Annotated in this window: 93 protein-coding genes, 12 tRNA genes, 3 pseudogenes and 1 riboswitch (1 of these 109 only partly in view); of the genes and pseudogenes, 24 read left to right on the plus strand and 84 right to left on the minus strand. The window is 45.5% G+C overall.

The genetic code is table 11. The features are described 5' to 3' along the window. The 14 genes and pseudogenes from ASD40_RS35505 to ASD40_RS35565 form a co-directional block, all read right to left on the minus strand. Nucleotides 1–664 carry the 5' portion of a PfkB family carbohydrate kinase gene (locus ASD40_RS35505; protein ID WP_057307840.1) on the minus strand. 299 nt of this gene lie to the left of the window's left edge, so only the first 664 of its 963 coding nucleotides appear in the window; its start codon is at nucleotides 662–664; its stop codon lies off the left edge, out of view. A 7-nt stretch (nucleotides 665–671) separates the two neighbouring features. Beyond that, on the minus strand, nucleotides 672–1,268 hold the full coding sequence (locus ASD40_RS35510) for a TetR/AcrR family transcriptional regulator (protein ID WP_057307841.1): 597 nt from the start codon (nucleotides 1,266–1,268) through the stop codon (nucleotides 672–674). A 27-nt stretch (nucleotides 1,269–1,295) separates the two neighbouring features. Then, entirely contained in the window at nucleotides 1,296–2,459 is a 1,164-nt protein-coding gene (locus ASD40_RS35515; RefSeq protein ID WP_057307842.1) for a YhgE/Pip domain-containing protein, read from the minus strand. Nucleotides 2,460–3,683: 1,224 nt separating this feature from the next. Then, nucleotides 3,684–4,148, minus strand: coding sequence for an MmgE/PrpD family protein (locus tag ASD40_RS35520; protein WP_057307843.1), 465 nt, complete (start codon nucleotides 4,146–4,148; stop codon nucleotides 3,684–3,686). 18 nt (nucleotides 4,149–4,166) lie between these two features. Further along, on the minus strand, nucleotides 4,167–4,652 hold the full coding sequence (locus tag ASD40_RS35525; protein ID WP_057307844.1) for an MmgE/PrpD family protein: 486 nt from the start codon (nucleotides 4,650–4,652) through the stop codon (nucleotides 4,167–4,169). A gap of 27 nt (nucleotides 4,653–4,679) precedes the next feature. Then, complete coding sequence (locus ASD40_RS35530; RefSeq protein ID WP_063870898.1) at nucleotides 4,680–5,429, minus strand: SDR family NAD(P)-dependent oxidoreductase; 750 nt, start codon at nucleotides 5,427–5,429, stop codon at nucleotides 4,680–4,682. 134 nt (nucleotides 5,430–5,563) lie between these two features. Next, complete coding sequence (locus ASD40_RS35535) at nucleotides 5,564–5,977, minus strand: TetR/AcrR family transcriptional regulator (RefSeq protein WP_235549513.1); 414 nt, start codon at nucleotides 5,975–5,977, stop codon at nucleotides 5,564–5,566. A 6-nt stretch (nucleotides 5,978–5,983) separates the two neighbouring features. Further along, nucleotides 5,984–6,136, minus strand: a pseudogene (locus ASD40_RS39195) (TetR/AcrR family transcriptional regulator); the annotation flags it as partial. A gap of 396 nt (nucleotides 6,137–6,532) precedes the next feature. Beyond that, nucleotides 6,533–6,877: a hypothetical protein gene (locus tag ASD40_RS35540; RefSeq protein ID WP_057307847.1), complete on the minus strand. Its 345-nt coding sequence runs from the start codon at nucleotides 6,875–6,877 to the stop codon at nucleotides 6,533–6,535. 18 nt (nucleotides 6,878–6,895) lie between these two features. Continuing rightward, on the minus strand, nucleotides 6,896–7,996 hold the full coding sequence (locus ASD40_RS35545) for a GerAB/ArcD/ProY family transporter (protein WP_057307848.1): 1,101 nt from the start codon (nucleotides 7,994–7,996) through the stop codon (nucleotides 6,896–6,898). Between the two features lie 2 nt (nucleotides 7,997–7,998). Then, nucleotides 7,999–8,220: a hypothetical protein gene (locus ASD40_RS35550; protein ID WP_057307849.1), complete on the minus strand. Its 222-nt coding sequence runs from the start codon at nucleotides 8,218–8,220 to the stop codon at nucleotides 7,999–8,001. A gap of 12 nt (nucleotides 8,221–8,232) precedes the next feature. After that, a complete protein-coding gene (locus tag ASD40_RS35555) occupies nucleotides 8,233–9,324 on the minus strand; it encodes a Ger(x)C family spore germination protein (RefSeq protein ID WP_057307850.1) in 1,092 nt (363 codons plus the stop codon). A gap of 10 nt (nucleotides 9,325–9,334) precedes the next feature. Continuing rightward, nucleotides 9,335–10,717, minus strand: a complete 1,383-nt coding sequence (locus tag ASD40_RS35560; RefSeq protein WP_057307851.1) for a spore germination protein — start codon at nucleotides 10,715–10,717, stop codon at nucleotides 9,335–9,337. Between the two features lie 261 nt (nucleotides 10,718–10,978). Further along, the gene (locus ASD40_RS35565; protein WP_057307852.1) at nucleotides 10,979–11,506 is read right to left on the minus strand and encodes an HPP family protein; all 528 of its coding nucleotides are present in this window, start codon (nucleotides 11,504–11,506) and stop codon (nucleotides 10,979–10,981) included. A 250-nt stretch (nucleotides 11,507–11,756) separates the two neighbouring features. Here ASD40_RS35565 and ASD40_RS35570 point away from each other — a divergent pair, with 250 nt between their 5' ends. Then, nucleotides 11,757–12,728 (plus strand): GntR family transcriptional regulator, encoded by a 972-nt coding sequence (locus tag ASD40_RS35570; RefSeq protein ID WP_082562670.1) that lies wholly within the window; start codon nucleotides 11,757–11,759, stop codon nucleotides 12,726–12,728. A 120-nt stretch (nucleotides 12,729–12,848) separates the two neighbouring features. Here ASD40_RS35570 and ASD40_RS35575 read toward each other — a convergent pair whose 3' ends face one another. The 3 genes from ASD40_RS35575 to ASD40_RS35585 all read right to left on the minus strand — a co-directional run bounded on the left by ASD40_RS35575 (nucleotide 12,849) and on the right by ASD40_RS35585 (nucleotide 15,019). Continuing rightward, nucleotides 12,849–13,193 (minus strand): nuclear transport factor 2 family protein, encoded by a 345-nt coding sequence (locus ASD40_RS35575; RefSeq protein ID WP_057307854.1) that lies wholly within the window; start codon nucleotides 13,191–13,193, stop codon nucleotides 12,849–12,851. Nucleotides 13,194–13,250: 57 nt separating this feature from the next. Continuing rightward, on the minus strand, nucleotides 13,251–14,174 hold the full coding sequence (locus ASD40_RS35580) for a helix-turn-helix transcriptional regulator (RefSeq protein WP_057307855.1): 924 nt from the start codon (nucleotides 14,172–14,174) through the stop codon (nucleotides 13,251–13,253). Between the two features lie 101 nt (nucleotides 14,175–14,275). Continuing rightward, nucleotides 14,276–15,019 (minus strand): SDR family oxidoreductase, encoded by a 744-nt coding sequence (locus ASD40_RS35585; protein WP_057307856.1) that lies wholly within the window; start codon nucleotides 15,017–15,019, stop codon nucleotides 14,276–14,278. 205 nt (nucleotides 15,020–15,224) lie between these two features. On the opposite strand from ASD40_RS35585, the gene ASD40_RS35590 reads away from it, so the two are divergent. From ASD40_RS35590 to ASD40_RS35605, 4 genes are all read left to right on the plus strand, one after another. Then, entirely contained in the window at nucleotides 15,225–16,583 is a 1,359-nt protein-coding gene (locus tag ASD40_RS35590; RefSeq protein WP_057307857.1) for an ABC transporter substrate-binding protein, read from the plus strand. A gap of 69 nt (nucleotides 16,584–16,652) precedes the next feature. Continuing rightward, nucleotides 16,653–17,597 carry a carbohydrate ABC transporter permease gene (locus tag ASD40_RS35595; protein WP_057307858.1) on the plus strand — a complete coding sequence of 315 codons (945 nt, stop codon included), beginning with the start codon at nucleotides 16,653–16,655 and terminating at the stop codon, nucleotides 17,595–17,597. A 3-nt stretch (nucleotides 17,598–17,600) separates the two neighbouring features. After that, nucleotides 17,601–18,443 (plus strand): carbohydrate ABC transporter permease, encoded by an 843-nt coding sequence (locus tag ASD40_RS35600; RefSeq protein ID WP_057307859.1) that lies wholly within the window; start codon nucleotides 17,601–17,603, stop codon nucleotides 18,441–18,443. A gap of 38 nt (nucleotides 18,444–18,481) precedes the next feature. Beyond that, the gene (locus ASD40_RS35605; RefSeq protein WP_057307860.1) at nucleotides 18,482–18,949 is read left to right on the plus strand and encodes a hypothetical protein; all 468 of its coding nucleotides are present in this window, start codon (nucleotides 18,482–18,484) and stop codon (nucleotides 18,947–18,949) included. 537 nt (nucleotides 18,950–19,486) lie between these two features. Here ASD40_RS35605 and ASD40_RS35610 read toward each other — a convergent pair. The 10 genes from ASD40_RS35610 to ASD40_RS35655 all read right to left on the minus strand — a co-directional run bounded on the left by ASD40_RS35610 (nucleotide 19,487) and on the right by ASD40_RS35655 (nucleotide 28,529). Beyond that, the gene (locus tag ASD40_RS35610) at nucleotides 19,487–19,837 is read right to left on the minus strand and encodes a hypothetical protein (RefSeq protein ID WP_057307861.1); all 351 of its coding nucleotides are present in this window, start codon (nucleotides 19,835–19,837) and stop codon (nucleotides 19,487–19,489) included. A 111-nt stretch (nucleotides 19,838–19,948) separates the two neighbouring features. Further along, nucleotides 19,949–21,046 (minus strand): GerAB/ArcD/ProY family transporter, encoded by a 1,098-nt coding sequence (locus ASD40_RS35615; protein ID WP_057307862.1) that lies wholly within the window; start codon nucleotides 21,044–21,046, stop codon nucleotides 19,949–19,951. Between the two features lie 263 nt (nucleotides 21,047–21,309). After that, nucleotides 21,310–22,554 (minus strand): Ger(x)C family spore germination protein, encoded by a 1,245-nt coding sequence (locus ASD40_RS35620; RefSeq protein WP_082562673.1) that lies wholly within the window; start codon nucleotides 22,552–22,554, stop codon nucleotides 21,310–21,312. Further along, nucleotides 22,551–23,990, minus strand: a complete 1,440-nt coding sequence (locus ASD40_RS35625) for a spore germination protein (RefSeq protein WP_057307863.1) — start codon at nucleotides 23,988–23,990, stop codon at nucleotides 22,551–22,553. The genes ASD40_RS35620 and ASD40_RS35625 overlap by 4 nt, the downstream gene beginning before the upstream one ends. A 194-nt stretch (nucleotides 23,991–24,184) precedes the next feature. Further along, nucleotides 24,185–24,628, minus strand: coding sequence for a DUF1761 domain-containing protein (locus ASD40_RS35630; protein WP_057307864.1), 444 nt, complete (start codon nucleotides 24,626–24,628; stop codon nucleotides 24,185–24,187). 425 nt (nucleotides 24,629–25,053) lie between these two features. Then, nucleotides 25,054–25,359, minus strand: a complete 306-nt coding sequence (locus ASD40_RS37685) for a hypothetical protein (protein WP_057307865.1) — start codon at nucleotides 25,357–25,359, stop codon at nucleotides 25,054–25,056. 308 nt (nucleotides 25,360–25,667) lie between these two features. After that, complete coding sequence (locus ASD40_RS35640) at nucleotides 25,668–26,291, minus strand: MBL fold metallo-hydrolase (RefSeq protein ID WP_057307866.1); 624 nt, start codon at nucleotides 26,289–26,291, stop codon at nucleotides 25,668–25,670. 11 nt (nucleotides 26,292–26,302) lie between these two features. Next, nucleotides 26,303–26,869: a thioredoxin family protein gene (locus tag ASD40_RS35645; protein WP_057307867.1), complete on the minus strand. Its 567-nt coding sequence runs from the start codon at nucleotides 26,867–26,869 to the stop codon at nucleotides 26,303–26,305. 77 nt (nucleotides 26,870–26,946) lie between these two features. Next, nucleotides 26,947–27,546 carry a DedA family protein gene (locus ASD40_RS35650; RefSeq protein ID WP_057307868.1) on the minus strand — a complete coding sequence of 200 codons (600 nt, stop codon included), beginning with the start codon at nucleotides 27,544–27,546 and terminating at the stop codon, nucleotides 26,947–26,949. Nucleotides 27,547–27,617: 71 nt separating this feature from the next. Next, entirely contained in the window at nucleotides 27,618–28,529 is a 912-nt protein-coding gene (locus ASD40_RS35655) for a LysR family transcriptional regulator (protein ID WP_057307869.1), read from the minus strand. Between the two features lie 119 nt (nucleotides 28,530–28,648). Between ASD40_RS35655 and ASD40_RS35660 the strand changes: the two genes are divergently transcribed. The 6 genes from ASD40_RS35660 (at nucleotide 28,649) to ASD40_RS35685 (ending at nucleotide 34,593) form a co-directional block, all read left to right on the plus strand. Then, complete coding sequence (locus ASD40_RS35660; protein WP_156390291.1) at nucleotides 28,649–29,125, plus strand: HPP family protein; 477 nt, start codon at nucleotides 28,649–28,651, stop codon at nucleotides 29,123–29,125. Nucleotides 29,126–29,235: 110 nt separating this feature from the next. After that, nucleotides 29,236–29,682: a cupredoxin domain-containing protein gene (locus tag ASD40_RS35665; RefSeq protein WP_057307871.1), complete on the plus strand. Its 447-nt coding sequence runs from the start codon at nucleotides 29,236–29,238 to the stop codon at nucleotides 29,680–29,682. A 142-nt stretch (nucleotides 29,683–29,824) separates the two neighbouring features. Further along, nucleotides 29,825–30,505 carry a response regulator transcription factor gene (locus ASD40_RS35670; protein ID WP_057307872.1) on the plus strand — a complete coding sequence of 227 codons (681 nt, stop codon included), beginning with the start codon at nucleotides 29,825–29,827 and terminating at the stop codon, nucleotides 30,503–30,505. After that, nucleotides 30,502–31,881, plus strand: a complete 1,380-nt coding sequence (locus ASD40_RS35675) for a sensor histidine kinase (protein ID WP_057307873.1) — start codon at nucleotides 30,502–30,504, stop codon at nucleotides 31,879–31,881. The genes ASD40_RS35670 and ASD40_RS35675 overlap by 4 nt, the downstream gene beginning before the upstream one ends. A 73-nt stretch (nucleotides 31,882–31,954) precedes the next feature. Beyond that, on the plus strand, nucleotides 31,955–34,180 hold the full coding sequence (locus tag ASD40_RS35680; RefSeq protein WP_057307874.1) for an MMPL family transporter: 2,226 nt from the start codon (nucleotides 31,955–31,957) through the stop codon (nucleotides 34,178–34,180). Nucleotides 34,181–34,275: 95 nt separating this feature from the next. After that, nucleotides 34,276–34,593, plus strand: a complete 318-nt coding sequence (locus ASD40_RS35685) for a hypothetical protein (RefSeq protein WP_057307875.1) — start codon at nucleotides 34,276–34,278, stop codon at nucleotides 34,591–34,593. A 574-nt stretch (nucleotides 34,594–35,167) separates the two neighbouring features. Here ASD40_RS35685 and ASD40_RS35690 read toward each other — a convergent pair. Beyond that, nucleotides 35,168–36,466, minus strand: coding sequence for an alpha-glucosidase/alpha-galactosidase (locus tag ASD40_RS35690; RefSeq protein ID WP_057307876.1), 1,299 nt, complete (start codon nucleotides 36,464–36,466; stop codon nucleotides 35,168–35,170). Between the two features lie 147 nt (nucleotides 36,467–36,613). On the opposite strand from ASD40_RS35690, the gene ASD40_RS35695 reads away from it, so the two are divergent. Next, on the plus strand, nucleotides 36,614–37,468 hold the full coding sequence (locus ASD40_RS35695) for an AraC family transcriptional regulator (RefSeq protein ID WP_057307877.1): 855 nt from the start codon (nucleotides 36,614–36,616) through the stop codon (nucleotides 37,466–37,468). A gap of 84 nt (nucleotides 37,469–37,552) precedes the next feature. Here the strand turns inward: ASD40_RS35695 and ASD40_RS35700 are convergent, their stop codons facing one another. From ASD40_RS35700 to ASD40_RS35715, 4 genes are all read right to left on the minus strand, one after another. Continuing rightward, the gene (locus ASD40_RS35700; protein WP_057307878.1) at nucleotides 37,553–37,969 is read right to left on the minus strand and encodes a hypothetical protein; all 417 of its coding nucleotides are present in this window, start codon (nucleotides 37,967–37,969) and stop codon (nucleotides 37,553–37,555) included. Between the two features lie 146 nt (nucleotides 37,970–38,115). Further along, a complete protein-coding gene (locus ASD40_RS35705) occupies nucleotides 38,116–38,409 on the minus strand; it encodes a Dabb family protein (protein WP_057307879.1) in 294 nt (97 codons plus the stop codon). Between the two features lie 125 nt (nucleotides 38,410–38,534). Then, nucleotides 38,535–39,215, minus strand: coding sequence for an NAD(P)H-binding protein (locus tag ASD40_RS35710; protein WP_057307880.1), 681 nt, complete (start codon nucleotides 39,213–39,215; stop codon nucleotides 38,535–38,537). Nucleotides 39,216–39,229: 14 nt separating this feature from the next. Further along, nucleotides 39,230–40,027, minus strand: coding sequence for an RDD family protein (locus ASD40_RS35715; protein ID WP_057307881.1), 798 nt, complete (start codon nucleotides 40,025–40,027; stop codon nucleotides 39,230–39,232). A 156-nt stretch (nucleotides 40,028–40,183) separates the two neighbouring features. Between ASD40_RS35715 and ASD40_RS35720 the strand changes: the two genes are divergently transcribed. Next, nucleotides 40,184–41,155, plus strand: coding sequence for a stage II sporulation protein M (locus tag ASD40_RS35720; protein WP_057307882.1), 972 nt, complete (start codon nucleotides 40,184–40,186; stop codon nucleotides 41,153–41,155). Here the strand turns inward: ASD40_RS35720 and ASD40_RS35725 are convergent. The 6 genes from ASD40_RS35725 to ASD40_RS35750 form a co-directional block, all read right to left on the minus strand. Then, nucleotides 41,150–42,523 (minus strand): DUF58 domain-containing protein, encoded by a 1,374-nt coding sequence (locus tag ASD40_RS35725; RefSeq protein ID WP_063860469.1) that lies wholly within the window; start codon nucleotides 42,521–42,523, stop codon nucleotides 41,150–41,152. The genes ASD40_RS35720 and ASD40_RS35725 overlap by 6 nt on opposite strands. After that, complete coding sequence (locus ASD40_RS35730) at nucleotides 42,474–43,394, minus strand: AAA family ATPase (protein WP_057307883.1); 921 nt, start codon at nucleotides 43,392–43,394, stop codon at nucleotides 42,474–42,476. The genes ASD40_RS35725 and ASD40_RS35730 overlap by 50 nt, the downstream gene beginning before the upstream one ends. Before the next feature lie 5 nt (nucleotides 43,395–43,399). Continuing rightward, nucleotides 43,400–44,698, minus strand: a complete 1,299-nt coding sequence (locus tag ASD40_RS35735; RefSeq protein ID WP_057307884.1) for a DUF4350 domain-containing protein — start codon at nucleotides 44,696–44,698, stop codon at nucleotides 43,400–43,402. Continuing rightward, nucleotides 44,682–45,335 (minus strand): DUF4129 domain-containing protein, encoded by a 654-nt coding sequence (locus tag ASD40_RS35740; protein ID WP_057307885.1) that lies wholly within the window; start codon nucleotides 45,333–45,335, stop codon nucleotides 44,682–44,684. The genes ASD40_RS35735 and ASD40_RS35740 overlap by 17 nt, the downstream gene beginning before the upstream one ends. Beyond that, nucleotides 45,328–46,386: a hypothetical protein gene (locus ASD40_RS35745; RefSeq protein WP_057307886.1), complete on the minus strand. Its 1,059-nt coding sequence runs from the start codon at nucleotides 46,384–46,386 to the stop codon at nucleotides 45,328–45,330. Before ASD40_RS35745 ends, ASD40_RS35740 begins: the two co-directional genes overlap by 8 nt. A 109-nt stretch (nucleotides 46,387–46,495) precedes the next feature. Then, nucleotides 46,496–48,100, minus strand: a complete 1,605-nt coding sequence (locus ASD40_RS35750; protein WP_057307887.1) for a sensor domain-containing diguanylate cyclase — start codon at nucleotides 48,098–48,100, stop codon at nucleotides 46,496–46,498. 203 nt (nucleotides 48,101–48,303) lie between these two features. Between ASD40_RS35750 and ASD40_RS35755 the strand changes: the two genes are divergently transcribed. Further along, nucleotides 48,304–50,451: a DNA topoisomerase III gene (locus ASD40_RS35755; protein WP_057307888.1), complete on the plus strand. Its 2,148-nt coding sequence runs from the start codon at nucleotides 48,304–48,306 to the stop codon at nucleotides 50,449–50,451. 207 nt (nucleotides 50,452–50,658) lie between these two features. Here ASD40_RS35755 and ASD40_RS35760 read toward each other — a convergent pair whose 3' ends face one another. From ASD40_RS35760 to ASD40_RS35775, 4 genes are all read right to left on the minus strand, one after another. Beyond that, nucleotides 50,659–50,994 carry a hypothetical protein gene (locus tag ASD40_RS35760; protein ID WP_057307889.1) on the minus strand — a complete coding sequence of 112 codons (336 nt, stop codon included), beginning with the start codon at nucleotides 50,992–50,994 and terminating at the stop codon, nucleotides 50,659–50,661. 103 nt (nucleotides 50,995–51,097) lie between these two features. Then, the gene (gene lspA, locus ASD40_RS35765; RefSeq protein ID WP_057307890.1) at nucleotides 51,098–51,568 is read right to left on the minus strand and encodes a signal peptidase II; all 471 of its coding nucleotides are present in this window, start codon (nucleotides 51,566–51,568) and stop codon (nucleotides 51,098–51,100) included. 156 nt (nucleotides 51,569–51,724) lie between these two features. Continuing rightward, complete coding sequence (locus ASD40_RS35770) at nucleotides 51,725–52,360, minus strand: HAD hydrolase-like protein (RefSeq protein ID WP_057307891.1); 636 nt, start codon at nucleotides 52,358–52,360, stop codon at nucleotides 51,725–51,727. Further along, on the minus strand, nucleotides 52,354–52,650 hold the full coding sequence (locus ASD40_RS35775; protein ID WP_057307892.1) for a hypothetical protein: 297 nt from the start codon (nucleotides 52,648–52,650) through the stop codon (nucleotides 52,354–52,356). The genes ASD40_RS35770 and ASD40_RS35775 overlap by 7 nt, the downstream gene beginning before the upstream one ends. A gap of 164 nt (nucleotides 52,651–52,814) precedes the next feature. Between ASD40_RS35775 and ASD40_RS35780 the strand changes: the two genes are divergently transcribed. After that, a complete protein-coding gene (locus ASD40_RS35780; protein ID WP_057307893.1) occupies nucleotides 52,815–53,387 on the plus strand; it encodes a hypothetical protein in 573 nt (190 codons plus the stop codon). 183 nt (nucleotides 53,388–53,570) lie between these two features. Continuing rightward, nucleotides 53,571–54,083: a CBO0543 family protein gene (locus ASD40_RS35785; protein WP_057307894.1), complete on the plus strand. Its 513-nt coding sequence runs from the start codon at nucleotides 53,571–53,573 to the stop codon at nucleotides 54,081–54,083. 86 nt (nucleotides 54,084–54,169) lie between these two features. Here the strand turns inward: ASD40_RS35785 and ASD40_RS35790 are convergent, their stop codons facing one another. The 4 genes and pseudogenes from ASD40_RS35790 to ASD40_RS35805 form a co-directional block, all read right to left on the minus strand. Further along, nucleotides 54,170–54,652 carry a CcdC protein domain-containing protein gene (locus ASD40_RS35790; protein WP_057307895.1) on the minus strand — a complete coding sequence of 161 codons (483 nt, stop codon included), beginning with the start codon at nucleotides 54,650–54,652 and terminating at the stop codon, nucleotides 54,170–54,172. Between the two features lie 222 nt (nucleotides 54,653–54,874). After that, complete coding sequence (locus ASD40_RS35795; RefSeq protein ID WP_057307896.1) at nucleotides 54,875–56,032, minus strand: FAD-dependent oxidoreductase; 1,158 nt, start codon at nucleotides 56,030–56,032, stop codon at nucleotides 54,875–54,877. A 135-nt stretch (nucleotides 56,033–56,167) separates the two neighbouring features. After that, nucleotides 56,168–57,145 carry an aldo/keto reductase gene (locus ASD40_RS35800; RefSeq protein WP_057307897.1) on the minus strand — a complete coding sequence of 326 codons (978 nt, stop codon included), beginning with the start codon at nucleotides 57,143–57,145 and terminating at the stop codon, nucleotides 56,168–56,170. Between the two features lie 71 nt (nucleotides 57,146–57,216). Then, a pseudogene (locus ASD40_RS35805) lies at nucleotides 57,217–58,397 on the minus strand (MFS transporter). A 191-nt stretch (nucleotides 58,398–58,588) separates the two neighbouring features. On the opposite strand from ASD40_RS35805, the gene ASD40_RS35810 reads away from it, so the two are divergent. From ASD40_RS35810 to ASD40_RS35825, 4 genes are all read left to right on the plus strand, one after another. Further along, nucleotides 58,589–59,509 (plus strand): AraC family transcriptional regulator, encoded by a 921-nt coding sequence (locus ASD40_RS35810; protein WP_057307898.1) that lies wholly within the window; start codon nucleotides 58,589–58,591, stop codon nucleotides 59,507–59,509. A gap of 99 nt (nucleotides 59,510–59,608) precedes the next feature. Then, nucleotides 59,609–60,262: a TetR/AcrR family transcriptional regulator gene (locus ASD40_RS35815; protein ID WP_082562675.1), complete on the plus strand. Its 654-nt coding sequence runs from the start codon at nucleotides 59,609–59,611 to the stop codon at nucleotides 60,260–60,262. A 65-nt stretch (nucleotides 60,263–60,327) separates the two neighbouring features. Continuing rightward, complete coding sequence (locus tag ASD40_RS35820; RefSeq protein WP_057307900.1) at nucleotides 60,328–60,744, plus strand: SRPBCC family protein; 417 nt, start codon at nucleotides 60,328–60,330, stop codon at nucleotides 60,742–60,744. Then, nucleotides 60,744–61,337, plus strand: coding sequence for an NAD(P)H-dependent oxidoreductase (locus ASD40_RS35825; protein ID WP_057307901.1), 594 nt, complete (start codon nucleotides 60,744–60,746; stop codon nucleotides 61,335–61,337). Before ASD40_RS35820 ends, ASD40_RS35825 begins: the two co-directional genes overlap by 1 nt. An 80-nt stretch (nucleotides 61,338–61,417) precedes the next feature. On the opposite strand, the gene ASD40_RS35830 is transcribed toward ASD40_RS35825, so the two are convergent. The 3 genes from ASD40_RS35830 to ASD40_RS35840 form a co-directional block, all read right to left on the minus strand. Next, on the minus strand, nucleotides 61,418–62,917 hold the full coding sequence (locus ASD40_RS35830) for a malate:quinone oxidoreductase (protein WP_057307902.1): 1,500 nt from the start codon (nucleotides 62,915–62,917) through the stop codon (nucleotides 61,418–61,420). 348 nt (nucleotides 62,918–63,265) lie between these two features. Continuing rightward, nucleotides 63,266–64,246 carry an aldo/keto reductase gene (locus tag ASD40_RS35835; RefSeq protein WP_057307903.1) on the minus strand — a complete coding sequence of 327 codons (981 nt, stop codon included), beginning with the start codon at nucleotides 64,244–64,246 and terminating at the stop codon, nucleotides 63,266–63,268. Nucleotides 64,247–64,299: 53 nt separating this feature from the next. Continuing rightward, nucleotides 64,300–64,563: a carboxymuconolactone decarboxylase family protein gene (locus ASD40_RS35840; RefSeq protein WP_082562676.1), complete on the minus strand. Its 264-nt coding sequence runs from the start codon at nucleotides 64,561–64,563 to the stop codon at nucleotides 64,300–64,302. A gap of 129 nt (nucleotides 64,564–64,692) precedes the next feature. On the opposite strand from ASD40_RS35840, the gene ASD40_RS35845 reads away from it, so the two are divergent. Continuing rightward, entirely contained in the window at nucleotides 64,693–65,238 is a 546-nt protein-coding gene (locus ASD40_RS35845; RefSeq protein WP_057307906.1) for a TetR/AcrR family transcriptional regulator, read from the plus strand. A gap of 77 nt (nucleotides 65,239–65,315) precedes the next feature. Here the strand turns inward: ASD40_RS35845 and ASD40_RS35850 are convergent, their stop codons facing one another. Next, a complete protein-coding gene (locus tag ASD40_RS35850) occupies nucleotides 65,316–66,227 on the minus strand; it encodes a DMT family transporter (protein ID WP_057307907.1) in 912 nt (303 codons plus the stop codon). A 168-nt stretch (nucleotides 66,228–66,395) separates the two neighbouring features. Between ASD40_RS35850 and ASD40_RS35855 the strand changes: the two genes are divergently transcribed. Continuing rightward, entirely contained in the window at nucleotides 66,396–67,238 is an 843-nt protein-coding gene (locus ASD40_RS35855) for a TrmB family transcriptional regulator (RefSeq protein WP_057307909.1), read from the plus strand. 169 nt (nucleotides 67,239–67,407) lie between these two features. On the opposite strand, the gene ASD40_RS37690 is transcribed toward ASD40_RS35855, so the two are convergent. The 7 genes from ASD40_RS37690 to yyaC form a co-directional block, all read right to left on the minus strand. Beyond that, complete coding sequence (locus tag ASD40_RS37690; RefSeq protein WP_156390292.1) at nucleotides 67,408–67,557, minus strand: hypothetical protein; 150 nt, start codon at nucleotides 67,555–67,557, stop codon at nucleotides 67,408–67,410. A gap of 160 nt (nucleotides 67,558–67,717) precedes the next feature. Then, nucleotides 67,718–68,227, minus strand: a complete 510-nt coding sequence (locus tag ASD40_RS35860; RefSeq protein ID WP_057307910.1) for a hypothetical protein — start codon at nucleotides 68,225–68,227, stop codon at nucleotides 67,718–67,720. Nucleotides 68,228–68,393: 166 nt separating this feature from the next. After that, entirely contained in the window at nucleotides 68,394–68,723 is a 330-nt protein-coding gene (csaA, locus tag ASD40_RS35865; RefSeq protein WP_057307912.1) for a chaperone CsaA, read from the minus strand. Between the two features lie 323 nt (nucleotides 68,724–69,046). Further along, a complete protein-coding gene (locus ASD40_RS35870) occupies nucleotides 69,047–69,355 on the minus strand; it encodes a hypothetical protein (protein WP_057307914.1) in 309 nt (102 codons plus the stop codon). 92 nt (nucleotides 69,356–69,447) lie between these two features. Then, nucleotides 69,448–69,747, minus strand: a complete 300-nt coding sequence (locus ASD40_RS35875) for a hypothetical protein (RefSeq protein WP_057307916.1) — start codon at nucleotides 69,745–69,747, stop codon at nucleotides 69,448–69,450. Between the two features lie 546 nt (nucleotides 69,748–70,293). After that, nucleotides 70,294–72,093, minus strand: a complete 1,800-nt coding sequence (locus ASD40_RS35880; protein WP_235549509.1) for an ABC transporter ATP-binding protein — start codon at nucleotides 72,091–72,093, stop codon at nucleotides 70,294–70,296. Between the two features lie 33 nt (nucleotides 72,094–72,126). Then, nucleotides 72,127–72,660: a spore protease YyaC gene (gene yyaC, locus ASD40_RS35885; protein ID WP_057307918.1), complete on the minus strand. Its 534-nt coding sequence runs from the start codon at nucleotides 72,658–72,660 to the stop codon at nucleotides 72,127–72,129. A gap of 135 nt (nucleotides 72,661–72,795) precedes the next feature. Between yyaC and ASD40_RS35890 the strand changes: the two genes are divergently transcribed. Together ASD40_RS35890 and ASD40_RS35895 are read left to right on the plus strand one after the other, a co-directional pair. Then, a complete protein-coding gene (locus tag ASD40_RS35890; RefSeq protein ID WP_057307920.1) occupies nucleotides 72,796–73,965 on the plus strand; it encodes a glycosyltransferase in 1,170 nt (389 codons plus the stop codon). 23 nt (nucleotides 73,966–73,988) lie between these two features. Next, nucleotides 73,989–75,443, plus strand: coding sequence for a stalk domain-containing protein (locus ASD40_RS35895; RefSeq protein ID WP_057307922.1), 1,455 nt, complete (start codon nucleotides 73,989–73,991; stop codon nucleotides 75,441–75,443). On the opposite strand, the gene ASD40_RS35900 is transcribed toward ASD40_RS35895, so the two are convergent. The 27 genes and pseudogenes from ASD40_RS35900 to ASD40_RS36020 form a co-directional block, all read right to left on the minus strand. After that, nucleotides 75,440–76,099, minus strand: coding sequence for a hypothetical protein (locus ASD40_RS35900; RefSeq protein WP_057307923.1), 660 nt, complete (start codon nucleotides 76,097–76,099; stop codon nucleotides 75,440–75,442). The genes ASD40_RS35895 and ASD40_RS35900 overlap by 4 nt on opposite strands. 182 nt (nucleotides 76,100–76,281) lie before the next feature. Further along, nucleotides 76,282–77,184, minus strand: a complete 903-nt coding sequence (locus ASD40_RS35905) for a C40 family peptidase (RefSeq protein ID WP_063870900.1) — start codon at nucleotides 77,182–77,184, stop codon at nucleotides 76,282–76,284. 2 nt (nucleotides 77,185–77,186) lie between these two features. Then, a riboswitch (cyclic di-AMP (ydaO/yuaA leader) is annotated at nucleotides 77,187–77,347 on the minus strand. A 66-nt stretch (nucleotides 77,348–77,413) separates the two neighbouring features. Beyond that, complete coding sequence (locus ASD40_RS35910; protein WP_057307925.1) at nucleotides 77,414–78,010, minus strand: hypothetical protein; 597 nt, start codon at nucleotides 78,008–78,010, stop codon at nucleotides 77,414–77,416. A gap of 429 nt (nucleotides 78,011–78,439) precedes the next feature. Further along, a complete protein-coding gene (locus tag ASD40_RS39200; protein WP_268795952.1) occupies nucleotides 78,440–78,574 on the minus strand; it encodes a hypothetical protein in 135 nt (44 codons plus the stop codon). A 683-nt stretch (nucleotides 78,575–79,257) separates the two neighbouring features. Further along, nucleotides 79,258–79,328, minus strand: a tRNA-Gly gene (locus ASD40_RS35915). Nucleotides 79,329–79,345: 17 nt separating this feature from the next. Beyond that, nucleotides 79,346–79,422, minus strand: a tRNA-Pro gene (locus ASD40_RS35920). Nucleotides 79,423–79,438: 16 nt separating this feature from the next. Continuing rightward, nucleotides 79,439–79,515: transfer RNA gene (locus tag ASD40_RS35925), tRNA-Arg, on the minus strand. Nucleotides 79,516–79,523: 8 nt separating this feature from the next. After that, nucleotides 79,524–79,598 (minus strand) — tRNA-Gly (locus ASD40_RS35930). A gap of 102 nt (nucleotides 79,599–79,700) precedes the next feature. Continuing rightward, nucleotides 79,701–80,399: an AIM24 family protein gene (locus ASD40_RS35935; protein ID WP_057307926.1), complete on the minus strand. Its 699-nt coding sequence runs from the start codon at nucleotides 80,397–80,399 to the stop codon at nucleotides 79,701–79,703. Between the two features lie 27 nt (nucleotides 80,400–80,426). Further along, on the minus strand, nucleotides 80,427–80,882 hold the full coding sequence (locus ASD40_RS35940; RefSeq protein ID WP_057307927.1) for a hypothetical protein: 456 nt from the start codon (nucleotides 80,880–80,882) through the stop codon (nucleotides 80,427–80,429). 54 nt (nucleotides 80,883–80,936) lie between these two features. Continuing rightward, nucleotides 80,937–81,560 (minus strand): GyrI-like domain-containing protein, encoded by a 624-nt coding sequence (locus ASD40_RS35945; RefSeq protein WP_057307961.1) that lies wholly within the window; start codon nucleotides 81,558–81,560, stop codon nucleotides 80,937–80,939. Nucleotides 81,561–81,696: 136 nt separating this feature from the next. After that, nucleotides 81,697–82,206 (minus strand): ferritin, encoded by a 510-nt coding sequence (locus tag ASD40_RS35950; protein ID WP_057307929.1) that lies wholly within the window; start codon nucleotides 82,204–82,206, stop codon nucleotides 81,697–81,699. 114 nt (nucleotides 82,207–82,320) lie between these two features. Then, nucleotides 82,321–82,572, minus strand: coding sequence for a DUF1450 domain-containing protein (locus ASD40_RS35955; protein ID WP_057307931.1), 252 nt, complete (start codon nucleotides 82,570–82,572; stop codon nucleotides 82,321–82,323). Between the two features lie 259 nt (nucleotides 82,573–82,831). Then, nucleotides 82,832–86,929 carry a CBM96 family carbohydrate-binding protein gene (locus tag ASD40_RS35960; protein ID WP_235549510.1) on the minus strand — a complete coding sequence of 1,366 codons (4,098 nt, stop codon included), beginning with the start codon at nucleotides 86,927–86,929 and terminating at the stop codon, nucleotides 82,832–82,834. Nucleotides 86,930–87,229: 300 nt separating this feature from the next. Beyond that, a pseudogene (locus ASD40_RS39590) lies at nucleotides 87,230–87,814 on the minus strand (discoidin domain-containing protein); the annotation flags it as partial. 24 nt (nucleotides 87,815–87,838) lie between these two features. After that, nucleotides 87,839–89,404 (minus strand): extracellular solute-binding protein, encoded by a 1,566-nt coding sequence (locus tag ASD40_RS35965; protein ID WP_082562678.1) that lies wholly within the window; start codon nucleotides 89,402–89,404, stop codon nucleotides 87,839–87,841. Between the two features lie 35 nt (nucleotides 89,405–89,439). Next, entirely contained in the window at nucleotides 89,440–90,309 is an 870-nt protein-coding gene (locus tag ASD40_RS35970) for a carbohydrate ABC transporter permease (RefSeq protein WP_057307933.1), read from the minus strand. A gap of 9 nt (nucleotides 90,310–90,318) precedes the next feature. Further along, nucleotides 90,319–91,227 carry an ABC transporter permease gene (locus ASD40_RS35975; protein ID WP_327205328.1) on the minus strand — a complete coding sequence of 303 codons (909 nt, stop codon included), beginning with the start codon at nucleotides 91,225–91,227 and terminating at the stop codon, nucleotides 90,319–90,321. A gap of 151 nt (nucleotides 91,228–91,378) precedes the next feature. Then, nucleotides 91,379–93,625 carry a helix-turn-helix domain-containing protein gene (locus ASD40_RS35980; protein WP_057307937.1) on the minus strand — a complete coding sequence of 749 codons (2,247 nt, stop codon included), beginning with the start codon at nucleotides 93,623–93,625 and terminating at the stop codon, nucleotides 91,379–91,381. A 309-nt stretch (nucleotides 93,626–93,934) separates the two neighbouring features. Continuing rightward, nucleotides 93,935–94,019, minus strand: a tRNA-Leu gene (locus ASD40_RS35985). A gap of 45 nt (nucleotides 94,020–94,064) precedes the next feature. Continuing rightward, a tRNA-Lys gene (locus tag ASD40_RS35990) sits at nucleotides 94,065–94,137 on the minus strand. A gap of 19 nt (nucleotides 94,138–94,156) precedes the next feature. After that, nucleotides 94,157–94,233, minus strand: a tRNA-Asp gene (locus ASD40_RS35995). Between the two features lie 30 nt (nucleotides 94,234–94,263). Next, nucleotides 94,264–94,340, minus strand: a tRNA-Met gene (locus tag ASD40_RS36000). 36 nt (nucleotides 94,341–94,376) lie between these two features. Further along, nucleotides 94,377–94,452 (minus strand) — tRNA-Val (locus ASD40_RS36005). Nucleotides 94,453–94,475: 23 nt separating this feature from the next. Further along, nucleotides 94,476–94,550 (minus strand) — tRNA-Glu (locus tag ASD40_RS36010). Between the two features lie 36 nt (nucleotides 94,551–94,586). Continuing rightward, a tRNA-Ser gene (locus ASD40_RS36015) sits at nucleotides 94,587–94,678 on the minus strand. A 27-nt stretch (nucleotides 94,679–94,705) separates the two neighbouring features. Then, a tRNA-Asn gene (locus ASD40_RS36020) sits at nucleotides 94,706–94,781 on the minus strand. Nucleotides 94,782–94,808 lie beyond the last annotated feature (27 nt).

Consider the following 94,808-nt stretch of genomic DNA (forward strand, 5'->3'; position numbering starts at 1 on the left):
CTTTAGGTCCTCGCTGCAGCAGCTGCTGCGCACCTGTGGTCACATCCACGCCGAGGAGAAATTCGATTTCCTCCTCGCTGACTTTGACCACATCCGCAAGCGGAAGCTGCGCAAGGATTTCTGCCCGAGCTGCGTCAGCGCTCGGCCACAGCGCCAAGCGCACATTGGGGTCGTACGACACCAATGCGCTAAGTTCTCTCGCTCGTCGTGCTGCGTCCAGCGTCGCGGTGCGGCAAGGCTCGGCGATCAGCGATACCGAGCCGAAATGATAGACCGCGGCGTCTTCCAGCCATTGCGCCTGGACTTCGTCTGCGCGCAGCAGCATGTCCGCCGCCGGGTCGCGGAAAAACAAGAAATCGCGCTCACCATCCGTGCGCAATGAAACAAACGCCAGACCGGTCTTCGCCTCATCGGTCTGCACAACTGCCGTATGCACGCCAACTTCGTCAAGCGTGCGCACCAAAAAATCGCCGAATGGATCACGGCCGATTTTACCGATAAACCTTGCGTCGCCGCCCAACCTGGCTACCGCCGCAGCGACATTGGCCGGCGCTCCGCCCGCCGCCCGCTGGAAGCTCGTAACGTCTGCCAACGCTTGCCCGTTCACCTCCGGTACGAAATCAATCAAAAGCTCACCCAGACATACGATATACGTTTTACCCATTTCTCCATCAATCCCCTTTGCATTGGTATCTTAACGCATTTAGCACATAAGTTGTCGTTTGCTCAATTATAGTCGGGGTATCAGGCCGTTCCTCCGTAAACAAAAGCTCAAAAAACTCCCTCTGCTTATAAAAAAATATCGATCCCAGCACAAACATAAGCGTGCTATCCAGTGATTCAAAATGAAAAATCCCATCCAGTCTTCCTTGCTCTAGAAATTCCCTTACCTTTTTCCATAATGGATACAAGAGCTCTCTCATTTTTTCCAAACGTGGGGTAATCGTAATAATCTCCATTTGAATCAGGCTAATCATTTGAGGATCAGCATTTCTAAGCTCTACGACACCCTGAATGATTGTCCGGATACCTACGATGGGATCCTCAATGGCAATATAATCATCTATCCTGTTCGTGGGGAAAAACTGTTTAAATATCTCGTAGAAAACACTCTCTTTGCCGCCAAAATAATAAGAAACCAGAGCCACATTGGCCCCAGCCTCCTCACATATTTGACGAACACTTGTCGCGTCATAACCGTGCTTCGCAAACAGCTTCTTCGCTGCCAGAAGAATTTTCATTTTCATCTCTAATTCTTGCTCAGCCATTCTATCAACGCCCTCCTCGTACTTGAGCTAAGCGGTTTGTGTACGTTGTTCCATGGCAGGCACTGCCTTTGCTTTTTTCGCAGACACAACCATAATATCAATGACTAGTGCAACTGCGGCAATAAGAAACAAGAAACTGACTTCCTTGGCAACACCCGGTCCGCCGAACAAAATGTTCATTAACCCATTCACCGCATAAGTCGCGGGGAAAGCATTACTGATTGTATGATAAAAATGCGACAAAAGCTCCCTTGGCACAATAGCGCCAGAAGACACCAATTGCAAGGACAACATCGCGATGTTAAATAGCATACCTGCGTTCCCAAACAATGTCAAAAACATTTGAGCGACGAGCGCAAAGGTGAGTAAGAATAAGGTTTCGAACGTCCAAAGGGATAAAAAGCCTTTCTCCACATGCCCGCCTAATGAAACAACCATCGTTGCACTGATCAGTCCCACCACAACGACCGCTATGACTGTCACAACGATTCTTGCGGTCATTTTGCCCATTTTATTAACAGATGCACCCAGTATATTCGTAGACACATTAAAGTTCATTCCCATGATCATTGTACCCACAATAGAAGCAAGCACGAGCATCATAGGAAGCATTTGATTCGGCATATCCTTTACTTTATTGGTGCTTTGAATATCAGAGGTCACCTTAGTAGCGAGTCCTTGAGCGATTTGCCCTGCTTGCTCGGCTGGTAATTTCGGATTCATCTGTGTTAAAACTGCTGATGCCCCAGCTGCTACAGCCTCTTTGTTCACAGACGCCGTGACATTCCCGGCTACCGCTTGCATCACGGACTTCGTCATAGAAGGATTAGACTCATTAATTGTATACGTAATGGGTACCGTCTTTCCTGGTGTTTGAAGCTGTTTAGAGAAATCAGCCGAGATATGCATAACCATCTGAACCTGACGATCATTCAACAGATTCTGTGCTTGTTCGTTAGAAGCTACTAGCTCTGTTTGAAACGGAAGGTTTCCTTGCAGATTCTGAACAATTTTGCTCCCCAAACCTTGATCTTCATTAACAATCGCGATCTTTAATTGGCTCGTGTTGTCGGATACTCCCGCGTAACCCGTCATCCAAATCAAACTAAACAACAACTGAAACGTAATCGCTGTAATAATCCCGACCTTCGTCGTTGCTTGTTTTAGAAATGCACCTAGTGCGTGTTTCATTTTAACCGCTCCTCTTCGTTAAACGATTGTTTAAATTAAACGTTTGTTTAAATTATAGGGCGGAGTTAAAAAGCTGTCAAGATATGTATATCTGATTTGTAGTAGTCTAACGACATGAAAATACCCTCGTTAGCGACAAGAAAGTCCCTACAACCACTCTTAGTGTCAAACATTACGACAAGAAACTCCCTACAATTTGAACAGCAACCTAAAAGTGCGACAAGAAACTCCCTATAAAGTGTACGGGGATCTGCTGAACTTCCGAGGCACTCCATGCTCAAAACACTGCTGTTTTGAATATCCCCATCTTTTAATTAATTTAAATATAAAAAAACCAAATTAAAAAGGTACCCATAGATAGACTAGACACAATGAAAAAAGTGCATAGGCTATGGGTATCTTTTTGTATGAATAGAAGAGAAAGTGCCGGAGTGGATTAAATCATGTCTAATAAATTTTTTTTCGAAAAAAAAAACTCATGCTACAGCTTCTTCTCCCCCCAAACTCCACCAACCATCCGACAATAACTTATTTATCGCCGGAATTAGTTGCTTTTTCCGTCATTTGTGAGGAAATCATTATTCTTCGAGGGAGCGAAACAACTGTACTTTTTATATAAATCCTTATTGTGAGTTCTTTCTTATTCCTCTATTGATTATTTGTTTAATACCTCTATCAGGATCTAAGCATCTTAATTCTGGAATGAAAAAACCTTCCTACTCTACCATAAACTGATCTTCGAAAGAGAATAGTTTATGGTCTTCAGGAAAAGAAACCAGATAAAAGAGTCCAATTTCATGCATTTTACTATCTGAAAAATCTAAAAAATTCTCAACTATCCATACTAGCTTGCTATCTTTAAGCTCTAGTACTGAAATTCCCTCCCTCCTGCTCCAGCATCAAGCAACTTAACCATGTTCGATCCAGGAGTAGTCTATAGTCACCTTTATTTAAACCACTACCATTTGCTAAGACATTTGAGGTCAAGGTTATCTATACGTCACTTGACCAATCTATATATAAAAGAGGCAAAAAGTCCACGCTAGAAGGTTGTAATTCGAATGTGCTTGCATAATTCGGTATAGATACACATAAGTCCCGTCCCTACATAGTTGGTAAAATGAAAACAGGAAACATCCTCGAATGGAGGTAATGTTTCCTGTTTTAAAAAATGGGATGATTGCATTTCCTAGATACTTCTTGTGGTTTTTTCGAAACAAATGTTTAGTTGGAGGTGCTCATTCCAAGCAGGCTGGTCAGCAGTCGCACACTTTCGCTGCTTTCGATGGTCATGACAGTGTCCAAGATAGCTACTGCAGTCTCGTCGGAGCTAACGCCCTTAAGGTTGTTTCGGAATTTGCCCTTGATGTCCTCCGGAGTTGCCGGTGATACCGGATGCCCTCGAAATCCACGCTGGTACCAGACGAAGCTACGACCATCTTTCATGATGATTTCAACGTTCGAGCTGAGGTCAGGATCGCCTTTGGGGATTGGCATTGCGTACGGCTTGATGAGGTCACCGATTGAGAGGATGACCGGGTCGGCCCAACGCTTCGGGTCAAGATAGTCCTGAGGTGCATTTTGTCCGGTGAGGAACTGAAGTCCCACACCGAACGCGAGGCTGAACTGGGCAGAGATCGCGTCGGTCGGACGGGTGAATCCACTCTGTGCTAGCTGCGCCGCCTCCAATCCGGAACGAGATGCGGATCAAACGTGCAATCGCTTCACTTCACCGCCACTCTGGTCGTACTCCATCGTTCCGCCGGCGTCGCTGGTTGCGATTCCGAGGGCATTTGTGATTTCTAGCTCTGTCAGCTCAAGAACCTTGCCGGCAGCTGCCGCAGCGCCAAACACGCCGAGAACCTTTGAACCGTGCCATCCGGAGGCCTGCATCCCGGCGCCAGTCACCGCTCCGAGCAAACTCATGACCTGCACACCGGCAACAACGGCTGTGATCAAGTCACGGCCCGATGCGTTATCGCGTTCGGCTAAGGCAAGCGCGGCTGGTAGCACTGCTGAACTGGTGTGCCATGCCAGCATGTGCGCGTCATCGTACTCACAGATGTGACCGAACGTACCATTGATGTATGCCGCTGTCGCGGCGCTAGTGCGAGCTATCCCGAGCGCCACCGTGCTTTCCGGTACGGCTTTTATTGATTCTGCGAGTCGGCGCACAGGTTGGACGTTGGGCAACGTAGCTCCACTTCTGCAACTAACAAATTACTTCGCTTGGAATCCGCCATCCACGCTGAGTACGTGCCCTGTGGCGAAGGATGATTCCTCGGAAAGTAGCCATACAATAGCGTTAGCGATTTCTTCCGGTTTACCCATGCGATTCATAGGCTGCATTGCGGATACAGTAGCCTCATCATACGTTCCTAAAGCGAGTGAGCCTGCAATGATGTCGGTATTCGTAGTTCCAGGAGCTACAGCATTAATTCGAATGTTTTGAGTAGCGTAATCAAGTGCACCTGATTTTGTAAGACCTACAACTGCATGTTTTGTTGCAGCATATGGACCTGCATAAGGTATACCGTTTAGCCCTGCAATGGATGCTAAATTTACAATCGAACCACCACCTGATTTCAGCATTTCTAGGATTTGATACTTCATACCTAAAAAGACGCCCATTACATTGGTTTGAAGCATTTTTTGGAAGTTTTCAGGATCAGCATCTCCAAGTGCTAGGTTTTCGTTACAAATCCCTGCATTATTTACTGCCATATCGAGTCTGCCGTATTTTTTTATTGTGAAGTCAATGAGGTTACGAATGTCTGCTTCTTTGTCTACATCCGCAACTACAAAAGAAGCTTCTCCACCTTGCGAACGAATTTCTTCAACAGCTTTTTGTCCGAGTTCTTCACGGCGACCGCTAATGACAACTTTTACACCTTTGCTAGCTAACTTTTGTGCTACCGATTTACCAATACCTGTTGCTGCTCCTGTTAAGATTGCTACTTTGTTTTCCATTTTGTTGGCCTCCATTTTTTTAGTATTAAGGGGTTATTTTATTAAAACAATCTCTTGGATATACTTTAAAGGCATCACCCCTTCCAATAAAATAAATGAATGATCATTTATTAATGCTGAAAAAAAAGAGTTGGTTAGACTTTTACAGCGTCCCAACTCATTTGGATAATCAATTGAAGATTTTCTTGATTCAGTTCAAATTCATTTTTGAAATGCTGTTTCGCTATCTCATCTAATGGAATGAAGGCATAAGTGATCAGTAGTTTCGTGCTAATTTGCTTGAACAACTGTTTTTTCTTGCCCTCTTCAAACAAATTGAATACAGGGTTGAATAACGATTGTCCCTTATCTAAAAACAACTTATCAATGATCGGAGAGTTTGTAAACTGCTCGATAAATAGGAAATAATCTTTGTTGTTCAGGATGAAATTCGCATAATTTCTCAATACTAATTCGAATCCGTCCTTCACTTCAACCGTACCATCGATCCCATGAAACATTTGCAGGCTCATTTTCTCTTTAACGCTTACATACAGCTTTCCTAACATGTCCTCCTTATTTTTAAAATAAATATAAATGGTTGCCGGTGATACTTTGGCTCTTTTGCCTATTTTCGACATGGATATATTTTGAAATCCAATTTCATTGAGAAGCTCGATTGTGGCCTGAAAGATAGCTTCGCTTTTGTTTTCGTCTTTGTGTCTCATGAATATATAATAAATGATCGTTCATTTAATGTCAACTACACTGCAAGGGCTTTTGTTCTTCCCGTTAATACAACAAATCTACAAGTTAGCTTAATACCGTCGCTCAGTCTATAAGTTTATTTTCACGGTTTATCACTTTATTTTCAGTCTAACAGTTGCCCCTGCTAAAACTGTAATATACGGCCCAGATGGAATAGCTGCTATCATTTTCTTTATCACAATTATTCTCCTGTTATTCGCTATTTTCCATCCATTGAAAGTGAAAGCATATCTTTCGATCAAGCCGCTCGAACGTATGCGCCCCAGATGATCCTCCAAAAACATGGTTCACTTTTAACCATTTGTAAAGGTACAAGACTCAACAACTGTTAACCCTCTCATCTCAAAATCCCTTGATTAACCGGTTCTCTGGCCAGATCGTGAGGAACATTTTGCACTTTTTCGGTTCGCATAAACAATCTGTATTCCTTTTAAATTGATACAAGCAGTAATCATAAATACCACCACGATCATCATCATCATACTAAAAAAGACCCCTTGAATCGATCCTATGTGAAAAGCAGATTGAATACCGTTCGTAATGAGAGGCGAAATAAACTGTCCAATGTTAGCAAATGCCGTCATGAGCATAACCGCCAAGGTTCGAAATTCACTATTAGCTACTTCTGCCATTTTATTTAATAGGACAGGATAAGCGAGTCCAAATCCAAACCCTGCGGTACCTACCGCTGAAGCGGGCATACTGCAGCCACAGTATGCCTATTCCTGCTGAGCTGTTTTAGGACGGTGGTTCAATTTTCTCAGTTTCAGTCCTAGCAATAACGTTAACGGAATAATCAATTGAAATAATGTGCCGTATATGGCATAGCTTTTAGGGAATTTGATAATCTCCAATTGATCCCGGAAGGCAATTAATGTTATGGACCAAACGATCAAACCGACAGGAAACAGGTAAACATTAACATTATCGTTTTTTACCAACCTTGAGGAAAGCTTTGCCAATACGTAGTACTCGACAGACAGTTTGATAATCGCTGTAACAAACCAAGCGAGTATGACGAGAGGCTCGATTCTTATTTGAGCGCTTCCGATTGTCAAAGCACCGGCTGCTATTGCACCTGGTATAGAAACATACTTTAAATAATCACCTAATAATCCAACAGTCACGATGTATTTAATTAAGAATGTCCCCAATATAAAAAGGATTGGTAATAAAATCCTTTTTATATGAAATCTGATCTCTTCGCATAATTCCGGAATAAACAAGAACAGAAATATTTCACCTGAGGAATTGGAAGATATCGTATAAAATTCTCGAAACGCAGGGTGAAGACCATTATAAAACAAAGGAAGAAAATAATTACTTTGTATGTTGCCAATGCTCAACAAAAGAATGACGACATTCGTGATAAAACAAATTGTTGAAAAAAATACACTGATTTGTATAATGCTCTTTATGCCGCCCTGAACACAAATCAAAAAAATATGAAAGACCAATAAAGCCGCAATAAACATCGGGGCATGTTTCACTAAAGTTAAACCGCTTATTGTACCCCAAACTATTGCTAAATCTTTTCCGGTCATTATGATAATAAATAACCAATAAACACCCAAAATGAATACATAAGTAAATTTGCCAAATGAGTTTTTGATAAGGTCAATAAAATCTTCACCCTCTTTTCCGAAACGCAACAAAGATCGATAAAGAAAAAACAATAAAAGTATCCACATTCCTCCCAGAATAATTGATATTACTTGATCTTGAGGTTGATCCAAGAAGCTGAAAGGTATTAAAGAAGCTGTGCCAACACATATTCCATAAACCAGAAAGGAAGCTGCTCCAAGTCCTTTATTTCTCATGTTTAATTTCCTCCAAAAATTAACAACGAAATGGGTTTAACCAAGCGAGTCAAGTATATGCTGATGGACATGTTCCCTTTAAGCAACGCCATTACAAATACACAGATTCCAATGAAAGAAACGACCCAATATCCCAATTGCTTGCTGCCTTTTCGATTAAATATTTTGTTGTTGTACACCAGACATAAGACCATAAGAAGGGTAAGTGATATGATTTTTAACATTTACTTGTCTCCCTAGGCATGAAATCCAACATTTTTTATGGTAACTTCAGTTTTAAAATCTATTTTGACTTCCGGTAAAATACGACTCCACTCGTTGTGATTTTTCTTCCAATAAGAAGGATGATAGCGATACAGATGATCACCAAATCCCATTGCATCGCAATGGTAGTCGACTACGATTTTTCTCATTAGTGAAATCAGTTTGCGACTAAGCTCATTTTTGACCAAAATTTGCAGATTCGATATGTCCTCTGTAGTTGTAATTCCACCAAGTGGTGCTTTATTCACATTAAAAGCTAACGCCCCATTAAAAACAAAATTAGGCTTATCCTCGGATAGCTCCGAATGCAACTTAAATTGGCCATCGCCAAGTACGACTTCAACCGGCTTATTTTTATACATAACCTTAATGCGTAAATCGGGTTTCTGATTATTTAGTAAAACTATCAGCCCCATCTCTTTGTCATCCAGATACCCTGCTAACTTACCCAGGTTTAATACAGCTGCTCCGGAAATTATCAATCGTGTCTGACCTTCGGATTCTATTGTATCTAGCTGCGTAATAATCAAACCTTGTTGTTTACCTGATGCTTCTTCGAGAATTTGAACCGCTTTCGTTTGAATGCCCTGACGGTTGATCAGTTTGATAATTGAGTCTGATATAGATTGATTTTCCATTGCACTTGATTGTAACAGATCGTGAGCTTTACCTTTGGCTGCTGCAAGATAAGTACCTCCGCGAATTGAATTTGTTCGGGCAAAGTCCAAAACGACATCTGTAATTCCTTTTTTAAGCATATTCTCACCAATAACGATAGCCTTATTATGCAAGGGTATTACTTCCTTGGGATGAAGCAATTTTTGTTTAGAGATCGCATCGGCTATATTTAGTTCCGAAACCGATTCCAAAAAGTACTTCATGGATTTCTTCCCCTTTTCTTTTCCATCGGCAGGTTCCGTGTTTAATATCTCTGAAGTTAAGATCACGCCTTTTTTTTCTTCATCAATCCCGATAGACAGTGTTATGGCTAAATCCTCAAGTTGTGTCCCTGGACTGCAACCTATTATCAAAGAAAGCACAAGAAATGCTATTCCTTTCCTCAAAAAATCACCCTCACTCTTCTTTATTGCCTATACTTAACAACCATCGTTTTATAGATCGGCCGTGAACTTTACTTATAGGACTCATATAGCTGATTCCGAACGACGTTGTGTTTATAAAATGAGCAAGAATAACCGTAAAGCTTAAGAGTAGTCCGGGTAACCCCGCGATAGCTGAAGTAACTAAGAGAGGAAACCTTAGGAGTCTCGCAGATGATCCAAAGCTATACTTGGGAACGATATAGGATGTAATACCAGTAAATGCGACGATAATGACCGTAGGAGCTGATACAAGGCCAGCCTGAACAGCCGCCTCTCCGATAACCAATGCTCCAACGATACTAATGACTTGTCCTACATTTTTGGGAAATCGCAATCCTGCTTCTCTAAGGACTTCGAACACAAACTCCAATAACAACACTTCTAAGATGATTGGATAAGGAACCCCGGATCTTGCCGAAGCAAAGCTGATGAGAAGCTTAGTTGGAATCAATCCCCAGTGAAAAGTGGTAACAGCAACGTAAATGGAAGGAAGCGTTATGGAGAAAAAGAAAGAAAATAGACGAAGAAACTTCACAAAAAAAATGAAAATCGGAAGATCATAATAATCTTCCGGGCTCTCCATGAATTGCCAAAAAACGGCTGGAAGGATTAAGACATCAGGCGAGCCGTCAACCGAAATTGCGAGCCGTCCTTCAACAAGATTACTGGCAACTGTATCAGGTCGTTGTGTATTTTGAATAATCGGCAAGATTTTCAATTTTCTTCTATCCAAAAATTTTTCGATAAAGCTGGAATCAGTTATGTAATTTATTTTCATTTTTTTTATTCGGTCTATGATTTGGATGACTAAATTTGGATCCGCAATACCGTCCATATAATAAATCTCTGCAGAAATATTTGAGTACTTACCCAACTTTAAAGAGACAATCGTCAAATTTTCTGATTTTAACCGTCTTCTAATCAAACTCCGATTGGTGGATAGATCTTCTATAAAACCATCCTTGGGTCCACGTAAAGTTACTTCCAAGTCTGGACTGTTAATATCCCTTTTATCAAACTTATCGAGCTTAATTTCAAGAAATTGTTTGGACTTATTTTCCAATATAATCAAAGAACCATTTAACAATAAATTTGGTATGTCACTTTCTTTATTTTGAATTGTGATTTTCATGGCTGTTAATGAATTGACAATACTAAGCAATGTCAGATTGTCCGAATGAAGGTTTAATAAAGGCTTTATGACAGATTCTTGACACAAATTTAAGTCAACGATACCTTCCATATGAACTAAGCATATTTCATCTTTATGCATGTATCTTATCTTTAGATCAGGCGGATTTCGAAGCGCATTAAAAATATCATGAATCCGATTTTCCAACGGATTATTTCCCATTATTATCACCCTGAAGTATTATTTCCCAAAAATATTTTCGTATTCACGCTGGCATATAAGTTAAGACGAACGTAAAACAGCCCCGTATTTTGCTTCATTCGTAGGTTAAGTGGTTAAGTATTATTAGCCTTTACGTTGGTAAAATAAAAAGCTGGATCTGTATGAACAGAATCCAGCTTAAAAATTTATTGGATTACATCAATCTTTAATCCGCACTCCAAATTTGAACCTTACCTCCATTATTCCCACTAATGACTTTCATTATATCCAAAACTTCGGGTATTGACGTTGCTCGTCAAGGTTGTTAACCAAAAGCGCGACAAGTACAATGACCAAAGAGCCAATAAGAACAGGATTAATCAAGAACGACCAAGGACTGCCTGCCACAATGACTACGATTGGATCGGCCCCCGCTGGCGGATGAGTGGTTCGGGTTATGTGCATCAAAGCGATGGCCAGACCTACACCGAGCGCTATCACCCAAAAAGAATTACCGAATAAATGAAAAAGAAGTAATCCAACCGCAGTGGATACTAAATGACCTCCGATGATATTTCTGGGCTGGGATAAAGGAGCGTCCCATACGCCGAAAGCCAAGACACAACTGGCCCCGAATGGAGCCATAAGCCAAGCAGCGGATGTTAGGTCAGTCAAGAAAGCCAAGATACCAATGGCGATGAATCCGCCCATGAAACCGATCAGCGCGGTTTTGGAAGATACTTTCAGCGGACTTCTTCCAGGCCCCGCCATTTTGGAAAAATATCGGTGCCATGTAGTTTTCATTTCCATAATGAAATCACATCCTTTTGAATTTTACAACCAAATGAATAGTTAATTAGTTATTTGTTTATGATAATACGTGCCATAAAGGCCGTTGTCAACCCTTATTTTCATAGCACACTAGGTATTCATTACTGATTAAATTTATAGATTCCTTGCGTTTGTACATATTATAAAGTACATTGTAAATATCCAAATGAATAGTCTTTTTATTAAAAAACCAGTAAAATAAGACCATTTTCCTGTGAAAGGAGAATCGATGATGAATAAAGAGTTATTGTTAAAAGTGGATCCCGGATTATCATTTAGCGTAAATATACAAATTAAAGAACAACTGAAATGGTTAATTGGAATCGGTCAGATTTTGCCGGGAGATAAGCTTCCATCGGCAAACCAATTGGCCGACTTGTTAGACTTAAATAGAAATACGGTAAATTTAGTCTATACTCAACTACGTGATGAAGGTCTTTTTTCAATACAAAAAGGCCGGGGAACACAAGTTATGAATAATGCCAAAATTGAGGAACTGCAGAATTGGCGCAAACCTATGCACCAATTAGTGACAAAGACGATTGAGGAGGCCGTTGCCCAAGGAATTCCCCTTGAAGATTTTTTTATCGCAAGCTTAGCTTATATTCTGCTACATCATACGGATGTAGCAGAACGGCAGCGGATTGTATTCGTTGAATGTAAAGAGCACGATCATCTCTTTTATCGCAAAGAAATTGAACGCGTTACAAATGCTGAAGTCAAATCTTTCTTTCTGGAAGATCTTAGATCGACAGAAAATGCGATGATCGAGGCACTTGAGCACTCCAACCTTATCATAACCACATTAAATCATTCTGATGAAGTTAAACAAATATTTTCCCGTTATGAGAAGAAAATTCATGTTATAGCAGCAACAATCGAGATGAAATTACTTCTCGAGATTTCTAAGATGAAGCCTGATAGCACAGTTAGTTTTGTATGTCTCGGAAAAGCAGGCGGACAATGGATGGCAAGAAGCATTCGCGACGCCGGCCTTTCTCAAATCCAAACCAACGCCATTGGCATAGATGATCGTGAGAAGCTGCTTGATACCATCGATCATTCAGATAAAGTATACGCATCCGCCGCAGTTTACATGGAGGTAAAATCAATAGCTCCCGATAAAGTGGAATTTTATCCAATGGTTTTGGAAAAAAGCAGCGAAAATCTGTTAAGAGAGTTTTCCAATTCGGATAAATAAGATAAATATACAGTACAACCCACTTTCCAATTCGGATAGTGGGTTTTTATGTCCAGCGACATTAAATACTCGCTTTATTATTATGATCTGAAATTTTTATATTTAAGCATTTCCGTCAAGTCATTCGAGATTAGCCCTTAATTTTACAATCCGATCACTTTCCAGGAAAAATTGATAAATTCCGATCACTTTATTGCCCGGAAAATCCCCAGTGAACAATACGCGCATGTCGATGACGTTGTTATTCACGTCATATTCTAATATTTCCGTGCATGTTCGGTAGTTTATAAAATAGGTTTGGAAATAACCGCCGATCTCTTGGCTGCCGACGAGCATGCTTCCGATGGATTCTTCAATAATGATGCCATTGTCTGCGAAAGTATTCATATAGGACTCCAAGTCGTGCTCGTTGGATGCCTTGATATAGTCAGACACAATTTCTGGCAATGATTTTTCTTCTCTCATAGCAACATTCCTTTTTATTGATTGATGATTCCTAGCTCATTTGTAAAAATTGAAGTTTCAGCGCTCGGACAACCCCGATCCCAGTTTACTCCTCATCACATCCAAATGGGCTAATAACTTCGCTCGCAAATGCTCAGGAGCGACCTCTTCTAGAAGTGTTCCAAAAGTAAGCAGATAACCAATGAACCAGGTTCCTATGGGAAAGGCTCCTTGTATGGTAAATGAACTATCTTCATTAACGGTAATCATGGCAGGACTAAACTCATCGTACACCCGGTAGGCTCCCTCAACCGATAACCGTAGCGTAACATCCACCGCATCGCGCACTGTATTCTCCTCCGCGAGATCGATCGACGCTACTGGTGGTTTAGGCTTGAAATGATGTCCGGTTATAACAATCTCCCTCATTCGGCTGATCTTAAACACACGCGAATCATCACTTGTCAAGCAGTGGCATGCCAGGTACCATGCGTTGCTCTTAAAAATCAATTGAACCGGCTCGACAATGCGCGTGCTTTGCTTTCCTGCGGCGCTATAGTAACGGAATGTAAGGCTAAGATGGTCGGCAATCGCTTGGCGAAGTAATGGAAAAACGTGACGATAGCTCTCTTCGCTTCCCCATGGAGAAAAATCCACTTCGATCCAACTGCTTTTCTCCTTCTTGAACAGCCGCGCCAGTTTGCTTAACACTTCCTCCGTATCCGGGAATTCTGTCGCAACAAGCGTTTGCATCGCCATGAGGATGTCATCTTGTTCCCGGTTGGTCAACAGCGAAGCATTAAAGACGTAACCGTCCAGCAGCGAAATGCCGCCGCCCTTCCCCTTGCTGGAATAAACAGGAATGCCGGCGGCACTCAATATGTCGATATCCCTATGGATCGTTCTTGTCGATACCTCAAAATGTTCCGCCAGCTCGCCTGCGGTGATCTTCTTTTTGTGCAGGAGCATATATACGATTTCAAAATGTCGACTTATTGGCAATGTACTCACCTCGTAGGCAAAGTATAGACTATAAACAGGGAACTAGACCAGTGGAGATATACGGGTTTGTTCTATCAGCCTATGCCTTACCTGCAGGCAACTCAGGAAGATTGTGCAGTAGGTCTGACAATGATTTCGTTAACGCTCGTATCAGCAGGCTCATGTATCGCATATGCTATAGCCCTGGCAATGCTTTCCGGGGAAATAGCAACATGACTCATCTGCTTCACCCAATCCCTGACTTCCGCACTGCTAATCGAATCGGCCAATTCAGTAGCTGTAAGACCCGGAGAGATGATAGTAGAACGGATATTAGAGACGGGAGATTCTTCTTGCCGCAGCCCTTCCATAATAGCTCTTACCGCGAATTTAGTAGCGCTGTAAACCGCGGAAGTCGGATCAACCCGATACCCTGAAGTAGAGGAAATCGTAACAATATGTCCCGACTTCTGTTCTCGCATGACCGGCAAAACCGCATTGATACCATAAAGGGCTCCCTTTATGTTTATATCGATCATCGCCTCCCACTCTTGAACTTTGCGTTCATGCAGATATGAAAGAGGCATAATTCCGGCATTATTCACCAGCACATCGATTCGCCCAAATTGCTGAATCGTATGTTCCGCCAGTTTTTGCATGTCCTCAGCAGAGGCTACGTCCGTCTTGAAATAGGCGCAAGTTCCACCTGCTTGTACAATTTCATGCGCAATCGCTTGCAGGCGCTCCTCTCTTCGTGCAGCCAATACGACTTTTGCCCCTTTATGCGCCAGCAGTATCGCTGTCGCTTTTCCTATGCCGCTGGATGCTCCCGTAATAATAATAACTTGTGATTGTGACTGTTCCATCGTGCTCTCTCCTTAAAGTAGATTTGATTACATGCTTACTATAACAATCTTAATAGGACATCAGTCTGTCATATTAAGAGATTATTTTTCACAATTAGAAAGGTTACCTTTTTGAAGGTACACCTTACCTTTTTTTATGTTTCATCCGTCGAAAAGCAGATACAATGTAAATGCAAGCGCTGCAAGATATATAGGGAGGGTATGTATGTTAAAAAAAGGAACATTATCTCTAGTAAGTCTTCTTCTAGTTACAGGGTTAGCCGCTTGCTCATCTGGCGGTAATCAATCTGCTCAGACCTCAGGCACAGCAAGCCCAGCGGTTACAGCAACGGCGGAAAAAGCAGCTGACAGCGAGAAAAAAGTAGAGTTGCGAATGACCTGGTGGGGTTCGCAAACCCGTCATGATTTAACTATTAAAGCATTGAAAGTCTTTGAGCAAAAGCATCCAAACATTACTATCAAGCCTGAATACTCCGGATTTGACGGCTATTTTGACAAGCTTTCCACACAAGTAGCCGGTGCAAACGCACCCGATGTCATTCAAATGGACTACGCCTTTATAGCCGATTATGCGAAACGCGGCTCGCTTTTGGACTTATCCCCTTACTCAAGTAAAGAATTAAAAACAGACGATTTGGATAAAAGCATGATCTCGGCAGGAACGATTGATAATAAATTGTATGCGATTACGATGGGTGTGAATGCACCCGGCGTTGTCTATAATGCATCCGTCTTTAAAGAATTGGGCATTACAGAGCCTCAGGAAAGCTGGACCTGGAAAGACTTTCAGGATATTTCCACAAAAATTTCCGCTGCTAAGGGAAAGGGATATTTCGGCTCCTTTGATGCTTCAGGAACGACGAACATTTTCGAAATTTTTGCCAGACAGAAAGGTGTAGGCTTGTTTAAGGACAGCCAAATGGGCGTAACGAAAGATATGCTTACAGAATGGTATGCCATGTGGGCCGGCTTGCGGAAAAGCAACAGCATTACTACGCCGGAAATTACGGCTGCGACCACCAACGCTCTGGAAACCAGACCTATTTCTCTGGGTACGGCTGCTATGGACTTTGCCTTCTCGAATCAAGTTGGCACGTTCCAGAAAGTTAACAAAAATCCAAATGACAAAATAAAGATTCAAGTGCTCCCGCATCTGGATGGTGAGAAGAAAATCGGTGAATATTTGAAGCCGAGCATGTTCATCTCAGGATATGCGAAGACAAGTCATCCCAAAGAAGTCGCCATGCTGATTGATTTCCTGACGAATGACCCGGATGCATACAAAATTCTCGGTGCTGACCGCGGTGTTCCAATTAATGCGCAAATCAGGCAGCAGCTGAAATCCTCCTTGACTGAAAATGATCAAATGATCTTTGATTTTATTGATACCGTCTCCAAGCATTCCAGTAACATCGATCCTCCTTATCCGCAGGGCTTTGCGGAAATCGATAAAAACTTCACCGTTTCCGGACAAAAGGTATCCTTTGGACAATCTTCCGCAGACGACACAGCTAATCAATTCCTAACGAATGCGAATCAAGTTCTCAGCAAAACGAATAAATAACTTTCACCCGGTAACCGTAAACCCGTTTTACGGTTACCGCAATTCCAATAAAAAGGCGGATACGATTCCATGAATTCAACAAGCACTTCCATAGCGTCGGTCCCTAAAATTCGCGTCAGAAAAAAACAGTATAATCGACAAAATGGAGTTGCTCTATTGTTTCTTGCTCCTTGGTTCATCGGGCTGCTTTTTATGACGATTGGTCCTATGTTAGCTTCGCTTTATTTTTCTTTTACCGATTACAGCATATTAGCCGCACCTACATGGGTAGGCACGTCCAATTATACGACCCTTTTCACGGAAGATCCTCTTTTCCTGACATCACTGAAAGTCACATTTATCTATGTATTCATATCCGTTCCCCTGAAGCTTCTCTTCGCTTTGGCTGTTGCCATGCTGCTGAATAAAGGAATACGAGGGCTCGGTATTTATAGAACCATTTACTATATTCCCTCACTTCTTGGAGGCAGCGTGGCCATTGCGATGCTATGGCGCAAAATGCTAGGCGGAGATGGCTTGCTTAATCAATTGCTATTGCATCTGGGCATTCACGCACCCGATTGGGTATCCAACCCGAAATACGCCTTGTATTCGATTATTTTACTGTCCGTATGGCAGTTCGGTTCTTCTATGATTATTTTTCTCTCAGGCTTGAAGCAGATTCCGGCCGAGCTTTATGAGGCCTCAGCTGTTGACGGCGCCAAAGCTGTTAAGCAATTTTTTACAATTACGATCCCTATTCTGACTCCGGTTATTTTCTTTAATCTGGTCATGCAGATCATTACTTCCTTTCAATCGTTCACTCAGGCGTATGTCATCAGCAACGGTACCGGCGGACCTATCAAATCAACACTGATGTATTCCTTGTATTTATATAAAAAGGGATTTTCATTTTTTCAAATGGGCTACGCTTCTGCCATGGCCTGGGTATTGCTTATTATCATTGCAATTTTAACGATATTTGTGTTTCAATCCAGCAAAAGCTGGGTGCACTACGAGGATGGAGGAAAATAGGGCATGGATTCTATGACAGGCAGACTACCGCTGCTTAAACACACCTTGATTATCGCCATTGCATTCGTCATGCTCTATCCCGTGCTTTGGATGGTGGGCAGTTCCTTTAAACCCGCAAACCAGATCTTTACCGAAATATGGATATGGCCGAAAGCATGGAATACGAGCAATTACACCACTGGCTGGAATGGCGTTGCAGGAAACTCTTTTTCAACTTTTCTGAATAATTCTCTCATCGTTTCCATCCTCGCTGTAATCGGCAATGTCTTTTCCTGTTCCATGGCCGCCTATGCCTTTGCACGTCTGAACTTCCGTTTCAAAGCCATTTGCTTTGCCTTGATGCTGATGACGATCATGCTGCCGCATCATGTCACCTTGATCCCGCAGTATATCTTGTTTAACAAGCTGGGCTGGGTGAACACATTTTTCCCGTTAGTTACACCCAAGTGGCTGGCAACCGATGCCTTTTTTATTTTCTTAACCATTCAATTTATCCGAGGGCTGCCAAGAGAGCTGGATGAAGCTGCAACCATTGACGGCTGTGGACCGATTCAAATCTATGGACGAATTATTATGCCTTTAGCGCTTCCAGCATTAATCACAACAGCTATTTTCACATTCCTTTGGACTTGGGACGACTTCTTTAGTCAACTTATTTATTTAAGCGATGTCACCAAGTATACAGTTCCTTTGGGTTTGCGAATGTTTCTGGATTCGAGCTCCCAATCGGACTGGGGGCCTATGTTTGCGATGTCTGTGCTATCGCTGTTCCCCTGTTTTATCATCTTTATATTATGCCAAAAATATTTTGTCGAAGGAATTGCCACATCCGGCATTAAGGGCTAGAATCGAGAGTAATTTCCCCAGAAGAAGGGACACTGACGATGCGAATCCTGTGGCTGCAGCTCCAATCTATCTTTAAACGAAGTAAACTGTCCTCCTTAATGATTGCCTGCTTTATCTGTCTAAACCTGTTTGTTCTGATTGCCATCATCGGGCTTGCTTATCAAGCCTTTTCAGGCGTTACTTTTACCGAAATCAGTAAGGCCAGGCTTGCTTTGCTTAATGAAAGCACCCGGAGGGGCTTTGACTTTATCACCAATGTATCAGGAATTGCCTATTCCACAGTGAGCAACAAGCAAATCGTAGAAAAGCTGGAAGGACCGCTTCAAACCAAATTTGAAATGGTTAGTAATCGACGTGAAATTTCCGATATTCTGCATCATTCCCTTGTCGTGAATACGGGGATTAGCTCCATTGAAATTTATTGCGTTAACTACAAATGTTTCACATACCAGCCGGCTGCACCTGAATATAATGGGTATTATTACCTATTATTTAGTATACATTAAAACTTAGATCTGATGGCGACAAAAAATGAACTCCCAAAGAAAAGGAAGTTTTAAGGTCACTAATCTCAAACTACAGAACAAATTGTTTATATTTGGGGGATATTCTTGCCGTTCGTTTGTAATCGAGGGGGTATTCTTGTCGTTAAACTATTGAGTTCAACATACTGCTTACCTCTATAACAACTGACATTCAATAACACCGTAGCTCTGAATCATTTACCTAAAGGATCCATCAGACAGAAATATTTAGACATTGCACATATATGAGGGATTTTCTTGTCGCTTGCACGTTTTGTAGGGATTTTCATGTCGCAAAAAAAACGACAAGAAAATCCCTACAAAAACAAAAAACCTTGATTTAACAAGGTTTCATTATAGGCACTTTCATGTCGTTATACTGTAGTCCAACTGTCTTTTAATTTACTCCATTTAACTTACCGATTTCTAAAACATCATAGCATAGGTTGAGGATCAACAAAAAAGCAGTTCTCACAGAAGCATTCTCTGCGGTAACTGCTTTCTCCTTCGTCCTACTACTTAAACAAAATGATGTCCACATGACGAACAGAACTTCGTGTCAGCAACAACAACTTTGCCACATACGCATTCTTTTTCATTTTTAACTTCTGTAATTTTTTGTTCAATTTCGCTGATCTCTTGGTTGATTTGAGCTATGCCTTGGCAAAAGTCCTTTACATTGGCCTCCACCTGTGTGTAGTCTCCGGTAAGATAAGAAGTATAGACCGATTCCCCAATTAATTTATAGATTTTATCAATTTCTCTTTCTTTCAATGAAATTTGAGTTTTGTATTTCGTAATTTCAACAGTTTGTTGCGCTTTCTTCGCCGCCTCTGATGCCCCTTGCTTAACTTTATCAAAAAATGACATGCCCCTTCCACTCCCCGGCCCTTAATTTATTCGCTTTCTAACGAATCATATGCAAATTTGTCGTAAAGTAATACTATTCAAGGAACCTCAGTAAGTCATTTTCCAAATTGCTCAATTGGTTTGAGCCCCTCTTCTCTTCATCCATCCCAGAATGAGAATGACAATTGGAAGCAGCATACCAAATATAAGGATATAAAAGGGCCACACTTGAAAAGCGAGCATGACAGCTGGATAGTTAGGGAAAATATCCTTCGCGCTGGTAAAAGCAATGAAAGACAACGGGATGGTCAATGACTTAGCGTTCTTTAATTGAAAAATTCCAGCCAGACCATGTGAAACGACATGTAGAAGTAATGACAAACGAAAAAATATAGTAATATACCATAACACAGCAAACAATTGCTCAAATCGTTCATAGATATCCGCGAAAATCACTGTACGCAATACAAAATAACTTGGATAAGTTAAATTGGCAGTCACACCCTCGCTCAGCGTTCCAATGACTAATAAAGTAATAACTAAAAAGGTAATTCCGCTCATCATGGTACTTTTCAGTATGATGCTCTTCCATTTGGTCTGATCTTGTACATGAGGAGCGAAAAACAAAAAAAGCACACCCTCTAAATAAGGGAACGCTAAAAGTAGTAGAGAACCGTGAATAACCGGCTTAAACCCATACTCGAGAATGGGAAGTATATTATCTATTTTAAACACAGGCAGTAAGCCCGAATATCCAATGATAATTAGAATCAAATAGGCAAAAAACAAGAGCTCCGCTACTCTCCCCGCAACTGTGACTCCAGCTCTAACAACACAAATTACTGCAATGATCATTAATAAATAGATCGCCTCATTGGGTGTTTCAGGGATAATGGACGTCGTTAGAAATGCGCCTAAATCATCCAGAACCAGAGTGAAGGTCAGAAATGGGAAGCACATCAAGAAGAAAAAGAGTGAAATTTTCGCAGGAAATCTGCCAATTAGGTAAGTAAGATGTACAATTACGTCATTGCCTTTCATTTGAGACGCTAGCTTGATATAGACAGGACTGAAGGATAGAAATAATCCGATTGCAACTACAACAGAAATCCATGCATCCTGTTTGGATATGCCAGCCAAGGCAGCTGGTAGAATTAGCAAGGCGCTTCCCAATTGATATAGTGTGAACCACATAGTTGCTTGCCGAGTCGAAATGAGCTGCTTGATCAATTGTAAACCTCTTTCCTTATGAGAGAATTCCTGCAACATAATTACTGACTGGACGAAACACATACTCAATGATCGACATTGGGCTAGGAACTTTCAGATGGCAAACATGTAAAACACACAAGATTACGCCTATCAAAAGAAATCCTCCACTTGCAACTATGTCGCGTTTATGCTTTTGTTTCTTTAAACTCCTGCATTCGATAAGAAAAGATATGACGGCAAGTATCATGCAAAAAACAAGCAGCAAGCGTATTCACTCCTTTTCACTCCTTATCTTTCAGAGGATTATTAGCAATGGGACTGATGATTTTACCAAACTTGCGAAGCTTGTAGTTCATCGTAACTTCAACAGGCAGGTTGCTAAATATGTGATCCCAATCCTTTACCTGATGATGCCAAAAATTTGGATACTTCCTATGGAATAACTCACCAAAGCCATAGATATCAACACCGTAAGTTTCTTGGACATGATGAATGCCATTCGTTATGATTTGCTTCAATTGTTTACTCGCATTCGTTTGCATGGCAAGAAAGGTAGCCTCATCCGTCAAATCTAACTCACATTGCACTTCGGCAACGTTAGCTTCTATAAATACATTCAAATTTACAAATGGCTTGCCCGCTTTCATTGTAGGAACTGCTTTCACCATTGCCTGTTTAACCTCAACATTAAATTCACCATTCGAACGAGGACACTTAATATGAGACACAGTGTTAGATACATGATTCGTAATGTAAGAATATGACTTACTATCTGATTCATTCAGCCAACCAATTAAGCGATCATCTCGGAATACTCCTATCCCCTTAAATTTGAAATTGGCATAAACTAGAGGTTGTTTGATGTTTTCCCCAAGCATCCCTTTCTCGATGTCACCTTCCAAAGTCAGTCCGGTCAAAACAGGTTCAATACCTTTTTTAGTTAAATCCTCCATGATCGTTTTCGCATTGACCGCGGCAGTTGGCGCCCAAGCCTTTTCGGAAACACGAAGCGATTTATATAAATCCATAGCAGGTAATACTTCCATCGGTGTAACAAATGACATGATATCTTTGGCACTGCTCCCTCTGGCTACTGCTATATTAAAGTCAGGTCTAACTTCGTGATCGCGAAATAGAAAATCCAACGGTTCTTTTATACCTGATCGTGCGACATCTTCATTAAATAGCAGTAAAAGCAGATGAGAAAAATACAATTTCCGTGAAGATTGTGTTGTTACTTTACGCATTGCCTCAAAAATTGTGGCGGCTTTTTCCGTGTAAACATGAGTTGGGGAGCGCTCTGCCGCGCGATTTCTTGACATTTGAGATGGATCAACGACTTGAACGGTTACCATATATTGATCGTCTTTATAATCAATCCCCATAGCAAGTACAACCGATAGCTCATTTAACTCTCTACGATTCCAACATCCTGACATTAGGAATAGGATCAGTAAAGCTGCCGTGCATCTCAAAAAAGTTAAATAACCAACTTGTTTCACGGTGACATTCTCCGTTCGGTTCATGGTTGCTTCTTATTTCGAAAAGACAAACGAAAAATACCGTCACTTTGCTCCGTTTTATCGAAAGGTGCAAGGGGACTCATGTACGGAACCCCAAAAGAATTCAAATGGCATAAATGGATCAATAATAGAATGATCCCTATGGTTAATCCATACATGCCAAAAGAAGCTGCAAGAATCATAAAACCGAAACGGACGATTCGTATGGGAATCGACATACTGTAGGATGGAATGACAAAACTGGATATCGCCGTTATGGCTACAACAATGACCATAACCGCTGAAACAATCGTAGCTTCTACAGCTGCCTGTCCGATAACAATCGTGCCAACAATGGACACAGCTTGTCCGACAGTACGAGGCATTCTAATCCCTGCTTCACGTAGTATTTCAAAGGTAATCTCCATAAGAATAGCCTCGAAAAATGCTGGAAATGGAACGCCTTCTCGTTGTGCAGCTAAGCTTAATAAAAGCTGTGTTGGCAGCATGTCCTGATGAAATGTCGTAAGGGTAATGTAGACAGAAGGTGCCAGCATACAAATGGATAATGCAAAGTAACGTAACACTCGAATGAGATTACTAAAAATAACGGATTGATACTTATCCTCAACGGATTTGAAAAAATCAACGAACAAAGCCGGTGCCAATAGAACAAATGGCGTTCCATCAATGAAGATGGCAATTTTGCCTTCCAAGATGCCGGAAGCAATAATATCTGGCCGATCTGTATTGTAAAAAACGGGAAATAACGTGAGTTGTTTCTTCTCTAATAAAATTTCTTCCAAATACTCTCCCTCCAGAATATTCTCTGAATTGGCTTTGTTTAGACGGATCTGCAACGAATTGACGAGTTCCTGATTTGCCAAACCTTCGACATACATGAACGCTATATCCGTTTTCGTCAAGCTTCCAACCTTGATAGCTCTTACTCGTACCCTTGTATCCTTCACTCTTCTTCGAACTAAAGTAGTATTCGTTCGCAGCGTTTCCGTAAATGAATCCTGCGGTCCTCTAACAACTGATTGTGTCTTCGATTCCGAAATGCTGCGTTCTTCCCAACCCTGCATAGGCACTACAATACTTTCACCAGCACCGTCCATTACAAGTAGCACGGCACCTGAAAGCATCAGATCCAATGCCTCCATTATAGAGGACGTGCTTAGCACTTCTGAGGCGTTAAGTATATTCGTTTTGATCGATTGGATCGAGATTTCATTCACCAGAAGTGGCGTTCGCTCGAGTAAACATTGGATAATGCTTTCCTGAAGTGCTTGTTTGTCAACCATGCCATCTAAGTAAAAGAGGACTATCTGTAAACTACCCGGTAGTGTCAAGTTACGCACAACAAAGTCAGAGCTAGCGCCCATTACCGTTTGTAAATACTGGCTATTTTCGTTTAATTGGGCTGAAAAATTCATCATCTGCTCGTCCGTGTGCATTCGCGATCCCACCTCATAGTAAGTATTTCCAGAAAACTGAAAATAATTTTCAAAACCTGTGCGTTTTTAATTAGAGGTGTATACAATTGTTTCAAAAAAACCACAAGAATATCCCTACAAAAGCAAAAAACCTTGATTTAACAAGGTTTCGTTGTAGGTAGTTTTATGTCGTTAGACTGTTGTCGGATAAAAGCTTACTTCCAGAACCAGAAAATCAGAAGCAGCATTGTAAAACGAACGATCTCATATGAAGTATCTACGGCTACAACGAGCCAGCTTTTGAATTGCCATACTTTTTTACCGACCGTGAATGGAAGCGTAAAGCCGGCAGTTAGCAGCATGGTAAACCAGAAAGCACTCGACAAACTGTTTCCATCGTAGCCGAAGGCTTTCCCCCCGGCTCTCCAAAGTTCCAAGCAGGCTGCGAATGCAATCGAGGTTATGAATGAGACTAAAATATAAATCACGAAAGATTGAATCTTGCCTGACGAACTTGCCTCTTTGGACAAGTCCATGCCCCCGTACATACGCTTCTGATAAGGCTGCTTCCAAATAACCGCCATCCACAAAAATCCAAGCACTAAAGATAAAATGCCTGTTACTAAGACTGCCCAATAATTGATCCCTTGCAACAACATTCAGATACCCCTCTTTTTTTGATTTTTTTTGGCATGATCTCTTGCCGGATATGAAACCAATAGGTTTCCCAATTGATTATATACAACCATTTGGTTTCATGTCAAACCCTAAAAAAGCCAGCTGCTTTGCTGCACAATCATTTATTCGATCTTTCATTCTCTAATGTACGACTTCACGTAAAAAACCACTTTCCCAGGGCTTATGCCGTTGGCGAAAAGTGGTTTAGCAGGTCAAATTCGTCCCATTCTATACGGTTTACTTGAGATTTCGTTTCGAAGGTGCCGCCAACACTGAACAACTTACAGATATTCGTTATTTGATTTCCAGGTTTATGGCTCTAAGTCCACTCCGAATATAAAAAAAAGTAATCCACTCCGGTTGAAAGTCCCCGAGGTGGATTACTTTTTTACTGATGACCAGCGAATTAATATTTACAAAACCCACGTGTAATAATAACAAGCAAAATGAACAGAACGAGAATACTTCCTACTGAGTTATAAGAGCTGACTTTGGCTACAGGGTGATGCACAACCGGTTTCGGGAAAACATACGATGTTTGTTGGTAGGATGCGTGCAAGTGGATATCATTGTGGACCGGGCTTTGCATTATTGGAGCTTGCTGTACCGGTAACGGCATTGGGGTTGGCATCGGCATTGGCATTGGAGCTGGCATTGGAGTTGGCATCGGCATTGGAGCCATCGGGTACGTTGGAGCTTTTACATATTCCATGAAAGAGCACCTCCTCAAAGTTTTCCTTAAGGAAAACTTTCATCATAAAATTAAATGGTCTTTAACTACTTGTTTTCGTTTAGGTTGGGTGAATAGCTTACAACATCAGTCTATGGGGGAGCACCTACCTTGAACACGGTAAATACCCAGATCCAAATAAAATGGTTATGTGTCATGGGCGAACGAGCATTCATGTTCCCTAACCCTCAAATAGGTAACTTTTTCGATAAATAGCGAATCGTCGTTCCTCTTAGCTCATTTTCAACTAAAAAAAGACTGCTCCTCAGGCGGGAGCAGTCCTTTCATATTTACACATATGGATTGTTTTCACGTTCGAAACCAATCGTTGTTTTGGCGCCATGTCCGGGATACACAATGACATCGTCATCGAGTAAAAACAGCTTATCTTGAATGGAATCCAGCAATACGTTGTTATCCCCACCGAGAAGGTCCGTTCGACCTACTGACAGTTTGAACAGCACATCTCCACTGAACAGGTGCTTCTCGTATAAGAAACTCACACTTCCCGGTGAATGACCGGGGGTATGGAATACCTTAAGCTTAATGCCAAGAAACTCTAGCGTTTGGCCTTCGTCTAGCGCATATTCAGCCGGGTCCGTTTCAATCGGAGCACCTAGATCAGGCCAGCGTGCTGAGCCGTTTTTCTTCGGATTTGTCAGCCAATCGGCTTCTAAATCGTGAATATACACGGGGCAGCGTTTGAGCTTACGGATCTCATCAACACCGCCGATATGGTCAAAATGAGCATGCGTGAGGAGAATCGCTTCAATATCCAAATCGGCAATCTTTTTGATAAGTGATTTAGGATTCATGCCAGGATCTATGATAATGCCTTTTTTCGTTTCTGGATCAGATAACAAATACGCGTTTGTACTTACCGGGCCTAGAACAAAAGATTCTATTTTAATCATATGTATTCACCTTAGAACGACTCGATTAATTCACGAAGTTCCTTCACAATAACAGCATGATATCCGTTACCTTCACCATATTGACGGCCCATTTCGGCTCTGGCTACTTGAATTTTTTCGCTATAATCTGCCGCTTCACGATCTGGATTTTCTTTTTTGAATTGATTCATGACAGCTTGCACGTGCTTCGGACGCGGACCCCATTGTCCCAAAACAAAACCGCCTGTATCTGTAAATATAACAATTGGAATCGCACGACCGCCACCCGTCAGGAACTGGTCAATCACGTCATAATTTTGTTCAATGATAAGTACTTCCGTAGGGATACCGCTGTTCTCCAGCGCCTTGAATACGACAGGTACATTGCGAACAACGTCGCCGCACCAATCCGCAGCAACGATCAGACAGCGCAGATCATCCCGGTTGTTTAGAGAATCAAAATACTCCTTATCGTCTTCATTATCCCATTCAAATCCATTGTAATAAGCTAAAAATTGTTCTTGATTTTTCTCCATACTGTCAATGAACTGTTGCGGCTTTAAGCCCGTACGTAGTTTATTTGCTAGATTCTTACTCATCGCTAGTCATCCTCCATTTTCGTTTTTCGTTTCTTTTATTGTAGCAAATGCAAGCGAAAGCTCCAAATCTTTGTGGCTTATATCTTCGCTTTTCTTTTCAAATATAATTGATAACCCACATACAAGATTGTTAAGACAATCGCTGCGATAATTAATGGCTTAATGTAAGGTCCTGCGATTTCGTCAATCGTTTCCCAGTTATCTTTGAGCTTCATGCCCAAGTAGACATAGAGAATGGAATATGGAATTAAAGCTAGACCTGTGTAGAGTGTAAACCTACCTAGCGGCATTTTGGCCATACCGCCGGGAAGGGATATCGCATGACGGACAATGGGAATGAATCTAGCTGTGAAGATCATGCCTGTCCCATAGCGGTTAAACCACGACTCGGCAACATCAATATGATGCTTGCTGATAAGTAAATATTTGCCGTACTTCTCAAGGAAGGGTCTGCCTCCGTAGCGTCCGATCCAATAGAGCACCACTTGTGCTAAGGTACCGCCGATTACTGCGCAAATAATAGCGCCTACAAAATTAATTTCACCTTTAGACACCAGATAGCCAGCGTAAGCCAAAAGCAGTTCGTTAGGGATAACTTCCAACATTAATCCGAGGAAAATCCCCCAATACCCAAGCTCTTCCAAATAAAGCAGTACATTGTGAATCAACTCACTCATCCATGAAACCTCTCTCCACTTAGAATATCCGTTTCTAGTCTATAAAACATTCTATCACAGACGGGCTCCTATCAACCAGTTTCACGCTCTTTTTGCGCTAAAAAGTAGGATATAATGTGCTCCTTGCAGGCTTGTACAGGTGCACTTAAATCTTTGCCTGAGCGATGAATGAGCCCATGCTCTAGTAGAATTGTTTTCTCCAATTGCAGTCTCAACAATTTGCCTGATTGAAGCTCTTCCTGAACGGATGTTAACGGCATTAAAGAAAGACCCATTCCAAACATCATGGTCTGTTTAATCATTTCCGTGCTGTCGAACTCCATGGCTGTAAAGGTGGCTAACCCTTTGTCTGCTAAGATCTGAGAGGCCATCGATTGGTAAATGCAGCGGCTTCCAAAACCGATTACCTTGGTATCCGCTATCGCTTCCCAACCATCGTTCTCCATCCGACTTACCAATGCAGGAGCCCCTACCCATACCAATTCGTCTTGGATTAGAGGTATAAAAGTAAGATTGTTAGCCTTCGGGTCGCGTGGAACAATGCCAAGGTCAACGCGGTACGCAGACACTTCTTGGATAATATCGCGCTGAAAGCCAGTTTCTAGCTGCAATTGAATCTGAGGATATTGTTCAAAAATAGTAGGCAGAAGCTGCGGGAGATGCGGTACGCAAAAGGATTCAAGCGCTCGGAGCCGCACCACGCCTTTGGGTTCATGCAAGCCAGTTAATTTATCTTGGAGGGATTCACCAAGCTGTAGGTATCGATACGCATAGGGGGCAACTTCTCGGCCCGCGTCAGTTAATTCTACACCTCGGGGCAAACGCTTAAACAGAGCTTGACCCAATGTTTGCTCAAGCTGATGAATATGCATCGTAACTGTAGATTGCACGTATCCGAGCTTGAGAGCTGCCTTGCTGAAGCTTTTCTCCTCCATCACCGTGATGAAGGTTTTCATGCTGCGCCCGTCCATATGTTCAAGCATTGTATGCCACTCCCACATATCGAATTATCAAATACCTAATATCACAATCATTCGTTATTCAAATGATTCAACTCATGATACCATGAGAATTAATAATGGAAAAGAGGTGTACACAAGCAATGAATAGCCCTGCATCATTCCCCAAAGTATTCGCTCTGCTCATCCCCGGAATCGGCGGGTTTCTCGCCATTCTGATTTGCAGCTTACTCGGCGATTTCACCCGAGTCGCGCTGCTTATGGCGCCCTTCGGCGCTTCCTGCGTCATCGCCTTCGCGCTCCCGCAGAGCCCGCTCGCTCAGCCCCGCAGCCTCGTCGGCGGCCACCTGCTGAGCACGCTCGTCGGGCTCTGCGCGCTCTCCGCCTTCGGCGTCCACGCGTGGAGCCTCGCCCTTGCTGTTGGCGCCGCTATCACGCTGATGCAGCTGACGCGCACGCTGCATCCGCCGGCCGGCGCCGACCCGCTGCTCGTGATGCTCACGGGCGCGGGCTGGGGCTTCCTGCTTACGCCGGTGCTGCTCGGCGCCGCGGTGCTCGTGCTGGTTGCCCTCGTTTATCACCGGGCAACCCGAACCCATTACCCCACAGCATGGTGGTAATTAGAACCCTCACTTGAACAGAAGCTTGAACTGTTCATCAGATCATAATCATGCGCTGACAAGCCTCCGCATAAGATGTACAAGACCCTTGTACAGGAGGCGGACCAACCATGTCCCGAGTATGGATTGTTAAACGTAAGCATCTCTATCTGGCAGCCGCTGCTCTGCTGCTGCTCCTTTCCGGCTTGCTGTATATGAACCGTGGGAGCATCGTTCCAACGGCGGCCGACCCGACCGCGGAAAGAACGATTCACATGGTTGTCGGAGAGTTTAAATCAACCACGGCAGACGGTAAAACAATCGAAGCCTATCGATGGGATCCAGGCACTGTCGTTGTCCAAAAGGGCGAGAGAATCAAACTTAGCATCTATGGCGTGAACGGTCAGAGCCACCCTTTTCTCATCGAAGGGCTAAATATTAGCGGTGAAGTCAAGAAAGGGAAAGAAACCATTGTACATTTCACAGCCAATCAGGAAGGGACTTACCGCCTCATCTGCTTGACGCACACGGATATTGCCCATAGCGGTCCGATGATCGGCTATATCGTGGTGGATTAGCCGTTTTTCTGACGAAAACCTTATCTGCTCTCAGGTCTCCTAACTCCCTCATGGGATTTTGATATCTGGAGTAGCAATAAGGTTTTTTTTCGTTTACACTGTTGCAAAGCTCAATGATTTTAATGAAGAAGGTGCTTTCGTTTTGAAAACTCATATTCTAGTTGTCGATGACGATGCTCACATTCGGGAATTGCTCCGTTTCTTATTTTCAAAGGAAGGCTATGCGGTGTTTGAAGCAAGTGACGGAGAACAAGCGTCCAGGTTGATGGAAACCGAGCAAATTCATTTGGCGATTGTCGATGTCATGATGCCGCTGCGCGATGGTCTGGAGCTATGTTCGGAAATTCGCGAGCATTATGATATTCCTGTCCTTCTTTTAACAGCCAAAGGAGAAATCGAAGATAAAGAGAAAGGTTTTCTGTCTGGGACTGATGACTATATGGTTAAACCCTTTGAGCCCAAGGAATTGTTGTTCCGAGCGAGAGCTTTACTGCGCCGTTACCAGCTTGTCTCCTCCGAGGTGATTACCTTGAACCAAACGATCATCAATCGCAAAAGCTATGAAGTGATAGCCAGAGGCCAAACACTTCTGCTCCCCCTTAAAGAATTTCAACTATTAGCCCAATTAGCCAGTCATCCAGGACGCATATTCACGCGGGAACAGCTGATTCAAATGCTCTGGGGAACAGACTATGAAGGCGACAGCCGTACTATTGATGTCCATATCAAGCGTTTACGGGAACGATTTGTTGAGATGACCGAAGATTTCGTCATTACAACTGTACGGGGACTTGGGTATAAGCTTGAGGTGACCGAAAGGTGAAGACACTATATACACGCATCGTTGTAACCTTTATTGTCATTGCGATGGTCAGCAGTATGCTCGCCCTGCTCCTCTCGAATGGCTATTATTCGGCCAAATTAAGAGGCGAAAATGAAGATCAGCTTTGGAAGATCACAACGGAGATCCGTACCTTGTATGAGCAAGTGCCTGATCTGGAGCCGGCAATCTATTTTACTCATATCGCCAATATGGGATTTCAACTTTATGCTGTTAACGATCGGATGGAAGGAACCTTCTACGGGACTCCGTTCAAACATACCCAGATGGATCCGGAGCAGATCAGGCTTGTCTTAGCCGGAGAACCGTATCGAGGCGTTTTGCAAGAGCGTCATTTTCTCATGGTGACCGGATTCTTTGAAAATAGCCTGCAAAATAGCATAGGTGTCCCTATTCAGGTAAAGGGAAAACCTTATGCCCTATTCGTGCGGCCTAATCTGACGCAGCAAATTGGCGGTGTTCGAATCCTCATGGCCTTTCTGTTAGGGCTTACGTTTCTTTTTAGTATCCTCTTCATTATTATTTTCTCGCAATACATTGTTAAGCCTGTCAAAAAGTTAACTGATGCAACGAAACGGATCGTCAAAGGAAATTTTGAAAGTGCCATGGACGTTTCCCGGCAAGATGAGATTGGAGAGTTGGCCAGAGACTTCACCTACATGGCCCAATCCCTCAAACAGCTGGATAACATGCGTCAGGAATTCGTGGGCAACGTTTCCCATGAAATTCAGTCTCCGTTAACATCCATACAAGGCTTCGCTCAGTCGATTCTGGATAAAGAGACCTCTGAGGAAGAGAAAGAACGGTATCTTCATATCATTTTAGAAGAAAGCAAGCGGTTGTCTTCACTGAGTAAGCAGCTGCTAACGCTGGCCTCTTTAGACAAAGAAAGCCATGTCATTAAGCGAAGCGTCTATCGACTTGATGAGCAAATTCGCCAGATTCTGATTGTCACCGAGTGGCAATGGACTGAGAAAGAGCTAGAGATCGAACTTGAACTGCCGGAAACAGAAATCTCTGCGGACGCCCAGCTGCTCCATCAAGTTTGGCTGAATTTCATCACGAACAGCATCAAGTTTTCCCGGCCTGGGGATACGTTGCAGATCGTGATTCAGAAGCTGGAAACGGAGATCCTCATTCTGATCAGCGATACAGGGATTGGGATACCGGAAGCTGAGCTGCCGCATATCTTTGATCGCTTCTATAAAGCAGATAAGGCAAGAAACCGTGCTCGTTCCGGCAGCGGCTTGGGATTATCAATTGCACAGAAAATTATCCGGCTCCACCAGGGAAGCATTGATGTGCAGAGCGAAGTCGATAAAGGCACTACGTTCACAGTGCGCCTGCCACGATTGTAATCGAACATTCATCGTCCGTTCATATTCCTTTCCTACAATTCTAACGAGAATAAGGAAAGGGGATACGAACACAATGAATCGTTTTTTACCACAGTTAGCTCGTTTTGTTAGCAGCTCCAAAGGAGTCAAAATCGTTTTGATCAGTTGGCTAGCTGCTATTATCTTATTAAGCGCAATTGCGCCATCCTCAAAGGAAGTTGCAAAAAGCGGCGGAGAAGGCAGCATCCATGAAAATACGCTATCCGCGGCAGCTCAGCAAATTCTGAAAGAAGACTATCCATCTCAAGATGGCTTAACAGCCCTTCTTGTCTTCCATGGACAGAACGCAATAACAGATGTAGAACGCAGAAATATCGAAAAAATCAGTGAATGGCTTAGCTCCGATCAGAAGCCGCCCTTGATTACGCGCGCCGTACCTTTCCATCAACTACCCAAACCTCAACAGGATTCCTTATTTTCCGAGGATCAAACAACACTCCTGCTGACCGTCTCATTGCAAAAGGACTTGGAATCCGGGCAAGTCTATGAAACTCTTGAGCAAATTCGACATACTGCGGATCAGATTGGCTTGGGAGCTGTCGGGCTTGAAATCACAGGGCCTGCCGGCATCTCTTCCGATACGATCATGCTTTTCAAGAAAGCTGACTTCGTCTTAATGCTAGCAACGGTTGTTTTGATTTTAGTCATTTTGATCATCATTTATCGTTCGCCTCTGCTCGCCCTGCTGCCTTTAGTTATTGCCGGCATGGTGTATCAAGTTGTCGACCGAATCCTCGGATTGGCTGGTAAAATGGGCTGGTTCTTCGTCGAGAAGCAATCCCTTTCCATCATGATGATTCTGCTTTTCGCGGTGCTAACCGATTATTGCTTATTTATCGTTGCTCGTTACCGGTCTGAACTAAGGAAAACAGACTCCAAATACGACGCGATGTCTACTGCTTTCTCCAAAGTAGCTGAACCTATCCTATTCAGCGGCGGGACGGTCTTTATCGCCATGCTCACTTTGTTCGCTGCCATTTTCAAACCTTACCATCACTTTGCGCCTGTGTTTTCAGTTGCCATGATCATCATCCTGCTAGGTGGATTGACCCTAATCCCTGCCGTATTTGCACTTGTTGGACGCAAAGCCTTCTGGCCCCTGATTCCAAAGAGGGAGATGACACTTTCTGAAGTGAAACAGAAGGGATTCTGGGCAAAAATTAGTGTTTTTATAACAAAAAAGCCTGCTTTCACAGCCGTCCTATTATTAATAGTATTAATTATTCCCTCTTTTACTACGTTAAGCATGAACTATTCATTTAACTTAATGAAGTCCTTTCCTAACGATATTTCGTCGCGACAAGGCTTCGAGCTTCTACAGCAGCGCTTCCCACAAGGGCAATTAGCCCCGGTTACGGTCCTCTTGAAATCGGAGAAAGAGATCGTTTTGGATGCCGCTTTTATTGATAAGACTCGTTTATTGGTTAATGCCATGAAAGAAAGAAACGGGATCAGCGGAATCACACCTGAAATCAATCAGAATTTGCTGACTCCGGGTAACCCAACTGCCCTAACGATTCTCTCTAAGCAAAAACATACCATCAAACTCCAGATGACGTTGAAGCAAAACCCATACGATCAGGAAGCACTGGATTTGATTAACCAAATGCGTGCGAATAGTGAACAATTACTCCGAGACAGCGGATTTGATCCTGCTCAGTTTTCCCTTCATTATGCAGGCCAAACGGCTGATCAACTGGATGTCCGATCTATGAATAGGCGTGATACACTCGTCCTATTTTCGCTAATTACCGTATTTATTACTCTCATGCTCATTTGGCAGGCCCGATCTATCCGATTGGCTTTCACAATGATTGCAACCATGCTATTATCCTATGCGGCAACTATGGGGCTAGTATGGAGTGTCTTCCATTACGGATTTGGCTATGATGCTTTTAGCTATCGATTGCCTGTCTACACGTTCGTCTTTCTCATCGCGTTAGGTGTCGATTACAACATTGTGTTGGTCTCTCGGATTAAAGAGGAAGCTCAGAACTATGTGTGGAAGGAAGCAGTCGGTCGCGGCGTCGCATTGACAGGCGGGGTCATTTCTTCTGCTGGTATTGTCCTTGCAGCTACCTTCAGTGTGCTGATGACACAACCGCTTCAAGAATTGATGCTGTTCGGTTTCGCCATGGCTGCCGGGATTCTAATCGATACCTTCCTCGTTCGCGGCATGCTGCTTCCAGCTCTAATGACTTACCTGGCACCAAAAGGAGCAGACACCAGGCTCCAACAAAGTAAGGCAGTAAATCTATAATCCTCTACCCAAATGGGCGGCTTAGGTTCCTGTCCCCAGTGGCTCTCCGCCCTCTCCATGCATACAAATAGCATAGAGGGAGTGTGGATACAGTCATGATCAATAACAAGCCGAGTGAAAAACATAAGCAGCAATTCCCCAGTGCACGTGGGATTCGGAGGGCTTGCAGCAAGGAATTATACCGAACCGTTAAGCGCTTGAAAGTATGGATTTCCCCCGAGCAGATTAGGGCTGCTGAAGAGCTCTATGTGAAAAAGGTGATGCTGAATCTCCCATTCATCATGGAGAACGGCAGCAACCGCAAAGCGCTTTCCGACTGGTTCGACGAAAACGTAGGGCCAGAAATTGCCCCGCTTTGGAATGTAGAGCCTGAAGCATTAAACCATGCGTTTCGTGACGCATTCGGTGGTTAAAGCAAAGAAGGCCATGGGTATGTTAGACAGGAATGTGACCCCATTCGTGGACATTTAAATGAAAGAACCTAGTTTAATAAAAAGATGGCTCCTGTATTCGGTATTCGCCGGGAGTCATCTTTTTTATTGTCCTAGCTCCAAATTCCGATTTTGAGTCGAGTAGCAACCTCGATGGGCTACCGTGATTACCAATGTTGTAGTTTGTACAACAATTCACACGCCTAAAGGCTATTTTGCAAGTAAAAGTTGCAGTTTGTACAACAATTCGAACCCCTTTGTCGCGAAATGGGCTGTATGGGGCTAAATTGTTGTACATTATGCAACATCGAAGGGATAAAGGTGGCATCTAGGCAGAATTGTTGCACTTTCTGCAACATCATTTTACCGTGAAGATGGAATTCACTCATTCAAACCATATTCCCCTCCTACTCCTGCTATTTCACCCATCTGTAATCCACTTTCATATTCGTGAATATAAGCGCAAAAAGACCCGAAAGAGGTCACCTTTTTCAATGTGTCCATCTTTCGGGTCACGCTTCAGACAAATGCCCCGCCATACGTTCTTTTAAGATGTTTAGTGATATTCAGGCAGCCATTTGCCGTGTGCTTCAATTAACTCATCACACATCGCAACGATATCGTCCATCGACAGCTCTGCTGATGTATGTGGATCCAACATAGCTGCGTGATAAATATGCTCGCGTTTACCTGTGATTGCTGCTTCAATCGTCAGCAGCTGCGTATTGATATTCGTACGGTTGAGCGCCGCTAGCTGTGGAGGCAGATCGCCAACGTAGGTAGGCGTAACTCCATTACGGTCTACTAAGCAAGGAACTTCAACGCATGCTTCGCGTGGCAAGTTCGTAATTAAACCAGTATTCATCACATTTCCGCCGATTTTGAACGGAATATCGGTCTCGATTGCTTCGAAAATGTATGAAGCATACTCATGGGAACGATTGTGTGTCAAATTCGCATCATTTACCAGATCCTCGCGCATTTGTTTCCATCTGCTAATTTGCTCGATGCAGCGGCGTGGATATTCGTCGAGTGGAATATTAAAACGGTCTACCAGCTCTGGATAATTACGTTTGATGAAATACGGATGGTACTCAGCGTTATGCTCGGACGACTCGGTAATATAATGACCGAATTTCAGCATCATTTCATAACGAACCATATCCCAATGCTTCTCTTTTTGCTTTTCCGCAGCCCGCTTCTTAATCTCTGGATAAAGGTCAACGCCATCCTTAGTTACTTCCAGCAGCCACGCCATATGGTTGATACCGGCGATTTTGGCTTTAACGCCTTCCTTTTCCAAGCCCAGACTTTTGAAAAGCTCCGGAATACACGCTTGTACGCTGTGACATAAGCCAACTGTGCGAACACCGCCATACGTGTTCATAACATTGGTTAATACCGCCATCGGATTCGTGTAGTTGAGGAACAGGGCATCCGGACATACCTCGCGAATATCCGCTGCGAAATCCAGCATCACAGGGATCGTACGCAGATTTCGGAAAATACCTCCGATACCGACTGTGTCAGCAATCGTTTGACGCAAACCGTACTTTTTAGGGATTTCAAAATCCGTTATTGTACATGGATCATAGCCACCTACTTGGATAGCGTTCACCACATATTTAGCTCCGCTTAGAGCTTCTTTACGGTCCGTATAAGCTTTTATAACAGACGTACTTCCGCTAGTTTTTTTGATGTTATTCAGCATGTTGGCTGAATCCTGCAGACGTTCATGATCAATATCAAAGAGAGCGATTTCAAAGCCTTGCAGCGCAGGTGTGTGCAAACAATCACCAAGTACATTTTTGGCAAAAACCGTACTTCCAGCACCTAGAAAAGTAATCTTGGACATGTGTGAATCTCCTCCATAGTGAGTTCTTTTTTCTTATCCTCACTATAGCGCAGGACGACTCCCAAGGACATGGATTGAATGAACTCCTATATGGACATTTGTAGTTTATTGATGTACCCTAGAAACAAAAACTAAAAAGAGGCTTCTATGAATCAGGATCATTCCTATTTCGCCCTTCATATCAATCCGCTCCATAGCACCAATGAATTATCCGTACTTTTCAGTGGAGAAGGCAAGCCTATTCCTCTGCATAAAATGGGACCTGCCGTGCATGATTATTACCTTATCCATACCGTGCAAGCGGGAGAAGGCACGTTCGTGATGCATAACTGTACTTACCGGTGCTCTGCCGGAGACACCTTCGTTATTTATCCCGGAGAGTTGTTCAGTTATATCGCAGATAGCGATCATCCCTGGCACTATACATGGGTTGCCTTTTCAGGCCGCGCTGCAGGAACCTTGCTTTCGCAAATTGGCGTTTCCCCCCAACAGGCCGTCATTTCGGGGAGCAACCCCCGCTCTATACGTCATTATTACCGACACATTCGCTCCAGCTTTCAGCATTCTGACACTCCTGTGCTTGAGGATATGGAATCCGCTGCTTGGCTTCGCCTCTTAATCCGGGAACTCGGGCGCATGAACAGCCACCAGATTGCCGTTAAACCAACGACCGAAACTGACATCGAGCGTCAGGTCGGACAAGCCATCCGATACTTAGAACTGCAATACACACAGCAGGTATCTATTGAGGAACTCGCACACACACTAGGCTATCACCGTACGTATTTATGTAAAATGTTCAAACAATCTACAGGCTTAGCCCCTATGCAGTATCTGTTAAAAGTTCGCATGGAACGGGCAAAACAGCTGTTAGAGACGTCCATGACCATTGACCAAGTAGCGGCTTCTGTCGGATTCAACGATGCCCTCTATTTTTCCAAACAATTTCGCAAATGGAGTGGAGCAGCACCTTCGGTTTATCGCAAGGAACATAAAGTCTAGTAGGTTTTCTCTATGAATTCTCATCTATATGGAAAAGAAAGCCTCCGATCCCTCAATTTTCGTTTGGGACCGGAGGCTTCTTTATTAGAGGGCTTTAATAACTAATGCGCTCAATGTAATAGGACCAATAACAACAGCTGTTAGACCTGCAGTCAAAGACTCAATAGATAACGTATAGCCATGAGATCCTGCTGGCGGGTTCACATCGATTGCTTGAATTGTCGGAACATAGTATTTCTCAAAAGCAGATTCTACACCTAGTCGTGCATAGTAAATAACTTGACCATCGCGGAAAATTCGGAATAATACACTTCCTAAACCTACATCTCCTCTTAATCCAACTGTTGCTTTCAATTCTACAACTTGAGGATGTGTGGCTGGAACATTCACTCTGACTTCCGCAAGTCCTACTCCTGCCGGAGTTAAGGGGACAGGAATTTGCACCCCATCTGTAACGGGCGTAACTGTAACACCAAAGTAACTTTCAACAAGGTTTGTCATGCTTTTTTCATCTCCTTTTCTTGTAAGATAATATATTGTATGAAGTTGGTAGATTAATAGATTGGACAAAATAATCATCTTTGAAATTATCCGCATAAAAAAACTGCTGATAAGGACTAATCCCTATCAGCAGTTTTTTCGTATGATTAAATTTCAATATCAACAATCAAACTATCTTCTCTACCTACTTCTCTAATATATGCTGCAACCGCTTGGTGCTCCGGATTTGGACCGTATGCCTCAAGCGCTGCTCTATCCTCAAAACGTACAGATAAAACAACCTGGTAGCCTTTGTTCTTCTCTGAGAAGTTAATGCCCGCTTGAATATCTACGATGCCTGTTAGATGCTCTTTTAACGCTTTAAATCTATCAACGACTTCCTGGAGCTGCTCCTGTGTCGTTGTTTCACCGAATTTAACAAGTACAATATGATCGATCATGATATAAATCCTACTTTCCCTAAGCTGGCTTAGTGTGTTTATGATTAACGTTCAAATAAGCTCGGAAACCGAGATTAACGTCTTTAATCATATCAGGAAGGCGTGTACACGTCGATATGGAGCTTCTACTTCGAAGCAAGCTCAGCAATCTGAGCTGACAGCAGCACATGTGGACCTATCTGGCCTGACTTTGCAGATTTAATTAATCCCATGGCGATCGTTTTCGCATGGATGGGCCGATAAGTCCGAAGTCCACCGATCATAAGCGGGGAAATGGCTCGCGACACCACACTCCCCCATTTCTCACCCCGTCGAGTCTCATCTCGATCACCTAGAATGAGTGAAGGACGGAGCATGTAAAGCGCACGCAGCTTTAGCTCTCTAAGGCCCTCCTCCACTTCTCCCTTTACCCGGTTGTAGAAAATCGTGGATTTTCGGTTCGCTCCCATCGCAGTCACAATGGCAAATGCATCTGCCTTACCCGCACTAGCGATTTGACCCAATTTCAAAGGGTACGCCAAGTCTACTTTCCGAAATTGCTCTTGGGATCCTGCCTTTTTAATCGTCGTACCCAGCGTGCAAAATACATGTGCATGTTCCATGTCAGACTGTTCAATAACAGCCCCCAAATTGTTAAAATCGGTTACAATTTGAACCAATTTCTCACTTCCGCTGATATGACTAATTTGCATATTTTTACGAACCAGTGCAATCACTTTCGTGTATGCTTGATCTTCTAAAAGCAGCTTGATCAGCTCACGGCCAACTAATCCGGTACCACCTGCTACAATGGCCGTCATTCCCATATGAGCCCTCCTAATTAAACTTCCCAATCGTTTCTCAGCTTCTCATAGAGCTGGGCTAAATATGCGGCAGGATCCAGTGTAAATCCTAGATCATGGCCTAACTTCTTAGCAAAATGTTGAGCAATCGGTACGGCTAACTCCTGTAGTCTTACATTGTGCATCGTCGGTATTCGCTCGACCCAAGCTTGCAAAAGCTGCCAATCTCCCGCAGTGACCTCTTGTCTTTCGGCTTCCTCTATCTCAACAGTGAGGATGGGGAAATTCTTTTTGGAGATTGCCTTGTCGATATGTTTTCGACGTTTCATTCGCTCAAAACGAGCTTCAATCACAACAATGGTTCCGGCAACCATATCACCGATGCGCTTATCTTTTGAACTAAAGATGATACTAACTGCACCTAGGAAGTAGAAAGTTGGCATCATATCCAGCAAACGAAACAAGTTGCGAATTAAGATCGATAATAAGGTTGCAGACTGTCCGTTATTTTGAAGCACGCGAAGTCCTAGGATTCTTTTCCCAGGCGTTTGCCCTCCCATGAAGGCTTCCGTGCAAACGAAATAGCCTAAGTTCACTACAATCCAAAGAATGATGGCAATCGCGATCAAATAATCTGCAAGGGCAGGCAGCCAATCACCCGAATATAACCTGCTCATCAAAATAGCGAATAAGAATAAAAGGCCATTCATCACAAGCAAAATCAAACAATCAAGTAGATGTGCTATCGCTCTGCTGCCAATGCCTGCGGTTTGGAATTGCAATTGCACCTGCTCAGGTGTAACGATGGTTAGTTCTTTATCCAGAGACTCGTTCATAGCATCTCCCTATGATTTCAAAATTATGGTAACGAATGTCATTGATATGCTAAAATGAACAAGCAAAACTCGGAGATAATGCTTACGATGCTGCGAAAGCCCCAAGCTCATGCTTACGAGGCAAGTTTTCTATGAAAACTCTAAGGAGGTCCTCCCATGAATATCTCGCGCTTTATTCGAGAACATAAATCGCAATGGACAGAGCTTGAGCAGCTGCTGATTAAGCTAAATAAACGGAAGAGCAGTTTGCAGGCCAGCCATGTGAATCGATTCACTGAACTTTACAAAGTCGCATCCGCTCATCTTGCTACCTTACAAACTCACATGCCTACGGATGAGACAACCCTATATTTGAATCATCTCGTATCTCAAGCCCATAATGCGATGTATAAAGAAAATAACAAAAGCAGTAAACAGATGAAGGAGTTTTTCCTTCACTATTTTCCATCGCTAATACGCGTGAGAAGTATTTTTGTGGGCTTTGCCTTTTTCTTATTTTTGCTTGGTGGGCTGCTGGGCTTTCTATCCGTATGGAACGATCCGTTAAATCTGTCCATGATCATGCCTGGGGCAATGGCCGACAGTATTGACCCTTCCAAAACAGCCGATCCACGCGGCGACCTGCATTCCCCACTCGTATCCACAGCCATCATGACGAACAACATTCGGGTCGCTGTTCTCGCCTTCATAAGCGGTGTAACGCTTGGGATCGGAACTATCTATTTAATGATAAGCAACGGACTTATTGTAGGAGCTTTGGCTGCGGTCTTTATGCAATCTGGGAAAAGCTATGTATTCTGGGCCTACATATTGCCGCATGGCATTATTGAGCTTACCGCTATTTTCATCGCAGGCGGCGCCGGCTTATATATGGGCTATCGATTCTTCGTTCCAGGACCCTATCCGCGCAAGCTGCGTTTTCTGGAGTCGGCCAAGGAATCCGCCCAGCTCCTGATCGGCACAATTCCTTTATTCATCATTGCAGGGATTATTGAAGGTTACATTACACCGTCCACGATGTCCCTTGAGGTTAAATATCTCATAGCCGGAGTGACTTTATTGTTACTCGGACTCTATTACGGATATGGCATAAGCAAAACATCTAAACAAAAACAATTAATGCTATAAACGATCTCGTGATTTCAAATCCAAATACGCATTAACAGCACTAAGCGTCAGCTGGTCGGCAGGGACATCCATCACTGGGATGCCTCGGCCGGCCATTTTATTTACATAGGCATAACGGTCAGTCGTAAATTGGTGGGCAATACTTTGCCGATAAGCCTGGCGGCTGTCTTCGGCACGAATACGCACCCATTGATGAAGAAGCGGATCCTGCAAGGACAAGAGCAGCACATGGTGACCTCTGCGCAACCGCTGCACATAAGGCAGCAACTCTTGATCATACAGATAACTTTCCATATCGGAAAATAGCACGACAAGTGAGCGTTTTTTCAGAAAACGCAGCACATGAGAGAAGGCGATCTGTGTGTTAGATTCCACGAAATCCGTACGCAGATCATAAACTGCCCTCGTCAACTCCTGAAGATGGGAAAGCCCTTTTCCAGCTGGCACGTACACTTTCACTTGGCTTGCGTAAGCAATTAACGCAACCTGATCCCCTTGTTTAAGGGCTACGGCAGCAAGTGTTAATGCAGCTTCCAGTGTCCGATCAAGCTTCACTTGTCCCTCAAGCTCGATAGCCATTTGCCGACCACAGTCCAATACTAGGGTCACGATCTTCCCTTTTTCCGGCTGAAAAAGATTCGTCATCAGCTTCGTCGTCCGAGCAGACGCCTTCCAATTGATATGCCGAATATCGTCGCCTTGCACATAATCACGAATATAGTGAAATTCGGAGCCGCTGCGCTGTTTTTTGAAAAGTCGCTGGCCTTCTAATATTAATGCATCCTGTACAGCGCCTAGTACACCTCGTACCTGAGTTAAATCAGGATAGATATCAATCTTATCTACTTGTTTCAATCGCACCTGCTTCTTCCAAAGACCCATGCCTCCGGAGTAGCGCAAGTATACGTGTTCGAAGACGTATTCCCCTCTTTCGAGAGCCAACGTTGTATAAAAGAAAGAGGCTAAGGTTCCTCGAAACGCACCACTCATATGATTGCGGACCATACTGAATGTTTGGGGCAAATGATCCATTAATTCAACGTAAACAGTCGGCTGTTCCTCGGATTCAAGCTCAAGACTCACCTCAAAGCTCTTTCTGACATCCATCTGCTCCGGAAGTTGACGTCGGATTCCCCAACTACTGCGTTTAGGGAGCAGCAAAAGATCTACGCCACTAAGCACGCAAAGCAGGGCATTCCAGCTCCAGAATACAGGTAGGGCGGCATCAAATATGGAAGCTATTAAGGTGACTACAGCACCTACGAGTACGAGTAAAATGAATCGGTTCGTTGGCAGGATAAAATCCTGAAGCAGGAATTTATCGAGGAACCGGAATAGAGCCGAGCGTCTCTTGGATGATGTGGTCACTTGTTCCGCCCTCCAATTCCGCTTGCGGTGTTAACAGCAGTCTGTGCCGCAGCGCAGGTCGCGCTACAAGCTTAATATCATCAGGCGTAACATACGTTCGCCCATCCAATAAAGCCCAAGCTTTACTTGCCATCAGCAAGGCAATTCCTGCCCGAGGACTTGCTCCCAGCTGTACGCGTTTGGACTCGCGGGTTTTGCGAATAATTGTGGCAATATAGGTGTATAAGGATTCCTCCACGACAACATCGGAAAGCCGGCGCTGCAGCTCGGTGATGCGTTCTGGGGTCAGAATAGCCGCGAGTGACTCCTCTTGAAGCTGCTCAAATGGTACGTGGCGGCGAAGAATTTCTACTTCCGCTTCTTCACCAGGATAATCAAGCACTAGCTTAAACAAAAAGCGATCGAGCTGCGCTTCTGGAAGTGGATAAGTACCTTCGTATTCAACGGGATTTTGGGTGGCTACGACAAAAAACGGATTGGGCAGCTTATATGTGTTCCCCTGAATCGTGACTTGGCGCTCTTCCATCGCTTCTAGCAGAGCCGCTTGTGTCTTCGGTCCGGAACGGTTAATTTCATCGGCTAACAGAACATTTGTGAAAATAGGACCTTGAATCGTAGTAAATGAATGATCCTGCATATGATAAATGACGCTGCCCGTAATATCACCGGGCATTAGGTCTGGCGTAAATTGAATACGGCGGTAGTCGCCGCCTGATAATTCCGCAAGGGTGCGCGCCATCTTGGTCTTTCCGAGACCCGGCACGCCTTCAAGCAGTACATGCCCCCCTGCCAATAGGGCGGTTACGAGCAGCCTTATGTTCAGCTTTTGGCCGAACAAGCGCTGCTCCATCGATTGGATTAATTCATTCATTGCGCTCACTCCTTCTCCAAGTAGGCGATCATCTCGCCCATCTCCCGCGTTCGCTGTACGAACGCCCCACTGCTCACGCCCCGCTGCTTCGCAGCGCGGGGCCCGACAGAGCCGCCGCTAGCAGGCGGCTCCTCCAGCAGGCGCGCGAGCTGCGCCGCCTGCGCCTCGGACATCCGGCCGCGCGCAGCTTCCGCGGCCTGCAAAGCACTTGCGCTGGGGCTAAGCCCCCAGCGCTGATGCAGCAGCTGCCGCAGGAACAGCTGCTGGTGCGCAAGCGCCTCGTGCTGGTAGCCGAGGCGCTCGTACCAAGCGGCGACGGCGTGCACGCCTTCGTCGCCGCGGCGAACCGTCCACGCCCGCGGCGTGTAGACGGGGCCAAGGCGCTTGCCGCGCAGCCAGAGCCACAGCAGCAGCGCAAGACCAAGCTGCACGCTCGCGAGCACGAGCCACGCGGGATAGACGGCGAGCAGCCCGGGCTTCGTCCCGAAGCCGTGATGGGTCTCATCGACCCACACGGCGTCCCAGGACTTCGCGAACAGCGGCCAGATCAATTCGAAATGGGACTCCTGATCAATCGTCCCATTCTGCATCCAGTTCGGGGTCAACACCACGGTGATGCTGCCCGAACCTTCTTCTATACGGCTGGCGAGCACGCCGTGTTCATCTTCGAACAGCACCCGCCCGTTTCCACCGGGCTTAATCCGGTACGGTGTATCCACCCGCCCCGTCAGCAGCCCCTCTGCTCGCGTATAATCCGGCGAGACCTCAATCGTCGAGACAGATGCACTTTCTTTTGAACTCTCTTCTGTACTGTCTTTCGTACTGTCTTTCGTACTGTCTTTCGTACTTTCCTTCGTACTTTCTTCCGTACTTTCTTCCGTACTGTCTTTCGTATTGTCCCTCATTCTCTTTTCCGTACTTCCCGTCCCAATTTCCCCCGTCAACACAGTCCCCCAAGGCTCCCACCCTTCGGGATTGCGATCAAACAGAACCACGTCATTACCCTTCCGAACCCAATCCAGCAGCTGCTCGCGATCAGCCTTGGTTACACCAAACGGCTGTGTGGCAACCAACAGCATCTTTTCACCATTCGGCAGGTTTTTCCAGCTCAATCGCCATTCCTTTACAGCCTTCTGCTTCGTACTCAGCAGCTCTTTCCAAGCTTTCGTGCCGTCAATATCCGCTGAGAAGGACAGATAAGGAGGTTGATCTGGAAGCTTTGGCTTCACTAGCCAGCAGCCTAATGCGAGAAATAGCAGGATACTGAGTGCTAGTCCCACATGCAGCTTATTCAGCCCTCTCATGTGCAGTCCCCTCCTCCCTGCCGATAACACGGGCAACCTGTTCAAACATGGAAGTGAACTGCTCTTCTGTTACAACTTCCTTGCCGTACCAAATACGCTCAAACAAAAGCGAGCTATCATGGAACAAAGGGACTAGGGAAGAAGCTGAACTTCCCAGCTCCTCCGCATACTCCCAGTTCGTCTTCCACTTCTCCACACGAATCATACGTTTAGCTTCCATAAAGAACAGAAGCGACAGAAAGACCGAACGCACGCCCTCTCGCAAGTCACCAGTTCCCCTTAACTCCGCTGCTTGCTGCCAATAGAAGCGATAAGAACGGCTTATTTCCCCTACAGGCAAGTAAGCATCAGAGCGGATTCTCTTTTGCCAAATCATTTGCTTCACGAACCAATAAATCGCGAATGCAGCAATTCCAAGAAGTGTAACGACAACACCAATGGTTAGCCAGTCCGTTACCGAATCAGAAACTTGAAAATCTGGCAGCCAGCTCCGTATTTTACGAAAAAGCTGCTTCAACCATGCCCAAAACGAACTGTTCTCTTTAATCTCATATGCCGTGTATTCGCTTTGATTTAAGATTTGTTTTAATTGCTCTTTATCCTCTTGCAAAGAATTCTCTAAAGCTGCATTAATCATTCTTTTTATCCAAGTCTATCGGACGAAGATCTTCAAAAGTATCAAACGGCTCCAGTTCTTCCGCTGATTCAGTTGGAGAAGTTTGTAGGGTACTTTCAATCAACGATTCTAGCCCTAGACCCTCATTACGAACCTTGAGATCGAAGAAGCTAACTGCATAAGGCAGCACCCATAGAGGTGTAACCAAGATTGAAATTAAACTTTGCAATAACTGCCCACCAAGTCCTAAACCAAAAATTGCAACAATAATCAAATCAATGACGGCTAGGAAAAGATACAAAATGAGCGTAAGTACAAAATACATCAGAAATAAGCGCCAGAAGCTCTTGCGAGTCAACTTCCAACTGCGGCCTAGACCAATAGACTCTTCATCCATCGCGACAAAAGGCAAATAATAACACCAGCGAATAAAAAAATAGGAGAAGGTAAAGATCGCTCCAAGACCAAGGATGACGAAGAATATGACGGATAGTACAACTGCACCTCCACCCAATCCTCCTACCGAACTGGATAAGTTTCCTCCTATTGCAAAGACGATAACAAAAATGACAATAATAATTGCGAGACCTATGTATATTCCGAACATGATAAGTGCATCCAATAACGTGCTTCCTGCTAATGGCCAAAATCGGCGGAAAGATTTGCGCAATAACCCCCCGACTCCCGGTGTCTCTTCGCCGAAGAGGCTTGCTTTAACAAGATGTAAGACGGAAGCTACCGAAGCTGGCATAAGGCCAAGAATCATGATTGGCATAAGAACCAGCAAGAAGAATAGTACTTTCCCTACGTCTATCGGCGTCTGTTTATTTTGCATGAAAGCACCGGATCCAAACAAATCTTGCATGGATGCTCCGCTGCGGATCTGGTCAAGAATGGATGATGGCGTACTTACCGCTGTCTCTTGATACGTAAGCAGTTGCTCTAGTAAGTAAAATGGACCATACAAGATCAGCATGATAATTGTCAATGTCACAAAATGCTTTCGATACAACTGGAAACTGCGATCTAAGATTCTTCCAATTCCCATTGGTCTTAATGATGCGTTTTGCATGGTAAACCCCCTAAATGTTGGTAATTCAAATACTCTCTGACTATTATACACCAAACCCTCCAATTCCTGACCATCAAATTCTACACAAAAAAAACTAGATCAATACCCATCATCGATCTAGTTCTACTCTATTTCTTCCACCAGATTTCGCGCGATAGAGGGCATGATCTGCTCTGGAAACCATATCTTCAAGCACCATCGTACCGAACTCCAGTGTAGGTGAATATTCTGCTATGCCTATACTCGCTGTAAGATGTACGGTAACCTGCTCATCCAAGTAGGGTTCTTCCATGATATGTCGTCTCAGATCTTCTGCTAAGCTTACACTTTCTTGGGCATTTTTACGCAAGGCAAGCAGGATAAACTCTTCGCCTCCATAGCGTGCAACAATCGTATCTGTTCCCGAATGCCGCTGTAGTATAGAAGCAACGTGATGTAGGACGCGATCACCCACCAAATGCCCATAGCTATCATTGATTTTCTTGAAATGGTCAATGTCGAACATCATAACGGAGCACGTTTGCCCTGCAGCAATACAGGCTTGAAGCTGTTTATTTCCTTCCTGCATCATATAACGGCGATTATGAATCTCTGTCAATTGATCTACCAATGCGGAATGCTCCAGTAAAGAAATATTCGCTTTGAGCTTGTTAGACATGAGGTTGAATGTATTGACCAACTGTCGTAATTCAATCGGAGCCATTCGAATTTTATCCGCATCAATCTGGTAATCATAGTTCCCGTTCTGAATAATTTTGGTACCGCGAAGCAAGTATCGAATCGGCCTCTCCATTCTAGATGCAATCGTAATGGCGGCAACGATACTGAGAATAAGTGCAATAAGTGAAATGATAATAATCGCAATGCTTAATTGATTTAATTTCTGAAACACTTCTCTCTGTGTGATCTCACCTACGACAATCCAGCTTTTTCCCGTAGACCATTTATACTGACCATATACCCTTTCACCGCGAAATCCGATGTAAGAATCATTTGAAGTGCTCCCTGTCTTCGCTCTTTGCACAATTTCAGTTTTCATCGGGACATTGACGAATTCTTCGCTTTTTCTTGTATCACTTGAGGCAGTGACAATATTCCCGTTCGAATCCAACACATAGACTTCCCCTGTTTCACCAAAACTTAGCTGCTTCATTAAACCGTTCAGCATTTCCAGTGTGACTATTCCCAGCACAGCACCTTTGAAATCATTATGGTCGCCAAGCACGGGGGCTGAGAACGTTATGATGGGTTTTCCAGAATCTTTGGATATAATAACGCCGGAGATAAAGCTTTTCTTCTCAAGCGCTTGTTTAAAATACTGCCTATCTCCAACATAATACGAAATAGCTGGATCTGCAGAACGGATAAACCCGTCTTTTTCCACGTAAGCAATCGATACGAATTCAGAATTAACTCGTGAATAATCTTGAAATTCTCTTTTCAACTCGCCTATTTCATGGAATTTTGCATGGTCGGATAAGGCAAAGCGTTTAATTGTATCCAGTTTTTCCTGATTCCATCTTTCGATATACAGACTTTGCAAGGTGATGACTTGCTTTAACTGATTCTCAGCTTCATCTAAACGATCTTTCTTCTCTATAAAATAAAAAGGGACAATAATTGAAAAGGTAAGTGTCACAATGACAACAACGATCCATAATTGAAACCTCATTTTTATTGTTTGATTAGTAAAATAAGAAAACATGGGTCTCATAAAGATTTTGGCTCCTCTTCATCCCTTATTTCCTCATTATACCCTTATATTAGGACAAGAACAGACATTTTTCTCCTTTTTTTTCAACACAAAAAAGCTCTCATTCGAATAGATTTGAGCTTCAGTTTCGAGCTGCATTGCATTGAAAAGCATGCTTTTTTCGCTTATGCTAATTTGTAAGCAGAAATGAGGTCATTTTCCCTATGAAAATTCTTGTACTTTCCGAAAAACCAAGCGTAGCCAAAGAAATTGCTCGCGTCCTTGGCTGCAACCAAAAGCAAAAACACCATTACGAAGGTGCCAACTATGTCGTTACTTGGGCACTGGGCCATCTTGTTACCCTTGCTGAGCCCGATGATTATGATCCCAAGTACAAAACCTGGAACCTGGAAGATCTCCCCATCATCCCTGAGCGCATGAAGCTTAAGGTGATGAAAGAAACATCGCAGCAGTACCGTGCAATCGAGCAGCTCAGCCGCCGTGGTGACCTTGCAGAGCTGGTCATTGCGACGGATGCGGGGCGCGAAGGCGAGCTCGTCGCGCGCTGGATTATGGAGCTGATCCGCTGGAAGAAGCCGTTCAAACGGCTTTGGATCTCGTCGCAGACGGATCAGGCGATTCGCGAAGGCTTCGCGCAGCTGAAGCCGGGCACGGACTACAACCGGCTGTATCAAGCAGCCGTCTGCCGGTCCGAGGCCGATTGGCTGATCGGCCTGAATGTGACCCGCGCGCTGACCAGCAAGTTCGGCGCGTCCTTGTCTGCTGGGCGTGTGCAGACGCCCACGCTGGCTATGATGATCAACCGCGAGGCGGAAATCCGGGATTTCCGGTCCGTCGACTACTGGTTGATCGAAGCCGATCTGGGCTCTTTCCGCGCGGTGTGGCGAGACCCCAAAACAGTCGATACGCGCATTTTTGACCAAGAGCGCGCAGATGCCTTAAAAGCGAAGCTGCAGGGCCAGAGCGGCAAAATCCTGCACGTGCAAAAAACCGAGAAGCAAATTCCGCATCCGCTTGCTTATGACCTAACCGAATTGCAGCGCGATGCTAACCGCAAATTTGGTTTCTCAGCCAAGCAGACGTCGAATGTGCTGCAAAGATTGTATGAGCAGTACAAGTTGGTCACCTATCCGCGAACCGACTCACGCTACTTGACCTCGGACATGGTGCCGACCCTGCTTGGCAGACTTAAGGGTGCAGCTATTGGCCCCTATGCTGCGCTAGCGGCTCCTTTTATACGCAAACCATTAACAATTACGAAACGTATTGTCGACGATAGCAAGGTAAGCGACCACCATGCGATTATTCCAACCGGTGAAGCCATCTCGCTCGCCACCTTAAGCGCAGATGAACGCCGTCTCTATGATCTCATTTTGCGGCGATTCCTAGCCTTGTTCTGCGGTCCCTGCCGCTATGATGAAACCAAGCTGACTGTGGAAATAGCCGGAGAGAAACTGTATGCATCAGGTAAAGTGGTTAAACAAGCTGGTTGGAAAGACGTGTACGGAGCCACTGATTTCTCCGATCCAGATCGGGAAGAAGCCGAGTCTGATGAAGACTCTGCTCAGCTGTTGCCCCAAGCTGCCGAAAGAGACGCCGTAACCGTTCGTAACGCCCGTCAATTGAGCCGTCAGACGAAACCGCCGGCTAGATACAACGAGGCCTCCTTACTATCTCAAATGGAAAAATGGGGCCTTGGCACACCCGCTACACGCGCTGACATTATTGAAAAGCTTGTGTCTTCCGACACCATTGAGCGTCAAGGCTCCTTACTCGTTCCGACTGGCAAAGGCACTCAGCTCATAGAACTCGCTTCGGAGGAGCTGCGTTCTCCTGAGCTTACAGCCCGCTGGGAGCTGGAGCTAGAACGCATTTCCAAAGGCAAAGGCAGCATGGAGCAATTCCTAAGCGGCATTCGAAAAAAAGCAGCCGAGCTGGTCGATGAGGTCAAGAAAAGCTCTGCCGCCTATAAACCGCATAACTTAACGGGCAGCAAATGCCCGGATTGCGGGGAGTTTCTTCAAGAGGTAAAGGGAAAACGAGGCCGTTATCTCGTTTGTTCCAGCCGCGAGTGCTCCTATAAGCGCGAAGCTGACGGACAACTGACCAACCACCGTTGCCCGCAGTGTCACAAAAAAATGGAAATCCACACCGGCAAATCCGGCAAGTATTTCCAATGCCGTCCTTGCAACGTCGTGGAGAAAATAGACAACGAATCAACCGGCGGTGGCCGTCGCGCCTCTGCCAAAGCGAACCGTCAGCTAATCGAGAAGTTTTCCGATCAAACCCAGCTGGGCAACTCGCTTGCTGACAAATTGATGGCTGCGCTGCAGCAGAAGAAAGACGAATAGCGTGCGTGTAACCAATGAGGTATCTACCTCGAAGATGGTTACTCGTATCCATGAGGACTTCCGCCAATAAGGGGAGGTCCTTTTTAGTCAGCGTTGTTCTTAACGGAACATACATATAGATAGGTACGTTCCCGTCTCTGGAGCAGCCTCTCCCTCTCCAAACAAAAAAACCAAGCGAGACTAGTGTCATCGCTTGGTTTAACTTTCTTAACTACTCACAGCTACTGTTCCTTTTACCGCTAGTTGAAGCTGCTCCAAACTCGTAATTCCCAAACTAATGAGCGCTTCTCCCGCTTCCATGTGGACATTCGCTAACATATGCATACTTGTATTGGGGACAAGTGATTTTCGGAATTCATGAAACAAGACTACGTTGTACGTTTTAAGAACTGTCATGAATTCTACCGTTGGAGGGATAAATGAACGGATTTCGGAAGCTTTCCAGAAAAAATCCCTCACTAACATAATATCTGCACCCGTACGTGTCAATTTTCGAATCATTGCAAAGAATTCATCAATCAATATCTGTTTATCCGGCCTCATGTGACCATCCTCCAGTTTAACGTCTTCTCGATCAAAACCGTCTACTTGAAGGATATCATAAATAGTACTTTTGATCTACCTATATAGTTTAATATACCTACGTTTATTGAAATTTTTTCTCTTTTGGCAGCAACTTATGCCTGTAAGAGAGAAACAAGTCCAGTACAAAAAACACCACACCCAAATTAATGGCTAAGTCAGCCAAATTCATCACACCATGGCCAGAGCGAAACACGATGAAGTCGGTCACTTTGCCAAATAATAATCGTTCGATTCCATTCCCGATAGCACCGCCTACGAAAAATGCGGCACCACACTCTTTGAAGAATCCTTCAAAGCTTCCTTTTTTCCGGTAATACAAAATAACGGCAATAATCACAACAGCAAGAATTCCTAAATAACGAGCTGAGCCCTGCAGCGAACTACCTGCTGCTCCACTATTTTGATAATGCGTAAACGAAATGATGTCTTTATAAAACGGCATAGATTCGCCTACTTTTAGGATAGACCGAATCCATACCTTCGTAATTTGATCCACGGCTGTCACGACCAATATGATGAGATAAAATAACATTAGACGCCTCCTCCAGCAAATATCACTTCATAGATCTATTTTACATGATGACACCGCTCGACTGCGAATGTTGCAACAGCACTTACAAAAAGCAAACACAAATAACTACCCAGACTCAGTCTGTGATAGCTATTTGCTCCCTCTTTTACCATCCTATCAGGCCAAGGACAGAAGTGTTTTTAGCAGCTCTCCCGGAGAGTTTACCAAGTAATCAGGCTTTCCACTGAGCAGTAAATGCTGAGAATCATAGCCCCATGTAACAGCAACTATGGGAACGCCTAGTTTCCTGCAAGCCTCGATATCCCTTAATTCATCTCCAACATAGATCATCCGCGAGGGAGGAGTCCCCCATTGTTTCATCACTTTGCGAATGGAATGATGCTTGCCAAATATATGCTTAGCCGAAATGATTTCCTTGAATGCGCCATCCAGCTTATTATTTTTAAGAATCTGACGAATATTTACTTCGGAATTGGAAGAGAGTATGGAGCTTTTCATCCCTTGTGAGGAAATTCTGGCAATAACCTCTTTCATCCCAGGTACAATGTGCAGTGTACGAATATTGTTTTGATAGAGCTGTCTTCCAGCCGTTACTAGCTTGGGAATTTGGAGTACCGGAACACCTAAGCGATCCACCCGCTCAGAGATCGAAAGTGATCTCAGAAGCGCGAGATCTTGATCTCGAATCCTGCGAAATTGATACTGCACGGCCATTTCATTATAAAGCTTAACAAGCAATGCTCTAGAATCGACCAGTGTCCCATCAAAATCAAAGAGAATGTGTTTTACCATTCTGTTGTATATAGAAATAAAGCCGGACCCTCGGGCGGCACTTGTCGGATTTGATTATGAATAAACTCCTCAAGCGGGTCTAGAGCGATATGCGGATTGCTAACGACACGTACATCTTCCCATACACAGGATACACCCGTTCCATGTTCATCAGCATCACCGGCAAACATTTTACATCCAGTGCAAAATTGCTCTTTCTGTTGATCGTCAAGCTTCACAATTTTATTACGAAGACAGCAGTAAATTTCATTCTCTGTATTACATACATTAACATGGGTGATTAGAGCCATTGACTGTCAACTCCTTGCGGCACTTTTTGTGTGTAATAGTAAGTTTATAGCGCTACTATTAAGTGTATGACAGTTTTTTGTAAACGGAATAAAATTTTTTATCTAATAAACTGCCTAAATTTGTTACAATAAGAAAAAACTACGATTCTCTTGGAGGAACTCTCATGCAAAACTGGATGCATTATGCCATCCCATTCCTATTTATTGGTTTTTTTATTTATCGAAGAGCGAAGCGAACCATTGGTTTTCAAAAGCTATCCCGAGGCAGACTTAAATTCCGACTCACTCTCTTTAGTATCCTCGGAGCCGTCATCTTCCTGCTTGGCTTTGTCCACCCCATCCATTTCATTGGCTATATCATCGGCCTAGCGGCAGGTATCGCACTCGGACTCACCGCGATTCGCCACACCCTTTTCGAACATCGTCCAGACGGATGGTACTATCGCACTCATTTATGGGTCGAAATTACGGTTCTGGTGCTATTTCTTGGCCGAATCGTCTATCGCTTGGCCTTTATCAATCTTTCAACAAACTCAGCAAACATGAATCCAGTAGATCCAGCTCAATTTACCAAAGATCCCCTGACTGCAGGTGTCTTCTTCATCATCGTGTCTTACTACATCTTATTTTTCAGCTATCTACTTCGCGAAGAGGCGAAATTGAGTTCAGCACCTTTAGTCTCAGATGATTCAAGTGATCTTGTGAGTTCACAGGCAAACGTTAATGTGGTTAAGTAAACTACATCAACAAAAACAAAGAGCAGTCCAAAACTAGAGAATATAGTTTTAGACTGCTCTTTATGATTGAACTCGTTATCAGTAATTTGACCCTTTAAGGATACCAGTATAAATAAAATTGTATGAACACTGGGCTAATTGGAATAATAAGGACTTAACATAAACAAAGGAGTTCGAAATCCCTTGGTTGCGATTTTATACTCGGTTTTATGGTTGCTAGCAGCTATTCGGTTTGCGGACCGAAATTGGGAGAAGTACTACCCAACACTCCTCTTTGCTGCGTTGTGTAATGGTCTTTATGAGTTGATCTGTTATCAATATCAACTTTGGCAAATGGAGCCGAATGGTCTTCCAGTTGCCACGATTCCGATCTTATTGCTTATTCTGATAGGCATGCCTGTATCGACCTGGGTATACCTATCGAACTACCCGCGAAATCGCAAACTCCTTTCCCAGGCTTATTACATCATCTTTTTCACTGGCATTTTTGTTTTGCTTGAATTTGTATCTGTGAAATGTGGATCAATAACGTATCATAACGGATGGAACCTGCTTTGGTCATCTCTTTTCGATATATTCATGTTTATCATGCTGCGTATTCATTATCGCAAACCGTTATTCGGTTTGCTCATGTCGGTACCCTATACCGGATTATTGATGATTATTTTTCATGTCGGTTTTGATAAAATGAAATGAACCTCGCCCTCCCTCCGGTCTTAAGATTCCATAAAAACAAAATAAGCTCTCACCCAAAAGGTGAAGAGCTTATTTTCATTGTTGTGTTAAATATTCAGCGCAGCTTGCTTCGAAGAGCTGACACCTTTGAATCTAATAAAACTAATGATCCGCCAAGTCGCGATGTAGCCAAAGGTCACCAGATTGCACATAAAGCTAAGTGTGCTTGGATCGATTGATTTAATAGTCGCAATCGCGAGGAAACGCAGTGCAAAGATCACGATCAGCAGTACAAAGACCGTTTTGTTACGCTTAATAAACGTGCTGCCATTGTCTCGAACTTCAAAGCTGGTCGTCAAGATAAGCGGAATCGATACAATCATACCAATCAACAAAGCAACGATGACTTGCTCTTCACGGATATGCAGCGATGGATCGAACAATTGCATAAGCGAAGTAGAAATGTATAGGATAGGCAACAGTAACGTTACACCTGATTTTTTTAGCGGCTTACGCATGCCACTTAATTGTCCACGCAAGATAAAAAAGAAAATCAAAGCCGAAATCATCATCGATACAGTTGAATTCATAGTAATGAACACTCCCTTAAAGGATTTTATAGTCTTATTATCACCTTTTAGAGAGTGTTTCAAAAGTGAATCAAGTCACCGGATCAAGGTGACAATTGTCATATTCGTATAAGTCGACCTTAGGAGCTCATACCATTCTGAATTTTTTATTGTTCATAATTTCTTCTATGACCTGTTCCAAATCTTTTACGCTTTTTTTACTTGTATCGATGGATCGGAGTTTCATTGATGGTCATGATATTGGTTCATCAGATCCATCATTTTGGCTGCGGCATCATCGGAGAAGCATAGCTTGAGATTCGCATCCGATACCTCGGCAGATTTTGACGAATATGCGTACATTTTTTCCTCGTAGGCTTCAACTGCTTTATTCACATCGCCATGCTGAACGATGGACAACGCCAGCTCCGCGGCATCCAGCATCGCCAAGTTCACACCTTCTCCGGCGAAAGGAGACATCAGATGCGCAGCATCACCGATCAGTGTGACACCCGGTTTGTGGACCCACTTGAGACCGACAGGCAGCATATAGATGCGTCTCGGGAGCATAGGGCCATCAGCGGATCGGATATAATTCGTAAGCGACTCATCCCAATCTCTAAAATGTTGCAGCATCTGCCGTTTCACTTCCTCAGGCTGATCGAACGGAATGTTATCCAGCCAATCTCGGTCAATTTGAAACGCCAAATACACACAGATGCGGCCGTCTCCATTCAACTGTCCTAATATGCCCTTATGATCCGCAAGGGCAAACAGTTTTCCGCGTCTGTTAATAGCAGTGATTTCTGGATGAGCGATAGCGGCATTTTCCAAGTAGAACTCTACCATGCTGAGTCCGGTATATACAGGTACAGAATTCGTAAGAAGCGGACGAATGCGCGAGAAGGCGCCATCGGCAGCTACGACAAGATCGACGATATCCACATGCCCATTCTCAAAGTGAAGTTCATGCATGCCATTTTCCAAAGGGATCGCTTGGATCAAATTGTGCCCCCAGTGAACGCAATCAGAGTCAACGGAGTTTAATAGCAGCTCGCGCAGCATTCCGCGATCTATCTCGGGACGTTCTCCTTCATTGGGCTCAGCCACATCATCCAGATAGACTTTGCCAGTTTTATCAAGAAGCCGAAAGTCTTGTCCTTCAAACCGGGCGAGCGCTTCAAATTGTTCAAATAAGCCCGCCTCTTTTAGTGCCCATTGTCCGGAATCTTGATGAATGTCTAATGAACCACCTTGCTGGCGACTGGCGGAGGATAGTTCGCGTTCATAGACGACTGTTTTTACGCCATGCCGCTGCAGGATCCGGGCCAACGTCAACCCTCCCGGACCTGCCCCTACGATTGCGATGCGTTGTTGTTCCTTTGCTTTTGCTATTGTCATGATTATCAACACCTCGGAGTTAAAGTTTTTTTCAACTGCCGATAGCATACGATGACTTTATGAACTGGATATATACTGAATATTAATGCTCATTATTTAAGCAACGAATCATTTTCTGTGATGAAGTATCTAGGTTTAATTGCCATATATCTGATGCGGTACATATGGATCTTCTAGGCTCATAATTTCTTTTGAATCTAACTTCACCGACAACGCAGCAACTGCATCCTCCAGATGATTAAGCTTTGTTGCACCAACGATCGGCGCCGTTACCTGCTCCTTTTGCAGTACCCACGCAAGCGCGACTTGCGCACGAGGAATGCCCCGCTTAGCGGCAACTTCGGCAACTCTTTCCACGATCTTGCGGTCGGCGTCTACCATTGCTGCAACTAGCCTTTGTCCGGCTTCGTCTATCTCTGAACGGGCACTCTTTTCATCCCAATCTCGGGTTAACCGACCTTTAGCAAGCGGACTCCATGGAATGACACCGATTCCCTCTGAGCGGCAAAGCGGCAGCATCTCCCTTTCTTCTTCCCTATACAGTAAATTCAATAAATTCTGCATGGAGATAAACCGGGTCCAACCGTTGCGTTCGGCGACATGCTGCGCCTTCAAGAACTGCCAAGCATACATCGAGGATGCTCCTATATACCTTGCCTTGCCTGCCTTTACTACGTCATGGAGTGCCTCCATCGTCTCTTCTATAGGCGTAGTGTTATCGAAGCGGTGGATCTGGTATAAATCGACGTAATCCGTACCTAACCGTCTTAGGCTGTTATCAATTTCGCTCATGATTGCCTTGCGGGAAAGTCCCGCACCATTCGGACCCGGACGCATGCGGAAGTATACTTTGGTCGCAATGACGACCTCATCACGACGGGCGAATTCCTTCAATGCACGTCCGACAATTTCCTCGCTTGTTCCGTCAGAGTATACATTCGCAGTATCGAAGAAGTTAATGCCTAATTCTAACGCCTTTTTAATGAATGGTCTGCTTTCCTCTTCATTCAGCGACCATGGAGCGATTCCGCGTTCGGGTACCCCATAACTCATACAACCAAGGCATATTCGTGAAACGTCCAAACCGGTGCGGCCAAGTTTTACATACTCCATATAATCGATACACTCCTAAGTTTTATTATTTTTTTCACTAGTAAAAGAATGCAAGCCGCAGCGGAGCAGCGTTAATTGGTTTCCGAGGGAAGAGAACCGGTGTTCAGAGGACGAAGCCCTTTGTTTTTCAACAAACGTTTTACAAAGAAAGTAAACAGCAACAAGGAAAATGAGACCGACACAGCGCTGACCGTAAACACTAGCTGGTAGCTCGTATACTGGGAGACCCAGCCTAGCATGATCGCACCTAGCCCGATGCCAAGGTCGGTAGAAGTCAAGAGAGAAGCCGTGGCAACCCCTTTACGGTCCGGGTGCGCAAGACGTATCGTTGCCGCTTGAAGAGCCGGATTCACGGAACCAAAACCGATACCGTACAGAACGGCCGAAATGAGCACGCCGAACAATCCGGTCGATAAGCTCAAGGTAATCAAAGCTGAAATCGTAATCACAAGAGCTGGTACAATGACAACCGTCTCGCCGTGCCGGTCCGAAAGTTTTCCCGCAACGGGACGGATCAGGGCAAGCGTTGCGGCATAGGCCAGAAAGAACGCGCCGGGATTGACCTTGATCGAATTAGCGAACAGTGGGACAAAGGTGGTAATGCCGCCATAAGCGAAAGCATGAAAAAAGCCCGATGCCGTGACTGGCAAGACCGATTTTTCAAAAAAATCGATTCTCCTTGTGCCAGATTTCGGCCGGAGAGGCATTTTTGCACCAAACGTCAAGAGCAGCGCTGCGGCAGATAGGAGGACGGCGAATAGAAACAGAGCATGGTACGACAGGTTCTGTGTAACCCAGATGCCGAGTATCGGGCCGACCGCCATAGCCATGGTCGTGGCCGTGCCAAACCACCCCAAGCCTTCTCCGCGGCGGGCCGATGGGATCATATCGGCAATCGCCGTGTAAACGGCGGTTGTGGAAACCGCCCAGCTCATCCCGTGTAATATTCTGAGCCCCATCAAAACGACGATTCCGCCGATCCAGTCATACATATACATCGCTAAGGTGAAGAGAAGCAGCCCCCAGATGATAAAGGGACGCCTGCCAAACCGATCCAGCAGCACACCGACGATCGGGCGAAAAATAACGGCAGACAACATAAACGAGCCCGCCGCCAGACCGACCTGCGCTTCGTTGCCGCCCATCTGTTTGATGAACAGCGGCAGCGTCGGATACAGCGAATAAAATCCTGTGAATAGGAAAAACATTCCTACCGTCATGAGAATAAACGGCCCGTCCAAATACGTTCCACCTTCATTCCTCCTCAAGTTCTATCAAGAACTCTTGTGTGTTAAATGGCGTAACCTAATTATGCAATAAATGAAAAAAAGACCGTTATCCCATTTGTCTTAAATGATTGCCTAATCCTCTCACTATCACTAACGCTTCAGACGTATATGCTTTATAATTGAAAAAAGATAAAAAAACTACGAGGAGGAGCTTATGTCTGAGGAAATAATAAAACAGCAGAATGAGCTTGCCAAACTGATTGAGCGCCACTCAGGACAGGACGGAGTTTACCTGACAGCTATCCCATCTTTATTTTTTATTCACAACTCTAAAGTGACCGAGCCCGTCTACAGAGTTTACAAGCCTTCCTTATGTTTTATAGCTCAAGGTTCGAAAGAGATATTGCTGGCACAGGAGCGTTTTGAATATGGTCCTGCCGACTACCTTATTTCATCCATGAACTTGCCGGTGATCGGCCAGGTCATAAAAGCCTCTCTTGACGTTCCGTATTTGAGTTTCAAACTTGAATTTACACAAAGTCAAATTTTAGAGGTTTTAAATAACTCTGAAATTCAAATCACCCCGAAAGAAAATGCTAAGCGAGCTATGTTTGTCGGTCAGATAGAAGTACCTATACTAGATGCGATACTCAGATTAGCTCGTTTGCTAGACAATCCTAAAGACATTCCGTTCCTTGCTCCCGTCTACACAAGGGAAATTCTATATAGGCTTCTGCAAGGGCAGTATGGAGTTGCGCTTGCACAAATCGCAATGGAAGGAAGCAGCACCTATCGAATCAGGGACGCTATCGAACAAATTATCAATGACTGTAATAAGCCTTTGCGAATTGAAGAGCTTGCAGAAATAGCTAATATGAGTATTTCTTCATTTCACAGACACTTCAAAGAGGTAACAGCTATGAGCCCAATTCAGTTTCAAAAACAACTGCGATTGCAGGAAGCTCGGCGCCTATTATTATCCGAGTCAGGGGATGCCGCTGATGTCGCATTCCGGGTAGGCTATGAAAGTGCATCCCAATTCAGCCGCGAATATTCTCGTATGTTTGGTTCTCCTCCCAGAGCAGACATAAAGCGTCTGAAGGAAAAATATGACCGAGGATTAAACGTAAGATGATCCAAACGGCCCTACGATGTAATGATCATTTCTTACGTTTTCCATCTTGATCGCTGTAACGTATACTTTTAATAAAAAATCAAAACAAGGTGTGATGACATGTCTCCCCGCACAAAGAAACAGAACGAGTTTATTCGTGAGCAACGTAAGCAAGAGATTTTACATGCGGCCGTTCACGTCTATGTGGCAAAGGGCTATTCGGCTACGACATTGAGCGATGTTGCAGATCAGGCGGGTCTTGCACATGGTCTGGTATATTACTACTTCAAGAATAAAAAGATGCTTTTTCGGGAGCTTTACGAAAACATGATGGACCAGTCCCTTCACTACACAACCGTGTATTTTGAACAGGATTCGCCCGTACTCGCGCAATTCAAAAACTATGCCATGCTCATCTGTGAACGTGTGATCAAGGATCCACAGACCCAGCGTTTTTATATGCGAATCAGCCTGGATCTGCATCATCTGTATGAGCCCGGAGAATTGTCGCCCTTTGAATGGATGAAGAGCTTTATCAAGCCAATGGTTCAAGCGATTGACAAAGGAATTGGGCATGGTGTCATCCGTCAGGGAGACGTGAATCTTATGGCCATGCAATATTGGGGAGCTATTTCCCAAGGAATGAGTTATCTGGATCAGATGCTTCAAGATCTTGCCGCTCAGGGCTTGAAGGAGACGGAAATTAACAGCCTAATGGGGGAAAAATTCCAACAGATCGCCGAATCGGCAATTTCGTTATTCAAGCCAGATTAAATATACAATTTATGGTTGACTGAGTTCTCAATCAAAAATATAATGAGCTCAAGGAGTGTGATCATTTGCCAACGATTTACAAGGAGATTTTGATTGATGCCTCGCCGGAGCAGGTATGGGACGCGGTGAGCGACGTAGGTGCTGTCCATCATCGACTGGTACCCGGCTATACCGAGGGTACCCTTATGGACGGTCACGAAAGAACACTCATCCTGCCGAATGGCGGCATGGTACGCGAGTTCATCGTATCCGTTGATGAAAAGGAACGTCGAATGGCTTACGCGGTACAAGAAGGACGAATGCCGCTGCTGCATCATCATGCATCCTTCCAAGTCTTTCCCCATGGCGAAAGAGGCGCCAAGCTCGTCTGGATAACCGATTTCCTTCCCGAGCATCTCACTGCTGAGATTCAAGCACGTGTAAATCGCGGAGCAGAGGTTATGAAAGCGACCATCGAAGCAGAAACAAAGGGAGGAATTTGATGCGAATTCTGGTCATTGCAGCTCATCCGAACGTTGAACAATCACGTGTAAATAAACGCTGGTTGGCGGAATTGCGCGGATATCCCGATCAAATTACAGTTCAAGAACTATATAAGGCATACCCCGATTATGAAATCAACGTGGAGAATGAACAAGACCTCATCGCAAGGCACGACCGCATCGTATTTCAATTTCCAATCCAGTGGTACAGTATGCCGTCTTTACTCAAGCAATGGCTCGATGACGTGTTTACGACCTCCTGGCTTTTCGGAGCCGGCGGTAAAGCTGTTGCGGGGAAAGAACTAGTCCTTGCCATGTCGATTGGAGGCGATGAATCGTCCTACCAGTCGGGTGGCTTGATTGGTTATACAATCAGCGAACTGATCCGACCCTTTCAAGCGTTTGCCAATCAAATCGGCATGACTTTCCTACCACATTATAAATTTTATGATGCGGTCAAGGCGAAGGATGACCAAATCGAAAATAGTGCCTTACTTTATGTGAAACACATCTCCTCTCCCGATCTCAGCCCCATGATCGTTCGAAAACGTATGCTCGACGAAATGAGTAAGGCTAGTTCAAATCCCTTATGATTTTCGAGTCTATCTTAAATTTAAAAAGCGCGATGCTAAAGTGACATCGCGCTTTTTATGCTGTTTCTACATCCAAAGAATTAACTAGAGACCAACTCTTTCTGGTTTAAACCAAGCGTCTCTGTTGTTGAAGTATGAATTTTGTGCAGAAGCTCTGGATTTTCCATTAGAGACACGCCATAAGAAGGAATCATTTCTTTAATTTTCGGTTCCCACTCTTTCACATGTTGCGGGAAGCATTTTTTAATTACCTCAAGCATAACGTGAACAGCCGTAGAAGCACCTGGGGAAGCACCTAGTAATGCTGCAATCGAGCCATCAGCGGCACTAATAACTTCCGTACCAAATTGAAGCGTACCTTTGCCGCCAGCTTCAGTATCTTTGATAACTTGTACACGTTGGCCAGCTGCTACTGAATCCCAATCTTCGCTTTTGGCGTTCGGGATAAACTCTCGTAACTCTTCCATGCGCTTTTCTTTCGATAACATGACTTGCTCGATCAGGTATTTTGTCAATGACATGTTTTTTGCGCCTGCCGACAACATGGTTACGAGATTATTCGGTTTTACGGAAGTTACCAAATCAAACATGGAACCGGTTTTTAAAAACTTTGGTGAGAAGCCCGCAAACGGTCCAAATAGCAACGATTTTTTATTGTCGATAAATCTTGTGTCAAGATGCGGAACAGACATTGGAGGAGCTCCAACTTTTGCTTTGCCGTATACTTTTGCGTGATGCTGCGCTATAACATCCGGATTATTACATACCATAAATATTCCGCTTACCGGGAATCCTCCAATATGTTTTCCTTCAGGAATACCGGATTTTTGCAGTAAATGCAGGCTTCCTCCCCCGCCTCCGATAAAGACGAATTTTGCAGTGTGCCGTTCGACGTTGCCGCTGTCGTTTCGTACTTTCAACTCCCACGAGCCGTCGCTAGTACGTTTCATATTATCAACGCTATGTTTGTATTTGATATCGACGTTTTTACGCTTTAAGTGGTCAAACAAAATGCGTGTTAAAGCACCAAAGTTGACATCTGTTCCAGAGTCGATTTTTGTTGCCGCTATAGATTCACTCGATGGACGATTTTGTATAATAAGCGGAATCCATTCCATTAATTTTGCAGGGTCATCGGAAAATTCCATCCCTTGAAACAGAGGATTATTTGACATCGACACAAAACGTTTCTTTAAAAACGTTACATTATCTTTCCCTTGTACCATACTCATATGAGGCAATGGCATGATAAAGTCATGCGGATTACTTATCAGCTTGCTGTTTACAAGATAAGACCAAAACTGCATGGAAAGCTGAAACTGTTCATTAATTTGGATAGCTTTGCTAATATCTATAGATCCATCTGGTTTTTCGACAGTGTAGTTAAGCTCGCACAGTGCCGCATGCCCTGTTCCTGCATTATTCCATTCGTTAGTGCTTTCCTCTCCTGCATTTTCGAGCTTCTCAAACACTGTAATTTCCCATTCCGGTACTAATTCTTTCAGAAGTGTCCCTAAAGTCGCACTCATGATTCCGGCACCAATTAAGATGACATCTGTTTTAGTTTCTCCGTTGCTCATTTTTACCATCCTTATACCCTAAAATTTGCAGAAAGGATGTAGGCGCTCCTGCTTAGGCGTCATACCAAACCAAGGCGCGAACTAGTCACACACCTTTTCTGTTTCAATTATAACCATATCATAGTATTATCTGATAATTATAAGCTATTTAAAAGCTGGTGAAAAGTGAGAAATCCGTCCACAAGGCCCAATGAACACAAAAAAACCAAGACCTTAACCCAGCTTTTGCATGGATTAAGGTTTTGGTTAGCTCAACACAACTTGCATCATCTCGCGGGCGCCACTCAACTAATCTTCAATTAATGATATTTCCCCTTCATGAATCCCATATACAGACCCATAGCCAGGTTACTGAAAACCAATGATTGGGTGAGGGACATACGGTTCTTCCAGCGATGCGACTTCTTCAGTTGTTAATTTAATTGAGAGAGCAGCTACCGCATCTTCGAGATGAGAGACTTTTGTCGCACCGATAATTGGAGCTGTTACCGGTTCTTTCTGCAGCAACCAGGCAAGTGCGATTTGAACGCGGGGAACGCCATGTTTTTCTGCGATTGCCGCAACCCGCTCCACGACCAATCGATCGGTACTTGCAGTCGCATCGTATTTCGCTTTTGCAATTTGATCGGTTTCGGAACGATGTGTTGTTTCCTGCATATCACGCGTCAATCTTCCTCCTGCAAGCGGGCTATATGGAATCACACCGATTTTTTCAGCCCTACAAAGCGGCAGCATCTCCCTTTCCTCTTCACGGTATATGAGGTTCAAATGATTCTGCATCGATACGAATCGGGTCCATCCATTTTTCTCAGCTACATGTAAGGCCTTCAGAAACTGCCATGCGTACATGGCTGAAGCACCAATGTATCTTGCCTTCCCTGCCTTCACCACATCATGCAAGGCTTCCATCGTCTCTTCGATGGGCGTACTGTAATCCCAGCGGTGAATTTGGTACAGATCCACATAATCTGTTCCCAGTCTCTTAAGACTCTTATCAATTTCACTCATGATTGACTTTCGGGAAAGTCCGGCACCGTTTGGACCTTCATGCATGCGCCCATGTACCTTCGTTGCGAGCACAATTTCATCTCGGTTAGCATAATCCTTTAGAGCCCGCCCAACAATTTCCTCGCTTGTCCCGTCGGAATATACGTTCGCCGTATCAAAAAAGTTGATACCCATCTCCAAAGCTTTTTTAATGATTGGACGACTGCGTTCCTCATCAAGTACCCACTGATGGATCCACCGCCCTGCTTCACCAAAGCCCATACAGCCAAGACAAATACGGGATACATCCAAGCCTGTATTTCCAAGTTTTACATATTCCATTCGTATGTGCACTCCTTTTTTCTTATCATATAAGAAGCCTCACCCGGCACTCTTTATTGCCCTTCTGAAAACACTTTTTTGGCAACCATCATAGCAGACATCGATTTCGGCCATCCGGCGTAAAAAGCGAGATGAATAATCACTTCTTTGAGTTCTTCTTCTGAAATCCCATTTTCTTTCGCTTTATTCAAATGAAAAGTCAGTTGCTCCGTATTTCCTCCGGTGATCAGACTCGCTACGGTAATCAGGCTGCGGTCTCGCTGAGACAGTTCCTTGCGTTCCCAAACACAATAAGTCAATAATAATTCTTGATACATTAATGGACACGTGTCTATAATTATAAGCAAATATAGAACATCTGCAATTGTTAAATGAACGTGATTTGTTAAGAAATGAACAGCTGCTTAATAATTGTTAATTATTTACGAAAGCTTGGTGACCGCCAGTTGGCTAAAGTGGATCGAAGGATACTCAAAACGCAGGAAGCGTTAAAAAAAGCTGTTATTGAACTAATGTCAGAGAAAAATTTTGATGACATTACGATACAGGATCTTTCCGACAGGGCGAATGTGAGCCGCGGGACCATCTATCTTCATTATTTGGATAAATTTGATCTGCTGGATAAACTCATTGAAGAACATATAAACGTTCTAAGGGAAATGTGCAGAACGGCATCCGAATTGGATTTTATCGAAGCGACTCTGATGTGGACCGAATACTTTGAGCGTAATTATTCATTCTTCTCAATGATGTTAGCGAGTAAAGGTGCCCCTTATTTTCGTGGTCGATTTCTTGACTTACTTATCGAAGAATTAACGAATGAGGTCGATGTGACCAAAGGTAAGAACGAGAGGTTAAATGAAGATCTTCTAGTTAGGTTTGTTGCATCTGCTTATGTAGGGGTAGTGGAATGGTGGTTTACTAATGGAAAGCCTGTCACCCATCAAGTTTTGGCAGAACAACTGGGGACATTGTTAGATAGAAATGTGTAATCAGTATGTAGCTCAAGCACCGTATTGGTACTTGAGCTTTTTTCGTTTCTTTTTCCGTGGAATACTCAATAACTAGTTCACTTTTCCCTCACACTCAGAATAACCCCAACAATAATAACCATTCCACCGATCAAATCAAATATATGCAAGACTTCATGTAGGAATACGGTTGAGAATAACACGCCAAAAGGAGGAACGAGGTTCATCAGCGCCATTGCAGTTCCAGAGCTGAGGTTGCGCAGTCCATAATTATAAAGCATAAAAGCTGTTACAGAGCAGAAAACCCCAAGATAGAGCAGCACCCAGAGAGACTCTGCGCTAGGCACCTGCCATCTTGACCGCTCTATCAGTGCAAGCGGAATGAATGCAACCGTCCCTGCAATCGTCTGGTAAAACGAAACGGTTACCATGGAATAGTTTTTGACAACTTTGCGTGTTGTAAAGTTATAAGCTGCAAACACAACGCCCGCCAGAATTAGAATTAGGTTACCCGTCAGCTGTCCTGAACTCTCCCCCGAACTGCCGCCCGAAATCTGATACACTCCGAGAACGGCCATCACAATCCCAACCCCCTTCACCCAGGAAATCTTTATGCGAAAAAAAATAAACTCAAGCAGCGCTGTTATGGCCGGGTAAGAAGCGACGATCAGCGCGGCGCTGGATGCCGTTGTCAGCTCAAGCCCGATATTCTCCAGAGCAAAGTAAAGAGTCGTTCCCAATATTCCGCTCAGCGCCATCAATCCCATATCCTTCGGTGCAGGCCTTATAAATTCTTTTCGAGACAGCATAATCGCTCCTAAAATGACCGAAGCAATTACAAAGCGTGCTGCCCCCAATGTGAGAGGCGGAAAGGAAAGGTATGCAATCTTAGTCCCAACAAACGAGGTGCTCCATAGCAAAATGGCAATAATGACGGCGATTAAGTAAAGGCTGCTGCTTTTTTGGGCTTTTGCTATTCGTACTTTTTGAATTTCATTTGATGCATCCATGCTGTACCTCCAAGGAATTCCAAGTAATTGAATGTAGTAGCTACTTTTGTAGCAACTATATAAATGGTACACCATTGGCACTATCGTCTGTCAAGTGTAATAATGGAGTAAATCGGATAAATGAAAAAAACCGGACTTTGTACGATGCGGAGGGCAGGAGGTTAAAAAATGAAATTAGAAATCATTCAGATGTTGCAGGATTTGAATTTTACCGAATATGAAGCCAAAGCGTACCTGGCGCTACTTGATAAATCTCCATTATCGGGGTATGCAATTTCTTTGAACTCGGGTGTACCGCGTTCTAAAATTTATGAAGTGCTAAGCGGAATGGTGGAGCGCGGCGAAGTCATGGTCAGTCTCGAGGATCCTTCGTTGTACACGCCATTGCCGCCGCAAGAGCTGATCCGGCTGAAAAAAAGCAAAATCGACTCCTCATTTAAAGCTGCTGAAACAGCGCTTGCCAACTACTCTTATGTATCCTTAAATCGGGAAAACATTTGGAACATCACCGGGTTTGAAGCCATTTTGAGCCGGGCGGCGGAAGCGATTAATCGGGCGACTGGGCGTGTTCTGCTAGAAATCTGGACAGAAGAAGCCAAGCTATTGGAACCGGAACTGCGGAGGGCTGCGGAACGAGGCGTTGAGATTCTGATTGTCGTCTATGGAGAACTACAGTTCGATTTTGCGCAAGTGTACCCACATGATTCGAGTGAAGAGATTACATGGGAATACGGCGGCCGTTGGATCGTGGCTAGCATAGACGACCGCGAAGTGGTGGCCGGTATCGTTTCTCTTGGAACGGACAGCCGCGCCGCTTGGACCATGCACCCTGGTCTCGTCATGCCGATCACCGAGGTCATCATTCATGACCTATACATCTATGAGATTATGCAAGCGCACCGTGAAATGCTAGAACAGACATTCGGACCCAATCTAATCGATCTGCGAAAAAGGTATAACTTCGGGCCGGCTGGCTACAACATGGCGATGAGGCTAGGCTTTGGAAATTAACTTCAAAGTCTGAGTTAAAAAAGGAAAGCCCCTCGCGGGGCTTTTTGCCATATAGTTAAAAAACAGCGTCAGCTAAGGACTGTGATAATACAGTCCTAGGCTACCGCTTCCTAGTAAATTCAGATTCGCAGGCCAATAAAGTTTTATTTTTTATAAACTATCATTTTCTTTACCATCTGCTCCCTTGCAGTGCCGGACAGCGGGCTGCGGCCAGCTTAGCTTTTACAGCCATCAGACAGCCGCACCAACGGCGGGTTGTGCCGAATTGATAAGCCTCGCAGCTTTGGAAGACCAACATTTTGAATTCGGACGTCTTCACATTTCCGGTTCCCCAAAAGTATTATGCGATTGAATCGCATCGGAGGTTAGTATCCGCCCCGCAACATCGCCGACCTTCCCACCGCGGATTCATGTCGAGGTTGCGGTAGAAAAACCAAGCCCTATTTATTTCACTTGTTCTATAACAGTTGTCGCATTTCTTAATCTGTCTTTCCTAGCAATGGAATGGCTGCGTAACTATGAGAGGAGAGTTCGTTTTGGATTTTCTTAAAATGAATTTGTAACGAGCCAAAAAATACTTTTCCCTGGTTGTAGTGAAGCTCACATTTGTACCCGTAAGAACGGGATGCAGATTGCAGTGCTTTATAACCTGGTAACGCAGTGACCAAAGTAGTAATCCTTTTAATAATATGGTTAGGCACTTTCGTAAACATCGTCGCGTATATCCCATCGGCAACCGATACAAAGCTAGGAAATGTACGCTTGTCGAAATGCGAAAGTGTAACAAAATCGGCGACTATTGCGAGCATATCTTTGTTCAAACGATTTAAATTTATGGTGATATCCTTATAAAAGTAAATACCAAAACCAATTTTGTTCGTTATCGGGTTCAAACATTTTTTCAATTTCAACAATGTAGCTGCCGTATAAGTCTCAAGTTGATCCATAAACGAGTGCCAGTGAATTAGCGATCTCAAACCTTTTTTCATAAAGTTCTCCTTCAGTTCTATATGTTTACGTAATTTAGGTGTTTATTTTATTTGACTCTAGAACAAGACGGATTGTTCGCTAAAAGGCATTGGTAAATGTAGGGAGTGAACTTGAGGGCAGCTTCTTTACATAAAATGGGCAAACAATGTTTGCCAATAACTCATCTCAAGCTATTGGTGTACCGTTTTTAACAGGTTCATCCGGTTTTATGAGAACCACATCACCTTCTGCTGGAACACCGCCGATGACCAACACCTCAGATTTAAACCCTGCGATGCGTCTAACAGGAAAATTCATTACGGCGACTACTTGACGTCCAATAAGTTGTTCGGATTCGTATCTTTGTGTAATCTGAGCAGAGGAGCGTTTAATACCCATCTCACCAAAATCGATTTCTAATTTTATTGCAGGTTTTCGAGCTTCCGGAAAAGGCTCTGCTTTAATTACAGTACCGACACGGATATCTAATTTCATAAAATCCTCAATTGTAACCACGATTGCTGCCTCCATTTTTTACGTAAATTAAATCTTTTTATATGTGTTCAGTAGGACCCGAAGTTGTTGCATAACAAATCCTGCATGCTTACTGTCTCTGTTCAATCTGCTTGCCATCATTCAATAATACTATATTATTCCAAGTCGGAAAGCACAATTGCTGCAACATTGTGAGAATCCTTGTTCGTTGGCAAACTTGTCAGTAAATTAATGTTTCCACAACCAGCATTGCATTAAAGAAATGGAACAGTGTGAAGCAAAAAAGCACAATGGATTAGGAGCTATATGCTCCTGGTCCATTGTGCTTTTTTTGTTTTCAACAGTTATCCTTCCAGCACATCCGCTCCCAATTCGCTCGCAACCTCAATCATCTTAGGGATCACGGCTTCATTGGTGCCAGATACGTAAATATCTCCCTGATAATGCCGGAATGGGATTTTGGTATCGCCATAGCTCCACATGAAGAAATCCCCCTCAATAGACATGCTGGTAGAGCCTGTTACCGTAAACACGGATGTATAGGAAAAGTCAGGTTTGGACGTAAAATACAGCTTGCACTCTTCCAAAGATATGGTTTTCGCAGAATTGTCCTTTTCCTGAAATTCTCTTGTGATTCGATAGCGTTGACTCATTGAAATTCCTCCATGATCGTTCAATATAAAAATAACCCATGTGTAGAAACATGGGCGGTCTCAACTATCTGAGAATTTTACTAACCATTCCCTTATTTTTCAAGAAATCCTGTTGAAGGGTTCGTTATGAAAAACCCTTCTTCCGGCACATGAAAATATTGAACCCAAACCCCATCTAAGAGGTTTTCCCGTTTATCTAGTAAAATTTTAATGTCTTTGTCTGTTTCTACGATTTCATCATGCTCAGTAGGTGTATCAAGCTTCACATCATAATGCGCGTGCTCTCCATGATTCAGCGTAATAAATACACGAATCATCTTCCCCTCAGCTTCTTCACTACTCAACATATCTTTTAAAACCTTAGCTGCATTTCGATTAATTTTACATTTCATGTTTAACGTCCCCTATTCATTTTTATACTGTAATACTATTAGTTACAGAATGGTTTGTCAAGATATTCGAACTATAGCTTCCTTTTTGTCGTTCATCAAATGAAACTCCTTTTACTTCGATAAGCCGTGACCTTTGTTAATCTTATTCCCCTGACGTCGAGCCGTTATTCTTTGAGTTGTTTCTTCCCATGGAACAGAATATGAATAGGCACCCTTCGAGACTCTAAAATAATGCCAGCGGAAAGACAATCCGCTATTTTGGATTAAATGCGCTAAAAATTTGAATTTGCGGAACGTGAGAGCGTTATTCGGTGAAATTTGTGCTATTCGAGGCAAAAAACAAAGGAATAGCGTCTCTACGATCCGCGTTAGCTTGAATTAGAGCTAATTTCACGTAAATAGCGAATATACGTTCCTCTAAGTGAAACCTACCTATGGAAAATGGATGCCTATCCATGAAGAAAAGGCTAGCCCCTCTCGAATATTTATCTATTCTTGGGACAGCCCCTTAGCATGAATTATTAACCGCCGTGGTCGTGTGAACAACTACACCTCAGCAGCATGAGCGAACTGCGTGCTGTACAGCCGCGCATACAGCCCATCCAGTGCAAGCAGCTCGCTGTGCGTGCCCCGCTCCACGACGCTGCCCGCTTCGATCACCAGAATGTGATCGGCGGCCAGCACCGTGGAGAGCCGGTGCGCGATCACGAGCGTCGTGCGCCCTTGCATCAGCTCCTCGAGCGCCGCCTGCACATAGGACTCGGACTCCGAGTCCAAGTGCGACGTCGCCTCATCGAGGATGAGGATGCGCGGGCGCTTCAGGATCGCGCGAGCTATCGCGATCCGCTGGCGCTCGCCGCCGGAGAGCCGGTGGCCGCGCTCTCCCACCATCGTGTCGTACCCTTCGGGAAGCGACACGATAAAGTCGTGGATGTAGGCCTGCCGACACGCGGCCTCCATCTCCTCACGCGTAGCGTCCTCCCGCGCGAAGCGCAGGTTGTCGCCAATCGTCGCGTGGAACAGAAACGATTCCTGCGTTACGTACGCGATCTGCTCGCGCAGCGAAGCCAGCTGAACGTCGCGGACGTTCACGCCATCGACCTCGACGACACCCGACGTCGAGTCATACAGCCGCGCGATCATGCCGATCAGCGTCGATTTCCCCGCACCGCTTGGCCCGACAAGCGCGACCATCTCACCCGGTTGCGCCTCGAACGTGACATCGCGCAGCGCGTACTGCCCTGGCTTATAAGCGAAGGAAACCTGCTTATAAGCTACCCGACCCGCGACCTGCGTAAGCGGCGCAGCCCCAACTGAGTCCATGACATCCGGCACCATGTCCTGGTACTCGAAGATACGCTGGAATACACCCAGCGCAGTAGCCACCTCGACATGTAGGTTCAGCAGCATACCTACAGGCATGTACAACCGGCCAAGATACGCCGCGAAGGCGACGATCGAGCCCAGCGTCATGCTGCCGGATATGACGGAGTAGCCGCCGTACATATAAATAATCGCTGTGCCTAACGGCCCCAGCGTGCTCGTTGCCATCCCGAACCAACGACCGACCAGATTGAGCCGCAGCTCCAAATCCATCACCTTCTGGTTCATAGCCGTAAACTCGATTTCCTGATGCTTCTCCCTGCCGAAAATACGTGTCAACAAAGCACCGGAAATCCCGAAGTTCTCAGTAAGCTGAGAAGTAATATCCGAACGCACTTTCTGCGTTTCCGTGCGCAGCGATTTCCTTAACCTCGATACTTTTTTCACAGGCAGCACAAACAGCGGGAGAATAAGCACAGAAATAATGGCTAGTTTCCAGTCAAGGGCAAACAAAATACCAATCGTCGAAACAACAATGACAATCTGGGTGATTGATGACACAACCAATGAGGTCACAACACTTTGAACAGCCTGAACGTCCCCTGTGATCCGCTGAACAATTTCCCCCGACCGAGCCTCCGTAAAGAAAGCCATCGATTGCCGCTGCAAATTATGAAACAAGGACTGTCCTAAATCACGAATAACCCCTTGGGTTACTTTGGTATTAAGATGATTTTGCCATACCCCAAGCATACCGCTTACGACAGGAAGAAATATCATTAACAGTGCCATCCCTGCCAGAAGTTTCATATTGCCCTGTGGAATCGCTGTATCAATAATTTCTTTCATAACAAGAGGCGGGATTAAACCAATCAAGGCTGCAAACAGCGCCAATCCAATAATGGCCAATAATTGTCCCCAATACCCCTTAAACAACCGCAAAATCCTTTTTACCGAAACATCCTTTAACTTCGCTTTAGGCCGATTCCTATCGGAAAGCCGCCCCATACCACCTGGTCCCACTACTCATCTCTCCGTTCTACCCTAAGCTGCCTTCTAAATAGGAAAAGCATGCTCGATCGCCTTCGTCACTTCATCTGCCATCTTCAACACGCTGTACAGCGATGTTGTTTGTAGTACACTATACTGTCTAGGCCCGTCTGCATTGACGATAGCCGCAATCGTATAATCCCCAACCTGAGGCAGCACCTTCCCTACTGACTTCCCTGGAGCCAAAGGCTGATTAGACACCTGATACATGCCCACAGACAGCTTTTGTCCCAAACATGCATCAATCGCTATCACCACACAACCAAGTGGAATTTCCTGCAAACGCACTGCTAAGTTACTAGCATCACAAGGCGCTTCAAGTGTTCCTATCACATGCGGATACCCCAGTTCCACAAGCCTGCTCCCTACAAGCGGGCCCAATGAATCACCTGTCGATCGATCTGTTCCTATACATACAAAAGCCAACGAATCCGGCTTCATCGCCGACTTTTTCCCAATCGCCTTGAGAAAGATGGCCAACTGTTCGCCATTCATCTTTTTCCAATACTGCTCCCGCGGTTCAATCCGTTCTTCCCCCATCAGATCCTCCCTTAACACGCATCCAGCAAAATTTCCCCTCACTCCTGATGAATGATATAATGCGGTCAACTTCTATTCTTTCAAGATTATGCTTACGATGCAAGTTTTGCTAGCAAAACTTTAAGGAGGCACACCATGTCCACCCTAGGAATTATCGCGATCCTGACCCTCCTCTACTGGCTTTATATCACATTCGATGTGCATAAAGGCATACATTTACTGCATACACTGCCCAAATCCACGAAACTCCCGGACAAGCCTCCACTCGTTTCGGTCATTATCGCCGCCAAAGAAGAAGAGAGTACCATCCTAGAAACCGTCCGTCACCTTCTCACGCAAAATTATCCGCGCCTCGAGATCATTGCCGTCAATGACCGTTCTCAGGACGCTACAGGCGTCCGACTTGAAGAGCTGCGGAAGTGGTCACAGCGCAAAACAGATATTCACACACCACTGCAAATCATTCACATCACCTCACTGCCTGAAGGCTGGCTTGGCAAAAACCATGCTCTCTACCAAGGGTATCAGCAAGCAAGAGGCCAGTACTTACTTTTTACAGATGCGGATATCATCTTTGCACCAGGAACGATTTCAGATAGCGTTACTTATATGAAGGAACATGACGTACAGCATCTCACGCTGACCCCTAACATGATTGCGCGAAGCACGCTGCTCAGAGGTTTCGTTCATTTCTTCCTCTTCTCTTTTTCCTTATTCGTTCGCCCGTGGCGTGCCAACCTTGATAGCGCCCGTGAACCGGGCATCGGAATAGGTGCCTTTAACATGGTCAGCCGCAGTGCTTATGAAGCCATTGGCACGCACAAAGCGATCGCCCTTAGACCTGATGATGACCTTCAATTAGGCATCTCCCTCAAACGAGCTGGATTTAGGCAGAAGGTTCTGTCCGGCAAGCATATCCTTCAAGTCGAATGGTACCGCTCCCTCAAAGAAGCGATCATCGGTCTGGAGAAAAACCTTTTCTCCGGTTTTCGCTACAGCTACACTATTGCTTTACTCGCTTGTCTAGGACAGCTTATCTTTTTTATTTGTCCTTGGCTCGGTCTGATCTTCCTTTGGGACTGGAGAGGTGCCGCCTATGCTGTCGCTGTCATTTTACAAATATGGCTATACCGCAAGCTAATGTTCCGCCTCATGAGCAAACGCGGGGATGAAGCTTTCCTGCTCCCTATCAGCGCTTCCCTGCTCCTTTATACGATCGTGCGCTCCGTTTGGCTAACATGGAAACAAGGTGGCATCAATTGGAGAGGAACGTTCTACTCCCTGCGCGAATTAAAAAAGAAGTAAATTCAGAAAGGAAGATAGCTGCCATGCCTCATGCGCGTTTCCGCACTCTTACTTACACCGTGATGCTCAGCTGTCTGCTCTCAGCAGCCGTTATCTTCCCAGCATCTACTTCTGCACAAGGTACCGTTCAAACACAAAGCCGAACGATTGCTCATAATGGCAAGTCGTTTACTGTACAATGGGTCACAGCGGATCTCACCGATCCCTACTTGCGCGTTAAGCCTGTGACTGCTGAAGCCGGCATCGGTCATGATGAGTCCTTCTCCTCCATGTTAACAAGGAACCATGCGATTGCAGGGATCAATGGGACTTTTTTTGACGCCTATGAAAAGGATGACACCCAGCGCTATCCGAATGGTTTGCTGATTGGCTCCGGCGAAATCATGCATTCCGGCATTAATCCTGCCTTTCTCCTTCATGCCGACAAAACAGCCAGCTTTGGGCGAATCCAAACGGAGCACCAAATAAGCGTTACTCATCAGAGCAAAGCCTACACATTCACTGCTTGGGGTGTGAACAAATATTACGTTGATTCCGCCAATGATCAAGTCGTCTGGTACACGCGCGCTTTTGGACCGACGATCGATTTTCCTAACTCAACCAAAGTTGTCCTCCGCGAGGGCAAAGTTACTGCCGTTACGCCGCAGAGTGTCGATATTCCCGAAGATGGGCAGGTATTTCTACTTGGAAATAGTGCCAACAATAAGACCTATGTGCTGCCTAATATCCATATTGGCGACACGGTGAAGCTGTCTTCATCTCTCCATAATCAAGATACCGTAGAAAGCTCAATACTTACAGCGGTTGATGCTGCTATTGGAGCCGGACCGCATCTGCTTACCAATGGCGCTGTTGATTTGGACTTCGAACGGGATGGCTTTACTGATCCCAAAATCACAACGAGTGCGAACGTACGCAGTTTCATTGGGCTAGACGCTTCCCATCAGTTCGTCATGGGGACGCTCTCCGCAGCTACGATGGCGGATATGGCGCAAGTTCTTCTAAAGCTAGGTTTAACGGATGCAATGAATATGGACGGAGGTGCAAGTTCATCTCTGTATGCGAACGGCTCCATGCTGCGAACTCCGGGTCGGTCGCTGAGCAATGCACTTGTCGTGGAACGTCTAGATCATCCGCAAATCCAATTAGAAGTAAATGGACAATTCGTACATGAGTTCCGTGGGTATTTATTGCAAGAAACAAGTATGGTACCCTTTCGGGGCATTCTAGAAAGAATCGGTGCCAAATTTGAATGGAATGGGACAACCCGTACATTAACTGTTCATCATGGTTCTACTAATCTTGAGCTTCGGCCGGATCATTCCGTGATGACTGTGAATGGGCAATCAGTCATACTCCCTGAAGCACCTACTATACTAGATGGTCATATTTATATGCCTTTACGAGCCATTATTGAATCCTTAGGCGGACAGGTCCAATGGGATCCACGACTTTACCGAGTTTCACTTCGCTTTTAGTGCACACGATTCATTCGTACGATACGGTAATACAGTTGGCTGCTCACCTCCGGCTCCACTTCCAAATAACCTTCCACATGCACATAATCACCCAAAATATAGGTGGATGCATCGGCAGACCCGGAGTGTGTCAGAAAGAGGAGAGCGGCTTTTTCATTTCCAACCACGAACCCTGTTTGCTCATTCACTTGAAACTTATCTAGAACAGTCCCATGGTGAGACCTTGCGATATGATGAAAGCGCCAAGACTGATCCTCTTTTGTTAGAAAATAAAGCACGCGATTTCTCTGATTATTACTGAATTCCCTCGTCACACCAATCATGCAAACCTTCTCGCCAATACGAAGATACTCATCCACAACAAAGGATTTCAATCGCAAGCGATGCACATTTTTCTGCTGAATATAGGCTTCCATCTCTTCAATTGTCCTTTGATCCTTCGGATCCTGTTTCGTTGCGTAAAAAACTTCTTTTATAAACGTATCCGTTTGTAGGCTTCTTGCCCCTTTGAAATGATTATACGTAAGAAAAAATCGATCAATGACTCCCCGAATCTCTTCTGGTATGGCAGGACCTTTTTCCACGATATACATGCTATTTGCTTTATTCGAATGTCTTTTTTTATAAAACCAACTTTTCCAGACACTTAATTGCATGCCGTTCGTGTCACCTGCTTTCTTCCAAACATTTCTTCATTATAGGCTAAAAACCATAAAATTTCGATAAAAATCGCAATATTTCGCGTAAAAAAAGAACATTTGCCTTCTATGCTTTCATTCGAAAGATTCATAGAAAACAAATGCCCGATGATTTAATCCTTTTTCACCACATGGCTTACTTACAGAACTCTTTTGGCTCCCACATATCTGGATCCCCAGTATGAACTGGCGAGACTATCTATCGTTACACCTCTAGACGTTGTCGCTGAAATGAATTGATCATTCCCCAGATAAATACCAACATGATTTACACTGCCTGCTGCAAAAAACACAAGATCTCCAACCTTCAAGTCTGTAACCCTAGTTCCGGCTTGATCGTACATTTGAACCGAAGTTCTGGGTAGATCAATGCCTTTAGCTTCGTACAAGTAGCGCACAAATCCGGAACAATCAAACCCTCTGGGTGTTGTGCCTCCCCAAACGTATGGCGTGCCCATGAACGTATTTGCTGTTTGCACGATTTGATCAGACATGGAAGGTATAGCTACCGCTGCTACCTTTGGAGCTGGAGCTGGTGCTGGTGGCGGTGCAATCCAGGCTGGCTTGTGCGACTTGCCATCGACATTCACAATCGCGATACGATTCGCTTCATTCCACTCAATCGGAGAACCGAATGTTTCAGTAATGAAACGCAAGGGTACATACGTATTACCTTGATAAAGCGTCGGACTGCTTTCCAGACTAATCTTCTTACTGTTAACGATCGCTTGCTTCTCGTCGGTTGTAAGTTGAATCGTCTGCTGCTTGCTCTTCAACGTGACCACTATTTCGCTTTCTTGCTTCGCCCAGCCTACTTGATAACCCAATTTCTCAGACAGTACTCGCAAAGGAACTTGCAGCGTTCCTGCGTTGTCAATAAATGGCTGTACTTCTGGGAACTGAACCAACTCATCATTGACCTGGACTTTTACAGTGGATGAAGATGAACCTGATGCTGCTTGAACCGAGGGAGCGGACAAAATGGATACTGCCGCACCAACAAGTGCGCATGAGCAAATAAAGCTTTTTGTGAAAAATTTCAAAAACCTTGCCTCCTTGAAGCCTCCGAGGTTAGTTGACGGGTTCGGGAAGAGGTTTCCCTAGCGTGCTCAGTTTAGTAAAACAGCCGAGCATTCATTCACCCCAAATTAAAGAAGTCCCCCGTACCGGAGCTTTTGCTGCTCCGAGATTCGGCATTTTTTGTCTATTTTAGACTAGCATAGTTGAACTATTACTTTCAACTTTTGCATAGTGGTAATAGTTTCCATAGAGTTATAAATGCAAGGCAAAATCTGAAATAAACGAGGCAATCAATAGAACGGCCATGACACCTCCCGCAAGACGTGTACGCCAAATTAAGTTTCCGTCTGTTGTCATTTGTTTTGACAGTTTAGCGGTATTACGAAGTGTGTGGAAGTAAAGGATAGAACCTGCAACCACGAGAATAATCTCAAGAGCAGCGCTCACCCACGGCCACTGCCACAGACTAAATCCTACTAATGGAAGTCCTCCAGCATTCCCCGGTAAGAATGGCATATCTGTACGATGAACGAGAAGATCAAGTATCCAGTGACTGAAGGTAAGCCCTCCTATAGCTGCGCCTCCTCTTTTGCCCCACAACTTCCAAGCCAATAGTCCTGATAAGATAGCAATGAGCAGCGCCCCAACTAATGAGTGTGTATAGTCAGCATGAATAATCCCTTCCCCATATCCCGTACCGATGCTTGTATCGATCGTTTCAACACCAGAAAGATATAAAGGGACGAATACAACATCAAGCAGCTGAGTACTAAGCATGAGCGCCCAGATCGGCACCTCCGGTGTTCTTGCTTTCACTGCTGCAGCAAGCCCAAAATGTCCAGCAAACATTTACATTCCCTCCCTTTTCGAGCGACTGAGAACAAGACTTTCCAGCCATCCACATAACACTGTAAATAAGAGCATAAATACAATAAATGACATGTCGAGCACCATCCCTTTCTGTATGCTAATTTAATTAGTATATTAACTAATATAGTTAGTTTTGACAAGTGTTTTTTCCAGCACAAAGAAGAAGCCTGAACGCTAACGTTCAAGCTTCGATTTCATGCATATGCGATTATGGCTTGAGACATGTCTATTTCGATATCGATCCACCTTCGCTTCAATGCGATGATATTGATATTATCACTATTGAGAAGTTATTATGCTTTTGATTTCGCTTGTAGTCACAGAAAATATGATGCTCCAAAAAGCCCGACGAATTGAATGATTCCTCTTTCGCTCACATTAGAACCAGATCCGATCGTCATTGGATCTCTAGTGTAATAAAGTGACTGGCTCCTTACGAAGATCAGTTGTCAGAGTCACAGGCTTGGGCTGGTATCGGCTTATCCTTAAATCTTCACCGACAGGACGATCATCCTTCTCGGGTAAGTCCTTCGATACCTTCATGGACGGTCGAACCCCTGCGGAATCCCTCCTATCCGGACAAACAACTAAAGTTGTACTACGCACAACATTACTCAATCAAATCAAGCGTTTTCTCTACGCGTGTTGTAAAAAATGCAACAATTTAGACCAAAAGTGGCCTTTTAGAACGAATTAAGGCTAAATTGTTGTACAGGATACAACATCTCTAGCTAGGAGAGTAGGAAACCAAGGAAATTGTTGCACGAAGTACAACTACTTCCCTACTTATAAGCAAGAAAAATCCTTTATACAGGCATACTAATTCAGCTGCCCCCTTCACCCTAAACCAAAAAGCGAATCCATCGGTGTTAAATAGAGTGGATTCCCTTCATTTACCCCAAACAAGGAAAAACGACTCCGTCGTCCTCCTGAGACGAACGCGTTTGTCAAGGTAGATTCGAAGCTAAAGTATAAAACTTATACTTTCTTATCTACAGAAAAAGACCACCCGAAGGTGGTCTTTTCACATACTATGAAGCGGGCGGCGGGAATACTCCAAATACTTATTTCAAATGCTCCATACGGAAGCGACTAGTGGTATATTTGGACGCGCGTCCTACTTGGGTATATTCGATGATGTCTTCACGGACGGTCGAGCCCATACGGCTTCTCTTCCTTTCCCGTTCAAACGAAAAAGATCACCCGAAGGTGATCTTTTTCTGTGAAGCGGGCGGCGGGAATCGAACCCGCGCGATCAGCTTGGAAGGCTGAAGTTCTACCATTAAACTACGCCCGCATATTAAAAGGGATTGATGGTCGGGACGACACGATTTGAACATGCGACCCCCTGCTCCCAAAGCAGGTGCTCTACCAAGCTGAGCTACGTCCCGATGCGTTAAATGAAAATGGCGCGCCCTGAGAGATTCGAACTCCCGACCTTTTGATTCGTAGTCAAATACTCTATCCAGCTGAGCTAAGGGCGCAAATTAGTTGGAGCGGAAGACGGGGATCGAACCCGCGACCCTCGCCTTGGCAAGGCGATGCTCTACCGCTGAGCCACTTCCGCATCGTATAATTGCCTGTCATTCTCGCTAACGTTTCTCCGAGGCGACAAGGAATAATATATCAGGAATCGAAGACAAATGCAAATGTTTTTTCTTTCCTTTTTTTATTTGATGAAAATACCGCCAAATGGCAGTACTTCTCTGGCAATGCGACGCATTAAACTGTCATTTTTCATATGCTCATCCAATTTGCGATCTGGCTTACAGGGCTGCATGAGAACATGGCCTTGCCCCGTCATTTCCCAATGATAATTCATATGCTGACTTGCCAGTGTATTGCCGTACACACATAGACGTAGCTGAGCATTCCGCGGGTAGGCAACAAGACAGCTTATATCGACATACAAGGGCTGCTTAGCGTCCAATGCCATTTGGTAAATCGGTCCTGCAGTCAGAAGTCCTAGTTTACCTGGACCTTTGAACTGCATTTTCACAAGATCCTGCGTAATCAGTGTATTCTTAACATTTTGCAGATGAGAAGTGTAGCTGACTCCCTCTGTGTAAAACAGAACATGTCGAAATTCATATAGAAGATTATCATCCGCTCCTATGGGTATAACAGCCATGCTATAACCTTCAGGCAGCCCTAACATTACATTGGCAGGACCATGCAGCCGTGACTGGACAAAACGCTTCTTCCTATACATACTCGGCAGCTTCATAAAAGAATCTTCTCTCTGCTCAGACTTTCCTTGAAAAGCGACAATTTGGTTCGGATGCAGCACATGAACAGACTCCCTCTGTTCGATGCGCAACGTGGCTATCTTTGCGTGTGAGCTTACTTCCTCGAAAGATACCTCCATACACACCGACCTCCTCGTAGACTACATCTATCTCATTCTGCGCTTCTGCCTCCGCCAAACAATGAATCGAAACACGCGGCCCAGCACAAGATAAAAAATAATCAGCAAAACAGCTGTCACAGCCATATAGGTTAATTTCTGATTTCGTTTTTCTTTATCTAGGGCTATTTGTTCCATGGCCTTTAAGCGTTCTTGCAATTGTTCATTTTCCTTTTTAAGCGTTTCGTTTTGCCCAAGAAGCCGTTCCTCAGTTTCTTGCGAATGCCGTATGGCTTTAGAAAGCTTGTCCTTCTGATCCTCTAATTGCTGCTTCGTAGTCTCATAGTCTTTCTGAATTTGTTCCACATTCTCTGGCAATTGATAGATGTCCTTCACTCGATCCAACCATGAGGCTTGGACCGCAGAAGCTGGATACATAAACCCGACCATGATGACGAGTAAGCCAAAGACTTTTATAGCCCCCGCCAAAGAACGTATCTGCATCTGCTGCCCCTCCCCACGTTCATATCGACATTTTCTTTTATTTTACCGCAAAAATCACCCGGTCACCACTTCTACTGATTGAACAGGATATCGTAAAATCGTCTTCATTTTCGAAGGCTCTACCTTCCTCGGGTCTGATAAATAAATCTCATGATGGAGGCCGCGGATCTTCCGTCTATGTTCAGTTAAGAAATGCTCGATTTGTTTCAAAGATTCCGGTTCTGCTGCATAGGGCCCCACATGAAGCATTTGTACACAAGCTCCCTCATGCAGGGTTTCATAATTGATATCCGAGATAACGGTTAGCTCCTTTTTCTTCGACATTGCAATAGAACGTGCATCTTCGATACTTTCGGCCCTCACATAATCTGGCATTCGAATCAACAGCTTCCAGTGCCATTCTTCTCTTGGTACATCCAGGGCTTTTCTATCCCCATCCACCCACCATAAGCCTTCTAGTTTGGCCACAGTAAAGTCTTTCTCCTCTTTCTTATAAATCCCCTTGATGCTGTAGGAAAGCGTGTAAAGTGCTTCAGTGGCATTTGAGAAGGCTATGCCGTCCGGATCCCCTTGACCTTGAATCGTGACATACCAGTTAGGCTCAAATTCGACCAATTGCGGTTTCGCGGGTGCTGTGTAATAGCTTTTATACGTTTTAGCTAAATCCAACTTTTCCATATTGCACATCCTTTACATTTTCTCCTAGTATATAAAAGGATTCCTGACAGCTGCATGTCAGTAGACATAAAAAAACTTACCCTTCGCCAAATTTCGCGAAACAGGTAAGTCTCATCCTCATAAAAGTCGTATGTAATTATACCGCTGCTGGTGGCGTGAACGAACGTTGAGCAAATTCAGCATCCAACATGTAGAAGGCGTTACTGTCTTTATCAATGCGTTTCAATTTATTAATAATGCTGTCGAACATTGCTTCTTCCTCTACCTGCTCATCAATGAACCATTTCAAGAACTGCATAGTCGCATGCTCTCTATCGTTCAATGCCAAATCTGATAGATGATAAATACGTCTTGTTACTTCTTGCTCATGTTGATAAGCATGTTCAAAAGCATCTAGGATCGATTTGTACTCATTCACAGGCGTATCCATACCGGCAAAGCTAACCTTTTTCCCACGATCATTTATGAATTTGAAAATTTTCATCGCATGGAATTTCTCTTCCTCAGCTTGTACAATAAAAAAGTTTGAAAAGCCATCTAAGCTTTCCGCAGCACAATAACCAGCAATAGCCAAGTAGACGTGCGCGGAGTAAAACTCATAGTTCATCTGCTCATTGAGCGCTTCTGTAAGTGTATCGTTTAACATAGATGCACACACCCTTTCTGTATGGTTATCTCTTGCGTATTCCCCATACATACAAGATTACCAGAACTCCGCATACAAATACAAACGGAAGAAGCAATTTAAGAAGGGTTAAGTTCAAACCATCACGCTTTCTGCTCTAGATTCAGCAATAATTTGTTTGATCTGAGCATAAAGTAAGTCAGGCGAAGCTGCACACAACAGTTCCTTTTTACCGATCATGGCGATACACTCTTTCTTACAATGCTTGCAATTGCCTAAGCAGTCTTTCTTCTTCTGCTTCAGGTCCGGATATTCGTTTTTCAAGGACTTATATATTTGTTTGGATCCGAATTTTTCATTTCTACAGCAGTATTTAATCGTTTTCATGTTCGATCTCTCCCCGCCATCGCATATATCACTACAATTGATATTAGTGATAATAATAATCAATGTCAACTGAAATTACGGTGAGCTTGTTCAAAACCTTCGCATGAACCTCATTTCAAGCCTACTATATAGATTTCGGAAGCTGAACAGAACCTCAAGCATGCAGAATTAAAACATGAAAAAAGTATCGATCAAAACGAGCGCCACCATTATTCATAGAAAATGAACAGGGGTGGCGCATTGTTTCATTCTCAGACTATCACTTGCTTACTTGAACAATAACCCTATCGCTGGATGTTGTTCCTGCATAATTAACAAGCTCGCATCGATACTCGTACGTGCCAATCGGTTTATTATGGATCATCGTAGCTGCAGATTGCGCTTGTGGCGTATAATCGGTGAATGTTTGCGTATTGATAAGAACGCCGTTCTCATATAGACGATATGTGGTGCCGTTCGTGCCCCACCACATGTTCATATTGATGCTGAAATTTCCATCCCCATCCCAGTTATCATGGGATAGGACCGTTTTGGCCGGCGCTGCTTGCGTGACGTTCACTGTTAACACATCACTTCTCGTTGTACCGAATGCATTGACGAGTTCCGTATAATAACGGTAAGTGCCATTCTTTTTGTAGGTAACGGACGTTACGGTCGTTTGGGCACTCGGCGAGTTGTCCGTGAGGATTTGTGTCTCGATTAATAAGTTATCCTCATAGAGCTTATAGATTTTACCGTTATTGCCCCACCACATATTCATTGTAACCTTGTAATTTCCATCAAGAATTCCTGTATCGTACCCATTGTCGTCCGAGAGCACTGGCTTCCCAGGTACCCCCGTACTTCTGTATACGATATTCGTTACGGTAGCCGTCGCAGTGCCATGATGGCCCGCGGCATCGATAAATTCGAATGTGAAGCTGCCGTTAAAGTTGAACGTATAGCTGCTCGAACCCCCGTTGTTCGTGATCGTTACAGGTTCGCTCGGCGTAATGATCGCGACCACACTGTCCGAGGTGGGTGCTGTGCTGCTGTAAGCTGCCGCAGCGGTCGGCACTGTCCTGTCAACATGGAAAGTAACTGTCTGCTGAGCTTCCACATTACCCGAAAGATCTATAGAACGGTAGCTCAGGTTATATTGCCCGTCTTGTTCGAAGGTTAACGGGGTTGTATACTGCTGCCATGTGCTCCCGCCATCCAGGCTGTATTCGGTTGATGCTACTCCCGACAAGTTATCTGTGGCCGACAAACTGACCGTTACAGGCAGTGCATACCAGCCATTTTGTCCATCCGGTTGTGCAGGCGACACCGTAGCTGTAGAGACAGGTGCAATCGTTTCAAAGACCGTCAATGTGAGGGACGCCGTCTTGAACGTGGATCCAATGCTCGCGGTCACCGTAATCTTCGCGCTGCCCGGCTTGATCGCCGTTACTTGTCCGAGCGCGTCCACGGTCATTACGGACGTGTTATCGCTGCTATAAGCCACAGTAGCTACGCTCATATCCGCAGAGGAGCCGTCATCCATCTTCCCGCTAAGCTGCAATTGCGCAGATTTGCCCGCTTCCACATATGGAACAACATGAGATAAGCTTATAGACTGAACTCCCGGTCCTCCTGGGCCGCCCGACTGCCAGGTCGTGATGCTAACAATGTTGCTCAGCCCCGAGAGATTACCGCTGGCATCAAACGCCCTGAGCGAATAGGCATACGTCGTTGACGGAGTAAGAAGCTGATCAATATACGCATATACATCAGAAGCTACTGTCGTCAACGGCAGCTCATTCCGGTAAATCCAATAGCCCTTGACCGCAGTATTGTCGATGTACGGCTCCCAATGAATCCGGATCGCTTGAGCCGATAGGGCTGCTCCGTCGAGCGGCTGGCCCACGGTCGCCACAGGCGGCTCCGTATCGGGCTCAGCCTGCTTGGTTGTGATCAGCAGATAAGGCTCATTCGCCTTTCCCTTGCTCTCGATGACGGCATTGATGCTCGCGACAGGCAGCGTCAGGCCTAGGCTGAGCTGTTCATTGGAGCTATCGGCTTTTACCAGACTTATGACCTCTGTCAGATCGATCTCGCTCCATCCCCAATCGGCGGCGAGTCCAAGTCCGGCCAACCGGTCCAGCCGCGCGGGCTTCGTATTCCACGTCACCGTCCCTTCCGACCAAGCCGCACTTGTCCGATACACGTCCGCTGTGACCGCTGAAGGGCTTCCAATGCCGTACATCATCAGCCTAGCATTCGTAATTTCGCCATCCAGACCGCTCACATCAAATTTGATGAAGCTTTCACGGGTAAAGCTCTCGCTGCCGTCCTTCTTAATCTCGAGATTACTCGTCCGGTAATTCGAGTTAGCATAGCTGCCTCCACGCACATAAGCATCATCGGTTGGCAGCAGCTTCGTCACATTGCCGTCGATCACCTGGAGAAAGCTTTCTGCGCTACGCGACACGCCGTTCAGCGTTACCGTGACGCGAATGACCGCTGTACCTTCGCCCAACGCGGTGACCTGTCCAATAGTATTGACCTCCGCCAAGCCGGGCGTAAGGCTCTCATACCGGATCAACGCACTCCCAAGCTGTGCCGCATAGCCCGAGTTCATCACTCCAGCCGTTTGCAGCTGTGCCTGCTGGCCTATACCTAGAAACTGCTTGTCGGCCGTAAGTGTGACGCTCTCCAGCTCCCGCGTTGCGGACGTCTCGATCCGTAAAAATGGCTGATGGTCGCTCGACTCCCGGCTGTTGAACAGTGTGTACACGCCCGCCGAAGTATCCTGCACGACTGCGAGCGACATGATCCCCGCGGCCGCTTCGTGACCACCACCGGCGTTCAGCTGCGCCCTAACATAATCCGTAGCATCGAAAACCCGCCACGCATAATCATCCTTGGTGAAGGGCGACGTCGACAGCTTACCGCCTAACGCAGGCTTATTCGCCCAGACCATGCCGGAACTGCCGGACTCGATCCAGTCGTCGCTGTCCACACCATACAGGCTATTCACCGTATCGCTGCCCGTAGCCGAGGCCCTGCCGTATACCAGTAGCTTGGCCGAGCTGACAGATCCGGTGAGGGCGCCCAGATCAAACTTCAGAAACGACTGGCGCGTGGATAGGTTATTGCCTCCCTGGACGATCAACGATCTATCCGTCCCCGTATTGGTCGATGTCCCTTGTCGGACCGACACATCGGCCACTGGCACATAATCGCGCACTGTCACCGTCCGGTTGTCATAGTCGATGCCCGTGTTGCCCGACAATTCATTGCCGGACAGCACAATCCCCGTGCCCGCCTCGATGAAAATTCCGTTCGTATTGCCCACGATCCGATTGCCTTCAATCCTGATGTCGCGGGGCTCACCTGCGCCGTTGCCCCCGTCGCTCGGATTCCCGATATCGTACAAAGTATGAATAGCCCAGAAGCCCGGCCCCGTATTGTTCTCAATCACATTATCCCGAACCTGGGTGCCCGGAGCATTTTTCAATCGGATTCCCGTCGTACCGGGCTTCATGAAGTTGGCGATGACATTATGATCAATCACCGTATCTGGTGACCCCAGATAAACCTGAATCCCATACAGGGCCGAATTCTCGATACGGTTGTGATGGATGTAGTTGCCCGGTCCGGCTGCGTCATGCGTCGCCCCTGGATTGCCGACGCCGATGCCCGCTTCGCCGCTGCCGATCACAGTGTTACCAACGAATTCATTCATATATTCGTCCTCGCCGTGCATGTCGATCGAGTCCAGCTTCGTCTGGTATAGCTCATTGTCCGCAATCAGATTATTATGCGTCCAATTGCTCAGTAGGATACCATGGCGAAGGGACGGCCCGTAGAAGCGGCTGTTGCGAACCACGTTGAATAGTGAATCGTTGTCCCGGCCCAACCGGCTTTCCTTTGACAACCCCTCCAACGACACCCCGTAGCCAGCTCCGCCCTCGGCGGTATCAGTCGCATTGCGCAGCGTGGCATACTGGATAACGACATCGCGGCTGCTGCGGACGAGTACGCCGACGCGCTGGAACTTCTCGATCGTCACATGGTCTAGAATGATGTCCTGCGAAGGATTCCCGTTAGCCGCTGAAATCAAGACAGCGGTCTTCGGACCGCCCCGCTCGGGATTGGCTACCGTTGTGCTCGTTGGATACGCACCCTGCCAGCTTGCCGTCAGCGTCATACTCCGAACGGCGATGCCCTGCTGACCCGCGATACGCAAGATGATGCCTTCGCTCGTCGCATAGTCGCCGATGTTCTTGGCATGGTCGGAGACGAGCAGCACCCCGTCCTCGCTTTCCCCGCGAAGCTGAATGCCTGAGTGCAGCAGCAGATGCGAAGCGCTGTCGCTCGCCGTGCTGGTCAACTGGTAATGCCCATTGGGAAAGTAAACCTCGTCCCCGGGCTGCGCCGCTGCGATCGTAGCCCGGATCGCAACGGCGTCGTCCGTCCCGGTAGCCGACGTAGTCGCGCCGTAATCCACGACATTAAGCGTCCGCCCCGTCACCAAAGGAAGCTCGGGCACCGAATGGGACGTCTCGTCCGGCTCATACAGCCCCGGCTTTGTATGAGGCAGCGCTGCAGGATCGGGACCAGTCGGGGGAAGCTCAAGTGGACTCAGCACGAAGCCGTCCGGATGCGGCTTATATACCTGGACCTCGGTAATACTGTTCCAGTCCGTCGATCCGGTGCCGAGCCCCACGATCCGCACATATCGGCCCGTCGTCGGGGTGAAACCGAACGCCTCCAGTTGCAACGAGTTGCCGCTACCGCTGCCCGAGAACACGGTCGTCCAGGTATCGGCATCGGCAGACACCTGAATATCGAACTTCAGACTACGCTGATCACCACGATAAAAGGCCATGCCGATATAGCCAATCGTCTGTATGGCCCCTAGGTCAAGCTGCAGCCATTGGCCGACGCCACTTGCCGACCAACGGGTCGTCAGATCTTGATCGATAGCGTTGTCAGGGATATTCTCATCACTCATACTGGCGCTGGCAGCTACAATCGTAAGCGCTTTCACAATTTCTGTTGCAGAAGCAACCTGAACCTCTCGCGCAGCAGAAGAAATCTCGCCTGCCCTAAGCTCTTGTCCGCTTACTCCCTGCGTCGGTGCCCATGCCAGCGAAGAAAACAGAAGCAGCCCCGCTACTCCCGCGCTCCAAATCCGTTTTATCCTCTTCATCCCATGCCCCTCTTTCTCCTTTTGATAAGCCGATCCGTCCGCCCGGTCATCCGGGCGAACCATCAACTGTTTTCCGTATCGCAAAGCCTATTTCATATATCGGTCATAAGCAGCCTGCTGAATACTAATCACTTCATCCAGTCCCATCGCCTTAAGCTGCTGGCGGAACTTCTCGAAGTTGCCCGCTACCGGCTCCGTTCCCAGCACCCACTTTTGGAGCTTCTCGTCGGTGAACGTCTGGATGCTCTTCATGATCGAATCAAGCTTTTTCTTCTCCTCATCCGTAAACGTCAGGACTGGAAACTGCTCGATCGGGTATTTCTTCTCATTGTACTCCTTCACTCCAGCCAGAGCGGTCTTGTTCGTCCATTGCTCCTCATAGGCAAAATCCTGATAGAAGCCAACTTCCATCTGCGCCCCCTCCGCCTGCAACGCCTCAAGCACCGGCTTACTGCCTGTCAGCAAACTGTCCTTGAATTTCGGCTTGCCGTCTACGAGATTGTAGTGCACGCCTTCGATCCCAAAATTCATCAGTCTCCGTCCTTCCGGAGTAAACCAGAAATCGAAATATTTGATCGTTTCGACCTGATGCTTGTTGGAGGTGGAAATAGCCCACCCACTCTCACTCACCGTAGGCCGCTTCGTTTCTTCACGGACGACCCCGTCGCTGCTGGCCGGAGGGGCCATCGGTGCGAACAGGATGCCGGGTACTTTATCCTTGAGAGTATCATTATAGCTCGCCGTACTGGAGAACCAGTCATGTGAAACGCCACCGACGTTATCGCCGAGCAGCACCTCGCGTGCCTTCGCCCCGCGGGTGAAAATTTCTGGATCAATCAGACCTTCCTTATACCACTTAGCAATATTCGCGACCGCCGTCTCGTAGTTTGCCTCATAAGGGCCATACTTCACCTTGCCCTGGTCCGCATATATGCCGCGGTATGAATTCCAGAACAGCAGTAGATCTTGTGCTCCTCCTTTGTTCACACGGTTGAAGTACGGAATTTCATCAGCTTTGCCATTTTTATTGGGGTCCTTCTCCTTGAACGCCTTCAGTACCTGGTACAGCTCGTCAACCGTTTTCGGCTGCTGCATATTAAGCGCTTTCAACCAATCCTGACGGATAAACCAGCCCTTCGCGACCAGTCCATCCGGGACGAACGAAAGGAAATACATCTTGCCGTCAGGTGCCGTAGCGAATTTCTTCACATCCGGCCGCTGCTCCAGGAACGCCTTAATATTGGGCGCATGCTTGTCGATCAGCTCATTTAGTGGAGCGAACGCGCCCTCGGAGCCGTATTTGTTGAAATCCCCCTTCACGTTGTAATGCACAATGTCGGGAATGTCGCCGGATACCATCATCAGATTGAACATTTCTTTGCTGTTGGTCGCCGTCTGCGAAGCGGTTCCCTTCAACGTCACATTCGTACGCTTAGCCGCTTCCTTGAATACCGGGAAATTATTGTCGTAAATATACCGATCGCCGTAATGCATATGCATCGTCAGCTCCACCGGCTTGCCCTTCTCCGTTCCTTCGTTCGGTGCAGACGAAGGCGCCGCTTCCTTGACATCCTGACCGCATCCTGCCGCCGATAAAGCCACAACCAACGTCAGCGCAGCCCCAACTCCTTTTTTCCATACCTGTTGCTTCATATTTGTACGTCCCCCTTTTGTGTAGTGGAGCCAACTTACCCTTTCACGGAACCAACCAAGGCCCCTTTGGCAAAATATTTCTGAATCAGTGGATAGACGACCATCATCGGGATGATGGAAACAATAATAGTGGCGTAAATGACCGTTTCCTGGGAAACGAGTGTCGCGGAGCCGAAATCGACCAACTGCTCGCTCAGGTTGTTTTCCACGATCAGCTTCTTCAGCAGCACCTGCAGCGGAATTTTATCTTTGTCCTTCAGGACGATCATCGCCCAGAAGTACCCATTCCAGCGCGTAACGGCATAGAACAACCCGACGGTCATCAGCGAAGCCCGGGACAACGGCAAGTACACCGTCCATAAAATCCGGTAATCACCTGCGCCGTCAATCTTCGCCGCCTCCTCCAATTCCACGGGCACGCTTTGGAAAAACGTACGCAGAAGAAACACGTAGAAGGTCGTCACCGCGAACGCGATAATGATGGTAAACCGCTCATTCAGCATACCCATATCCCGCAAATTCAGATAGAAAGGAATCATCCCGGCGTGAAACCACATCGTCAGCGCGATCAAAAAATTGATGACGCCCTTCCCCTTCAACCTTTTCTTGGATAGTGGGTAAGCTCCACAAATCGTCAAAAGCAAGCTTACCAACGTGCCCACGACCGTGTAATAGAGCGTGTTGGCGTAGGCCACCCAGATGCTTTTCTGCATCAGGACCTTGACATAAGCCTCCAGATTGATGTTCACCGGCAGCAACAGCACCTTGCCAGATACGACCGCATCGCCAGAGCTCAGCGAGGCCGACAGCACATACACGAACGGATACAGCGCGGCAAGCCCAATCACCGATAACAAGAGCATATTGACCGCATTGAAGCATTTATCACCTAACGAGGTTCTCATTCCATTCACCTACCAAAGTCCAGTATCGGTCAGCTTCTTGCTGAGCCGGTTAGCCATAATAACGAGCAACAGACTGACGCTGGCGTTGAACAACCCGGCGGCTGTCGCCAGATCGTACTGCCCTTCCTGCAGGCCGGACCTGTACACATAGGTGCTGATCACGTCCGCCGTCTCATATGTTGAGGGCTGATAGAGCAGTATAATCGATTCGTAGCCAACTTCCATCAGCTGTCCGATCTTGAGGATCAGCATGATCGCAATCGTCGGAATGATCGAAGGCAGCGTGACGTTCCATATTATCTGGAATCGACCAGCCCCGTCTATCTTTGCCGCCTCGTACAGCGCCGGGTTCACCCCGGCCAATGCCGCAATGTACACGATGGCGCCGAAGCCCATCTCCTTCCATATATCCATGAAAATAATATAGATGGTCCGGAAGTACTCCGGCTTCGTCAGGAAATACAGCTTCTCCCCGCCCAGCAGCTGGAGAATGGAATTGACGATACCGGTGGAAGGGGCGAGAAAGTTCGTGACGATACCTGCCACCACCACGATGGAAATAAAATGAGGCAAATACGTAAATGTCTGGACGAATTTCTGGAACAGCCGGTTTCTCACTTCGTTCAGCAGCAGCGCCAGCACGATCGGCGCTGGGAAGGCGAAGATCAGCTGGTATAAGCTGAGCAGCAGCGTGTTTTTCAGCGTTCTCCAGAAATACGGGCCATTAAAAAATTGTTTGAAATGCTCCAATCCAACCCAGGTGCTACCCTCGATGCCTTTGAACAGGCTGAAATCCTTGAAGGCGATTTGCAGTCCATACATCGGTTTGTACATAAATAACACATACCATGCCAGGAATGGTATCAGCAGTAAATACAGCCGCCATTCCTGTACAACATGCTTTCTGATCGTTACCACCAAAAGCGCTTTCAACTCCCCCTACTTCTAGGATCATTTGTCGTATCCCGGATACAATCCTCACTATAATGAACAGGGTTAGGGGCGTCTATCACCATGATTTTGGTATCACCATCATTTCACGATGGGGAGAAAAATCGATGTGTTTTAGCTATTTAGCTTCGTTCAGACCACTATTACTCGCATATTGACCGGGTGAGACGCCCTCATATTTGCGGAACATGCGAATGAAGGTGTTAACGTTATTACAGCCCACCCGCAAAGCCAGCTCGGCGATTTTCACCTTCTCCGTGTCCATAATTTCTTTGGCCTTCTTCACCCGGTATAAGTTTAAGTAATCCTTGAAGTTCTCACCCGTATGCTTCTTGAAGGCTCCGCTAATATAGCCAAGTGAGAATCGATGCATCTCCGCAATCTCCGACAAAGACAGGTCGCGAGTGTAATGCTCATGCACGTAGTCGACGATGCCTTGCATCTGCGTCTGATCCAGCATCTTCTGCTCCGAATGAATGAGTCCGATCAACCGCTCGAACAGCTCGAACAAGGCCGACCTTGCCTCGGCATCCTCAGCCGCATGATGAAGCTTCCGGAGTGCCTCCGCCACTTCGCCCTCATCCGTATCCAGTACTTTGTTCAACTGCTGGAGAATTCGGTTTACCGTATTTTGTAGAGCGTATACGAAATGCGTCCAGCCGGTCCCGCCGATCGCCTCCCTGCTCCGATTCTCATCCAACAACCGCTGCAGCAGAAGGAAAACGTTCTCCCGTTGTCCGCGAATGACGCTCCCGATCAGCTCGCGCTCCCCATCGAGCGGATAATAAAAGCGGTCGTTCATCTGGCCATCCAGATCGCTTCGGACGATGACGAGACGGGACGTGCGCAGTACCCCATAATCCAGCCACTGCACCGCCTGCCGGTAAGCCCGTTCCCACTCGCCGCCCGCCAGAACCGGGTCGCCAAGCGCAGCGACCAGACGCAAGCCGACGCTTGCCTCGATCTCCATCAGCACCGAGCTGACGATCCGCTTCGCCCGTTCGCTATCATCCCCCTGCAGCATGATGCCCATGCGGCGGTAGTCGAAATCGAATACTTCGCATAAGCCTTCCTCACTCAGCCGCTCCGAGAGCAGCAATTGAAGCTGCGACTTAAACGTGACCAGAGCTTCCTTCGTGTAGTGACTCGCCACCTCCGAGTAGCTGGCGAATTCAACCACGCATACCAGACTTGGCGAGGCTAGCCAGACGAGGCCGTGCTTCTCCAGCTCAGCGGCCGCCCGTTCCTGCGGCAGCAAGCCATGGAGCAAGTCCCGCAGCAGCTTGTCCTTAAGCGAAACCTTGCTTTGCATCATCGCTTCCCGCATCTGTTCGTTAGCTCTCTTCATCCGGGCTGTCGTATCGCGTATAAACGTAAATTCATCCCTTTCCTCCGACTCCTTCTCCTCTAAGTCTTCATCCGAGCGCAGCAAGCTGACGACATGCCCGATCGGCAGGTACATCCGGCGGGAAATCCAGTAGGCCAAGCCCCCGCCGAGCAGCAGCAGCAGTACATAGACAAAGCCCGTTACCGTCAACTGTTCCTTCATCGCCGACCAGGGGGCGAACCGTTCCGCCACGTAGACAAACGTCCAAGTCGGCAACACCTGAGAGCGCAGCGTATGCACGGACAGACCGTCTCGGAACGAAAGGCCGTCTTTTCCTGACTGAACCGTCGGGAGCACGTTGTCGCGAACCTCATCTTTCCGCTCCGGCTGGAAAGCGGACTTGTAGGCGAGAAGCCGCTCCCCATCCAGAATGGCGATGGCACTTTCGCCGTCGAGCCCGAGTACCGGAAGTAGATAGCGTTCGTGGAAGGATAAATAGAAATACAAAGCGCTGCCCGGGAGCGCTTCCACTTTTTTCGTAAGTGTAATCAGGGTATCGGCTTCGTATGGCTTCGGCGTCCGGCGCACCCCCATGTCTTCTGCCTCGTCCGAATCAGGCGTCAAGCCCATTTCACTCCAGTACCGGTCCTTTGTAATCGTGTTGCTGGGCGTGATAACCAGATCGTCATTGTCCTTGGTAATGTCGATACGGTAACCGAAATCACGGAACGCATTGCTGCTCTTCTGAAGCTCATTGTAGATGCTCGTAATGTTCGCATAGTCCCGTTGCGGATTGCGTGCATATGCGACAATCGATTCCTGTTCCTTCATCTGGTCCGACAGCGTAAGTGCGAAGCGCAGTTTCATATCCGCCTGATCTCGCATCTGTTCCAGATAGACCGCCTGTTTGCGGTACAATTCCCGGTTGACGTGTTCGTTGCTCTGGTAAATGAACAAGCCTGCCGCGATCAGCGTGTAGAGAATCACCAGCACCAGATAGGCGGACAGCAGCTTGAGAAAAAATCTTTTTTTGATCATGGGAACCCTCCTCTATCTACGAAAGAGATTCAGATACTATAACCGGAAGGAGCCGGTCTGTCTATCGTCATTATTTTGCTATCTCGATTTCTTCACGAATCCGCTCTCGGAGCTGTCGTACTGCCGCAGATGCATTATCTTGAAGAAGACGCCTCAATTGATCAGCCTCAGATTACAGCATGTCATTCTCCAAGCGTAACTGACGGTCCTCGGCCTGCAAGCGTTATTCTCAGCATGTACATACGCGACAACAATATCATGTAAAAGAAAAAAACCCTTCTTAGGAAGGGTTTCGTGCGTAGAGTATGATGCGGTCAAGAGGACTCGAACCTCCACGGGGGGTTAGCCCACACGGACCTGAACCGTGCGCGTCTGCCAATTCCGCCATGACCGCAAAATCAGAGAAACTTTAGACGTAGTCTAAAGTTCCTTATACTACTGAGTCATGTAGGATTCGAACCTACGACACCCTGATTAAAAGTCAGGTGCTCTACCAACTGAGCTAATGACTCATGTCCAGAAATAAAAAAATGGCGGAGCTGACGGGATTCGAACCCGCGGTCTCCTGCGTGACAGGCAGGCATGTTGGGCCACTACACCACAGCTCCACACTATGTAAACAACTCTCAAAAAGAGTTTGGTTGCGGGGGCAGGATTTGAACCTGCGGCCTTCGGGTTATGAGCCCGACGAGCTACCGGGCTGCTCCACCCCGCGACATTACTAGCATGATATTTTATTATAGATAAAATATGGTGGAGGCTGACGGGATCGAACCGCCGACCCTCTGCTTGTAAGGCAGATGCTCTCCCAGCTGAGCTAAGCCTCCATGGGATAGAACTAGAAAAATGATGGTGACCCGTAGGGGACTCGAACCCCTGTTACCTCCGTGAAAGGGAGGTGTCTTAACCACTTGACCAACGGGCCTCGTAAACAGGCTTTTCTTATGTAAAAGTTTATTGGTGGCGGAGAGAGAGGGATTCGAACCCTCGAGACGCTTGTGACGCCTACACGATTTCCAATCGTGCTCCTTCGGCCAGCTCGGACACCTCTCCATGAAAAGCCTGATATGTTATAAAAAATGGCTCCCCGAACAGGACTCGAACCTGTGACAACTCGATTAACAGTCGAGTGCTCTACCAACTGAGCTATCAGGGAAAACTGCTTGGCAACGTTCTACTCTCC

The organism is Paenibacillus sp. Root444D2, from assembly GCF_001426375.1.
Taxonomy (GTDB): Bacteria; Bacillota; Bacilli; order Paenibacillales; family NBRC-103111; genus Paenibacillus_E.

Bases quoted from the DNA above. Each gene is read 5' to 3' on its own strand.
- ASD40_RS35510 (WP_057307841.1), bottom strand. From the start codon at position 1,268: ATGGCTGAGCAAGAATTAGAGATGAAAATGAAAATTCTTCTGGCAGCG.
- ASD40_RS35515 (WP_057307842.1), bottom strand. From the start codon at position 2,459: ATGAAACACGCACTAGGTGCATTTCTAAAACAAGCAACGACGAAGGTC.
- ASD40_RS35530 (WP_063870898.1), bottom strand. From the start codon at position 5,429: ATGGAAAACAAAGTAGCAATCTTAACAGGAGCAGCAACAGGTATTGGT.
- ASD40_RS35535 (WP_235549513.1), bottom strand. From the start codon at position 5,977: ATGTTAGGAAAGCTGTATGTAAGCGTTAAAGAGAAAATGAGCCTGCAA.
- ASD40_RS35540 (WP_057307847.1), bottom strand. From the start codon at position 6,877: ATGCCCGCTTCAGCGGTAGGTACCGCAGGGTTTGGATTTGGACTCGCT.
- ASD40_RS35545 (WP_057307848.1), bottom strand. From the start codon at position 7,996: ATGAGAAATAAAGGACTTGGAGCAGCTTCCTTTCTGGTTTATGGAATA.
- ASD40_RS35550 (WP_057307849.1), bottom strand. From the start codon at position 8,220: ATGTTAAAAATCATATCACTTACCCTTCTTATGGTCTTATGTCTGGTG.
- ASD40_RS35560 (WP_057307851.1), bottom strand. From the start codon at position 10,717: ATGGGAAATAATCCGTTGGAAAATCGGATTCATGATATTTTTAATGCG.
- ASD40_RS35565 (WP_057307852.1), bottom strand. From the start codon at position 11,506: ATGGAAATGAAAACTACATGGCACCGATATTTTTCCAAAATGGCGGGG.
- ASD40_RS35570 (WP_082562670.1), top strand. From the start codon at position 11,757: ATGATGAATAAAGAGTTATTGTTAAAAGTGGATCCCGGATTATCATTT.
- ASD40_RS35575 (WP_057307854.1), bottom strand. From the start codon at position 13,193: ATGAGAGAAGAAAAATCATTGCCAGAAATTGTGTCTGACTATATCAAG.
- ASD40_RS35585 (WP_057307856.1), bottom strand. From the start codon at position 15,019: ATGGAACAGTCACAATCACAAGTTATTATTATTACGGGAGCATCCAGC.
- ASD40_RS35590 (WP_057307857.1), top strand. From the start codon at position 15,225: ATGTTAAAAAAAGGAACATTATCTCTAGTAAGTCTTCTTCTAGTTACA.
- ASD40_RS35595 (WP_057307858.1), top strand. From the start codon at position 16,653: ATGAATTCAACAAGCACTTCCATAGCGTCGGTCCCTAAAATTCGCGTC.
- ASD40_RS35600 (WP_057307859.1), top strand. From the start codon at position 17,601: ATGGATTCTATGACAGGCAGACTACCGCTGCTTAAACACACCTTGATT.
- ASD40_RS35605 (WP_057307860.1), top strand. From the start codon at position 18,482: ATGCGAATCCTGTGGCTGCAGCTCCAATCTATCTTTAAACGAAGTAAA.
- ASD40_RS35610 (WP_057307861.1), bottom strand. From the start codon at position 19,837: ATGTCATTTTTTGATAAAGTTAAGCAAGGGGCATCAGAGGCGGCGAAG.
- ASD40_RS35620 (WP_082562673.1), bottom strand. From the start codon at position 22,554: ATGAACCGAACGGAGAATGTCACCGTGAAACAAGTTGGTTATTTAACT.
- ASD40_RS35625 (WP_057307863.1), bottom strand. From the start codon at position 23,990: ATGCACACGGACGAGCAGATGATGAATTTTTCAGCCCAATTAAACGAA.
- ASD40_RS35630 (WP_057307864.1), bottom strand. From the start codon at position 24,628: ATGTTGTTGCAAGGGATCAATTATTGGGCAGTCTTAGTAACAGGCATT.
- ASD40_RS37685 (WP_057307865.1), bottom strand. From the start codon at position 25,359: ATGGAATATGTAAAAGCTCCAACGTACCCGATGGCTCCAATGCCGATG.
- ASD40_RS35640 (WP_057307866.1), bottom strand. From the start codon at position 26,291: ATGATTAAAATAGAATCTTTTGTTCTAGGCCCGGTAAGTACAAACGCG.
- ASD40_RS35645 (WP_057307867.1), bottom strand. From the start codon at position 26,869: ATGAGTAAGAATCTAGCAAATAAACTACGTACGGGCTTAAAGCCGCAA.
- ASD40_RS35650 (WP_057307868.1), bottom strand. From the start codon at position 27,546: ATGAGTGAGTTGATTCACAATGTACTGCTTTATTTGGAAGAGCTTGGG.
- ASD40_RS35655 (WP_057307869.1), bottom strand. From the start codon at position 28,529: ATGCTTGAACATATGGACGGGCGCAGCATGAAAACCTTCATCACGGTG.
- ASD40_RS35660 (WP_156390291.1), top strand. From the start codon at position 28,649: ATGAATAGCCCTGCATCATTCCCCAAAGTATTCGCTCTGCTCATCCCC.
- ASD40_RS35665 (WP_057307871.1), top strand. From the start codon at position 29,236: ATGTCCCGAGTATGGATTGTTAAACGTAAGCATCTCTATCTGGCAGCC.
- ASD40_RS35680 (WP_057307874.1), top strand. From the start codon at position 31,955: ATGAATCGTTTTTTACCACAGTTAGCTCGTTTTGTTAGCAGCTCCAAA.
- ASD40_RS35685 (WP_057307875.1), top strand. From the start codon at position 34,276: ATGATCAATAACAAGCCGAGTGAAAAACATAAGCAGCAATTCCCCAGT.
- ASD40_RS35690 (WP_057307876.1), bottom strand. From the start codon at position 36,466: ATGTCCAAGATTACTTTTCTAGGTGCTGGAAGTACGGTTTTTGCCAAA.
- ASD40_RS35695 (WP_057307877.1), top strand. From the start codon at position 36,614: ATGAATCAGGATCATTCCTATTTCGCCCTTCATATCAATCCGCTCCAT.
- ASD40_RS35700 (WP_057307878.1), bottom strand. From the start codon at position 37,969: ATGACAAACCTTGTTGAAAGTTACTTTGGTGTTACAGTTACGCCCGTT.
- ASD40_RS35705 (WP_057307879.1), bottom strand. From the start codon at position 38,409: ATGATCGATCATATTGTACTTGTTAAATTCGGTGAAACAACGACACAG.
- ASD40_RS35710 (WP_057307880.1), bottom strand. From the start codon at position 39,215: ATGGGAATGACGGCCATTGTAGCAGGTGGTACCGGATTAGTTGGCCGT.
- ASD40_RS35715 (WP_057307881.1), bottom strand. From the start codon at position 40,027: ATGAACGAGTCTCTGGATAAAGAACTAACCATCGTTACACCTGAGCAG.
- ASD40_RS35720 (WP_057307882.1), top strand. From the start codon at position 40,184: ATGAATATCTCGCGCTTTATTCGAGAACATAAATCGCAATGGACAGAG.
- ASD40_RS35730 (WP_057307883.1), bottom strand. From the start codon at position 43,394: ATGAATGAATTAATCCAATCGATGGAGCAGCGCTTGTTCGGCCAAAAG.
- ASD40_RS35735 (WP_057307884.1), bottom strand. From the start codon at position 44,698: ATGAGAGGGCTGAATAAGCTGCATGTGGGACTAGCACTCAGTATCCTG.
- ASD40_RS35740 (WP_057307885.1), bottom strand. From the start codon at position 45,335: ATGATTAATGCAGCTTTAGAGAATTCTTTGCAAGAGGATAAAGAGCAA.
- ASD40_RS35745 (WP_057307886.1), bottom strand. From the start codon at position 46,386: ATGCAAAACGCATCATTAAGACCAATGGGAATTGGAAGAATCTTAGAT.
- ASD40_RS35750 (WP_057307887.1), bottom strand. From the start codon at position 48,100: ATGAGACCCATGTTTTCTTATTTTACTAATCAAACAATAAAAATGAGG.
- ASD40_RS35755 (WP_057307888.1), top strand. From the start codon at position 48,304: ATGAAAATTCTTGTACTTTCCGAAAAACCAAGCGTAGCCAAAGAAATT.
- ASD40_RS35760 (WP_057307889.1), bottom strand. From the start codon at position 50,994: ATGAGGCCGGATAAACAGATATTGATTGATGAATTCTTTGCAATGATT.
- lspA (WP_057307890.1), bottom strand. From the start codon at position 51,568: ATGTTATTTTATCTCATCATATTGGTCGTGACAGCCGTGGATCAAATT.
- ASD40_RS35770 (WP_057307891.1), bottom strand. From the start codon at position 52,360: ATGGTAAAACACATTCTCTTTGATTTTGATGGGACACTGGTCGATTCT.
- ASD40_RS35775 (WP_057307892.1), bottom strand. From the start codon at position 52,650: ATGGCTCTAATCACCCATGTTAATGTATGTAATACAGAGAATGAAATT.
- ASD40_RS35780 (WP_057307893.1), top strand. From the start codon at position 52,815: ATGCAAAACTGGATGCATTATGCCATCCCATTCCTATTTATTGGTTTT.
- ASD40_RS35790 (WP_057307895.1), bottom strand. From the start codon at position 54,652: ATGAATTCAACTGTATCGATGATGATTTCGGCTTTGATTTTCTTTTTT.
- ASD40_RS35795 (WP_057307896.1), bottom strand. From the start codon at position 56,032: ATGACAATAGCAAAAGCAAAGGAACAACAACGCATCGCAATCGTAGGG.
- ASD40_RS35800 (WP_057307897.1), bottom strand. From the start codon at position 57,145: ATGGAGTATGTAAAACTTGGCCGCACCGGTTTGGACGTTTCACGAATA.
- ASD40_RS35810 (WP_057307898.1), top strand. From the start codon at position 58,589: ATGTCTGAGGAAATAATAAAACAGCAGAATGAGCTTGCCAAACTGATT.
- ASD40_RS35815 (WP_082562675.1), top strand. From the start codon at position 59,609: ATGTCTCCCCGCACAAAGAAACAGAACGAGTTTATTCGTGAGCAACGT.
- ASD40_RS35825 (WP_057307901.1), top strand. From the start codon at position 60,744: ATGCGAATTCTGGTCATTGCAGCTCATCCGAACGTTGAACAATCACGT.
- ASD40_RS35830 (WP_057307902.1), bottom strand. From the start codon at position 62,917: ATGAGCAACGGAGAAACTAAAACAGATGTCATCTTAATTGGTGCCGGA.
- ASD40_RS35835 (WP_057307903.1), bottom strand. From the start codon at position 64,246: ATGGAATATGTAAAACTTGGAAATACAGGCTTGGATGTATCCCGTATT.
- ASD40_RS35840 (WP_082562676.1), bottom strand. From the start codon at position 64,563: ATGTATCAAGAATTATTATTGACTTATTGTGTTTGGGAACGCAAGGAA.
- ASD40_RS35850 (WP_057307907.1), bottom strand. From the start codon at position 66,227: ATGGATGCATCAAATGAAATTCAAAAAGTACGAATAGCAAAAGCCCAA.
- ASD40_RS35855 (WP_057307909.1), top strand. From the start codon at position 66,396: ATGAAATTAGAAATCATTCAGATGTTGCAGGATTTGAATTTTACCGAA.
- ASD40_RS35860 (WP_057307910.1), bottom strand. From the start codon at position 68,227: ATGAAAAAAGGTTTGAGATCGCTAATTCACTGGCACTCGTTTATGGAT.
- ASD40_RS35870 (WP_057307914.1), bottom strand. From the start codon at position 69,355: ATGAGTCAACGCTATCGAATCACAAGAGAATTTCAGGAAAAGGACAAT.
- ASD40_RS35875 (WP_057307916.1), bottom strand. From the start codon at position 69,747: ATGAAATGTAAAATTAATCGAAATGCAGCTAAGGTTTTAAAAGATATG.
- yyaC (WP_057307918.1), bottom strand. From the start codon at position 72,660: ATGGGGGAAGAACGGATTGAACCGCGGGAGCAGTATTGGAAAAAGATG.
- ASD40_RS35890 (WP_057307920.1), top strand. From the start codon at position 72,796: ATGTCCACCCTAGGAATTATCGCGATCCTGACCCTCCTCTACTGGCTT.
- ASD40_RS35895 (WP_057307922.1), top strand. From the start codon at position 73,989: ATGCCTCATGCGCGTTTCCGCACTCTTACTTACACCGTGATGCTCAGC.
- ASD40_RS35900 (WP_057307923.1), bottom strand. From the start codon at position 76,099: ATGCAATTAAGTGTCTGGAAAAGTTGGTTTTATAAAAAAAGACATTCG.
- ASD40_RS35910 (WP_057307925.1), bottom strand. From the start codon at position 78,010: ATGTTTGCTGGACATTTTGGGCTTGCTGCAGCAGTGAAAGCAAGAACA.
- ASD40_RS39200 (WP_268795952.1), bottom strand. From the start codon at position 78,574: ATGAAGGTATCGAAGGACTTACCCGAGAAGGATGATCGTCCTGTCGGT.
- ASD40_RS35935 (WP_057307926.1), bottom strand. From the start codon at position 80,399: ATGGAGGTATCTTTCGAGGAAGTAAGCTCACACGCAAAGATAGCCACG.
- ASD40_RS35940 (WP_057307927.1), bottom strand. From the start codon at position 80,882: ATGCAGATACGTTCTTTGGCGGGGGCTATAAAAGTCTTTGGCTTACTC.
- ASD40_RS35945 (WP_057307961.1), bottom strand. From the start codon at position 81,560: ATGGAAAAGTTGGATTTAGCTAAAACGTATAAAAGCTATTACACAGCA.
- ASD40_RS35950 (WP_057307929.1), bottom strand. From the start codon at position 82,206: ATGTTAAACGATACACTTACAGAAGCGCTCAATGAGCAGATGAACTAT.
- ASD40_RS35955 (WP_057307931.1), bottom strand. From the start codon at position 82,572: ATGAAAACGATTAAATACTGCTGTAGAAATGAAAAATTCGGATCCAAA.
- ASD40_RS35965 (WP_082562678.1), bottom strand. From the start codon at position 89,404: ATGAAGCAACAGGTATGGAAAAAAGGAGTTGGGGCTGCGCTGACGTTG.
- ASD40_RS35970 (WP_057307933.1), bottom strand. From the start codon at position 90,309: ATGAGAACCTCGTTAGGTGATAAATGCTTCAATGCGGTCAATATGCTC.
- ASD40_RS35980 (WP_057307937.1), bottom strand. From the start codon at position 93,625: ATGATCAAAAAAAGATTTTTTCTCAAGCTGCTGTCCGCCTATCTGGTG.